General features: G+C 63.3%; 103 protein-coding genes, 1 tRNA gene and 1 pseudogene (2 of these 105 cut by a window edge). 51 read left to right on the forward strand and 54 right to left on the reverse strand.

The genetic code is table 11. From position 1 onward, the window contains the following. Positions 1-1,400, reverse strand: partial view of a bifunctional (p)ppGpp synthetase/guanosine-3',5'-bis(diphosphate) 3'-pyrophosphohydrolase gene (locus J2X44_RS01955; RefSeq protein WP_310087601.1) — the 5' portion only. Its footprint begins 694 nt before the window's first position; 1,400 of the gene's 2,094 nt are visible here — the first part of the coding sequence; its start codon is at positions 1,398-1,400; its stop codon lies beyond the left edge, outside the window. 127 nt (positions 1,401-1,527) lie between these two features. On the opposite strand from J2X44_RS01955, the gene J2X44_RS01960 reads away from it, so the two are divergent. The 4 genes from J2X44_RS01960 (at position 1,528) to J2X44_RS01975 (ending at position 5,031) form a co-directional block, all read left to right on the forward strand. Then, positions 1,528-2,412: a glycosyltransferase gene (locus J2X44_RS01960; protein WP_310087602.1), complete on the forward strand. Its 885-nt coding sequence runs from the start codon at positions 1,528-1,530 to the stop codon at positions 2,410-2,412. Between the two features lie 105 nt (positions 2,413-2,517). Continuing rightward, entirely contained in the window at positions 2,518-3,039 is a 522-nt protein-coding gene (locus J2X44_RS01965; protein WP_310087603.1) for a helix-turn-helix domain-containing protein, read from the forward strand. Positions 3,040-3,103: 64 nt separating this feature from the next. Then, the gene (locus tag J2X44_RS01970) at positions 3,104-4,228 is read left to right on the forward strand and encodes a histidine kinase (RefSeq protein WP_310088308.1); all 1,125 of its coding nucleotides are present in this window, start codon (positions 3,104-3,106) and stop codon (positions 4,226-4,228) included. Continuing rightward, positions 4,225-5,031 (forward strand): LytTR family DNA-binding domain-containing protein, encoded by an 807-nt coding sequence (locus J2X44_RS01975; RefSeq protein WP_310087604.1) that lies wholly within the window; start codon positions 4,225-4,227, stop codon positions 5,029-5,031. Before J2X44_RS01970 ends, J2X44_RS01975 begins: the two co-directional genes overlap by 4 nt. 38 nt (positions 5,032-5,069) lie before the next feature. On the opposite strand, the gene ribA is transcribed toward J2X44_RS01975, so the two are convergent. The 4 genes from ribA to J2X44_RS01995 all read right to left on the reverse strand — a co-directional run bounded on the left by ribA (position 5,070) and on the right by J2X44_RS01995 (position 10,497). Beyond that, on the reverse strand, positions 5,070-6,134 hold the full coding sequence (ribA, locus tag J2X44_RS01980; RefSeq protein ID WP_310087606.1) for a GTP cyclohydrolase II: 1,065 nt from the start codon (positions 6,132-6,134) through the stop codon (positions 5,070-5,072). After that, a complete protein-coding gene (locus J2X44_RS01985; RefSeq protein WP_310087607.1) occupies positions 6,131-6,925 on the reverse strand; it encodes an exodeoxyribonuclease III in 795 nt (264 codons plus the stop codon). Before J2X44_RS01985 ends, ribA begins: the two co-directional genes overlap by 4 nt. A gap of 361 nt (positions 6,926-7,286) precedes the next feature. Beyond that, the gene (locus J2X44_RS01990; protein WP_405053386.1) at positions 7,287-7,937 is read right to left on the reverse strand and encodes a LolA family protein; all 651 of its coding nucleotides are present in this window, start codon (positions 7,935-7,937) and stop codon (positions 7,287-7,289) included. A 247-nt stretch (positions 7,938-8,184) separates the two neighbouring features. Beyond that, positions 8,185-10,497 carry a DNA translocase FtsK 4TM domain-containing protein gene (locus J2X44_RS01995; RefSeq protein ID WP_310087608.1) on the reverse strand — a complete coding sequence of 771 codons (2,313 nt, stop codon included), beginning with the start codon at positions 10,495-10,497 and terminating at the stop codon, positions 8,185-8,187. Between the two features lie 123 nt (positions 10,498-10,620). On the opposite strand from J2X44_RS01995, the gene J2X44_RS02000 reads away from it, so the two are divergent. Together J2X44_RS02000 and J2X44_RS02005 are read left to right on the forward strand one after the other, a co-directional pair. Further along, a complete protein-coding gene (locus J2X44_RS02000) occupies positions 10,621-11,862 on the forward strand; it encodes an FAD-dependent monooxygenase (protein WP_310087609.1) in 1,242 nt (413 codons plus the stop codon). A gap of 294 nt (positions 11,863-12,156) precedes the next feature. Continuing rightward, on the forward strand, positions 12,157-12,858 hold the full coding sequence (locus J2X44_RS02005; RefSeq protein ID WP_310087611.1) for a sigma factor: 702 nt from the start codon (positions 12,157-12,159) through the stop codon (positions 12,856-12,858). 7 nt (positions 12,859-12,865) lie between these two features. Here the strand turns inward: J2X44_RS02005 and J2X44_RS02010 are convergent, their stop codons facing one another. Both J2X44_RS02010 and J2X44_RS02015 read right to left on the reverse strand, forming a co-directional pair. Next, positions 12,866-13,516 (reverse strand): LON peptidase substrate-binding domain-containing protein, encoded by a 651-nt coding sequence (locus J2X44_RS02010; RefSeq protein ID WP_310087613.1) that lies wholly within the window; start codon positions 13,514-13,516, stop codon positions 12,866-12,868. Beyond that, positions 13,516-14,427 carry a tetratricopeptide repeat protein gene (locus tag J2X44_RS02015; protein WP_310087614.1) on the reverse strand — a complete coding sequence of 304 codons (912 nt, stop codon included), beginning with the start codon at positions 14,425-14,427 and terminating at the stop codon, positions 13,516-13,518. The genes J2X44_RS02010 and J2X44_RS02015 overlap by 1 nt, the downstream gene beginning before the upstream one ends. 171 nt (positions 14,428-14,598) lie before the next feature. On the opposite strand from J2X44_RS02015, the gene J2X44_RS02020 reads away from it, so the two are divergent. Then, positions 14,599-14,673 (forward strand) — tRNA-Gly (locus J2X44_RS02020). A 529-nt stretch (positions 14,674-15,202) separates the two neighbouring features. Continuing rightward, positions 15,203-15,382: a hypothetical protein gene (locus tag J2X44_RS02025; RefSeq protein WP_310087616.1), complete on the forward strand. Its 180-nt coding sequence runs from the start codon at positions 15,203-15,205 to the stop codon at positions 15,380-15,382. Positions 15,383-15,392: 10 nt separating this feature from the next. Here J2X44_RS02025 and J2X44_RS02030 read toward each other — a convergent pair whose 3' ends face one another. Beyond that, positions 15,393-16,652: an ATP-binding protein gene (locus J2X44_RS02030; RefSeq protein ID WP_310087617.1), complete on the reverse strand. Its 1,260-nt coding sequence runs from the start codon at positions 16,650-16,652 to the stop codon at positions 15,393-15,395. Positions 16,653-16,711: 59 nt separating this feature from the next. Here J2X44_RS02030 and J2X44_RS02035 point away from each other — a divergent pair. From J2X44_RS02035 to J2X44_RS02050, 4 genes and pseudogenes are all read left to right on the forward strand, one after another. Beyond that, positions 16,712-17,494, forward strand: a pseudogene (locus J2X44_RS02035) (IS1 family transposase); the annotation flags it as partial. 388 nt (positions 17,495-17,882) lie between these two features. Then, positions 17,883-18,320, forward strand: a complete 438-nt coding sequence (locus tag J2X44_RS02040; protein ID WP_310087618.1) for a hypothetical protein — start codon at positions 17,883-17,885, stop codon at positions 18,318-18,320. Then, positions 18,320-18,928: a hypothetical protein gene (locus J2X44_RS02045; RefSeq protein WP_310087620.1), complete on the forward strand. Its 609-nt coding sequence runs from the start codon at positions 18,320-18,322 to the stop codon at positions 18,926-18,928. The genes J2X44_RS02040 and J2X44_RS02045 overlap by 1 nt, the downstream gene beginning before the upstream one ends. 178 nt (positions 18,929-19,106) lie before the next feature. Continuing rightward, entirely contained in the window at positions 19,107-19,859 is a 753-nt protein-coding gene (locus tag J2X44_RS02050; RefSeq protein ID WP_310087621.1) for a recombinase family protein, read from the forward strand. Between the two features lie 229 nt (positions 19,860-20,088). Here the strand turns inward: J2X44_RS02050 and J2X44_RS02055 are convergent, their stop codons facing one another. Both J2X44_RS02055 and J2X44_RS17590 read right to left on the reverse strand, forming a co-directional pair. After that, positions 20,089-22,641, reverse strand: coding sequence for a DUF5906 domain-containing protein (locus tag J2X44_RS02055; RefSeq protein ID WP_310087623.1), 2,553 nt, complete (start codon positions 22,639-22,641; stop codon positions 20,089-20,091). Between the two features lie 81 nt (positions 22,642-22,722). Then, the gene (locus J2X44_RS17590) at positions 22,723-22,926 is read right to left on the reverse strand and encodes a helix-turn-helix transcriptional regulator (RefSeq protein ID WP_405053336.1); all 204 of its coding nucleotides are present in this window, start codon (positions 22,924-22,926) and stop codon (positions 22,723-22,725) included. Positions 22,927-23,191: 265 nt separating this feature from the next. On the opposite strand from J2X44_RS17590, the gene J2X44_RS02060 reads away from it, so the two are divergent. From J2X44_RS02060 to J2X44_RS02070, 3 genes are read left to right on the forward strand one after another with little or no spacing between them, the layout of a single operon-like run. Continuing rightward, positions 23,192-23,965: a GIY-YIG nuclease family protein gene (locus J2X44_RS02060; RefSeq protein ID WP_310087625.1), complete on the forward strand. Its 774-nt coding sequence runs from the start codon at positions 23,192-23,194 to the stop codon at positions 23,963-23,965. 38 nt (positions 23,966-24,003) lie between these two features. Then, positions 24,004-24,420, forward strand: a complete 417-nt coding sequence (locus J2X44_RS02065; protein WP_310087626.1) for a very short patch repair endonuclease — start codon at positions 24,004-24,006, stop codon at positions 24,418-24,420. Positions 24,421-24,422: 2 nt separating this feature from the next. Continuing rightward, complete coding sequence (locus J2X44_RS02070; RefSeq protein ID WP_310087628.1) at positions 24,423-25,601, forward strand: DNA cytosine methyltransferase; 1,179 nt, start codon at positions 24,423-24,425, stop codon at positions 25,599-25,601. Here the strand turns inward: J2X44_RS02070 and J2X44_RS02075 are convergent. The 7 genes from J2X44_RS02075 to J2X44_RS02105 all read right to left on the reverse strand — a co-directional run bounded on the left by J2X44_RS02075 (position 25,578) and on the right by J2X44_RS02105 (position 34,893). Then, positions 25,578-26,399 (reverse strand): hypothetical protein, encoded by an 822-nt coding sequence (locus J2X44_RS02075; protein ID WP_310087629.1) that lies wholly within the window; start codon positions 26,397-26,399, stop codon positions 25,578-25,580. The two genes, J2X44_RS02070 and J2X44_RS02075, sit on opposite strands and share 24 nt — an antisense overlap. Positions 26,400-26,416: 17 nt before the next feature. Beyond that, positions 26,417-27,583: a tyrosine-type recombinase/integrase gene (locus J2X44_RS02080; RefSeq protein WP_310087630.1), complete on the reverse strand. Its 1,167-nt coding sequence runs from the start codon at positions 27,581-27,583 to the stop codon at positions 26,417-26,419. 519 nt (positions 27,584-28,102) lie between these two features. Continuing rightward, entirely contained in the window at positions 28,103-28,699 is a 597-nt protein-coding gene (locus J2X44_RS02085; protein WP_283420344.1) for a cation transporter, read from the reverse strand. 117 nt (positions 28,700-28,816) lie between these two features. Beyond that, on the reverse strand, positions 28,817-31,978 hold the full coding sequence (locus J2X44_RS02090; RefSeq protein WP_310087633.1) for a CusA/CzcA family heavy metal efflux RND transporter: 3,162 nt from the start codon (positions 31,976-31,978) through the stop codon (positions 28,817-28,819). Positions 31,979-31,995: 17 nt separating this feature from the next. Continuing rightward, on the reverse strand, positions 31,996-33,258 hold the full coding sequence (locus J2X44_RS02095; protein ID WP_058455311.1) for an efflux RND transporter periplasmic adaptor subunit: 1,263 nt from the start codon (positions 33,256-33,258) through the stop codon (positions 31,996-31,998). Further along, complete coding sequence (locus J2X44_RS02100; protein ID WP_058455310.1) at positions 33,255-34,490, reverse strand: TolC family protein; 1,236 nt, start codon at positions 34,488-34,490, stop codon at positions 33,255-33,257. Before J2X44_RS02100 ends, J2X44_RS02095 begins: the two co-directional genes overlap by 4 nt. Before the next feature lie 64 nt (positions 34,491-34,554). Then, complete coding sequence (locus tag J2X44_RS02105) at positions 34,555-34,893, reverse strand: hypothetical protein (protein ID WP_310087637.1); 339 nt, start codon at positions 34,891-34,893, stop codon at positions 34,555-34,557. Positions 34,894-35,457: 564 nt separating this feature from the next. Between J2X44_RS02105 and J2X44_RS02110 the strand changes: the two genes are divergently transcribed. The 12 genes from J2X44_RS02110 (at position 35,458) to J2X44_RS02165 (ending at position 50,646) form a co-directional block, all read left to right on the forward strand. Next, a complete protein-coding gene (locus J2X44_RS02110; RefSeq protein ID WP_058455308.1) occupies positions 35,458-35,820 on the forward strand; it encodes a hypothetical protein in 363 nt (120 codons plus the stop codon). 65 nt (positions 35,821-35,885) lie between these two features. Next, positions 35,886-37,193, forward strand: coding sequence for a TolC family protein (locus J2X44_RS02115; RefSeq protein ID WP_156416613.1), 1,308 nt, complete (start codon positions 35,886-35,888; stop codon positions 37,191-37,193). Between the two features lie 109 nt (positions 37,194-37,302). Then, complete coding sequence (locus J2X44_RS02120) at positions 37,303-38,472, forward strand: efflux RND transporter periplasmic adaptor subunit (protein WP_058455306.1); 1,170 nt, start codon at positions 37,303-37,305, stop codon at positions 38,470-38,472. A gap of 3 nt (positions 38,473-38,475) precedes the next feature. Next, complete coding sequence (locus J2X44_RS02125; protein ID WP_058455305.1) at positions 38,476-41,718, forward strand: efflux RND transporter permease subunit; 3,243 nt, start codon at positions 38,476-38,478, stop codon at positions 41,716-41,718. 9 nt (positions 41,719-41,727) lie between these two features. After that, positions 41,728-42,072 (forward strand): DUF190 domain-containing protein, encoded by a 345-nt coding sequence (locus tag J2X44_RS02130; protein WP_058455304.1) that lies wholly within the window; start codon positions 41,728-41,730, stop codon positions 42,070-42,072. Positions 42,073-42,153: 81 nt separating this feature from the next. Beyond that, positions 42,154-42,624: an SRPBCC family protein gene (locus J2X44_RS02135; RefSeq protein ID WP_058455303.1), complete on the forward strand. Its 471-nt coding sequence runs from the start codon at positions 42,154-42,156 to the stop codon at positions 42,622-42,624. A 190-nt stretch (positions 42,625-42,814) separates the two neighbouring features. Next, the gene (locus tag J2X44_RS02140; RefSeq protein ID WP_058455302.1) at positions 42,815-45,355 is read left to right on the forward strand and encodes a heavy metal translocating P-type ATPase; all 2,541 of its coding nucleotides are present in this window, start codon (positions 42,815-42,817) and stop codon (positions 45,353-45,355) included. A gap of 44 nt (positions 45,356-45,399) precedes the next feature. Continuing rightward, the gene (locus J2X44_RS02145; RefSeq protein WP_058455301.1) at positions 45,400-48,579 is read left to right on the forward strand and encodes an efflux RND transporter permease subunit; all 3,180 of its coding nucleotides are present in this window, start codon (positions 45,400-45,402) and stop codon (positions 48,577-48,579) included. 13 nt (positions 48,580-48,592) lie between these two features. Continuing rightward, on the forward strand, positions 48,593-49,078 hold the full coding sequence (locus J2X44_RS02150; RefSeq protein ID WP_058455300.1) for an SRPBCC family protein: 486 nt from the start codon (positions 48,593-48,595) through the stop codon (positions 49,076-49,078). After that, positions 49,075-49,509: a disulfide bond formation protein B gene (locus J2X44_RS02155; RefSeq protein ID WP_058455299.1), complete on the forward strand. Its 435-nt coding sequence runs from the start codon at positions 49,075-49,077 to the stop codon at positions 49,507-49,509. Before J2X44_RS02150 ends, J2X44_RS02155 begins: the two co-directional genes overlap by 4 nt. Next, on the forward strand, positions 49,506-50,150 hold the full coding sequence (locus J2X44_RS02160) for a thioredoxin domain-containing protein (protein ID WP_058455298.1): 645 nt from the start codon (positions 49,506-49,508) through the stop codon (positions 50,148-50,150). The genes J2X44_RS02155 and J2X44_RS02160 overlap by 4 nt, the downstream gene beginning before the upstream one ends. Before the next feature lie 190 nt (positions 50,151-50,340). Continuing rightward, positions 50,341-50,646: a hypothetical protein gene (locus J2X44_RS02165; RefSeq protein WP_058455297.1), complete on the forward strand. Its 306-nt coding sequence runs from the start codon at positions 50,341-50,343 to the stop codon at positions 50,644-50,646. 25 nt (positions 50,647-50,671) lie between these two features. Here J2X44_RS02165 and J2X44_RS02170 read toward each other — a convergent pair whose 3' ends face one another. The 4 genes from J2X44_RS02170 to J2X44_RS02185 all read right to left on the reverse strand — a co-directional run bounded on the left by J2X44_RS02170 (position 50,672) and on the right by J2X44_RS02185 (position 54,800). Then, positions 50,672-51,331 (reverse strand): class I SAM-dependent methyltransferase, encoded by a 660-nt coding sequence (locus J2X44_RS02170; protein ID WP_058455296.1) that lies wholly within the window; start codon positions 51,329-51,331, stop codon positions 50,672-50,674. Between the two features lie 47 nt (positions 51,332-51,378). Then, on the reverse strand, positions 51,379-52,068 hold the full coding sequence (locus J2X44_RS02175) for an AraC family transcriptional regulator (RefSeq protein ID WP_058455295.1): 690 nt from the start codon (positions 52,066-52,068) through the stop codon (positions 51,379-51,381). A gap of 126 nt (positions 52,069-52,194) precedes the next feature. Further along, positions 52,195-54,141, reverse strand: coding sequence for a cytochrome c/FTR1 family iron permease (locus J2X44_RS02180; protein WP_058455294.1), 1,947 nt, complete (start codon positions 54,139-54,141; stop codon positions 52,195-52,197). A 5-nt stretch (positions 54,142-54,146) separates the two neighbouring features. Next, positions 54,147-54,800: a cation transporter gene (locus J2X44_RS02185; protein WP_058455293.1), complete on the reverse strand. Its 654-nt coding sequence runs from the start codon at positions 54,798-54,800 to the stop codon at positions 54,147-54,149. A 105-nt stretch (positions 54,801-54,905) separates the two neighbouring features. On the opposite strand from J2X44_RS02185, the gene J2X44_RS02190 reads away from it, so the two are divergent. Beyond that, a complete protein-coding gene (locus tag J2X44_RS02190) occupies positions 54,906-55,328 on the forward strand; it encodes a helix-turn-helix domain-containing protein (RefSeq protein WP_058455292.1) in 423 nt (140 codons plus the stop codon). A gap of 79 nt (positions 55,329-55,407) precedes the next feature. Continuing rightward, positions 55,408-56,217, forward strand: a complete 810-nt coding sequence (locus J2X44_RS02195) for a sulfite exporter TauE/SafE family protein (protein ID WP_058455291.1) — start codon at positions 55,408-55,410, stop codon at positions 56,215-56,217. A gap of 105 nt (positions 56,218-56,322) precedes the next feature. On the opposite strand, the gene J2X44_RS02200 is transcribed toward J2X44_RS02195, so the two are convergent. The 7 genes from J2X44_RS02200 to J2X44_RS02230 form a co-directional block, all read right to left on the reverse strand. Further along, complete coding sequence (locus J2X44_RS02200; protein ID WP_310087646.1) at positions 56,323-56,691, reverse strand: copper-binding protein; 369 nt, start codon at positions 56,689-56,691, stop codon at positions 56,323-56,325. Continuing rightward, on the reverse strand, positions 56,688-59,822 hold the full coding sequence (locus J2X44_RS02205; protein ID WP_310087647.1) for an efflux RND transporter permease subunit: 3,135 nt from the start codon (positions 59,820-59,822) through the stop codon (positions 56,688-56,690). The genes J2X44_RS02200 and J2X44_RS02205 overlap by 4 nt, the downstream gene beginning before the upstream one ends. After that, entirely contained in the window at positions 59,819-61,048 is a 1,230-nt protein-coding gene (locus tag J2X44_RS02210) for an efflux RND transporter periplasmic adaptor subunit (RefSeq protein ID WP_058455289.1), read from the reverse strand. Before J2X44_RS02210 ends, J2X44_RS02205 begins: the two co-directional genes overlap by 4 nt. Continuing rightward, positions 61,045-62,274: a TolC family protein gene (locus tag J2X44_RS02215; RefSeq protein WP_188235735.1), complete on the reverse strand. Its 1,230-nt coding sequence runs from the start codon at positions 62,272-62,274 to the stop codon at positions 61,045-61,047. Before J2X44_RS02215 ends, J2X44_RS02210 begins: the two co-directional genes overlap by 4 nt. Positions 62,275-62,338: 64 nt before the next feature. Further along, positions 62,339-62,605 carry a hypothetical protein gene (locus J2X44_RS02220; RefSeq protein WP_058455288.1) on the reverse strand — a complete coding sequence of 89 codons (267 nt, stop codon included), beginning with the start codon at positions 62,603-62,605 and terminating at the stop codon, positions 62,339-62,341. Between the two features lie 65 nt (positions 62,606-62,670). Continuing rightward, entirely contained in the window at positions 62,671-63,033 is a 363-nt protein-coding gene (locus J2X44_RS02225) for a hypothetical protein (RefSeq protein WP_058455287.1), read from the reverse strand. A gap of 103 nt (positions 63,034-63,136) precedes the next feature. Further along, a complete protein-coding gene (locus J2X44_RS02230) occupies positions 63,137-63,958 on the reverse strand; it encodes a MauE/DoxX family redox-associated membrane protein (RefSeq protein ID WP_276203603.1) in 822 nt (273 codons plus the stop codon). An 80-nt stretch (positions 63,959-64,038) separates the two neighbouring features. On the opposite strand from J2X44_RS02230, the gene J2X44_RS02235 reads away from it, so the two are divergent. Together J2X44_RS02235 and J2X44_RS02240 are read left to right on the forward strand one after the other, a co-directional pair. After that, entirely contained in the window at positions 64,039-64,437 is a 399-nt protein-coding gene (locus J2X44_RS02235; RefSeq protein ID WP_039578962.1) for a MerR family transcriptional regulator, read from the forward strand. A 646-nt stretch (positions 64,438-65,083) separates the two neighbouring features. Next, positions 65,084-67,198, forward strand: a complete 2,115-nt coding sequence (locus tag J2X44_RS02240) for a TonB-dependent receptor (protein WP_052181951.1) — start codon at positions 65,084-65,086, stop codon at positions 67,196-67,198. Positions 67,199-67,505: 307 nt separating this feature from the next. On the opposite strand, the gene J2X44_RS02245 is transcribed toward J2X44_RS02240, so the two are convergent. From J2X44_RS02245 to copC, 8 genes are all read right to left on the reverse strand, one after another. Continuing rightward, positions 67,506-68,783 (reverse strand): hypothetical protein, encoded by a 1,278-nt coding sequence (locus J2X44_RS02245; RefSeq protein WP_011542709.1) that lies wholly within the window; start codon positions 68,781-68,783, stop codon positions 67,506-67,508. Positions 68,784-68,968: 185 nt separating this feature from the next. Then, entirely contained in the window at positions 68,969-69,562 is a 594-nt protein-coding gene (locus J2X44_RS02250) for a cytochrome c (protein ID WP_223181176.1), read from the reverse strand. A gap of 264 nt (positions 69,563-69,826) precedes the next feature. After that, positions 69,827-70,303, reverse strand: a complete 477-nt coding sequence (locus J2X44_RS02255) for a DUF4440 domain-containing protein (RefSeq protein ID WP_037553291.1) — start codon at positions 70,301-70,303, stop codon at positions 69,827-69,829. A gap of 52 nt (positions 70,304-70,355) precedes the next feature. Further along, entirely contained in the window at positions 70,356-72,677 is a 2,322-nt protein-coding gene (locus J2X44_RS02260; protein WP_310087664.1) for a heavy metal translocating P-type ATPase, read from the reverse strand. Positions 72,678-72,843: 166 nt separating this feature from the next. Then, complete coding sequence (locus tag J2X44_RS02265; protein WP_003046415.1) at positions 72,844-73,521, reverse strand: class I SAM-dependent methyltransferase; 678 nt, start codon at positions 73,519-73,521, stop codon at positions 72,844-72,846. 137 nt (positions 73,522-73,658) lie between these two features. Beyond that, the gene (locus tag J2X44_RS02270) at positions 73,659-74,348 is read right to left on the reverse strand and encodes an AraC family transcriptional regulator (protein ID WP_003046411.1); all 690 of its coding nucleotides are present in this window, start codon (positions 74,346-74,348) and stop codon (positions 73,659-73,661) included. Positions 74,349-74,380: 32 nt separating this feature from the next. Then, on the reverse strand, positions 74,381-75,349 hold the full coding sequence (gene copD / locus J2X44_RS02275) for a copper homeostasis membrane protein CopD (protein ID WP_003046408.1): 969 nt from the start codon (positions 75,347-75,349) through the stop codon (positions 74,381-74,383). A gap of 6 nt (positions 75,350-75,355) precedes the next feature. Continuing rightward, complete coding sequence (gene copC / locus J2X44_RS02280; RefSeq protein ID WP_231732871.1) at positions 75,356-75,688, reverse strand: copper homeostasis periplasmic binding protein CopC; 333 nt, start codon at positions 75,686-75,688, stop codon at positions 75,356-75,358. Between the two features lie 194 nt (positions 75,689-75,882). On the opposite strand from copC, the gene J2X44_RS02285 reads away from it, so the two are divergent. From J2X44_RS02285 to J2X44_RS02325, 9 genes are all read left to right on the forward strand, one after another. Further along, positions 75,883-76,149: a hypothetical protein gene (locus J2X44_RS02285; protein ID WP_003046403.1), complete on the forward strand. Its 267-nt coding sequence runs from the start codon at positions 75,883-75,885 to the stop codon at positions 76,147-76,149. 2 nt (positions 76,150-76,151) lie between these two features. Beyond that, positions 76,152-76,589, forward strand: a complete 438-nt coding sequence (locus J2X44_RS02290; protein ID WP_003046401.1) for a periplasmic heavy metal sensor — start codon at positions 76,152-76,154, stop codon at positions 76,587-76,589. Continuing rightward, positions 76,586-77,170 carry an RNA polymerase sigma factor gene (locus J2X44_RS02295; RefSeq protein WP_003046398.1) on the forward strand — a complete coding sequence of 195 codons (585 nt, stop codon included), beginning with the start codon at positions 76,586-76,588 and terminating at the stop codon, positions 77,168-77,170. The genes J2X44_RS02290 and J2X44_RS02295 overlap by 4 nt, the downstream gene beginning before the upstream one ends. A 113-nt stretch (positions 77,171-77,283) precedes the next feature. Next, positions 77,284-79,125 (forward strand): copper resistance system multicopper oxidase, encoded by a 1,842-nt coding sequence (locus tag J2X44_RS02300; RefSeq protein ID WP_310087671.1) that lies wholly within the window; start codon positions 77,284-77,286, stop codon positions 79,123-79,125. Continuing rightward, a complete protein-coding gene (locus J2X44_RS02305) occupies positions 79,122-80,345 on the forward strand; it encodes a copper resistance protein B (RefSeq protein ID WP_310087672.1) in 1,224 nt (407 codons plus the stop codon). The genes J2X44_RS02300 and J2X44_RS02305 overlap by 4 nt, the downstream gene beginning before the upstream one ends. 92 nt (positions 80,346-80,437) lie before the next feature. Continuing rightward, positions 80,438-80,827 carry a DUF305 domain-containing protein gene (locus J2X44_RS02310; RefSeq protein WP_310088311.1) on the forward strand — a complete coding sequence of 130 codons (390 nt, stop codon included), beginning with the start codon at positions 80,438-80,440 and terminating at the stop codon, positions 80,825-80,827. Between the two features lie 58 nt (positions 80,828-80,885). After that, positions 80,886-81,353 (forward strand): DUF411 domain-containing protein, encoded by a 468-nt coding sequence (locus J2X44_RS02315; RefSeq protein WP_223181175.1) that lies wholly within the window; start codon positions 80,886-80,888, stop codon positions 81,351-81,353. After that, positions 81,350-81,727 (forward strand): hypothetical protein, encoded by a 378-nt coding sequence (locus tag J2X44_RS02320; protein WP_037553298.1) that lies wholly within the window; start codon positions 81,350-81,352, stop codon positions 81,725-81,727. The genes J2X44_RS02315 and J2X44_RS02320 overlap by 4 nt, the downstream gene beginning before the upstream one ends. A gap of 241 nt (positions 81,728-81,968) precedes the next feature. After that, complete coding sequence (locus J2X44_RS02325) at positions 81,969-84,440, forward strand: TonB-dependent receptor (protein WP_310087674.1); 2,472 nt, start codon at positions 81,969-81,971, stop codon at positions 84,438-84,440. Positions 84,441-84,476: 36 nt separating this feature from the next. On the opposite strand, the gene J2X44_RS02330 is transcribed toward J2X44_RS02325, so the two are convergent. Next, positions 84,477-85,382 (reverse strand): LysR substrate-binding domain-containing protein, encoded by a 906-nt coding sequence (locus J2X44_RS02330; RefSeq protein WP_310087675.1) that lies wholly within the window; start codon positions 85,380-85,382, stop codon positions 84,477-84,479. A gap of 55 nt (positions 85,383-85,437) precedes the next feature. Here J2X44_RS02330 and J2X44_RS02335 point away from each other — a divergent pair, with 55 nt between their 5' ends. The 7 genes from J2X44_RS02335 to J2X44_RS02365 all read left to right on the forward strand — a co-directional run bounded on the left by J2X44_RS02335 (position 85,438) and on the right by J2X44_RS02365 (position 95,121). Further along, positions 85,438-86,508, forward strand: coding sequence for an amino acid ABC transporter substrate-binding protein (locus tag J2X44_RS02335; protein WP_003046368.1), 1,071 nt, complete (start codon positions 85,438-85,440; stop codon positions 86,506-86,508). Next, entirely contained in the window at positions 86,505-88,697 is a 2,193-nt protein-coding gene (locus J2X44_RS02340) for an ABC transporter permease subunit (protein ID WP_223181174.1), read from the forward strand. The genes J2X44_RS02335 and J2X44_RS02340 overlap by 4 nt, the downstream gene beginning before the upstream one ends. A 70-nt stretch (positions 88,698-88,767) precedes the next feature. Next, entirely contained in the window at positions 88,768-89,934 is a 1,167-nt protein-coding gene (gene metC, locus J2X44_RS02345; RefSeq protein ID WP_232003384.1) for a cystathionine beta-lyase, read from the forward strand. Further along, complete coding sequence (locus J2X44_RS02350; protein WP_053555646.1) at positions 89,931-90,683, forward strand: amino acid ABC transporter ATP-binding protein; 753 nt, start codon at positions 89,931-89,933, stop codon at positions 90,681-90,683. The genes metC and J2X44_RS02350 overlap by 4 nt, the downstream gene beginning before the upstream one ends. A gap of 285 nt (positions 90,684-90,968) precedes the next feature. Beyond that, positions 90,969-93,674, forward strand: coding sequence for a TonB-dependent receptor domain-containing protein (locus J2X44_RS02355; protein ID WP_037553305.1), 2,706 nt, complete (start codon positions 90,969-90,971; stop codon positions 93,672-93,674). A gap of 11 nt (positions 93,675-93,685) precedes the next feature. After that, on the forward strand, positions 93,686-94,390 hold the full coding sequence (locus tag J2X44_RS02360; RefSeq protein ID WP_011542692.1) for a PepSY domain-containing protein: 705 nt from the start codon (positions 93,686-93,688) through the stop codon (positions 94,388-94,390). Beyond that, positions 94,387-95,121, forward strand: coding sequence for a PepSY domain-containing protein (locus tag J2X44_RS02365; protein ID WP_011542691.1), 735 nt, complete (start codon positions 94,387-94,389; stop codon positions 95,119-95,121). Before J2X44_RS02360 ends, J2X44_RS02365 begins: the two co-directional genes overlap by 4 nt. Before the next feature lie 6 nt (positions 95,122-95,127). Here the strand turns inward: J2X44_RS02365 and hutC are convergent, their stop codons facing one another. From hutC to J2X44_RS02395, 6 genes are all read right to left on the reverse strand, one after another. Beyond that, positions 95,128-95,928 (reverse strand): histidine utilization repressor, encoded by an 801-nt coding sequence (gene hutC / locus J2X44_RS02370; RefSeq protein WP_011542690.1) that lies wholly within the window; start codon positions 95,926-95,928, stop codon positions 95,128-95,130. A gap of 63 nt (positions 95,929-95,991) precedes the next feature. Continuing rightward, positions 95,992-97,317 carry an alginate export family protein gene (locus J2X44_RS02375; RefSeq protein WP_011542689.1) on the reverse strand — a complete coding sequence of 442 codons (1,326 nt, stop codon included), beginning with the start codon at positions 97,315-97,317 and terminating at the stop codon, positions 95,992-95,994. Positions 97,318-97,479: 162 nt separating this feature from the next. Then, on the reverse strand, positions 97,480-98,235 hold the full coding sequence (gene arsH, locus J2X44_RS02380; RefSeq protein ID WP_011542688.1) for an arsenical resistance protein ArsH: 756 nt from the start codon (positions 98,233-98,235) through the stop codon (positions 97,480-97,482). A 5-nt stretch (positions 98,236-98,240) separates the two neighbouring features. Then, positions 98,241-99,305 (reverse strand): ACR3 family arsenite efflux transporter, encoded by a 1,065-nt coding sequence (gene arsB, locus J2X44_RS02385; RefSeq protein ID WP_310087676.1) that lies wholly within the window; start codon positions 99,303-99,305, stop codon positions 98,241-98,243. A 9-nt stretch (positions 99,306-99,314) separates the two neighbouring features. Beyond that, positions 99,315-99,743 carry an arsenate reductase (glutaredoxin) gene (gene arsC / locus J2X44_RS02390; RefSeq protein ID WP_011542686.1) on the reverse strand — a complete coding sequence of 143 codons (429 nt, stop codon included), beginning with the start codon at positions 99,741-99,743 and terminating at the stop codon, positions 99,315-99,317. A gap of 13 nt (positions 99,744-99,756) precedes the next feature. Continuing rightward, positions 99,757-100,086 carry a helix-turn-helix transcriptional regulator gene (locus J2X44_RS02395; protein WP_011542685.1) on the reverse strand — a complete coding sequence of 110 codons (330 nt, stop codon included), beginning with the start codon at positions 100,084-100,086 and terminating at the stop codon, positions 99,757-99,759. 94 nt (positions 100,087-100,180) lie between these two features. Here J2X44_RS02395 and J2X44_RS02400 point away from each other — a divergent pair, with 94 nt between their 5' ends. Next, the gene (locus J2X44_RS02400) at positions 100,181-100,606 is read left to right on the forward strand and encodes a DUF5990 family protein (protein WP_011542684.1); all 426 of its coding nucleotides are present in this window, start codon (positions 100,181-100,183) and stop codon (positions 100,604-100,606) included. A 26-nt stretch (positions 100,607-100,632) separates the two neighbouring features. Here J2X44_RS02400 and J2X44_RS02405 read toward each other — a convergent pair whose 3' ends face one another. Continuing rightward, positions 100,633-101,901 (reverse strand): site-specific integrase, encoded by a 1,269-nt coding sequence (locus J2X44_RS02405; protein WP_120222408.1) that lies wholly within the window; start codon positions 101,899-101,901, stop codon positions 100,633-100,635. 473 nt (positions 101,902-102,374) lie between these two features. On the opposite strand from J2X44_RS02405, the gene J2X44_RS02410 reads away from it, so the two are divergent. Beyond that, positions 102,375-103,109, forward strand: a complete 735-nt coding sequence (locus J2X44_RS02410) for a nuclear transport factor 2 family protein (protein ID WP_310087677.1) — start codon at positions 102,375-102,377, stop codon at positions 103,107-103,109. A 30-nt stretch (positions 103,110-103,139) separates the two neighbouring features. On the opposite strand, the gene J2X44_RS02415 is transcribed toward J2X44_RS02410, so the two are convergent. Both J2X44_RS02415 and J2X44_RS02420 read right to left on the reverse strand, forming a co-directional pair. Beyond that, positions 103,140-103,664, reverse strand: coding sequence for a group 1 truncated hemoglobin (locus tag J2X44_RS02415; RefSeq protein WP_310087678.1), 525 nt, complete (start codon positions 103,662-103,664; stop codon positions 103,140-103,142). Between the two features lie 11 nt (positions 103,665-103,675). Further along, positions 103,676-104,557 carry a DUF3034 family protein gene (locus J2X44_RS02420; protein ID WP_310087679.1) on the reverse strand — a complete coding sequence of 294 codons (882 nt, stop codon included), beginning with the start codon at positions 104,555-104,557 and terminating at the stop codon, positions 103,676-103,678. A 93-nt stretch (positions 104,558-104,650) separates the two neighbouring features. Between J2X44_RS02420 and J2X44_RS02425 the strand changes: the two genes are divergently transcribed. Continuing rightward, positions 104,651-105,268 carry a methylamine utilization protein gene (locus J2X44_RS02425; RefSeq protein ID WP_310087680.1) on the forward strand — a complete coding sequence of 206 codons (618 nt, stop codon included), beginning with the start codon at positions 104,651-104,653 and terminating at the stop codon, positions 105,266-105,268. A gap of 26 nt (positions 105,269-105,294) precedes the next feature. Next, positions 105,295-107,580: an EAL domain-containing protein gene (locus J2X44_RS02430; protein ID WP_310249181.1), complete on the forward strand. Its 2,286-nt coding sequence runs from the start codon at positions 105,295-105,297 to the stop codon at positions 107,578-107,580. Between the two features lie 74 nt (positions 107,581-107,654). Here the strand turns inward: J2X44_RS02430 and J2X44_RS02435 are convergent, their stop codons facing one another. The 8 genes from J2X44_RS02435 to cobT all read right to left on the reverse strand — a co-directional run. After that, a complete protein-coding gene (locus tag J2X44_RS02435; RefSeq protein WP_137752732.1) occupies positions 107,655-107,930 on the reverse strand; it encodes an HU family DNA-binding protein in 276 nt (91 codons plus the stop codon). Positions 107,931-108,044: 114 nt separating this feature from the next. Further along, on the reverse strand, positions 108,045-108,575 hold the full coding sequence (gene cobU, locus J2X44_RS02440) for a bifunctional adenosylcobinamide kinase/adenosylcobinamide-phosphate guanylyltransferase (RefSeq protein WP_310087682.1): 531 nt from the start codon (positions 108,573-108,575) through the stop codon (positions 108,045-108,047). Beyond that, a complete protein-coding gene (locus tag J2X44_RS02445) occupies positions 108,572-110,029 on the reverse strand; it encodes a cobyric acid synthase (RefSeq protein WP_310087683.1) in 1,458 nt (485 codons plus the stop codon). The genes cobU and J2X44_RS02445 overlap by 4 nt, the downstream gene beginning before the upstream one ends. Beyond that, positions 110,017-110,955 carry an adenosylcobinamide-phosphate synthase CbiB gene (gene cbiB, locus J2X44_RS02450; protein ID WP_310087684.1) on the reverse strand — a complete coding sequence of 313 codons (939 nt, stop codon included), beginning with the start codon at positions 110,953-110,955 and terminating at the stop codon, positions 110,017-110,019. The genes J2X44_RS02445 and cbiB overlap by 13 nt, the downstream gene beginning before the upstream one ends. Next, on the reverse strand, positions 110,948-111,916 hold the full coding sequence (locus tag J2X44_RS02455; RefSeq protein WP_310087685.1) for a pyridoxal phosphate-dependent class II aminotransferase: 969 nt from the start codon (positions 111,914-111,916) through the stop codon (positions 110,948-110,950). The genes cbiB and J2X44_RS02455 overlap by 8 nt, the downstream gene beginning before the upstream one ends. Then, on the reverse strand, positions 111,913-112,659 hold the full coding sequence (locus J2X44_RS02460) for an adenosylcobinamide-GDP ribazoletransferase (protein ID WP_310087686.1): 747 nt from the start codon (positions 112,657-112,659) through the stop codon (positions 111,913-111,915). The genes J2X44_RS02455 and J2X44_RS02460 overlap by 4 nt, the downstream gene beginning before the upstream one ends. Then, positions 112,656-113,225: a histidine phosphatase family protein gene (locus J2X44_RS02465; RefSeq protein ID WP_310087687.1), complete on the reverse strand. Its 570-nt coding sequence runs from the start codon at positions 113,223-113,225 to the stop codon at positions 112,656-112,658. Before J2X44_RS02465 ends, J2X44_RS02460 begins: the two co-directional genes overlap by 4 nt. After that, positions 113,222-114,090, reverse strand: partial view of a nicotinate-nucleotide--dimethylbenzimidazole phosphoribosyltransferase gene (gene cobT / locus J2X44_RS02470; protein WP_310087688.1) — the 3' portion only. Its footprint extends 148 nt past the window's final position; the window shows 869 of its 1,017 coding nt (coding positions 149-1,017); the start codon falls outside the window, past its right edge; its stop codon occupies positions 113,222-113,224. Before cobT ends, J2X44_RS02465 begins: the two co-directional genes overlap by 4 nt.

Genomic DNA, 114,090 nt, shown 5'->3' on the forward strand with positions numbered 1-114,090 from the left:
ATCGCGGCGCGCGCCTTGCCGGTGACGGCAAAGCCCAGCCAGGCGGGCTGCGGCGTCTGCTTGTCGGACGACAGGATTTCGACCGTATCGCCATTGTTGAGCTGGGTGCGCAGCGGCACCAACCGCCCATTGACCTTGGCGCCGACGGTGCGGTCGCCCAGCCCGGTGTGAACGGCATAGGCGAAATCGACCGGGGTCGCCCCCTTCGGCAACTGATGCAGGCTGCCCTTTGGGGTGAAGGCGAAGATGCGATCCTGATACATCGCGATCCGCGTGTTTTCGAGAAACTCCTCAGGATCGTGCGTTTGTTCGAGGATTTCGATGAGGTCACGGATCCACCCCGCCTGCCCGTCGGGCGCGGCGCCGCCCTGTTTATACGCCCAGTGCGCAGCAAAGCCGAATTCGGACTGCTGATGCATCCCCAGGCTGCGAATCTGGATTTCGATCCGCATATTCTGTTGGTGCATGATCGTAGTGTGCAGCGACTTGTAACCGTTGCGTTTCGGCGTCGAGATATAGTCCTTGAACCGTCCGGGGACCATTTTCCACTTGCGGTGGAGCAGGCCGAGCGCCGCGTAGCAATCGGCATCGGTCGGGGTGATGATGCGAAACGCGATGATGTCGGTGACCTGTTCGAAACTGACGTGGCGTTCCTGCATCTTGCGCCAGATCGAATAGGGATGCTTCTCGCGCCCCGACACATCGGCCTCGATGCCGTGCTTGGCCAGCAGCTCTTTGAACTCGCGGCTGATCGCCGCGACCTTGTCCTTGCCGCCCGCGGTCAGCTTGGCGAGGCGGCCGGTGATCGTCGCATAGGCTTCGGGCTCCAGCTCGCTGAACGCCAGCAGCTGCATCTCGCGCATATATTCATACATGCCGATCCGCTCGGCAAGCGGGGCATAGATGTCCATCGTCTCCTTGGCGATGCGGCGGCGCTTTTCCGGATTCTGGATGAAATGCAGCGTGCGCATATTGTGCAGCCGGTCGGCGAGCTTGACCAGCAGCACCCGGATGTCGTCGGACATCGCGAGCAGGAATTTGCGCAGATTTTCGGCGGCGCGCTCGTTCTCGGTCTGCGCCTCGATCTTCGACAGCTTGGTCACCCCGTCAACCAGCCGCCCGACGTCGGCGCCGAACAACCGCTCGATCTCTTCCGGGGTGGTCAGCGTATCTTCGAGCGTGTCATGGAGCAGCGCGGTGACGATCGTCTCGCTGTCGAGATGCAGGTCGGTCAAAATCCCCGCAACCTCGACCGGATGACTGAAATAGGGATCGCCCGACGCGCGCTTCTGGCTGCCATGCTTCTGCACCGTGAACACATAGGCGCGATTGAGCAGCGCCTCGTCGACGTCGGGATCATAAGCGCGGACGCGCTCGACAAGTTCATATTGGCGCAGCATCGCGTCCAATGTCGTTCATGTTGCCCCAATTGCAATGCGAAATTTGATTGCGCCGCTCCCCAAGGCGTTAGCAACTTTGGTAAAGGCGATTGGAAGCATCGTTCGCGCGGAGTAGGGCTGGGCATTGATGGGGACCGAAGCTCTCGATTCGACCGCGCCGCCGCGGGTGTCGATGGTGATGCCCGTGCACAACGGTGCACGCTGGCTGGCCGACGCCATTGATTCGGTGCTGGCCCAGGACTTCGCCGATTTCGAACTGATCCTGGTCGATGATGCGTCGCGCGACGCCTCGCCGGCGATCATGGCCCAAGCCGCAGCGCGCGATCCGCGGGTCCGGTTGCTGCGGCTCGACGCCAATGTCGGGCTGCCCGCGGCGCTCAATCATGGCTTCGCCGCGGCGCGCGGCGACCTGCACAGCTGGACGTCGGACGACAATATCCTGCGCCCGGCAATGCTTCGCCGCCTCGTCGCGACGCTGGACACGCATCCCGACGCCGATGTCGCCCACGCCGATTTCATGCTGATCGACGAAGCCGGGAGCGACCTCGGCCGGTCGCGGGTCGGGCCGATCGATCGGCTGCTCTATGGCAACAATATCGGCGCCTGCTTCCTCTACCGCGCCCGGGTGACCGAAGCCCTCGGTGGCTATGATACTCAGTTGTTCGGGGTCGAGGATTATGATTTCTGGCTCCGCGCCGCGCAGCGGTTCACTTTCGTCGCGCTGCACGAGGATCTGTATCTGTATCGCAAGCATGGCGGCAGCCTGACCAGCCAGCGTGCCGAGCAGATTCAGGCGCTGACCGCCAAGGTCGTCGAACGCGCGCTGCCCGCCGCGCTGCCCGCGCGCAGCCGCAGCGAAATCCTGCTGGGTCTGGCTCTTCGCAGCAGTCGCCGCTGGCGGCTGGACCTGGTGCGCCGTGCCTTTCGCGCCGACCCGTGGCATGTCGCGGCGCGATTGCCCGCGCTGGCGCGCTGGTCGCTCGTGGTCGCGCGCAACCGGATGGCGACCTGACGCCTGCATCCGCGCGGAATGTCTGCCCAGCCATCGGTTGCGAAATGCAACGCAGGCTCTATATTTTTTTAGCACGGGGGTCGATTTTACGTTAGGGCTTGGGTCATGACAAAATTACGCGAGCTGCTGAACGACATGGATGGGGGCAATTGCGCCCTGCCGCTGGCGCTGGAAGCGATGGGCGAACGCTGGTCGTTCATGATCCTGCGCGCCGCCTTTAACGGCGTCCATCATTTCGAGGAATTTCAGCAGGAACTGAACATCGCCCGCAATATCCTGTCGAACCGGCTGTCGCGGCTGGTCGATCATGGCATCATGGCGCGCGAAGTCATGACCGAAGACCGCCGCAAGGTGCGGTATCAGCTGACCGAAAAGGGCATCGAGCTGCTGCCCGCGATGATCGCGCTGCGCCAATGGGGCGAAAAATGGGGCGCCGGCGTGCCGTCGACTCCGGTGCTGGTCGATGCCCGCGACGAACAGCCGATCGGGCCGGTGACGCTGACCGCGCACGATGGGCGGGTGATCAATTACAAGGAATTGTTGTGGAAGCACCGCGCCGAACTCCAGCCGCTCGGCCAAGCGCGCGTCCGTGCCGACGCCGGACTGGCGCCGGTGGCTGCCGAATGACGAGCGGCGTCAGGTTCCGGCCCCGCCCGCACGGCCGCTGACCATCGCACCCCACCGCACCCCGATGCCGCTGTTTCGCCTGTCCTCGCCCGGCCCGTTTTTCGACAACAAGGTCCGCGCTTTCTGGAACTTGCAACTGTTGGGCTGGGCCGCGTGGCTCGGCCTGCGCGGCGTGTCGGGACTTGCCTATGGCCAGCCGTTCACTTTTTTGATCCCGCAGACGATTTCGGCGATCACCGGCTTCTCTCTCACGCTGATTCTGGCCGTATGCTATCGCGCGTTGATCAGCCGCCGTCCCTTGTTGATGTGGGGCGTCAGCTTCGGCCTCGCCGGCTTTGCAACGGCGCTCTGGGCATTCATCGACGCCTGGGTCGCGCAAATTCAGAACCCGGCGGGCGAGACCGGCTTCACCAGCCTGCTGCTCGGCGCGATGTATATCAACGCGACCTCCCTCGCCGCATGGTCGGCGCTATATTTCGCGATCAACTATTTCCTTCAGCTCGAAGAACAGAATGACCGCGTTCTGCGGCTCGAAGCGCAGGCGGCGTCGGCGCAGCTGGCGATGCTGCGTTATCAGCTCAACCCGCATTTCCTGTTCAACACGCTGAACAGCATTTCGACGCTGGTGCTGCTCAAACAGTCCGAACCCGCCAACGCCATGCTGTCGCGGCTGTCGGCGTTCCTGCGCTACACGCTGGCCAATGAACCCACCGCGCAGGTCACGCTGGCGCAGGAGATCGAGACGCTGAAGCTGTATCTCGACATCGAAAAAATGCGCTTCGAGGAGCGGCTGCGGCCGCATTTCGCGATCGATCCGCAGGTGGCGCGGGCGCGTTTGCCCTCGCTGCTGCTGCAACCCTTGGTCGAAAACGCCATCAAATATGCGGTCACGCCGCAGGAGGACGGCGCCGACATCACGCTTTCGGCGCAACTGGCCGGTCAAAATGTTCGGATTACCGTGTCCGACACCGGCGCGGGATTGCCAGTCGATGGCACGGCCCCCACCACGGGCCTTGCAACGGAATCGACCGGCGTGGGTTTAGCCAATATCAGGGACCGTCTGGCGCAGGCTTTTGGCGACCAGCACCGGTTCGATGCCCAACGCGGCGCTGATGGCGGATTCACGGTGATTATCGAGTTTCCGTTTCAGCCCGATGGGCAAATGACGATTGGAACCGAACCGACATGACGATCAGAACCATCCTGGTGGATGATGAAAAACTGGCCACCCAAGGCCTGCAACTACGGCTGGAGCCGCATGCGGACGTCGAAATCGTCGATACCGCGCAAAATGGCCGCGAGGCGATCCGCAAGATCAAGACCCACAAACCCGACCTGGTATTTCTGGACATCCAGATGCCGGGATTTGACGGCTTTTCGGTGATTCAGGGATTGATGGAGGTCGAACCGCCGCTGGTGGTGTTCGTCACCGCCTATTCCGACCATGCGATCCGCGCCTTCGAGGCGCAGGCGGTCGATTATCTGGTCAAGCCGGTCGAGCCCGAACGGCTTGCCGACGCACTTGATCGGGTGCGCCAGCGGCTCACCGAAAAACGCGGGGCGGCTGAGGTCGAACGCTTGAAAACGGTGCTGGCCGAAGTCGCGCCCGATGCCGCCGACGATTATGGTAGCGAAAATGCGCCCGACGCGCATGCCGCCGACCGCTACGAAAAGATGATCAACATCAAGGATCGCGGCCAGATTTTCCGCGTCGACGTCGATAGCATCGAACGCATCGATGCTGCGGGCGACTACATGTGTATCTACACCGCCGACAACAGCCTGATCCTGCGCGAGACGATGAAAGATCTGGAAAAGCGGCTCGACCCGCGCAATTTCCAGCGCGTCCACCGCTCGACGATCGTCAACCTGTCACAGGTCAAGCAGGTCAAGCCGCACACCAATGGCGAATGTTTCCTGGTGCTGGGTTCCGGCGCGCAGGTGAAGGTCAGCCGCAGCTATCGCGACGTGGTGGCGCGGTTCGTGCATTAAATAAACGTCGCCCCCGCCTTCGCGGGGGCGACGCGTAATCAGAGCTGGTGCCCGGTCCGGTCGCGCTTCGTTGCAAGATATTGTTCGTTAAACTTGTTCGTCGGCAGCGCCAGCGGCAGTCGCTCAACCACCGCGACGCCCTCCCTTTCCAAACGCGCGACCTTTTCGGGATTGTTGGTCATCAGCCGGATGCGCGGGATATTGAGCAATTCCAACATCCGCCCGGCGATCGCAAAGTCGCGCGCCTCGACCGGAAAGCCCAGCCGCAGATTGGCATCGACGGTGTCATAGCCTTGGTCCTGTAGCGCATAGGCGCGCAGCTTGTTGACCAGCCCGATGCCGCGCCCCTCCTGTCGCAGATAGAGCAACACCCCCCACGGGGCGTCCGCCATCGCGTGAAGCGCCGCATGGAGCTGCGGTCCACAATCGCATTTGAGGCTACCGAGCACGTCGCCGGTCAGGCATTCGCTGTGCAGTCGCACCACCGGCGGGTTGCCGTCGCGTTGGCCGATGACCAGCGCGACATGATCCGACGCCTCTTCGGGTGAGCGAAAAGCGATGATTTCTGCGCTCTCGCTCGCCGCGACCGGCAGGCGCGCGCGCGCGGCAATCGTCAGCCGGGTCGGATCAAGCAAAGTCGCGACATCGTCGGCCGCGCACGATGTTTCGGTTTCACCGGCCGCCTCGCGAACGAAAAACGCGGGCAGCAGCCCGGCGTGGCGCGCCATCGTCATCGCGGCGGCAGCGGCCGTCTCGCCGCCGGTCGCCAAAGTGCGAAACGGCCCTTTGAGCGGATGGGCCAGGTCGAGCGCGGGATCGGCGATGGCCAGCGCTGCCGCAACACTGTCAGCGGCATTGGTCAAGCGAACTGCGCCGGGTGCGGCGGCGGCGCGCTGGTTGGTCAGCTTGAGTGTCACCGCCCGCTCGCCGGAGAGCAGGACGTCAGCGGCACCAAATTCCGCGAGCGTGGTATCGCTGGCGCTTTCGACGGCCAGCAGGTCGAGCGTGCCGTCGCTGGCCGCGACGCGAAACGGCCAACCGCGGCGCAGCGCGTCGATCGCACGCGCCGCCTGACGGGCGCCCCGATGGTTGACCTCGCTCAAAAAGCGAATTCCGTCACCAAAGGGATATGATCCGATGGCCGTTCCCAGTTGCGCGCGGGCTGGACGACGCGGTGTGACACCGCTTTTTCCAACAGGTCGGGGGTCACCCACATATGGTCGAGGCGGCGGCCGCGGTTCGACGCCTCCCAATCCTTGGCGCGGTAACTCCACCAGGTGAACAAAGGCGTGGGCGCCGCGATGAAGTGGCGGCCGAGGTCGACCCAGTTCGATGCCGCCTGCAACCGCGCGAGCGTCTCGACCTCAACCGGCGTATGGCTGACGACGTCGAGCAACGCCTTGTGGTTCCACACATCGCTCTCCAGCGGCGCGACGTTGAAATCGCCGGTGAGGACGGTCGGGACGCCGTTCAGCGCCCCCGACCATTCGGTCATGCGGCCAAAGAAATCGAGCTTCTGGCCGAATTTGGGGTTGAGATTGCGGTCGGGAATGTCGCCGCCCGCGGGGATATAGACATTGTCGAGCCGCACCCCCGACGGCAGGGTCACGCCGACGTGGCGCGCCTCGCCATTCGCTTGCCAGTCATATTTGCGGACGTCGGTCAGCGGCACCTTGCTGACGATCGCGACGCCATGGTGCATCCGCTGGCCATGGGTAACAATATGGGTGTAGCCCAGTGCCCGGAACATATCGGGCGGAAAAGTGCCGCATTCGACCTTGGTTTCCTGCAGGCAGAGGATGTCGGGCGCTTCTTCGTGCAGGAATTTTTCGACGATGCCGATGCGGGCGCGGACGCTGTTGATATTCCACGAAGCGATGCTGGTGCGAGTCATCCGGTGGCTCTATCGGCGCGGCGCGCGCGGTGCAACGGCGATACGGAAGGCGCGAGTCCCGGGAATCATAAACCCCCGTTCCAGGGGCGGTGGAACGGGGGTTCAAGGTCAGCGTTCGTCACGCTCTTGAATGAAGACACCGGGCAATCCGGGTGGGGCAACAGGGGGAAACCCAAATCCGGGGCCGTGTTGGCGTCTTCGAGAGTTGAAATAGCCGGGCTTCCCTGTCGCCAAGCTGAACGAAAATCGGCGGTTCACCGCCAGTTTTGCAGTTCGTCGATGCTGGGCGGCGGTTGGGCGGAAAAAGGCCGGAGATTTCTGACAAAAAATCCCCGGCCCGATATTTTTCGTTCAGCTTGGTTCAGCGACCGCGCTTTGTCGGCCGCGGATCGGTCCAACGGAACGCCGAATCGGCGACCGCGACGTTGAATTTCTGGTTGCTGAGATCGATCCGCGTCCGGTTGTTCTGCGAATCGAGCGCCACCCAGCCGCGCAGGCGAAGGCCGGCGGGCGCGGACCCATCGCGCACGAACACCATGGTGATCGTGCCATATTCGGGGCGTTTCGTATCCTTGACCTCGACGCTCAGCACGTCGTTGCTGCCGGTGGGGATCACTTTGGCATATCTGGCCAGATCGCGGTCGGGGTCGAGCAGCGCGCCGAGCGGCGAATTCTTGACCGGCCAGCGCTGCACCTGGCGCACTTCATAATCGATCATCGTCAGCGAGCTGCCGTCGCCGACGATCAGCAGCGGCACACCCTTTTGATACTGAAAGCGGATCTTGCCGGGGCGCTTGAGGGTGAGTTTACCCGACAGCCGCTGGCCGTTGCGGTCGGTCTGGACAAAGTCGGCGGTCATCGACCCGGTCGATTTCAGGTGCGACTGCACCGATGCAAGGGTGGTCGACGACTGGGCGACGGCGGGAACGCCGATCGCCAGCCCGGCGACGGCCATAGGCGCGAGCGCCCAGGCGGCAAGGTGAGTCAGGGGGCGGGGTTTTTTCCAGTTCATCGGGCTCTCAATTTCATTGTCGCTCATAGGGGGGTGATGGTGGCCGGGCATTGAACATGCGCTGAACCCGGGAGTCAGAAGTCATTCAAAGCCTAAAGGTCGGATTGGGTTCCCACGCCGTTCGTCCTGAGGAGCCGTTGAGCTTGTCGAAATGGCATCTCGAAGGACCGCCCTGTGCTGACCCTTCGAGACGGGTCTTCGACTTCGCTCAGCCCCTCCTCAGGGCGAACGGTTTATGGATGCCACTTTACCGCTGCTGGCCATATTGGTCGGTCAGCACGTCGCGGCGGCCGACATGATTGGGCGGGCTGACCAGCCCCTCCTCTTCCATGCGTTCGATCATCCGCGCCGCGCTGTTGTAGCCGATGCGCAGCTGGCGTTGCAGCCAGCTGGTCGAGGCTTTCTGGCTTTCGACGACGATCTGGCAGGCCTTGGCATACATGCGGTCCTCGGCGCTGTCGCCGCCCGCGGGGGCGCCCTCCATCGCAAAGCCGCCGTCCTCGGGATCTTCGGTGACGCTCTCGACATAGTCGGGGCGTCCTTGCCCGCGCCAGTGGTCGGCGACGGCGCGGACCTCGTCGTCGGACACGAAGGGGCCGTGAATACGCGTGATCTGCTTGCCGCCGGGGACATAGAGCATGTCGCCCTTGCCGAGCAGCTGTTCGGCGCCCGCTTCGCCCAAAATGGTGCGGCTGTCGATTTTCGAGGTGACGTTGAAGCTGATCCGCGTCGGCAGATTCGCCTTGATCACGCCGGTGATGACGTCGACCGACGGGCGCTGCGTGGCAAGGATCAGGTGGATGCCCGCCGCGCGTGCCTTTTGCGCGAGCCGCTGGATCAGGAATTCGACCTCCTTGCCCGCGGTCATCATCAAATCGGCAAGTTCGTCAACAACGACGACGATTTGCGGCAGCGGCGCATAATCGAGCGTCTCTTCTTCATACACCGGCTGGCCGGTGTCGGGGTCGTAACCGGTCTGGACGCGGCGGCCGAGCGATTTGCCCTTCGACAACGCGCCGCGCACCTTGTCGTTGTAGCTCGCCAGATTGCGCACCGACAGCGACGACATCATCCGGTAGCGGTCCTCCATCTGCTCAACCGCCCATTTCAGCGCCCGGATCGCCTTTTTGGGTTCGGTCACGACGGGCGCGAGCAGGTGTGGGATGTCGTCATAGACGCTGAGCTCCAGCATCTTGGGATCGATCATGATCATCTTCACCTGATCGGGACCCAGGCGATAGAGCAAAGACAGGATCATCGCGTTGAGCCCAACCGACTTACCCGACCCCGTCGTCCCCGCGATCAGCAGATGCGGCATCGGGGCGAGGTCGGCGATCATCGGGTCGCCGCTGATATTCTTGCCCAGGATGATCGGCAGCGCACCGGTCTGATCCTGAAACAGGGCGCTGCCGATAATTTCATGCAGCACCACCGACTCGCGATTCGCATTCGGCAGCTCGATGCCGATCACGGTACGGCCCGGAATCGGGGCGATGCGCGCCGACAGCGCCGACATGTTGCGCGCAATATCGTCGGCCAGGTTCGACACCCGGCTGGCCTTGGTGCCGGGCGCGGGTTCGAGTTCGTACATGGTGACGACGGGACCGGGGCGGACGGCGGTGACGACGCCTTTGACCTGAAAATCCTCGAGCACCGATTCGAGCAGGCGGGCGTTGCGCTCCAGCCCCGCCTTGTCGATTTGTCCGGTCGGCCCCGGCGGCGGCGGTGCGAGTAGGTCGATCGAGGGCAGTTGGTAGTTGGTGAACAGCTCGGTCTGCGGTTTGGGCCGGGGTTTCGACGGCGCGGTGCGCTGCGCCGGGTCGGCAATCTCGGGCGGGGCGCGGTCGCTCGGCTCGGCGATCGCGCGCGGACGCACGACGCGCTCCATCAGGTTCGGTGCCCGGACGCCATCGTCAGCGGGGCGCACCGGTTCGGCGACGCGGCTGCGCTCGACGGCGGGCAAACGGAAGCGCGACGCCCACCCCTTTTCCAGCCGCAGCGCGCGCCACGCCAGCCACAGCCCGGCGGTGACGAGTAGCAGGATGGTGGCAATGCGGATCAGCGCAGCGGCGGGTTCGCCTGCGGCGGCGAACAGCGGCGTAATCGCGCCGCCGATCAGCAGCGCAATGATGCCGCCCCAGCCCGCGGGCATCGGCGCGCTGGTTGCCGGCGCCCACAGCTCGGCGCCCAGACCCACCAGCAGGATACCGACAAAACTGTAGGCGAGCTGGCGCGGCCAATAAGGCTGCGGCTCGCCCCGCCACAGCCGCCACGCCAGCAGGCCTAGCAAGGGCAAGAGCAGCGCAATCCCGACGCCGCCAATCGATAGACCCAGATCGGCGAACCACGCGCCGATGCTGCCCATCCAGTTGGCGGCGGTGCCGTCGGCGGCGGTGTTGAGCGCCGCATCGGTGCTGTCATAAGTCGCCAGCGCGAGGGACAGGAACAGCGTGAACAGCCCGAGCGCCGCCGCCGCGCCGATCACCAGCGATCGCTCGATGCTTTGGCGGAAAACGGTGCGCCAATCGGCCTTTACCGGTGCGCCCTTGCGGCTAGCCATGCTGAAAACGGTCCCTATCAATTAACCACGGCGATATGCACATGGCGCGGACTCGCCGTCAAGCGCGCGGCCGTGGGCGTCCACAGCCTTTCCAAGCCTCGCGCCGCGCGCTAGGGCGGTTTCATGAGTGAAACCCTGCGCAGCGATGTCCTGATCTCGGGGGGCGGCCTCGTCGGCCAGGCGCTCGCCCTTGCCCTGTCGCACCACGGTCTGTCGGTCCAGATCGTCGATCCCGCCGATCCGGTGACGACGATCGCGCCGGGTTTCGATGGCCGCGCGTCGGCGATCGCCAGCGCGACGTGGCAGATGTTCGAAGTGCTGGGGATCGCCGACCGACTGGCCGGTCACGGTTGCCCGATCCGCGCGATCAAGGTGGGCGATGGCGCCCCTGATAGCGGGCGCGGCGGCGACCTCGACTTCGTCACCGCCGATGGCGATCCGCCGCTCGGCACGATGGTCGAAAACCGCCAGCTTCGCCTCGCGCTCGCGGCGGCGCTCGCCGATGCGCCGCTCGTGCGGCTGCACATGCCGGCGAGCGTCACCGCGCGCGACGTAGGCGACCATCGCGTCACGCTGACCCTCGCCGACGGCACCATGCTCGCCGCGCCGCTGCTGATCGTCGCCGAGGGCCGCCGTTCGCCCACCCGCGACGCCGCGGGGTTCAGCATCGCCAACTGGTCCTATCGTCATCACGCGCTGATCGGCGCGGTGGCGCACGAACGACCGCACGGCAATGTCGCGCACGAAATCTTCTACCCGTCCGGCCCCTTCGCGCTGCTGCCGCTGATCGACGATGCCAAAGGGCGGCACCGCTCGGCATTCGTGTGGACGGTCTCCGAAAAGGATGGCCCCGGCTTCGCCAAGCTGGGGGAACGGGGCTTTGTCGCCGAACTCGAAAAGCGTGCGGGCGGCGTGCTCGGCGCGATGCAGCTCGTCGCGCCGCGGATGACCTATCCGCTCGGCTTCCATCATAGCGCGTCGATCGTGGCGGAGCGCATCGCGCTGGTCGGCGACGCCGCGCACGGCATCCATCCGATCGCCGGGCAGGGGCTGAACCTCGGCCTGCGCGATGTCGCGGCGCTGACTGAAGTGCTGGTCGAGGGTGCGCGGCTTGGCCTCGACCTTGGCGATGCGGCTTTGCTGGCGCGCTATCAACGCTGGCGTGGGCTCGACAATATGATGGTCAGCTTGGCCACCGACGGGCTGACCCGTCTGTTCGGTATCCCCGGCCGCACCGCCGCCGCGGTGCGTCGCACCGGGCTGGGCGCGGTGCAGCGGCTGCCGATGCTCAAGCGCTTCTTCATGGATGAAGCGCGCGGCGAAGCGGGCGATTTGCCGAGGTTGCTGGCCGGGGCGGAAGTCTAAAGTCTGTCCTGCTCAGACAGAATCATATCACCGTAGCTCTGAGCCTGTCGAAGGGCGCCTATCGCCGATAAGCGTCCTTCGACGGGCTCAGAGCTGCGGTTCCGTTTGACCAGGACAGGCGCTAAGCGGTTTTGTTCATCCGTCATCCCGGCCTGCGCCGGGATGACTTAGTTCAGACGCATGGCTCATCCGCGATACGTATTTCTACCTATCCCCTCATCAGCCCGCTGCTCATCATGATTGCCTATCCCTGTCGCTGCGGCACCCTCGCCGTGGCACGATGGGGACAGGACCATGTCGGCAAAAAGCGACGCGCTCGAAGCAGCGGTGACGGACTATATCCAGGCGCGAACCGCGCTCGATGCAGCGCCGGGGGCGCGAACAGGCGCGCTCGCCGATCGGGCGTTCGCCAGACTTGCGGCCTTGGCGGCACCGCGCATCCGCTATTTCACGCGCAGCTATGGGCTGAGCGATGTCGCCGAGGACGCGGCGCAGGTGTGCGCGATTGCACTCCACCGCGCCGCCGAACGCTATGATCCGGCGCGGGCGCGTTTCACCACCTATGTGAACTGGCAGCTGCGCGCCGAATTGCAGGCGCTGCGCCTCCGCCTGCACGGCGACCAGCGTTCGGCGGGACGGCGTCATGTCACCGCAACGCTGTCGCTCGACGCGCTACCGGCCGATGGCGCCAACGACTGGCTGGTCGACCCCTCCGCCGAGACCGCGACCGAAGAACGTGCCGCCGACCGGCTGGCCGCACTGGCCGCCGATCGCCTGGTTGCCGATTGGGCCATCCGCCGCCGCACCGGATTGCTGCGGATGGCGCGGGGCGAGCGCGACCGGGTCGAAGCGCGCGTCGCCGCCGAGCAGGCGCTGGTGCGCCACCAGTTGACGGTGAGCGAGGCGAGTGAACGGCTTTGCGAAAGCGACCGCCATATCGTGCGCCGCGCGCTCGCCGACATCACGCGCCACGCGGCGCTGCGCAAGCTGAACTAAGCGCCGCCTATTGCAGCGTGGCGCGGCCGTCGTCGTTGTCGTAACGGCCAAAAAATTGCATCAGCTGGACGACCAGCTCGGCGCGTGCGTCGATCGGCGTCGCTTCCAGCAGCGCCTGTTTCGCGGCGGCATCGAAAGGCGCGACCTGCGCGATGCCGTTGACCAGCGTCGCGTCGTCGAGCTGTCCAACCGAATCCCAATCGACGACATAGCCCTGCCGCGCCGCAAAGCGCTTCGCCTCGCGCTCGAGGCTGGCGCGCTCGACGCTCGACAGCACCGCATCATCCTCGATCTCGGTTTCGATCTCGGCTTCGACTTGCCGAAACGGGGTGATGACGTCGAGCTCGCGGCGGACGCGAAAGCGCGCGACGCCTTCGAGCACGAGGTTGAAACGTCCTTCGTCGAGTGCCTCGACATCGACGATCCGCCCGACACAGCCGACGTCATACAGCGCCGGGGGCTCGCGGCTTTCTTCGCCGGGCAGCATACGCGGCTGGATCATCCCGATCTGGCGGTCGCGCACCAGCACTTCCTGCACCATCGCCGAATAGCGCGGCTCGAAAATATGCAGCGGCAGGTGCAGCCCGGGGAACAGCACTGCGCCGGGTAGCGGAAAAATCGCGATCCGCTGAATGGTCAGGGGCGCGGTGTCGCCCATCAGCCGAACAGGATAAGCGACAGCCGGCGGCGCTGCGCCGCGACCCACGGATCTTCCAGCCCGACGGCTTCGAACAGCGACAGCAGTTTGGCGCGCGCAGCATCTTCCTGCCATTCGCGATCGGCGGCAACGATGTGGAGCAGATTGTCGGCGGCGGCGTCGCGCTGGCCCGCGCCGATCTGCGCGCTCGCGAGGTCGAAGCGCGCCTGATGGTCATCGGGATTGGCGGCGACCGCGGCTTCGAACGCGGCCAGTTCGCCTGCGTCGGGCGCATCGGCAGCGAGCGCGAGCGCGCTCTTTGCCTGTGCGATCGCCGGGTCATCGGCGATCTCGGCAGGGATCATGTCGAGCACGCGCTGCGCACTGGTCAGGTCACCTGCCAGCACAAAGGCGCGGATCAACCCGCCATGCGCCGCGGCATTGTCGGGCGCCATCTCGAGGATCTGCCCGAAGATGCTGGCGGCCCGTTCGCCGTCGCCTTCGGCCAGGACGGACTCGCCCATGTCGATCAGCGGCGCGATCTCGACCGCGCGCGCCGTCGCTTCGCTTTCGATCGGCAGCTGCGCGAGCAGCTGGTCGAGCATCGTCTTCAACTGGCTTTCGGTGCGCGCGTTGGTCAGATTGGCGACCGGCTGCCCCTGAAAAATCGCATAGACGGTCGGGATCGACTGGACCTGGAACTGGCCGGCGATGAAACGATTCGCATCGACGTCGATCTTGGCGAGCAGCACGCCCTTGTCGGCATAATCGGCGGCGACCTTTTCCAGGATCGGGGTCAACTGCTTGCACGGCCCGCACCATTCGGCCCAGAAATCCAGGATCACAAGGCTGGTCATCGACGGTTCGACGACGTCGCGGCGGAACGCTTCGACGGCTTCCTTCTCGGTGGGGTTCAGACCCAAAGTGGCCACGCGTCATGCTCCTGTTCAAAATGCCGGACCATCTATGTGGGAATTGCGGCGAATATGCCAACCCTTCGCCCGCGATAAGATGCGAAAAGCATGAAGAGGGGTTGCCGACTCAAAAACCCGATGCTAAGCGCCCGCCTCACCCGCTGGAACCGACCGGTTTCAGCCGCCAGAGCGGGCGTAGCTCAGGGGTAGAGCACAACCTTGCCAAGGTTGGGGTCGAGGGTTCGAATCCCTTCGCCCGCTCCAGTTTTCCATTATATTACAGAACATTGGCCCAAAGTCGCTTGAGGACTGTGATCACGGGGTAATGCTCGGGTAACGCCGCCGTGTTTATAGCGCTTATCGGAAGCAAATGCGCCAAGCTGGCTACGAAGGCCTCGCTATTGCCGCAAGAAAGCCAGCTCGATCATCGTCAACGTCTGTTTGCGCGGCTCGGCACCACCGCCATACCCTAACCTTCCTTCCCCTATCCTTTACCATTACAAGAGGCACCACAATTTGGGGATGTTCCTATGGTGGCTTAGTGTCTCAGTTTGAATATTGAATCCGCCGCTGGTGGCAATCCGGCCGCGATCACCCTATATGCTTAGCGGAGAGCATAGGAGGCGACGATGGGCCAACATAAGCACGAAATGGAAAAAGCGAGCGAGAACTGGCGGCGGACCGGCGCGACTTGTGCGGTTTGCGCTCAACCCGTCCCGGTCGAAGAGAAAGAATCATACTTTGAGACGGGTATGTGCGGATATTGTCGGCATCAGGCCGAAAAGGACGATTGATGCCTAAGGGGCCCCGTGGAGAGAAGCGCCCCGCCGACGCCATCGGCCTTGCCGTCATGGTCGGGAAGATCGCGACCGGCGAGATCGAGAACGATCGCGACGACTTTAAAAGCGACGCCGCTTCGCTTGGGAGCAAGGGAGGCAAGGCGCGGGCCGTATCGTTGCCCAAAGAGCGCTGAACCGAAATCGCTAGCGCTGCTGCAAAGGCAAGATGGTCGAAAGGGAAGCATCCTCAAGAGGGATGAGCTTATCCCTAACTCCCATCATTACAACCAACGGTTGGAGCATGGGGTTAGCAAAGCGATATTGATAACGCTTCGGCTTGCCCGTTTTCAGCAAGGCCGGGCCTCGGCCATCGCTACAGAATTCGCTTAAATGCGTAGCGTAATGCGCGATATCCATTTTTCGGCCGCGGATTTTGGAGTAAGGCTCACGGACGTTGCCAGCATAAAAAAGACCAAGCTCGTTTGTCTCCGCAAGCGCACAGGCGAGAAGAACCTCTTTATAAAGGTGGTCCTTCGCAGGGCTGTCCACGGCGGTATAATATTCCTGCCTTGTGCCGTAATCAGCCTTATCTAGTGCCGCGTCGAGTGCCGCACGTAAGTGACGTTCTTCGATGAGCAGGGACTTTTCCATCAACGCCGATTTGGCTGCAAGTTGCCCTAGCAAGTGAACATAGCCGGGAAGCGCTTGAGAAAGTTTGACGACAGCATCGACTACGCGCTGCTCGATCTGCATTCCCAATTTTGGCAGGCGCTCATTGAGAATGTCCTCCAGCTCTCGTGGCGACATGCGCTGCATTCTGATTTGGGTGCAACACCTTGAGATCGACTCATGGCTCGAAAACAGATCGATTAGCGTATCGCCGACGCCGACTATAAGTATAGTCAACGTAGTTGGATTATTTGAGAAGTGTTTTATCAGATCCGCCATCATAGTGGTCGTCTGACTATTTTTTATTCTATCAAATTCATCAAATATAAACAGATGATATCTTGAAGAGTCCAAGCTCTCAAGAATCTTGTATACAACAAATGGGTTCTTTTCATTCTTCAAAATTGCCGGAACAGGCTTTCCATCCCATTGGTAATCATGAAGAATGTTCGACCATAGCTGAAAAAAGCTGTCGCCAGGTGAACAAGAAACCTTGAGGCTTTTTACGGAGCTAATGACAGATATAACTCTTTGGTCGATTATATTGGCCAGCGATGTTTTTCCTACACCTCGCTCCCCAAAAATGACCGCGTGCCCTCCCTCTTCCCAAACAACATCCAGAACGTCTTGAATCTGCTTAATACGACCAGAAAACAACTTTCCATTGTCAATTGGAGCTTTGGGTTTGAACAACGTCTGGTTGGCCGCGAGCAAAATATCCCAGTCCGCATCGTCGGTCGGGACGATTGTCTCTTTAAGAAGATCGTCAAAATTCAGCTGGAAGCCCTTCGTCAAGTTTTCGCTCCTACCTAGGTCGTTGGGTCTAAGTTATGAGCACTACCTGAGTCAAGCCCAAGCTTCTTATCGAGGCTGGCGAAGCGTGCCTTGCCCTTCATGACTAACACGTTCGCAACGTGAAAGCCCCGCCCATCCAATGCGACGAGATTTGGTCGTTCTGCTATGCGAAGCAAAAGAACGTCGCTGACGCCAAGGCTGCTCCGGCGGGCGCTGGCGACGTTTGGACGTGGACCGCTATCGACAGCGACACAAAGCTGATGGTGTCCTATTTCGTCGGCGACCGTGGCGCGGAAAGCGCGATGATCCTGATGGACGACCTTCGCGACCGTATCGCCAATCGGGTCCAACTAACCACGGACGGCCACAAGGCATCCCCTGAAGCGATTGAAGGCGCTTTCGGCGCTGACGTCGATTATGCGCAACTCGTGAAGCTCTACGGCGGTGAGGGCGACAAGGGTCCGGAAGTCCGCTACAGCCCCGCGGAATGCACCGGGATCAAGAAGCGCCGCGTCGAAGGCAACCCCGATACTGCCCACGTCAGCACGTCGCACGTAGAGCGTATGATTCTCTCAATCCGTATGCAGAACCGCCGATTTACCCGGCTGACCAACGCCTTCTCAAAGACGCTCGACAATCACATTCACGCACTGGCGCTGTATTTCGCGTTCTACAATTTCTGCCGCATCCATAAGACGCTTCGCATATCGCCCGCGATGGCCGCTGGCATCACCGACCGTCTATGGTCGCTTGAGGACGTCGTGGCCAAGATCGACGAATTGGCACCGGCCCCCGCAAAACGCGGCCCCTACAAAAAGCGCGGCGAGGAAAATTCAAACTGAGACACTACCATTTACCGGCGAAAGCCAATGAAAAGTAGTCCTTGCTCGGTGCGCATGCTGCATAGTGCCCGAATTCACATAGAGATTGAATACTCGGTAACCATGATCGCCGACACGGGTCTTGTCACTTGCTAAGTGACCACTGCTCCACCTAATGTCGCCCTGCTTCCTGTGAAAGCCAGGAGGTGGGGCGTGGAAACCTCAAACGCTAAACTCGGTTGCCGATCTTCGGGGGCCGGGTGGCATGCGCGCATGTCCAGCCGGTAACGGTAAAGGCGCATGCGCCTGCACTAGCGTTCAGGTTTCCAACATCCGGCTTCGGCCGTCGCCCCGAGGAGGACATAGGGGCGGCGATGGAAGCAAAGCGTCGCCAACGGGAGGGTAACGCTTGAAAGCTCTAAAATGTATTGCCGTTAGCATCACGGCGGCAAGCGCATTGTTTCTGACAGCCTGCGAAAGCGCGGTGGAGCGTGAACAAACTAGTGAGGATGCTGTTCATTCTACCGATGAGGTGACGGAGACAGCGGCGGATGTTTCTGCCCGAGCTTCAAATTTGACAGGCGAAACTTCAGTTCAGCGCACCGACAGGCTGCGCGAGCAGGCGAAAACCGACCCAGTCGGGGCAGACGCAGCGGCGATTGACAATATGTCGGGTAGTGACGTGGTAGCGACGGCAATCAATAGTGCTGGCTATTTATGCGCTAAAGTCACTCAGATGTACCCCAGCCGTGGTGCGATAATCGTCCACTGTGTTGAGTATCGGAATGGTTCTGGCAGGGTTAAATATCGCGTGGACGCGCAAGCGGCTACCGTGGAGCCGATGTAATGACTGGTCGAATTTCCGCTGGCATCCTTGGACTGGGAATGACCGTGTTGTTGAGCGGCTGTGATGCGCTTCCAGCAAGCACGCAGACGGAAACCGCATTTCGTGCTTGCGAGGAGGTTATAAAGCCAAAGTTGGCTGCGCCCTCTACGTATACGAGGCTGTGGGCTGACCTTACCGCGCGTGGACCCATCACTAAGGACGAATACGTCCTGCGCCTTGAACGCGTTATGGATGAGATCAAGCCAAAAGCTGACTCTGGCGACCTTGGGACACAACTCGCGCTGTATACGATCAAGAAGCAACATCGGTGCGCCAAGACTGGTAATGGGTGTCAGGAATTTGAACGTGCTAAACCAGTGCCTGGCGAAGAGCCGGTGGCCGAGGCGGAAGGAGAAAGCGGCAATCAGCTGACGTATGAAGGCTCCTCCGAATCCAAAGCTCGCGACACTTTGTTTGTGCTACTCGAGTATAGGGCCAACAACGAATTTAATGCCCCAATACGAGCATATCATTTTTGCAGGATGTTGGACGCATCGAGCCCATATCTGGATGGTGAAATTCCATTGGCTGAGGGTGACGCAGCCAAAAAACTATATAAAAAACTCTGATGAGCCTGCCGTGCTCGAATGCGCTAATTCGAAATCGAAATTTTCTGCGCGGTAACCGACGCGCCAGATGACCCGGGGGGAGGGGGTGGGTCGCGGGACCCCCTTTGTTAATTCTGCCATCACTTGCGTAATCCGAAGAATGCAGCATCGATCGACGCTGGCAGCAAGGGGTAGCGCAATGCAAAGTTATGATCGCGGCACCAATTCCGCTAACGTTGATCGTCGGGAAAAACGCGGTCCGCGCCTAGTCGCGTATATGCGTGTTAGTACGGCGAAACAGGGACAGTCGGGTCTAGGGCTTGCCGCCCAGCGAACGACGGTGAAAACGTTTGCCCACCGCAGCAACCAAGCAATCGTCGCCGAATTCGTAGAGGTGGAGAGCGGCGGTAAATCCGATCGACCGCAGTTGGCATTGGCCCTAGCGGCTTGCCGAATACATCGTGCTACCTTGGTAATCGCAAAACTGGACCGCTTGGCGCGCAATGTGGCGTTCATCGCTAATCTGATGGATGGCGGTGTCGATTTTGTCGCTTGTGACATTCCTCAGGCTAATCGACTTACCCTGCACATTATGGCTGCGATGGCAGAGTATGAGCGGCGTGCTATAAGCGATCGGACGAAGGCGGCATTAGCGGCCGCAAAAATGCGCGGGGCTAAGATCGGCAATCCAAACGGCGCGGCGCACTTGCTAGCGGGTTGCAAAGCGGCAGCAGCGGCAAGCGCCGAAGCGCGGCGTAAGAAAGCAGTATTGATGTCGTTGGCGATGAAACCGTTCTTCGACGATCTTCACCGACAAGGCTTCGTTTCAGCTTCCAGTATTGCGACGCGACTGAACAAACGCGGCATTCCGGCCGTGGGCGGTGGACACTGGCACGCATCACAGGTTCGCCGGGTTCAGCAGCGACTTAAAGAATTTTCGGAAATCTCGTAGAAAAATCACGAACCCAATCGGTGGATTGGGTTCGTGTTAAAAGCAAATTTTGTCCCCTTCGCGAAAAAATTCGAAAGTCCGATGTTCAGGCCTAAATCGAACCTATTCACTAACGCACGCTGGTTACCCTGTTACCGATTGGTCAACCGGCTCGCGTCGCGTGCACTCTTCAATCTTTCTGCCAATCAACCAAAAGGTAGGTCTTGCTCCGGTAACAGGGTAACGCGCCTTAATCTTCGATTTCCCGCGGAATTTCTATGCCTGAGGCTCGTTCGAACAGTTTTCGGGCTTCCTCGAGAGGAGGAAAAGGGTACGCCTTGTAGGGCTTATTCGAAGTATCACCTCGTTCTCCGCGCAGCGTTTTCGATGCAAAACCTTTCGGCATGTATCGCGCCAAACCCAACGAAAGCTGCCTGCCGGTGGCTTTAAGACCATTCTTTTCAGCGAATGCATGAAAGTCCTGAGCCAGTACCCGAGCCGGCACCATCACGGTTTCGTGCAAGCTCCATTCATAAATCGGCACGTCCCTACCTTCGTGGCCAGTGATGCAAATGCCGTCCGTCAGACGATCGCTGAGGTACATTTGAACCGGGTCATTCAGCAAGCTCAGCAGCTTTTGCTGTTTAAGTGCGTCCGTTTCGGGGATGGACTCCGGGTTCCAATGTGCAATGTCGCGATTCAGAAGCTCTCCCAACATCGCCTCGTATCCGCCATTCTCCATTTGCTCGATGATCTGACCAAAATACCGGCGGCGCTCAACCGGGTCAGATTGATGAGGATTGGTCACTTCGAAAACCGCGTACCTCCGTTCCGAGCCATCAGCGCGAACAACATGTTCGTTATTCGACGTGATGATGACCCGCAGATAATTGGGTGCACTCCAAACCCCGAAAAACTTCCCCTCCAGCCGAAGAGTCGTTCTCGTGAGCAGGTCCTTCAAAACCCCGTCAGCCGACCGGTTACCGGGTGCAACCGCCTCCTCAAGCCCGAGCAGAGATGTAATTTCAAGCTTGTCATTGAAACGTCCCAGTACATCATCCATCCGTGAGGTGACAAACGCATGCTGTCCAAACAGTCGCCCGAAAATTTCGGTGATGATGCTCTTTCCCGCACCTTTCTTCCCAATCAGGACGAGCGCTGTGCCGACCGGCTTATCGAGATGCTGAACGGCGAATGCCATCCAATCCAATAGGTAGCGATAGCTCGCCTCATCTCCGTTCGCGACGTGGTCAAACAAGTGTTGCTTCAGCCGCGACCAGCCATCAGGGTCATCAGCGGCATTGACGGCGAAACCTTGCCAGAGATTTAGAAACTTTGCGCTGAGTTGCTTACCCGGCGCAAAGATCACGTCATCATATGACCTGCGTCGAGTGGACCCGAACCATGCGGCCCCGCGCGATATCCGCTTAACCTTCTTAGTATCCCCTTCCTCGTCATCCCGCGGAACGGCTAACTGCCGGACGTGCCTGTCAACGAAGTCCCTTTTGGAAAGATATGTTTGCGTATAGCGCCCGAAGCGAGGGTCAAAATGCTCCCAGAGCACAGCGGCCTTTCCACCCCGGATTACGATAGCGTGGCTTTCGTTAAGATGCTCTATTGATGCCAACCAAATTGCGTCAGAATTGAGCGTAACGTTCGGCTTTGCCTGATGCCCTGGATCTTCGTGGCGTGCCTTGATGGTCGCCGCCGCTTGGTCGAACAGCCAAAACAGGGGATCAGCACGGAAATTCGGTTCGTTCGAAAAGTCTGCCCAGAGTTTCGCCGGCTCACCCTCGCGATACTTATCCGTGCTGCTCTTCGACCAATCGTCGAAAATCTCCAATCCAGCTTCGCCATACGCATAAAATACCGCTCTCGCGACACGGATCCACGCATTTCGGTGCATATTGGGATCTAGAACATTCAACGCTGTTGTGGCTTCGGCGATGTCCACGCGGCTGTAGCCGGGCTTATGGCCGAGCAGCCTTCGCGGCTCAGCATTCACCGTCATATCATCTGCAAGGTGAGCGACCTCGCTAGGAGAAATGTTGCGTGCGGTACGGATGAGGGCGTTGAAGGGGAATGCCGTCGCCACGTCAGCGGGTAATTCGTCGGCTAGATCCCATTTCTCGCCAAATTCGTTCGGCACATCGACCATTGAGATTGACGCAGCTCCAGCGCGAAACGCAAATGCGGCGAACTTCCGCATCGCTTTGCGGCCGGGCTCGTCGTTGTCGGGCCAGAGGGTGATATTCCGCCCGGCAAGATCGACCATCTCGGCGCGGTGAACACTGCTCGCGCCGGACATCCAAGTGATAGTCACATGTTCAGGAAACAACTTCGCTGCTGCATCTGCTGCCTTTTCGCCTTCGACTATAAGGACCGGCGCCATCGGACGGGCGGCTAGACGGTCAAGCCCATAGAGGGGGCGCTGACCATCAATTGCCGTCATCCAGAAAATTGACCCCCCGTTTTTGGATTTTCCCAAATAGCGTAGCGGCCTGATTTCCTTCGGCTCTGTAGGGTGGTCAAATCGCAACACCGCTTGAATGATCTCGCCACCAGACGAGCGATATTCATAAATGGTCGGCTCGTATCCAGCCCTAATGAGACGTTCAATTGTTTGCCGCTCTCGACCTAATTGGGCGTACAGAATTTGGTTTCCGCTGAGGCCCGGAGGAAAAGGGACAATCGCGCCGTTGGCGTGAGAGCCGATCTCCCTGCCCTTTTCAACGCGCTCTGCGATAGTGGCGGGCGGAGCTTCGCTTGAATTTGACGAGGTGAATTCAGTTTCTTCGGACATGGTTCTTCTCCGGACGCCCGCTGAAAGCCCGACGGCGCCTGCATGATTATGTTGATGTTTGTGGTGTGAGGGTCTGGTGGGCTACAAGTCGGCCGTCGGGCGCTCGGCGAGCCATTTGACTACGGCGCTTCGTCGCCATCCGACGCGGCCAGGACCCAATCGCAACGGACGCGGGAAGCGCTCTTCTCGGATCATTCGGTAAATCTGACTGACGCTGTACGACACAGCGGCTCGCACTTCGCCGACCTTTAGGATCGGATCGATTTCTTCGCTTTTGTTTGCCATGGAAATTCTCCGTCGCGTTGATGACGGATGACCAAGTATGGGATTCCGGGGCGCAATGCCAAGTGTTCGGCAGCGAGGGTTTTAGCCGTTACCACGGACAACTGTCGCCGCATTTTGGCTAGACAAGTCCTTCAGAGGGTACTGAGACTTGACCAAAGAGCTTGGGCTCTCGCAAATTCCGACCTTTGAATCGGTTAATTCGCTTGAGGGATGAACGAATTACCGACCCATGATAAAGGCTGAGCCGAACAGATTCGGGGGTAGGATGGCGGAGCCGGGATTCATAGCATTTGAGCTGGACCTGATGGGTGCAGTGATGGGCCAAATCATTCCGACGCTGGATGCGCTTAGCAGCGCCCCGCTCACTGTAGAGAATGCCTCAGGACTACCCGAAGCTCAAGGCGTCTATCTGCTCCTTCACGGTGGCGAAATCCGATACGTGGGAAAAACCGATGCTGAGGCCGGGTTGAGAACTAGGATAGCTCGACACGCTCGGAAGTTTGAGCAGCGGCGGAATGTGCAGCCGCACGATGTGTGCTTTAAGGCCGCGCAAATTCTCGTTCTTACGGCTATGGATATCGAGTCTAAGGTTATTGCCCACTATGGTTCTGAGTGGAACGGTTCTGGCTTTGGTTCGAACGATCCGGGGCGTGAGCGTGAGACTACAAACAAACCCGAGCAGGGTTTTGATGCTCAATTCCCGATAGACATCGACATTCCGTTGGAGATTTTGAAGCCGGGAACAATGAGCGTTCATCAGGCACTCATTTTGCTCAAGGCAGCTCTTCCTTACACCTTGCGCTATGAAGTTAGGTTGCCTGCGGGGAGAACGAAAGCGGGCAGCCATGATTATCGTCTGAATCCTCATCCAGACATGGTCGCTGCTCAGCTCGCCGTAAGCGCGCCGAGCATGACAGTCAGGGAAACGATGAGACTGATTGTTAGTGCTTTGCCGCAGGGCTGGCAGGCTACCTACTTTGTGAGCCACGTCATTCTATACAAAGAAGATCGAACGTATCTTCACGGCGTGCCTGTGTAGAAAAAGGGTATCTCCCAAGGACGCGGAGCTCTGAGTTTATGGCCGACACCCTGTCTCCGCACGAGCGCAGCGTTCGGATGGGGCTAATCAAGGAACGGAACACTAAGCCAGAGATGGCGGTCCGAAGGCTTCTTCATGCGAAAGGTTTTCGGTATCGCCTTCACGCGAACGAACTTCCCGGCAAGCCTGACATCGTGTTTCGACGTCGACGGAAAGCGATTTTTGTCCATGGATGTTTTTGGCATCGTCATACCGACCCCGAATGCAATCTTGCTCGCTTTCCGAAAAGTCGTGCCGAATTTTGGAGGGCTAAGTTCGAAGCCAATCAGGCGCGTGATGCCGAGAATTGTCGCATGCTGCGGGAAATGGGATGGAATGTTTTGGTCGTGTGGGAATGCGAGTTGCGCGACGCAGAACAATTAGGCAACAAGCTCGAAAGGTTTGTCAGGGGGTAAGCATGAACGCGATCGAACTTTTTGCCGGTGCCGGGGGCCTTGGGCTTGGAGTCACGCGCGCAGGGTTCAAAACCGTTGATGTTGTCGAATGGGATAGATGGTGCTGCGATACCATCCGGCAAAACCGCGCTCGTGGGTCAGCGGGAATGGGATTATGGCCGGAGCCGCGCGAAGGCGATATTCGCCAATTTTCATTCGCCGAATTTGAAGGCAAGGTTGAGCTGGTCACTGGGGGGCCGCCCTGTCAGCCCTTCTCGCTCGGTGGTCGACATCGGGCACACCAGGATGACCGTGATATGTGGTCGGAGGCGGTGCGAGTAGTACGTGAAACGAAGCCGCAAGCCTTTATATTTGAGAACGTAAAGGGGCTTACACGGGCGACGTTCGAAACATATTTCACGTACATATTCCTCCAGCTCTCTTACCCGGAGATCGCGATTCGGCAGGGCGAAAGCTGGCTTGATCATCGCGCTCGTCTGGAACAGCACCACAGTTCAAACGGAAATTCGGCGCTGTCGTATCAGGTGCTTCCGCCGAAGGTTTTGAACGCAGCAAACTTTGGAGTGCCGCAAAAGCGCGAGCGCGTCTTCTTTGTGGGTTTCCGCGCGGATATGGGCATACATTGGTCTTGGCCGCGAGAGACTCATTCTCGCGAGGCAATGATCTGGGATCAATTGCGCGGTGACTATTGGGATCGTCACAAAGTTGTGCGTAAAGATCGGATCGCTGCACCTTCAATCCTGAGGGGCCTACCCATAGACTCTCCTGAACTTCAGCCGTGGCGCACTACCCGTGACGCGATTGAAGACCTTCCTGACCCAGAACTCTCACCTCGCTCCAAGTCTAGGTTTGAGGACCATCGTCATCAGCCGGGCGCACGCAGCTATCCGGGGCATACTGGAAGCCCGCTCGATGAGCCGGCGAAGACTTTGAAGGCGGGCGTGCATGGCGTTCCTGGAGGCGAAAACATGTTACGCCGCCCGGACGGTTCGGTGCGTTATTTTACCATCCGAGAAAGTGCTCGGCTGCAAACTTTTCCTGATGAACTCGTGTTCCATGGATCGTGGTCAGAGACGATGAGGCAACTCGGCAACGCCGTTCCAGTTGATTTAGCTCATGTCGTGGCGGAATCCGTCGCGAAACACCTCCGCTCAACTTCAGCCCGCTCCGGCCGTGTGTGATCCTTTGGTTTTGTTGTCGCGTGCACGGGTTCGATAGTTCCTGTCGACCGCGTCCCACGCGCTCGCCAAGTCCGAAAGATTGAACCGAAGTCCGGCCACGCGCAGCACATCGACAACGAATCTCTCGCACGAGCCCTTTAACGTCGCGTCATCATTGTCGTCGCGAACCTCCCTAACCTTCAAGGAGGACATCGACCATGAACGGCCTTCGCATTTTACCCAATGGCTGCGGCAGCGCTCGACTGCCTTTTGGAGAACGAGGTTTGGGACGGGGCCTCGCGCTAGCGCTGCCTTCACTGGTAACCCCGTCAAAGCCTGAAGCCGGGCGTCGATGCTTTCCCACAAAAATGGCGGACACGGTTGCACCGCGTCTGCGACGGAGGGCTGTTCAGGTAGCGAAGGCACAGGGGTTAGGGCCAAATCGGTCTCGTCGTAGAATGCCGTTTGGAGAATGTTCAGCTGCGCTGGCAAAAAGAGTTCGTCGGGGTCACCGATGTTCACGTCGAATATTTCTTCCAACAAGGCTGGATGAAAGCGGACCGCCGCATGGAAGTCTTTGTAAGCACCATAGAGTTTTTCGAGGTGGACCAACATTTGCGTCGCCTCCGCCTGCATCCGTTTTGCAAGGCGAAAGCCCTCGCTGCGGCGTGAAGCCATTTGCCGCGGATCGTTGTATCGTTCCTCTTGGTCTCGGCAGGAGAGGCCGAAAATCTGATCGACTAGCAGTTCCAGCCCTGCGCTGGGCAGCAATCCATTCCGCGCGGCAATCTCAGCAGACTCCTTCGCCAGTCCGGGCATGCTAATAGTGGGTTCGCTCAGGAGCGGACAATCGTTAAAAGCCTCTTCTCCCACTTAACCAACGCCTCCCGCTTTTCTTTTGCATAATCGTGCCGGTTGTAGATGCGGTCAACTTTGCCGTCTTCGTGATTTAGCACCTTTCGCGCGACCTCGCGTGGGATGCGCAGTTCCGCCAATTTGCTCCTTACGGTGCGGCGGATGTCATGAATTGTCCACCCGGCCGTCCCGGAAAGTCGATCCAGCTCGCGCTTCACTTTTGCAAAATTACTGCTTGCGGACATGCCGCCCGTGGTCGTGAAAACAAATGCTTCGCGACCGAATTGAGGTAGTGAGGCAAGTACGGCCTGCGCTGTCGTAGTCAGCGGCACGGCGTGCGCGCGATCTTTCTTTACCTTTTCCCGGGGGATCGTCCATGTTCGTCCGCTTATCTCGCACCAACGCATTGTCGCCACCTCGCTTCGGCGTTGGCCGGTAAGCAAAAACATGCGGTACATCTGCCCATAGGGATCTGTAAGTTGGAACGACGCATGCCAAATTGCCGCTATTTCTTGATCTGAAAGAATACGGTCGCGCTCGCGCGTGCGAGCAGGCGGTCTTATCCGTTCGAATTGGTTGGCAACCACCATGTCGCGATCCGCTGCCCAATTGAACAGCATCTTGATATACCTTAGCAGATTTACGGCAGCTTGCGGTGTGCCGTCTTCCATGATGCGATCAATAACCGCCACCACGTCCGCCTTACTGATCTGCCCGGCTTGCTTCGTATGAAGGTGGGATAACCGTGATGGCCGCTTTGCCGAACCTAGCAGCGCGGCCTGAATATTTTTCCATGATCGGGCATTCGGCCTCAAATGCCGTTCTACGTAGCTATCTATCATCTGCCGAAGGGTTAGGCTTTGCTGTCGCGTGGTCGCGGCATGAAGATCAGCGCCTTGATCAACTTCACGCATTTTCGCCAACGCTGCTTCTCGAGCGTCGTGCAAGGCTAGCAGCGGATACTTGCCCAAGGTGGTGCGGACCAGCTTGCCCCTGACCCGAAACATCACCGAGAAAGTTCGAGTGCCTTTGGAGGTCACTCGCAAATGCAGTCCCGGGCAAACTGCATCGACGAACTCGGCGCGTCCGTGCGTAGGCCTCGTACCAAGAGACTGAAGCCATCTGTCGGTAAATCGGTGAATTGCCATCTGTGGCCCCCTCTTTGTGAACGAGGGCAGCTCAATAAGGCGACAAAATCATATCCCGCAACACCGAATTTTCCACGGTATGACAAGCAGAAGGCGGAGATTCTCCTGTATGGGCCGACATGATTTCGAGCAAAAAGTTTAAGGCTTCGCGGGGTAACGTGTGGGGTAACGTGCGACCGCGTACGGGTGATTGTGGATGAGCGGGCATGACAGCGGGGGCAGCCGGAATTTGAGGAGTTCCGGTCGATATGATCTCACCTGCGTACCGCTTGCACCAAATTGCCAAGGTTGGGGTCGAGGGTTCGAATCCCTTCGCCCGCTCCAGTTTTCCTAACAATTTCCGACACTTACGCCGAATGGCGGCGTAATATGCGTCGTTACGCGGGCTCGATTTTTGCCTCGCGTAATAAGGACGTAATATGATGAGAGCGAGCTGTCGGGTGCCTCTAGGGCAGGATCGGCGACGTTGTTCGCAGAGGTTCGAACATTAATCCGCCGATCCGAGACGCCTCACATGCTCTAGCCTCTCTGCTGTTTGGTCTCTTGGCGGGCGTCGCGGAGGATTTCGATCCCGCCCTTGATAGCGATCAGCGCAGTCGCAAATCCAACCAGAAGGTCCGGCCAGTTCGTACCGAGCCACCAGACGAGGACACCCGCGATCAGGATGCCGCCGTTCGAGATGAAGTCGTTGTAGCTGAAGGTTGTCGCGGCTCTGAGGTTGACGTCCGGATCCTGAATGCGTTGCAAGAGCTTCAGGCAAGCATAGTTCACCACCGCAGCGACCGCCGACATGATCATCATCGTCGGACCGATCGGTTCGCTGCCTTCGAAATAGCGGCGTCCCACATCGAACAGGACGCCGGCCGCGAAGACCAGCAGCATGACGCCCGATGCCGTGGCAGCACGGGTTTTCCATTTCAGGCCGTGGCTGAGCGCAACGAGGCTCAAGGCATAGACCGCGGCGTCGGACAGATTGTCGAGCCCATTGGCGATGAGCGCGCTCGAATCGCCGAGCCCGCCGGTCACGAGGAAGGCGATCGCGATAGCCGCGTTCAGGACGAGAACGATCTGGAGCGTTCGCTTTTCGCGTTCGCTCCCGGATGCTTTTTCATTCATTGCAAGTTCCTCAATCCTCACCATCCCTAAGAGGAGGCGGAACCCTTTTGGGTTCCGTCCCAGTCAGCACTTCCGGTTGCCGTCGACAGGGGGGAGTGACGGCCATCCGGGAAGGTCTCAGCCTGCAGGGCTGGACACGCCGCTCGGGCGCGTCAATTCTTCCTCTTCGGCCTTCGCGGTCCGTCGATGGACCAAGAGGTAAAGCGCAGGCAGCACCAGCAGCGTCAGGATCGTCGATGAGATGATCCCGCCGATGACCACGGTCGCCAGCGGCCGTTGCACCTCGGATCCAGCCCCGACATTGAGCGCCATCGGTACGAACCCGAGCGACGCAACCAGCGCGGTCATCATCACCGGCCTGAGGCGGGTCAGCGCGCCCTGGCGGATTGCATCGACGAGCGCCTTTCCGCGTTCGCGAAGATCCTTGATGAAGGATAGCATCACCACGCCGTTGAGCACCGCGACCCCGGAGAGTGCGATGAACCCGACGCCCGCCGAGATGGAGAGCGGAATGTCGCGAAGCGCCAGCGCCGCGACCCCTCCCGTCAGCGCCAGCGGCACGCCCGAGAAGACGATGGCCGCGTCGCGAACCGACCCGAACAGCATGAACAAGAGGCCGAAGATCAGCAGCAGAACGAGCGGCACCACGATCTGGAGGCGCTCGGTCGCCGACTGGAGCTGCTCGAACGTCCCGCCATATTCGATATAATAGCCGTCGGGCAGCACGACATCGGCTTCGACCTTCTGGGTCAGCTCGTCGATGAATGAGCCGAGATCGCGACCACGGACATTCGCCGTGATCACCGCGCGGCGCTTGCCGTTCTCGCGGCTGATCTGGTTCGGCCCAGCCGCGAGCGATATCTCCGCCAGCTCCGAAAGCGGCACGAAGCCGCCGGCCGGAAGCGCAACGGGGAGATTGCCGAGCGACGCGAGGTCGGTGCGAATGGCCTCGGGAAGCCGGACAATGACGTCGAAACGCCGGTCGCCCTTGAAGAGCTCGCCCGCCTGCCGCCCGCCAGTCGCGGTCGAAACCGCATCCTGGACCGTCTCGATGCTCACGCCATAGCGCGCAAGCTTGTCGCGATCGGGCGTGACCGAAAGCATCGGCAGGCCGGTGACCTGTTCGAGCTTCACGTCCCGCGCGCCCGCGATCCCGCCGGCTACCTCCTCGATCGCCTGCCCCGATTCGAGCAGTTGATCGAGATCGTCGCCGAACAGCTTGATCGCAACGTCGGCGCGAACGCCGGCGATCAGCTCATTCATCCGCATCTTCACCGGCTGGGTGAACTCATAATTATTCCCCGGCACTTCGTTCACCGCCTTGTTGAGCTCGGCGACGAGCTGGTCGCGCGGCTTTCTGGGGTCGGGCCACTCCTTCCGGTCCTTGAGCATGATGAAATTGTCGGCGACCGACGGCGGCATCGGATCGGTCGCGACCTCGGGCGTGCCGATCTTCGCGAACACCCGCTCGACTTCGGGGAACTGCCTGATTCTCTTCTCCAGCGCCTCCTGCATCGCGATCGACTGGGTCAGGCTCGTTCCGGGAATGCGCATCGCGTGCATCGCGATATCGCCTTCGTCGAGGTCCGGGATGAACTCGGACCCGAGACTGGTCGCCGCCACGCCGCTCAGCGCGACAAGCACCAAAGCACCAGCCAGTGCAGCCTTCGGCCAATTGAGGACGCGGTCGAGCATCGGGCGATAGCCCTTGCCGAGACCGCGCATCAGCCAGTTCTCCTTTTCCTCGACCTTGCCGGTCACGAACAGCGCCACCGCGGCCGGAACCAGGGTGAGCGACAGCAGAAGTGCGGCGGTAAGCGCGAGGACGACGGTGATCGCCATCGGATGGAAGGTTTTGCCCTCGATGCCTTCGAGCGCGAAGATCGGCAGATAGACCGCGGTGATGATGATGATGCCGAAGATGCTCGGCTTGATTACCTCCGCGCTGGCCGAGGCGACGAGCCCGAAGCGTTCGTCGCGATCGAGCAGGCGCCCGAGCCTGTGCTGGGCCTCGCCGAGCCGGCGGAGGCAGTTCTCGACGATGATGACGGCCCCGTCGACAATGAGGCCGAAGTCGAGCGCCCCGAGGCTCATGAGGTTCGCCGATGTCCGCGTCTGGAGCATGCCCGTCAGCGTCATCAGCATCGCGACCGGAATGACCGCCGCCGTGATCAGCGCCGCCCGGAAATTGCCGAGCAGGAGGAACAGGATCACGATGACGAGGAGCGCGCCTTCGGCCAAGTTCTTCTGCACCGTCGAGATCGTCCGCTCGACGAGCGCGGTGCGATCGTAGAGCGGCTTGGCAACGACGCCCTTCGGAAGGGCACGCGAGGCCTCGACGAGACGTTCGGCCGAGGCCTGCGCGACCACGCGCGGATTCTCGCCGATCAGCATCGAGACCGTGGCAAGGACGACTTCCTTGCCATTTTCCGTCGCGGCGCCTGTGCGGAGCCCCGAACCGATCGCGACATCGGCGACGTCGGCGATCCGGATCGGAACCCCGCCGCGAGTGGTGACGATGATCTGCGACAGGTCGCGCTCATTATTGGCCTGACCCGGCACGCGGATCAGAATCTGTTCGCCGCTGCGCTCGACATAACCGGCGCCGCGGTTGGCATTATTGGCCTCGAGTGCGGTGACGACATCGTTGAGCGAGAGATTGAGCGAGGCGAGCGAGGCCGGGTTGGGGGTCACATGATATTGGCGGGCGTAGCCGCCGATCGTGTTGATCTCGGCGACCCCCGGGATCGTGCGCATCTGCGGCCGGATGACCCAGTCGGACATCGTCCGGAGGTCTTCCGCCGTATAAGGCGAACCGTCGGGTTTTCGCGCGCCCGGTTCCGCCTCGATCGAGAACATGAAGATCTCGCCGAGACCCGTCGAGATCGGGCCCATTTCGGGCTCCATCCCGGGTGGAAGCTGGCCGCGCGCGGCCTGGAGCCGCTCGTTGACCTGCTGGCGCGCGAAATAGATGTCAGTCCCGTCCTCGAAGACAACGGTGACCTGGCTGAGCCCGTAGCGCGAGATCGATCTGGTGTAGTTGAGGTTCGGAATGCCCGCGATCGCGGTCTCGATCGGATAGGTGATGCGCTGCTCGGATTCGAGCGGCGAATAGCCTTCCGCCTTGGTGTTGATCTGGACCTGGACGTTGGTGATGTCGGGAACGGCGTCGATGGGCAATTTGGTCGCGCTCCACGCGCCGATCGCGCAGAGGAGCGCGACGACCGCGAGGACGAGCCATCGTTGCCGGATCGAAAAGCCTATGGTTCTGGCTAGCATGTTATCCTGCCCCCCGATCAATGGTCGTGGCCCGCGCCGGACTTTTCGATGTCGGCGCGAACGAGGAAACTGCCCTTGGTAACATAGGCGGTGCCGGGCTTGATGCCCGACAGGACCTCGGTCCATTCGGGCGACGAACGGCCGAGCTTCAACATCCGGACCTCATAGTCCTGCCCGAAATTGGCATAGACCACCTTGAAGTCGCGGAAGGGCTGGATTGCCTCGGTGCGCACGGCGAGCGGCACGGTGACGGGGTTGACCATCACGCGGCCGCGCAAGGCCATGCCCGGGCGGAGCGTTCCCGAGCGGTTCGGGATGGTCGCGCGGATGAGCGCAGTGCCCGCCTCGACATTGCCGTCGGGCAGGAACTGCCCGAGCGGCGCGGTCGCGATTTCGGCGCCGTCCTGCGTCTCCACCGTTACCCGCATGCCCGGACGGATAATCGCGAGGTCGCGAGGGAAGATGTTGAAGACGACCGTGGTCTGCGCCGGGTCGGTGACCACATAGAGGGCGCGCCCGTCGGTGACGTCGCCGGGGTTGGCGTTGCGCTCGGCGATCACGCCGCCGACGGTCGCATATACCGGATAGACCTGGAGGCTCTCGCTCGACTCGATGCGCGCGAGAAGCTCTCCGCGCCGGACGCTGTCGCCCAACGCCTTGGTCACCGAGACGACGCGGCCGGGGAATTGGCCGCGAATTTCGGAGCGGGCGGTCGGCGACAGTTGGACGGTGCCGTAGAGTTCGCGCATCTCGCCCACCGTCGCCGGTCCGACGACCGCGGTTTCGATGCCGCCGGCCTTGGCGGCGTCGGCCGCGATCCGCGTGCGCCCTTCGGGGTTCGCATATTTCCAGACGTGCCGCTTGCCGCCCACGACCGCGACGACCTCGACATCGAAGCTGTGCGGTTCGGTGACGACACCTTGCCCTGCGAGGAATTTGCCCTGCGGACGGAAGGTGAAGCGATGGACGTCGCCGCCAAGCCGCGTGAGGGTGATGGCGAGCTGGACATCCTTCGGGTCGACCGGTTTGCCGTCCCGCGTTGCGAAAACGCGGAATTGCGGCTCCGTGCCATTCTCGAAGATCGTGACCTCGACCGCGAAATCGCCATTCTTGAGCAATTTGCCACCGTTCGGGCCTTTGGCATCTTCCTCGCCTTCGCCCTCGGCGTGGCTTTCGCCTTCTTCATGCTTGTCTTCGCCCTCGGCTCCGCCGCCGCAGGCAGCGAGAGGCACGGCAAGGAACAGCGCCGCAGCCGCGGCGGGAAATGGAAACTTCTTCATGGAATATTCTCCGCAAGGGGAGCCGCATCGAAGCGGCCGGTCAGGCGATCGATCTCCGCGAGCAAATCGCGGTAACTCGTCATGGCATCGGCCCACTGACCCTGGATTTGGATGATGACGTCGGCTGCGTCCTGTACGTCGGCGAACAGGAAACCGCCGCGGGCATAGCCTTCGCGCACCTGCGCGAGTGTCTTCACCGCCTTGGGATAGACGGTGTTCATGATGCCCTCGGCGCGCACCCGGGCTGCATCGGCATCCGCCCGAAGCGAGGCGAGACGCCGCAAGCGCTCGAGACGGTTGGCCTCGGACTGATATTCGAGCTGCCGCCGCTCCGCTTGTGCCCGCGCGATATTGCCCTGATTGCGGTCGAACCTTCCGAGCGGGATCGAGATGCCGCCGAGGACGGCGACATCATTGGTCTCTCGAAGGAAACGGGTCCCCCCCGATACCGTATAATCCTGATGCGCACGGCTCTGCTCGACGACGACCTGTGCCCGGGCGCGATCGACGGCAGCATCGAAGACTGCGGCGTCGGCTTCGGCCAGCGGCGGGTCACGCGGATCGGGCTTCTCGATCCCTTCCGCGATAACGAGGCTGTCGGGAGCGCCGCCCCAGAAGGACGTGAGCAGAGCGCGTGCCGATTGGCGTTTCGCCTGGACTTCCTTCAGGGCCAGCTCGGCTTCGAGAATGCGGGCATCGGCCCTTGTTTCGACAAACAGCGGGTCCTTGTAGCCGCGCACCCGCCGGATGGCCTCGGCGCGTATCTCCTTTTCGAGTTTGACGCGGTCTTCGGCGATCCAGACCATCTGTTCGGCGATCTGGACGTTGATGTAGGCGCGCTGGACCTGTTGGGCGATATCGAGCCGGACAATCCGCCATTGCGCTTCGGCCAGCACGACGCCGCGCTCGGCAAGCGCCATGCGCGCCTCACGCTTGCCGCCGCGTTCGAGCGGCTGCGAATAGGTGACGGTCAACTCGGACTGCCGGAACAGGCCATAGCCGCCTGTCCCGACGCCATTGTCCATATCGACCGAAACGGTCGGATTGGGACGGACACGGGCTTGCAGCTGATCGCCGCGCGCAGCGTCGACCCCCGCTTCGCCCGCTCTAAGCTCGGGCGATGCGGCGATGGCCCGCTCGACCGCCTGGTCGAGCGTTAGCGGCTGGGCCCAAACGGACCCCGCCAGCAGCGCAGCCCCGGCCAACAGGGCGGCGCGCATATGGATATGCATAAATTCTCACTCCTGAACGAGACGACTGAGCGCAGGCCGGAAAGGGCCGCGCGGCAGGCGTGGTTCAGGCGAGGGGAGGGTTCAGGGGGGGAGCAAGAGCGCGCGAAGCGAGGCGCGTCGCGGGCAGCACAAAGAGGAGGCCGCCGGAAAAACAGGACAGATCGTCATGGCCTGCGAGGGCCTGGTCGGATGCGACCGGGCAATTATGGTGACTGCCGTGGATGTCGGCATCCTGCTGACCGTTGGACGAATCCTTGCCCGAGGCATGACCCGATTCCGCATGGTGAGCGAGATGCGAATCGGTGGCATGGTGCGTCATGCCCGCCGCCGCCGGCGCAGCATTGTGGAGCCCGCTCAGAAGCAGGATAACCACAAGCAGAAGGCGTAAAGGAGCGCCGGACATCGGTGCGCCCCTAACAGCGAATGGATTGTTCCGAAAGTCCAAATCGGGCGCAACCGGTGCTGCGAGCCCATCGCATGCATGATGCACGTGGCAATGGACTTCCGCTTCGCGCTTGCGTTCAGCCCGGGCGCAGAGGACGGGGTTCCGAACCCGATTGGCGTCCATTCTGCCTGCCATCTCCTCGAACCGACTTAGCAATCTATAGTAGATATAGGATCGGCGGCTCATGTCGCAGGCCGGTACGTAGCGCGGTCCGTTCCAATCTCACGCGATGAACCAGAGTCCTGTGGAACCTATTGGTCTGCAATAGTCTCGGGCCCATGCTATGGTTTCATAGGAATATGAAGCATTCTCCCAAAAATATTCTAATTGTGACGATGATATTCGATGAGTGCTTTGATTTGGCTCGGGTTCTAATAAGTATCAAAATATTCAATACATGAATTTTGGCTTGATAATGTGATAACATTACAGATAGCGTTGGGCGGCCAGCAGGGTGTCTCGAAGTAGATTGAAAATCTTCTACTTTTCATCCTGCCGTTTCGATGCTAGGGGCCTGTTCCAATGCGACGGGTGATCCTCTTCCTGCTGACCATTCTCCTTGCATCCGGAACGGTTGCTGGGTCGCTCGCGCATGCGAGTGAGGAACGGGCCGAGACGAGCTTCCTGGTCGCCGCGATCGAAGCCGGCTGTGTCGCCGCGCCGGCAACCGAAAGCGCCGAAACCGACAAGAAGAAGTCGTCTTCTGGCGAACAGCAGCCGCTCCCGGCTGCCCCTCACGGCTGCCATGGGCATCACTCGGGTGTACCGGCGGAGACGCTGACCGCATCGACCGAAGTGCCTTGCAGCCAGTCGCACGCGCTCGTGCCCGCGGCCACGTTGCCGCCCGTCGCCTACATCGGGACATTCCGCCCTCCAATCGCCTGACGCTCTAGGTTTGCGCGCGCCCTCTGCGCGCGCCTCTCCCTGGAAACGTCAGGAGTCTCCTTTTCATGAAATCCATAGTTGTCGCCGCGACTTTCGCGGCGCTCGTTGCAGGCGCAAATGCCGCGCCCGTTGCTGCCCAATTGGCAGGAACGGAGCTCGTGGGTCCGCCTTCTTCATCCGACGAGGCGGTCCGCACCGGCCCGCTTCCCGCCCGATTGTCCCTCGCCCAGGCGATGGAGGAAGCCGACGCGCGGTCGCCGCGCGTGGTTGCCGCCCAGGCTGAAGTGGAGGCCGCGCGCGGCCGCCAGCGCCAAGCGGGCTATCGCTACAACCCGACGCTGAACGTCGACGTCGAGAATTTTGCCGGAACGGGTCCCTATTCGGGGCTCAATGGCCTCGAAACGACCGTGTCGGTCAACCAGCGGCTCGACATAGGCGGGCGCCGCCGCGCCCGCATGACGCTCGCCGACGCGGAGTTTCTGGCCGCGCAATATCGACTGGAAATTGCCCGCGCGGACCTCGCGTTCGACGTGCGCAATCAGTTCGCGACGGCGACCGCGGCCCGCGACAATCTGGCGCTTGCGCGCGAGAACGAAGCCCGAGCCCGCGAACTTGTTCGCGTCGCGCAGGCGATGGTCGACACGGGAAACGAGCCGCCGCTGCGGGCCTTCCGCGCCAATGCGGCCCTTGTGCAGGCGACCGCTGAATTGCGCACAGCCGAGGCCGAAGAGCGGACCGCACGCCGCTCGCTCGCGGCTCTCCTCGGCAGCTCGGTCCCGCCGGCCGAACTGGTTGATGGCGATTTGTGGGTGACACCGGCGACGGTGGACTCGCTCGCAACGCTCGACGTCCGACTTGCCGAAACCGAGAAGCTCATTGCCGAGGCGCGGCTCCAGGGGCAGCGGGCCGACGGCCGGCTCGACCCATCGGTCGGGTTCGGAGTGCGCCAGCTTCGCGAGACCGGCGATCGCGCGCTCGTCGCCAACGTCTCGGTACCGCTACCGGTCTTCGATCGCAATCGCGGCAACATCTCGGCTGCCAAGTCCGATGTCGCCGCCGCGATCGCTCGGCGCGAAAATGCCGTGGTCAACGCCCAGGCGGAAATCGCGAATGCGCAAGCCGAACTCGAGGCGGCCGAAGCGCGTCTCGCGGCGCTCGAAGGCAGCGGCATCGAGCAGGCGCGCGAAGGGGTCCGGCTTGCCGAGCTCAGCTACCGCGCCGGCAAGTCCTCGCTCGTCGAATATATCGACGCACAGCAGGCCTATGCGGCGACGCAGGCCGAACTGATCGCCGCGAGGCAAGCCCGGGCCGCGGCCCGTGCGATCCTTTCGCGCCAGGCGGCCGCCGATGGCGATGCGGACCATCAGCCATGAGCGCGCCGATCCTTCCAGCGGACGGAGGCGCCTTCGCCGCCGTCCTTTCAAGTCAACAGGGGTGCGCTGCCGGTCGGCGCGCGAACCGCATCATCAGCGGAGATAGAATATGATCACCAAGGACAAGCGCCTTCTCGGCACTGTCGCGGGCGCCATCGCCCTCGCCGCCGTCACCGGCTTCGGCGTCGCCCGCTGCACCGCTGATCCGGCCCCCGCGCCGGCTGCCGAAGGCGAAGCCGCAACTGAAAGCGAAGCGCTTCCAAGCAGCCTCGCTATCACACCTGAAGCGATCAAGGCCGCCGAAATCGGCGTCGAGGCAATCGGCGCCGGCGGTCTCGGCTCCGAAATCATCTCGCAGGCCACGGTCACTGCCGCGCCGAGCGGCGAGGCGATCGTCACCGCCCGCGCAGGTGGTGCGGTGACCCGCCTCTTCAAACGGCTCGGCGATCCGGTCCGCGCCGGCGAAACGATCGCGATCGTGCAAAGCCGCGACGCAGCGCAGATTGCGGCGGAACGGATTGCGGCCGATGCGCGCTCGACGCTCGCGCAGAAGAATCTCCACCGCGAGAAGACGCTGTTCGACCAGAAGGTGTCGGCACGCGTCGATTACGAGCAGGCGCAGGCCGAAGCCGCGGCTGCCGCGGCCGAAGCGCAACGTGCCCGCGCCGCAGCGAACGCGGCGCAGGTCACCCGCGATGGAAGTAGTGTGATCGTCGCGAGCCCGATCTCGGGACGGATCACGGCCGAGAGCGCGAGCCTCGGTGCCTTCGTGCAGCCCGAAACCGAATTGTTCCGGGTTGCCGATCCGAGCAAGGTGCAGATCGAGGCTGCGGTCGGTCCGGCCGACGCGCAGCGGCTGTCCCCGGGGGACCGCGCGATCATAGAACTGCCCGACGGACAGACGATCGACGCGCGTGTCCGCGCGGTGACGCCTGGCCTTTCGGGCGAAACCCGCTCGGCAACCGCCGTCCTCGATGTTCCCGGCGCGCTGCAGCCCGGCCTCGCGGTCCGGGTACGCCTGCTTCCCACCCGCGGCGCCGCGACCGGTGGTCCCGCAACGATCGTGATCGCCGACGAGGCGCTCCAGACGCTCGAGGGCCGCGACGTGGTGTTCGTGCGCACGAAGACCGGCTTCCGCGCGCAGCAGGTGACCGTCGGTCAGCGTAGCGCGGGCCGTGTCGAAATCCTCTCCGGGCTGAAGCCCGGCCAGATTGTCGCGACCAAGAACGCATTCCTGCTCAAGGCCGAACTCGGCAAGGGCGCGGGCGAGGAGGAATAGACCGTGATCGCGAAACTGATGGCGCTATCCGTCCGCGCGCGCTGGGCGGTGCTTTTCCTCTTCCTCGTGATCGCGGGCCTCGGCGTCTGGCAGCTCACCAAGCTGCCGATCGACGCCGTTCCCGACATCACCAACAAACAGGTGCAAATCAACACGATCGACCCGCGCCTTTCGCCGGTCGAAATCGAGAAACTCGTAACCTATCCGATCGAAATCTCGCTGGCCGGCATTCCGGGGCTCGAGACGACACGGTCGATCTCGCGCAACGGCTTCAGCCAGGTGACGGCCATCTTCTCCGATGAAACCGACCTCTATTTCGCGCGCCAGCAGGTGGGCGAACGGCTTCTCCAGGCGGGCGAAAATCTGCCCGATGGGGCGCAGCCGCAGATCGGTCCCGTAACGACGGGTCTCGGCGAGGTCGTGATGTACACCGTCGGCTATAAAAATCCTGACGGGAAGGGCGCCAAGAAGGTTGCGGGCCAACCGGGCTGGCAACCCGACGGCAGCTATCTGACCCCCGAGGGCGATATCCTCACCGACGAGATCGCGAAGTCGGGCTATCTTCGCACAGTCCAGGACTGGATCGTCAGCCCCCAGCTGAAGTCGGTCGGCGGCGTTGCCGGCGTCGACTCGATCGGTGGCTATGCCAAGACCTTCGTGGTCGAGCCCGATCCGACACGCCTCACCAGCTATGGCATTTCCTACAGCGAACTCGGCGAAGCGCTCGAACGCGCAAACCTCGCGGTCGGCGCCAACTATTACAACCGCGGCGGCGAGGCCTATCTCGTCCGCGTCGATGCGCGCGTTCGCTCGGTCGACGAGATCCGCAATGCCGTCGTTGCAACGCGCGGCGGGGTTCCTGTCACCGTCGGGCAGCTTGCCAATGTGAAGATTGGCGGCGACCTTCGAACGGGTGCGGGCAGCATGAACGGCAAGGAGGCGGTGATCGGCACCGTGCTCATGCTGATCGGCCAGAACAGCCGCACCGTCGCCGAGGATGTCTCGGCGAAGATCGCGCAGGTGTCGAAAACCTTGCCGCCTGGCGTCGAAGTGAAGGTGGTGCTCGACCGCGCCAAGCTCGTGAACGCGACCGTCGGCACGGTTGAAAAGAACCTGACCGAAGGCGCGCTGCTCGTCGCGGCCGCGCTCTTTTTCCTGCTCGGCAACTGGCGCGCCGCGATCATCGCGGTGCTCGTCATCCCCTTCTCCTTCCTGATGATGGCGATGGGCATGAACGCGTTCCGGGTCCCCGGTAACCTGATGAGCCTCGGCGCTCTCGACTTCGGTCTGATCGTCGACGGGGCGGTGATCATCATCGAAAACTGTCTGGCGAGACTGGCACACAGGCAGGAGCATGAAGGGAGATTGCTTAACCTTCGCGAACGTCTCGAGGAGACGATGCGGGCCAGCCAGGAGATGATCAAACCGACGGTCTTCGGCCAGGCGATCATCCTGCTCGCCTTCGCGCCGCTGCTGATGTTCACAGGCGTCGAGGGCAAGACCTTCTCGCCGATGGCCATCACCATCATGCTCGCGCTCGTCGCCGCCTTCATCCTTGCCATCACGCTGGTCCCGGCGCTCGTCGCGCTGATGATCCGCGGCAAAGTGGCCGAGAAGGAAGTCTGGGCCATCCGCAAGTCCAAGGAACGCTATCTGCCCTTGCTCGACAAGGCGATCGCGAAACCCTGGACCTTCATCGCGGGCGGCTTCGTCTTCTTCCTTCTCGCGATCCCCGCGTTTGGGCTTCTGGGTTCGGAATTCATTCCGCAGCTCGACGAGAAGAATATGGCACTCGCCTCGACGCGCGTGCCTTCGGTGAGCCTCGAACAGTCGCTGGCCATGCAACGTAATGTCGAGACGGCGATCTCGAGCCTGCCCGAAGTCGAACTGATGTTCTCGAAGACGGGTACCGCCGAGGTGGCGACCGATCCGATGCCGCCGAACATCTCGGATGGCTTCGTGATCCTGAAGCCGCAGGACCAGTGGCCGGCGGGCGTCGATAGCAAGGCCGATGTCGTCGAGCGGATCGAGAAGGCCGCTGGCGGCCAGCTCGGCCAGCTTTACGAGGTCAGCCAGCCGATCCAGCTTCGTTTCAACGAACTGATCGCGGGTGTCCGCGGCGACGTCGCCATCAAGCTCTACGGGGACGACCTCGACAAGATGTCGCTCGCCGCGAACGAGATGGTGAAGGTGCTCCAGGGCATTCCGGGTGCGGGCAGCGTCAAGGCCGACCAGGTCGGCGGCGCTCCGACGCTGGACGTGAAGCTCGATCGCAATGCGATCGCGCGTTACGGCCTGTCGGTGCAGGAAGTCGCCGACACCGTGTCGGCGGCGCTTGGCGGGCGTGAATCGGGTCTCCTTTACGAAGGCGATCGCCGGTTCGACATCACCGTGCGCGTTCCCGACGCGACCCGCGTCAATCTCGACGACATTCGCGCGCTTCCCGTGCTCCTTCCCTCGGAAGGCGGGAACCGCGGACAGATACCGCTTGCGCAAGTGGCGCAGATCCGGCTGACCGAAGGGCTCAACCAGATCAGCCGCGAGAATGGCAAGCGGCGCGTCGTCGTACAGGTGAACCTCGAAGGCCGCGATGCGGGCTCCTTCGTGGCCGAGGCGCAAGCGAAGATTGCCAATGTGAAGCTTCCGGCGGGCTATTATCTCGAATGGGGCGGGCAGTTCGAAAGCCTGCAGGCCGCCTCGAAGCGGCTTTCCATCGTGGTGCCGCTCTGCTTCGCGGGTATCTTCATCCTGCTGTACATGGCGCTTGGCACTTTCGGCCGAGCAACTGCCGTGTTCCTTGCGGTCCCGCTGGGGCTCGCAGGCGGGGTGTTCACCCTCGCGCTTACGGGCATCAACTTCTCCGTGTCCGCAGCGGTGGGCTTCATCTGTCTCGCCGGCGTCGCGGTGCTCAACGGTCTCGTCGTCATGACGGCGATCCGCGAGCGGCTCGAGAATGACGTGCCGCTCACCGAGGCGATCCGCGAGGGCATGATCGAGAAGATGCGCGCGGTGATTATGACCGGCTTCGTGCCCGCGATCGGCTTCGTGCCGATGGCGATCGCGACGGGGACAGGCGCCGAGGTGCAGAAGCCGCTCGCGACGACCGTCATCGGCGGCCTCATCGCAGCGACCATCCTGACGCTTCTCGTGCTCCCGGCCATCGCGAAGGTCGTTCTTGGCGCGAATTGGCAGCCCGGTTTCCTGAAACGCAAAACCGAGCCGGCCGAAGCGCCGGTCACGGAATAGGAGAGGACCATGCAAAAAGCATCCAAGCTATTGCGCGTTTATACCGACGAGTCTGCCTTCTTCGGCGACCAGCGCGTCTTCGAGTTCATTTCCGAACTCGCCCGCCAGCAAAAGCTGGCGGGGGTCACCGTCCTCGAAGCGGTCCTCGGTTTCGGCCGCTCGGCACATCTCCACCGCAAGCATGCGCTGGAGAATGACCGGGCGGTCGTGATCGAGATCATCGACGAGGAGCAGCGGCTCCGCGACTTTGCGGCGCAGCTGTCCGAAATACCGGACATAGGGCTCATAACGCTCGAAGCGGTCGACATCCTCGGCGGGAAATCCGCCGTGGAGCCTCCCGATGTCCAGAGCTGACCGGCAAATTGCCGGTTTCCACCGCGGCGCAGGTCCCCGGCCTGCGTCGCGGACCAGCTTGCCGGAGCGAGGGAGCTGCCGATGTTCTCGGTAGGGACCTCGCTCCGCCTGCCGGTCCCGATCGGCCGCGTCTGGCGGTTGCTCATCGACATCGAGCGCTATGCCGACTGGCATCCGACATTGCGCTTATCGGAGCATCCGGGAGATGAGGAGCGCATCGACTATGTCTATTCCCCGCGTGGGCCGCGCGGGCCGGAGCTGGCCGCCGAAGGGCGGATCACCGGTCTCGACTGGCTCAAGGGCTTTTCGTGGCGAACGGGCATGCGCGGCCTGCTCGTGATCGAGGAGAGCTATCGGCTCGAGAAGTTAGGCCAAGGCGTCGAGGTGACGCATCGGCTCGATTGCCGCGGCTTCTTCTCGTGGCTCGGCTATCCATTCCTGCGCCGCGCGTGCGCGGTGTTCCTGCGCCGCTCAAACGCTGCGCTCGAAAAGCATTTCCGCCGCACGACCGTTCAGTCCCGCTACGCGCGGCCGAGCGGACGTCGCGCATGATTGTAAATTCGAAACCTGGCCGTCGGAGGCCCCTCTCATTCGCCCCCCTCACCACGGGCAGGGATCTCCGGCGGTCGGGGAGGTGCGGGAGCCGGGTCGCATCCCGCAGAGGCTCCCGCACCTCATCCTGCCCGGCGTTTAGTGTATGTCCGGATCACAGTGCCGATGGCCAAGAGAAAAGGATGGCATCATGAGTGACCAGTTGCGGCTCGATATTCCGCTTCTCCTCCCCGAAGTCGCCGATACCGCCGACCGCTGTGTCGCGCGCCTGATGGGCGAACTCGAAGGACGCGAAGGCGTCGACAAGGTCCATGTGGTCCGCTCAAGCGATGGTTCGCCGCCGCAGCTCTGCATCCATTACCGTCCGGATATTCTCCCGCTCGAACGCGTGCGGCAGCTCGCGCGCAGCGCCGGTGCCGAGCTCACTGACCAATATCAGCATCTCTTCTGGGACGACCTCGAAGGCGTCGGCCACGCCCGGCGCGCGCGGACGATCGGACTTAAGCTTCGCGAAATGCCGGGCGTGATCGAGGCCGAAGTCGGGGCCGCCGGCACGCTGCGCGCCGAGTTCCAGCGCTCGGAGACCTCCATCGAAACGATCAGAAAGACACTGTCGGATATGGGCGTCACACAGAAATCGACTGCCGTCGCCGCGGCTACCCCGGCACAACCCCCGCACCAACATGGCGATGATGGCCATGACCATGGACCGGATCATGCGCATGGGCCTGATCACAAACATGGCCACACGGGCGAGGACAGCCACGACCATGGCCATGATCATGGCGGCATTTTCGGCGAGCGGACCGAGCTGATCTTCGCGTTGCTGTGCGGTCTCGTGCTCGGCATCGGCTTTGCCATCGAGAAGCTGGCTGCGGCGCCGGAGTGGGTACCGCTCGCATTCTACATTGCCGCTTATGGTTTCGGCGGCTGGTTTACGGTCCGCGAGGCGATCGAGAATCTGAAGCTCAAGCGCTTCGAGATCGACACGCTGATGCTCGTCGCCGCTGCGGGCGCCGCAGCGCTCGGTGCGTGGGCCGAAGGCGCGCTGCTCCTTTTCCTCTTCAGCCTCGGTCATGCGCTCGAACATTATGCTATGGGCCGGGCCAAGCGCGCGATCGAGGCGCTCGCCGAGCTGGCGCCGCAGACCGCGATCGTGAAGGGGGCCGACGGCAGCACCCGCGAAGTGTCGGTCGAGCTTCTGCAGATCGGCGACACCGTGGTGGTCAAGCCCAACGAGCGGCTGCCCGCCGACGGCTTCGTCATCGTCGGACGCTCGGCGGTCAATCAGGCTCCGGTGACGGGCGAGAGCGTTCCGGTCGACAAGGAGCCGGTACCCGATCGCGCCGCTGCCGCCGCGAAGCCCGATGTGCTCGAGGCGAAATATCGCGTCTTCGCAGGCACGATCAACGGTCATGGCGCGATCGAGATCGCTGTGACGCGCCTCGCTGCCGATACCACGCTCGCCAAGGTCGTGAAGATGGTGAGCGAGGCGGAGACGCAGAAATCGCCAACCCAGCGCTTCACCGACAAGTTCGAGCGGATTTTCGTGCCGAGCGTGCTCGCGCTGGTGTTCGTCCTGCTCTTCGCCTGGGTCGTCGTCGACGAGCCTTTCCGCGACAGCTTCTATCGGGCGATGGCGGTCCTCGTCGCGGCAAGCCCGTGCGCGCTCGCCATTGCGACGCCGAGCGCCGTCCTGTCCGGCGTTGCGCGTGCGGCGCGCGGCGGCGTGCTGGTCAAAGGCGGCGGCCCGCTCGAAAATCTCGGCTCGCTGACTGCGCTCGCTTTCGACAAGACGGGCACGCTCACCGAGGGCAAGCCGCGCATCACCGATGTTCTGCCGGCAAGCGGCGTGCCGAAGGAGGAACTGCTGCGCATCGCGGTGGCCGTCGAACGGCTGAGCGACCATCCCCTTGCCGCTGCGATCGCGCGCGATGGCGAGGCCATGCTGACATCGGCGCGCGTACCGATCGCGGACGACCTCAACAGCCTGACGGGGCGCGGCGTCACGGCGAAGGTCGAGGGCGAGACCGTTCTGATCGGCAGGGCCGAAATGTTCGGTGCCGACGGCATCGCACCGATCGGGGGCGAAGTGGCGGCGGCGATCGCAGGCCTCCGCGAACAGGGCCGCACGACGATGGTGGTCCGCATGGGCGACCGCGATCTTGGCGCGATCGGCCTGATGGACACGCCGCGCGAAGCGGCGCGCACCGCGATCGCCAAACTCCGCGAACTCGGCATCGGCCGGATGATCATGATTTCGGGCGACCACCAGAAGGTCGCGGAATCGATTGCCGCAGAAGTCGGGATCGACGAGGCCTGGGGCGACCTTATGCCCGACCAGAAAGTCGATGCCATTCGCGACCTCAAGGCGCAGCAGCCGGTCGCCATGGTCGGCGACGGCGTCAATGACGCACCGGCGATGGCGAGCGCCACCGTCGGGATCGCGATGGGCGCCGCAGGGTCCGATGTCGCCCTCGAAACCGCCGACGTCGCGCTGATGGCCGATGACCTCGCTCATCTGCCGTTCGCGATCGGGCTCAGCCGCCAGACGCGCCGCATCATCCGCCAGAATCTGGTGGTCAGCCTCGGCGTCGTCGTGGTCCTCGTGCCGGCGACGATCTTCGGGCTCGGAATTGGTGCGGCGGTCGCGGCGCACGAAGGCTCGACCCTCGTCGTCGTCGCCAACGCGCTTCGCCTGCTCGCCTATCGCGATCGCAGCATGGGCTGAGGGCGCGCAGTCGCGGCGCGATCGAACCGGAAGGGGGAGAGAGGATGAACTTCAAGAATATCTCGGCCTGGTCCATCCGGAACCCGATCCCGCCGCTCGTCATGTTCTTCGGTCTGACGGTGGCGGGCATCGTCTCCTTCCTCATGATGGGGGTCCAGAGCGATCCCGACATCGATTTTCCGGGCGCCATCGTCATCATCGCCCAGCCGGGCGCCGCGCCGACCGAACTCGAAACGCAGGTCACGCAGCGCGTCGAGGCGGCGGTGCGGACGATCGAGGGGATCGACGAGCTCAATTCGACGGTTACCGAAGGCCAGTCTCAGACCTTCGTCCAGTTCGCGATCGGCACACCGATCGACCGGGCGGTGACCGATATCCGCGACAAGATCACCCAGATCCGCAGCAACCTGCCGAACGGCATCCTCGAACCGCAGGTCATCCGCCTGTCGACCTCGGGCAACACGCTTGCCTATTGGTCGGCCTCGGCCACCGACATGACGCTCGAGGAATTGAGCTGGTATGTCGATAATGTCGTCGCGAAGCGGCTGATCGCGGTCCCCGGTATGGGCGACGCCTACCGACGGGGCGGCGTCAGCCGCGAAATCCGGGTCATCCTCAACCCCGAGCGCATGCGTGCCTATGGTCTCACCGCCGCCGCGGTGAACACCCAGCTCGTCCAGCTCAACGTCAATGCGGCCGGCGGCCGGATGGAGGTCGCAGGCTCCGAGCAGGCGGTCCGCATCCTCGGCAACGCCAGCAGCGCCAACGCCCTCGGCGAGACGCTGATCTCGGTCGGAACGAACCGGACCGTGCGCCTCGCCGATATCGCCGAGGTCAAGGATCTCTACGCCGAGCAGCGCTCGGTCTCGAAGCAGGACGGGCGGCAGGTGCTGACCTTTGGGTTCGAGCGCGCCAAGGGCGCCTCGGATGTCACCGTTTACGACGCGGCGGTCGAGGAGCTGCGCAAGCTCGAGAAGGAGAATCCCAAGGTCAAATTCACCGAGCTGTTCAGCGATATCGAATATACCAAGGGCCAATATCATTCGGCGATCAATGCGATGGTCGAAGGCGCGATCCTCGCGGTCGTCGTCGTCTTCCTTTTCTTGCGCGACTGGCGGGCGACGCTGATCTCGGCGCTTGCCATCCCGCTGTCGGCGGTACCGACCTTCCTGTTCATGGACCTCATGGGCTTCTCGCTCAACATGATGACCTTGCTCGCGCTTAGCCTCGTTGCCGGCGTGTTGGTCGACGATGCGATCGTCGAGATCGAGAATATCGTGCGCCACATGCGGATGGGCAAATCGGCCTATCAGGCCTCGATCGACGCCGCCGACGAGATCGGCCTCGCGGTGCTCGCCACGACGATGACGATCGTCGCGGTGTTTCTGCCGGTCGGGCTGATGCCGGGCGTCGCCGGGCAATATTTCAAGAATTTCGGGCTGACGGTCGTGGCCGCGGTGCTGATGAGCCTCGCGGTCGCGCGCATGATCACGCCCATGCTCGCTGCCTATTTTCTCTCTGCGCAGGGCCCGCAAAAGCATGGCGAGGGCCCGCTGATCGACACCTATATGCGCATCTTGCGCTGGAGCCTCGATACCAGCGGGGCCGCTGCCGCGCGTGCGCGCGGCGGGCGCTGGAAATGGCTCGGCTATTTAAAGGACCATCGCATCTGGGTGGTCGGCATCGGCGTGCTGGCGCTGTTCGCGACCATCTTCAGCTTCTCGCTGCTTCCCATGACCTTCCAGCCGTCGATCGATTCCGATACGAGCCGCGTCGCCATCCAGCTCGCACCGGGTGCGACGCTCGAACAGACCGAGGCGGTGGCCGACGAAGTGACCGATCTCATGAAGCGCGATCCGCTCGTCGAATCCGCCTTGTCGCGGATCGATGTCGGCACGGCGACGGTCTATCTGAAACTGCGCAAGGACCGTGAGCTCACCTCCACCGAGTTCGAAAAGGACCGCGCGCCGCGGCTGGCGCAGGTTCCCGATGCCCGCATCAACTTCCAATCGCAGCATGGCGGTGGCGGCGGGAGCAGCCGTGACATCTCGATCACGCTAGGCAGCGACGACCCGAAGAAGCTCGAAGATATCGGCAACCGGCTGCTTGCCGAAATGGCCCGTGTGAAGGAGATTCGCTCGCCGCGTGTCGAAGGCAATCTCCAAAGGCCCGAGATCGTCATTCGCCCGCGCTTCGCGCTCGCGGCGCAGCTCGGCGTCACCACCCAGGCGCTCAGCCAGTCGATCCGCGTCGCGACGCTTGGCGAGATCGACCAGAACAGCGCCAAATTCTCGCTGTCCGACCGGCAGATACCGGTGCGCGTCGCGCTAGCGGAAACCGCGCGCGAGCGGCTCGATACACTGCGCAACATGCCGGTTCCGACCCGGAACGGGGGAACGGTGCCGCTTTCTGTCGTCGCAGAGATTGGCTTCGGCGCCGGCCCCACCCAGATCAATCGGACCAACCAGGTGCGCCAGCTCACCATAGGGGCCGACCTTGCTCCGGGTCTCGTGACCGGTCAGGCGATGGAGAAAGTCGAGGCGTTGCCGGCGCTGAAGACGTTACCCGCCGGGGTCGCCCGGCTGGTGCTCGGGAGTGCCAAATGGCAGGCCGAGATGCTGCGCAACTTCGCGATCGCGGTCGTTTCGGGGATATTCCTCGTGCTGGCGGTCCTGATCCTGCTCTATCGCAAGATCATCCCACCCTTCGTCAACATGGGCTCGCTTCTGCTCGCCCCCCTCGGCGGGGCGATCGCGTTGCTGCTGACGGGCTATCCGCTCTCGCTTCCCGTGTTCATCGGCGTGCTGATGCTGCTCGGTATCGTCGGCAAGAACAGCATCTTGCTGGTCGATTTCGCGATCGAGGAAATGGCGTCCGGGGTGCCGCGCGACGAGGCGATCGTCGACGCCGGACACAAGCGCGCGCAGCCGATCCTGATGACCACGGTCGCGATGGTCGCGGGCATGATCCCGACCGCGCTATCACTGACCGGCGACGGCGCATGGCGCGCGCCGATGGCGGTCACGGTGATCGGCGGGCTTATCCTTTCGACGATGCTGACGCTGCTGATCGTGCCGGCGTCCTTCAGCCTTGCGGCGGGCTTCGAACGCAGGATGGCACCGCGCCTGCGCCGCTGGTTCACCACGGGCGGCGCGCATGCCGACCCATCGCCTGCGGGCGTCACCGACATCGGCGCGGGGCAAAGCCCGGCGGCCGATCGATAGAGGAGTGAAGCTGATGGAGTTCGAGCGGGAGCATGACCTCCCCTATAGTGCGGAACAAATATGGGCGGTCCTCGGCGATTTCGACAATCACCGGATCTGGAACCCTTATGTCCGGATCGAGCGGCTTGCCGAGGACCCGGTCGCGATCCGCTATTCGATGCGCATGGATCCGCAAAAGCCCAAGTTTCTTGAAGTTTCCGCGGCGGTGCTCTCCGCGCGCCCCGGGGAAGAGCTGATACTCGACGTAAAGCCGAGCTTCATCCTCCAGTTTGAGGAAAGCTATATCCTGACGCCGACGGCAAGCGGGACGAAGTTCGTTCACCGCTATCGCTGCCGCGGGCCTTTTGCCTGGCTCCCGCTTCCCGGCCTCCGCACCAGCTTTCAAAGAATGCTCGCCTCGATCGACGGCATCCTGCTCAGCTACCTGAAGTCCAAATACAGCAAGCCGCAATCGCCGCCGCGACGGCCCAAGTCCAAGTTCAAAGGTGGTCGGCGATGACGAGCTTTCCGCTGCTGGCACCGCACAAATGGCGTCCGCTCGGCGTAGCTTGGGCAATTGCCTTCCTGTCGAGCCTAGCCGTCCTCTTCGTCGGCGAGGTCATGGGCCAAGTGCCGTGTGATCTCTGTTGGTTCCAGCGCGCCTTCATGTTCCCGCTCTCGATCATTCTCGGCATCGCAGCGTTCAAGTCGGACCGCGCCGTTGTTCCTTATGGACTGGCGCTGGCGGCCGGCGGTGCTCTCGTCGCATTCTATCACAGCTTGCTCTATGTCGGCGTCATTCCGGCTCCGATCGTCCCCTGCACCGGCGGCCCGTCATGCTCGGGAGAGAGCATGGCAGTCGGAGGCGTGCCGCTGCCCCTCCTGTCGCTGGCCGCCTTCGCGCTCATCCTGACCCTCTTGCTCAACTTCCAAAGGAGACTGAAATCATGAACCGTCGAATCGGAGTGATGGCCACGCTTGCCCTGTCGGCGCTCGCCTTTACCGGTGGCGCGATGCTCTACAGCGGGAGCGCCGAGGGCGAACCCACCAAGAAGGTCGTGGCGGGACCCGTCGACAGCCTCATTCGCCCGCACTCGCCGATCATTGGGCCGAAAAATGCCCCGGTCACGATCGTCGAATTCTTCGACCCGTCGTGCGAGGCCTGCCGTGCCTTCTATCCGACAGTCAAGGGTATCGTCGCCAAATATCCCAAGGATGTGCGTCTCGTGATGCGCTACCTGCCGCTGCACCCCGGTTCGGCCGAGGCGATCGTGATCCTCGAAGCCGCGCGTGTCCAGGGCAAGCTCGAGCCGGTGACGGCGGCGCTGCTTGAGGCGCAGCCCGACTGGCACGACGGCAAGATGGACGGCGCCTGGGCCGCGGCCGAGAAGGCCGGCCTCAATGTCGCGAAGGCGCGCGCGATGCCAACCGCCGATGCGATGGCGTGGATGGAGCAGGACATTGCCGACGCGCGCGCGGTCGGCGTCAAGGGCACCCCGACCTTCTTCGTCAATGGCGAGATGCTCGTCCAACCCAGCCCCGAACAGGTCGAGGCCCGAGTCCAGGCCGCGGTAGCGGCAAAGGGCAAATAAGACCCGCACCCGTCCCGCTTCGTCCACGCGGGACGGGTGCCTAGCATCCGTCGCGATGCTGCCTCACTCGCCATCGGCCCGTCGCATGGAGATGCCGGGTCACCGTCGAATCGGGGAAGAAAGAGCTAATATTCACAGCGCATTCAACGACGAAGGGGGAGTTTGAACGCCACGCAAAGGAGAGACTGACATGCGAAAACTGATGACGATCGCGGCCGCGATGCTCGCCTTCGCGCTCCCCGGAACGGCGCTTGCCCAGCACCATGGCGATCGCGGCGGATATAGCCGCGGCCATGATGCGCCGCGGGGCCATGATCGCGACTATCGTTCCAACCGGCACGACCGGCCCTATTATGGCAATGACCGGGGCTATCGCGGTTACGACCCCTATTATCGCGGAAACGACCGCCGCTATGAACGCCGGGACCGCTACGAGCGGCGCTACCAGAAGCGCCGGATGCACCACCACCACCGTGGGCGTCACTGGCGCGGTTAGCGGAATCCGCGCGCTGGGCGAGAGGCTACCGCCTCGCCCGGTAGATTGAGATCGAGCCGGTCGGTGTCGGGATGACCTTCACTTCCTCGACAGCCTCGAAACCCGCGGCTGTAAGGATTTCCGGGACGCAGCCCTTCGCGTTGGGTTCGGTATATTCGAACCCGTCGAGCAGCTGGATCTGTCGAAAAAGCATGCGCATCAGCAGCGAGCGCTGCTCGCCATAATCGGCTATGAAGAGAGTCCCGCCGGGCCTCAGGAGCCTGAACATCTGCGCGGCAATCGCCTTCTTCACGTCCATTGGGCACTGGTGGAGAACGAGGCTCGATACGATCTTGTCGCATTGCCGGAGTGCGTCGATGCCGTCCAGCTCGTCCCCCATGGCCTCGAACCATTGGATCTCGGCTTCGGCAACCTTAGCCTTGGCGCGTGCGATTTCCAGTACGGCGGGATCGGGATCGACCCCGAGGACCATGCTCTCCGGCGCCGCCTGCTTAAGGGCGATTGCAAACGTCCCCGTGCCGCACCCGATATCGACGATCCGCTCGCCCGGCTGCGGTTCGGCGAAGCACAGCAAGTCGCTTCGCCATCTTTTCTCTCTGGTCATGAGGGCTATGGCGGCATCATAGCGGTCGAGCGATCCGCTCTTGCCGAGTGCCGGGACGAAGTCTCTGTGTGCGTCTGACATGACGCCCCTCTACTAGGTGCCGTCACGCACCGGCTTGAACGGAGAGGCTATGGTTCGATGAAAAGGTCGCTTGCCCGAATACCGAACATGACCTTGATCGTGCGGGCGAAATGCGCGCTGTCGCTGAACCCCGCCATATGTGCGGCCTCGGTCGCGCTGCGGCGCCTTCCCAAAACGTCGAAGGCGATGATCAAGCGTCGCCAGAGCACAAATCGCTGGAAAGGCATGCCGATCTCGGCGGCAAAGAGATGCCGGAATCGGCCGAGCGAAAGGCGGCTCTCCTCCGCCACATCCGCGAGCCGGACAGAGCCCGTGGGGATCAGGCGGTCAATCGAGGCGGCGGCGCGGGTGATGCGCGGATCGAGCGGGGGGCGGGCGCCTCGCGTGAGCCAGTTTTTCCAGAATGACTGCTGTCCCGGCATCGCGACATGAATCGGATCGGAGCAAATCAGCCGGTTTTTCAGTTCTACCGGCGGACCGAAGCCCACTGTCGGCTCGACGAACCATAGTTCGGCTGCGGGCGCGGGAAGCAGCCGGTGTGCGGCATCGGGTTCGATGAGCAAGCAGCGCCCCGAAAGGCGCGCACCAACGGCGTCGACCACCGTGAGCGGCTCGGAACAAAACACTGCTTGCGCTGCAAAATGGCGGTGCGCGGCGGCATCGCCAACCGAACCCGACCAGAGAGCATGATAGTCGCCGAGGCTAAGTCGGCCGTTCCAGTTGGACGTGTCGGGCATCGGGTTTCGATAGCAGGCCTAACTCGTGTGCGTAACGGGCGCCGGGTAATCTCTCTGGCTCGGAGGCTCTTTTCGGGGGCCCCAGCACAGCCTGGGAGGAGCGCGCCGACCCCGTGATAATTACCCTCATCGACCGGGCGCTGTCTCGATCCGGCGATGCTGCCGACTGTTGTAACGATAGCCGATCCAGAGGACTGCAAGCGCGAGAAGCTGGAGCAACAACGGTTCGAGCGAAGGAAATATTCCCATCGCCGGGAAGCGAGGAAAATGGGCGAGCGGTGTGATGCCGAGGAGGCCGGCTTCCTGTAGCGCGCCCGCGCCCTTGCCGGCCAGGACAACTGCCAGAATCGCGATCAGTACAGAGCTGTAAGCGAAAAATTTTCCGATCGGCAGGACCCGGCTGTAACGAAGCATAACCCATGCGATTGCTGCGAGGATCACCAGCGCAGTTCCGGCTCCGGCGGCGATCGCGCCGCTACTGCCTTGCGTCGCCAGCGCGGTGAAAAACAGGATGGTCTCAAAGACCTCCCGGTAGACCACGAGGAATGCGAGCCCAAACAGAAACCAGGCCGAGCGGCGCGAAAGCGCCTTGCCCATTGCGTCACGAATATAGCGCTGCCAGCTATTGGCATGCGACTTGCCATGCATCCAGATGCCGACCCAGACCAGAACCACGGCGGCGAAGAGCGAGCCAAATCCCTCGGTCAGCTCCCTGTTCGCGCCGCTGACAGAGATTGCATAGGTTGCGACGGCCCAGGTCGCGCCGCCGGCGACCAACGCTGCGATCCAGCCGCCATGGACATAGGACAGAACTTCGGGCCGCTCGGCCTTCCGCAAGAAAGCGATCATCGCCACCACGATGAGCAGAGCTTCGAGCCCCTCGCGCAGCAATATGGTCAGCGCCCCGACAAAGGTTGATGCATCGCTCGCTGCATCGGGGGATAGCGCGGCCTCGGCATCGGCGAACAGGGCTTCGACCGTGGAGGCCTTGCCCGCAACCACGTCGACCGGCAAACCGCGCGCGATGGACACGCGATAGTCGGCCATCGCGGATTCTATCCGCGCCATCAGCGCAGAATCGCGCGTCGTCAGAATCGGCTCGACAGGTTCAAAACCGTCGAGATAGGCAGAGAGCGCGAGGCGCTCTGCTTCGTCTCGTTCTCCCTTGCGGTACGCGGCGACGCTTTGCACCAATTTGTCGCGTGCAACCGCAAGCTTTGCGGGCGACGCCGCGCTCAATGCCTTGGGGTTGGATCGCAAATAGGCCGTCAATGCGTCGGCCTGCTTCGTTCCGAGCGTGCGGCCAAGTGCTTCGGGGCTGAGACTTGTGAAGGCCTGCAGGTCTGGAACCAGCTTGCGAGCGGACGGAGTCTGGTCCCAGATTTGTTGGCCGGTCGAAACATCGCGAAAGGCAAAGCCGCCGGCATAGGCAGCGACCGCCCACCGGTCGTCTGAGGGCAGCTGGGCAAAACTCGGCATGGACGTACCCTCGAGCCCTTGGCCTATGACCTGATAGAGTGCGAACAGGCTGCGTTTGCGAGCGCGACCGATATCGGTGAAATCAATGGGTGCGGGATCGAGGCCCTTCGCCTGAGGTCCCTTGCCATCGCCGCGCGAGCCGTGACAGCTGGCGCAATTTTCCAGAAACACCTGGGCCCCACGCAGCGGATCGGGGGCTTTGCGCGGGGCGAGGGGCACCGGATAGGCTGCGAGCAGGTCCGCTGCGAGTCCGCGCGCGTTGCCGGCCACTTTCCCGGGGTCGGACTTCGATGCGATCGCCGCTTCGAGTTTCCCCGCTTCGGCGACAAGGCCAGCCCGTGCGGGTGACGCCGGGAGGGTCGCGATGCCTTTGCGCACGGTGGCCGAAAACTCGGTCATCTCGGCATATTCAACCGTGCTCGCCACTTCGCCGTTCGCGACGGCGCCGCCATAATCGACGGCGAGATAATCCAGCAGGCGCCAGATGGTCTGGACTTCGTCGGCAGCGCTGCGCGCCTCTGCCGTCTGCACGGTGAAGCCGCCGATGGTGGCCAGCAGGATCAGCAGGAAGCGAAAGCGGCGAGCGGTCTGCATCGGTCCTATTGTCCGGCCACAGTCGATAACTCTCGCAACTCGACACGAGCGCTGCGCAGAATCTCATAAGCCGAATGCAGGAAGAGCGCGGCGATGATGGCTGCAACCGCGAGGTCAGGCCAGGCCTGGCCGGTCCATGCGACGAGGCCAGCCGCGATGATCACCGCCACATTGGCGACCGCATCATTGCGGCTGAACAGCCATACCGCGCGGACATTGGCGTCGCCTTCGCGAAACCGCGAGAGGACTGCGGCCGAGGTGAGATTGACGAGCAGCGCAACGATGCCGATGCCGCCCATCAGTTCGGCTTCGGGCGGAACAGCGGTCAGCGCGCGCCATAGCGCGACCCCGATCACGCCGAGCCCGAGTGTCAGAAGAAACAGCCCTTGCGCAAAGGCGATGCGGGTCCGTGCCAGTGCTGTCCAGCCGATCGCCACCAGCCCCGCGAGCGTGATCGTGCCGTCGCCGATGAAGTCGAGCGAGTCGGCCTTCAGCGCCTGGCTGTTCGCGATAAAGCCGCCAACGATTTCGATCGCGCCGAACCCCAGATTGAGAAGCACGACAATCCACAAGGCGCGACGATAGGCTGGATCCTTTTCCGCGCGAACCGGGTCGCCCGTGCAGCCGCAGCCATCGCCACTTTCAGAACCTGCTGTCATCGCGTCTTCATCCCCGTGCCGCTGTCATGGCGTTCCATTTCACGCCTTCAACTCTGGACTGGGTCGCCCTATACAACCTCCAGTCACTGGAGGATCAAGAGATTTATGGCCAAGAGGCTCGCGATCGGCGACCTTGCCCGGCAGACCGGCACCAAGGTCAACACGATCCGCTTTTACGAGGATATCGGGCTCTTGCCCGAGGCGCTGCGCACCGCCTCAGGCCGGCGCAGCTATGAAGCGTCCGACGTTCGCCGCCTCGCCTTCATTCGCCACGGTCGGCAGCTGGGTTTTTCGATCCCCGAAATCCGTTCGCTGCTTGCGCTTTCGGACCAGCCCGACCGCGATTGCGGCGAGGCGGCGGCGATTGCTCGCGCGCATCTTGCCGATATCGGCATTCGCATCGCGCGGCTTGAAACCTTGCGGTCGGCCCTCACCGAGGTTGCGACCTCCTGCGAGGGCGGCCGGGCTGCGGAATGCCGGGTGATAGAGGCGATCGCGGGCACCGAACTGGCCGGGACAGGAATATGACCACGGGGGTTTCGCATGACGGTGGCGATGGCGTCCCAGCTTGGCGGTTCGCTGCGCCCCCTTCCGAGGCTTGCCGATCATGAAAGCCGACGCGCACGTTACTCGCGGTCCGGTCCGTGCATTTGCCGCCGGTGGCGTGATCGGCGTGCTCGGCGGGCTCATCGGCCTCGGTGGCGCGGAGTTCCGGCTACCGCTGCTTGTCGGGTTGTTCCGCTTTCCGCCGCTAGAGGCGATTATCCTGAACAAGGCGATGAGCCTAATCGTTGTGGCGACAGCGCTTATCTTTCGCAGCGGCACGATATCCTTCTCCGAGATCGGCGCTCACTGGCCGATCATCGTCAATCTTCTGACCGGCAGCATCGTGGGTGCCTGGTTCGGTGCTGGCTGGGCAACCCGGATCAGCGCGGGGGCGCTGCACCGGATTATCGGCATACTCCTTGTGCTGATTGCGCTGATTCTGGCTTTCGGTCACGACCTGACCGGGGGACACCCCATTTTTGGGGACGCCATGTTGCGCATTGCGGCCGGCGTCATCGCGGGCTTCGCGATCGGTATCGTCGCCTCCTTGCTCGGCGTCGCCGGGGGCGAGCTGTTGATCCCGACGCTGATCCTGTTGTTCGGGCTCGACGTGAAGCTTGCAGGCAGCCTGTCGCTTGCGATCAGCTTGCCGACGATGATTACGGGATTCGCACGCTACAGCCGCGACCGAAGTTTCTCGGTTATCGGCAGCCATCGCAATTTTGTGCTGATTATGGCGCTTGGTTCGATCGCCGGCGGCATGATCGGCGGGCTGCTGCTTGGCATTGTGCCGGAAAGGGTGCTGCTGCCGATGCTGGCGGCGATATTGATCCTGTCCGCGATGAAGATGCTGATGGCGAAGCCGCACTAGGGTCCAGGCGGCGGCCCCCACACTCGGACAGCGCCAGCCGTCATCGCCCCGGATGGAATGCGGGCGCCGGGATCGACCGACGCCCGCCACGACGGCGCTGCTGCTTTACGGCGGCTTGTCGAGCTTGGTGATCGTTCCGGCCTTGCCGTCCCAGTCGAGCTCGAACGCGACCTTGTCGCCGACCTTGATATCTTTCAGCAGCTCAGGTTTTGCCGCGAAGCCCATGGTCATCGGCGGCCAATCGAGCTCGGCGATCGCGCCATGATCGAGCGTGACCTGTCCTTTCACGTTATCGATCGCGGTCACAGTTGCCGTACCCTTGCCATGCTTGGTTTCGGCAGGCGCCACCATGGCGCCGCTGTCGTCGGCCATGGCAGCCTTTTCTTCGGTCTTCGGCGCTTCGGCTTGCTCGCCGCAGCCGGAAAGTGCCGCGCTCAGCGCAAGGCCGAGTGCGAGGGTCGTCAGTTTCTTCATGTCTTTTCTCCTTCGGGTTGAATGGGTTTTGCCGCGCGCCTGCGCATCAGCAGATAGGCGGCGGGAATGATCAGCATCGACAGCAGCGGCGCGGTGAGCATGCCGCCGATCATTGGCGCGGCGATCCGGCTCATGACTTCCGAGCCGGTGCCGGTCCCGACGAGGATCGGGAACAGGCCCGCGAGGATCACCGCGACCGTCATCGCCTTCGGCCGGACGCGGAGCAGCGCGCCCTCGCGAACCGCGGCCAGTACGTCACCATCGCTGCGATCGGCGAGCGCATGCTTGAGGTAGATGAGCATGACGACCCCGAACTCGGCGGCAACGCCCGCGAGCGCGATGAACCCGACCGCGCTCGCGACCGACTGGTTGTAGCCGAGCAGATAGAGGAGCCAGAGCCCGCCGGTGAGCGCGAAGGGCAGGGTCGCCATGATGAGCAGGGCCTCGTCCCAGCGGCGGAAGGTGAGGTAGAGCAGGACGAAGATGATCGCGAGCGTGACCGGCACGACGACCTTCATCCGCTCGGTCGCCCGGACGAGGAACTCGAACTGTCCGGTGAAAGAGACGCTGACGCCGGGGGGCAGCTCGACTTCGCGCGCGATGGCCTGCTGGATGTCCTGCACGAGGCCCTGCAGGTCGCGGCCGCGGCTGTCGACATAGATGAAGGTGACGGGCCGGGCATTCTCGCTGCGCAGCATCGGCGGGCCGTCGCTGACCTTGACGCTTGCCACGGTCCCCAGCGTGATCTGCTGGCGCGATGGCGTCAGGATCGGGAGGCTCGCGAGGTCACCGATGCTGTCGCGCAGCTCGCGCGGATAGCGGACGCTGATCGGGTAGCGCGCGAGCCCTTCGACCGTCTGACCAATCGTCTCGCCGCCGATCGCGCCCGAGACGATCGCCTGCACGTCGGCGACGTTGAGGCCGTAGCGCGCCGCCGCGGCGCGATCGATGTCGACATCGATATAGCGCCCGCCGGCCAGTCGCTCGGCCAGCGCCGACGCCACGCCGGGTACAGTCTTGACCACCGCTTCGATGCGCTTGGCGGTGCGGTCGATCCCGGCAAGGTCGGAGCCTGCGACCTTGATGCCGATCGGGCTCTTGATCCCGGTCGCGAGCATGTCGATGCGGTTGCGGATCGGCGGAATCCAGAAATTGGCGAGCCCGGGGACGCGGACGCGCGCATCCAGTTCCTCGATCAATTTCTCCTCGGTCATTCCGGGGCGCCACTGGTCCTTCGGCTTGAAACGGATCGTCGTCTCGAACATCTCGAGCGGCGCGGGATCGGTCGCGCTGTCGGCGCGGCCCGCCTTGCCGAACACGGTCTCGACTTCGGGCATAGTCTTGATCAGCCGGTCGGTCTGCTGGAGCAGGCTCGATGCCTTGGCCGCCGAAATGCCGGGCAGCGCCGAGGGCATGTAGAGGAGGTCGCCTTCGTGCATCTGCGGCATGAACTCGCCGCCGATCTGGGTCATCGGCCACAGGCTGGTGGCGAAGACAAGACCAGCGATCACCAGTGCCTTTTTCGGCCGTTCGAGCACCCAGTCGAGCGCCGGGCGATAGACGCGGGTGAGCCAGCGGTTGACCGGATTACTCTGTTCGGCGGGGATCTTTCCGCGGATCAACCAACCCATCAGCACCGGGATCAGAGTGATCGAAAGGATTGCGGCGGCCGCCATCGCATAGGTTTTGGTGAAGGCAAGCGGCGCGAAGAGCCGCCCTTCCTGGCCTTCGAGCGTGAAGATGGGGATGAAGGAGAAGGTGATGATGAGGAGGCTGAGGAAGAGCGCGGGGCCGACTTCGGCGGCGGCGTCGGTGATCACGCGCCAGCGCTCGGCGCCCTTCAATTCCTCGCCCGGATGGTCGCGCTCCCAATGTTCGAGATGCTTGTGGGCATTTTCGATCATCACCACCGCCGCGTCGACCATCGCGCCGACCGCGATCGCGATGCCCCCCAGGGACAGGATATTGGCGTTGAGCCCCTGCAGCCGCATCACGATGAAGGCGATGAGGATACCGAGCGGCAGGGTCAGGATCGCGACCAGCGCCGAGCGCGCGTGCCAGAGGAAGAGCGCGCAGACGAGCCCGACGATGATGAACTCTTCGACGAGCTTCGACGTCAGATTGTCGACCGCGCGGTCGATCAGCCCCGAGCGGTCATAGGTGGTGACGATCTCGACCCCGGGGGGCAGGCTGCGCTTGAGCTCGGCGAGCTTGGTGCGCACCCCCTCGATGACCTCGCGGGCATTCTTGCCTTCGCGCATCACGATCACGCCGCCCGCGACCTCTCCCTCGCCATTGAGTTCGGCGATGCCGCGCCGTGTGTCGGGACCCATCTGGACCGTCGCGACATCGCCGACCGTCACCGGAATCCCGCCACCCGCGGTGCGGATCGGGACGCTGCGGAAGTCGTCGAGCGACTTCAGATAGCCGCTCGCGCGGACGATATATTCGGCCTCCGCAAGTTCGATGCTCCCGCCGCCGCTTTCCTGATTGGCGCGCTTGAGGGCGTCAGACACTTCGGCTGCGGTCACGCCGAAGGCGGCAAGCTTCTGCGGATCGACGATGATCTGATACTGGCGCACCATGCCGCCGATGCTCGCGACCTCGGCGACGCCTGGAACCGACTTGAGCTCGAAGCGGAGGAACCAGTCCTGGAGACTGCGGAGCTCGGCCAGATCGTGGCGGCCGCTCTTGTCGACGAGCGCATATTCATAGATCCAGCCGACCCCGGTCGCGTCGGGCCCGAGGCTCGCTTGCGCGCCCTCGGGGAGACGGCTCTGCACCTGGCTCAGATATTCGAGCACGCGGCTGCGCGCCCAATAGGGATCGGTGCCGTCGTCGAAGAGCACATAGACGAAGCTGTCGCCGACGAAGCTGTAGCCGCGCACGACGCGCGCGCCGGGCACCGAGAGCATTGTCGTCGTGATCGGATAGGTGACCTGATCCTCGACGATCCGCGGCGCCTGACCCGCATAGGTGGTGCGGATGATGACCTGGACGTCGGAGAGATCGGGCAGGGCATCGACCGGCGTCGTGCGCACCGCGGCGATCCCGAGCAGGGTCAGGATCAGCGCCGCCGCGACGACGAGCCCGCGCGCCGCGACCGAAGCGCGAATGATCTTCGCGATCATTGCGCGGGCTCCAGCGGACGGACGGTGAGGCCGGTCAGGCTCGCCTCGGAATCGAGCAGGAACTGGCCCGACGCGACGACCTTTTCGCCGGGAGCGAGCCCCTGCAATATCTCGGTCTTGCCACCACCTTCGCGTCCAGTGATCACTTCGGCGGGATGGTAGCGCCCGTCGCCCTTCTCGAGCATCACGATGCTGCGCGTGCCGGTGCGGATCACCGCTTCGCTCGGCACCAGCAGCGCCGGTTTGGCATCGCCCCCGAGCGCCACCACCGCGAACATGCCGGGGCGGAGACGCCCGCCGCGATTGGCGAGTTCGACGCGCACCGTCAGCGTCCGGCTGTCGGCCGATGCAGTGGGCAGGATCGCAATGATCCTGCCGGTGAATGCTTCGCCGGGAAAGGCGGTGAGCGTCGCGGTCGCGCGCTGGCCGACCTGTACGAGTCCCGCCTGCGCTTCGGGGAGCGCGGCGTTGAGCCACACCGTGCCGAGCCCCGAGATTTCGGCGAGCGTCTGCCCCGCGGCAAGCGTCACGCCCGCACGCGCGCCCAGCGTCTGGACTACGCCGCCGATCGGCGCGCGGACGGTCATCCGGCCGCCGGTGCGTCCGGTCCGGTCGACTTCGACAATCACGCCTTCGGGCATGCCCATCAACCGCAGCCGCTGCCGCGCCGCCGCAGTGAGGTCGGGACGTCCGAGTTTCTTGACGCTCAGATATTCGGTCTGCGCGCCGCCCCATTCGGGCAATTGCAGGTCGGCGATCGGCGTGCCGGCGCCGATGACGTCGCCGGGCGCGAGGCGATAGACGCGCTCGACGAATCCGCCCGAGCGCGCCTGGACGATCGTGACGTCGCGCTGGTTGAAATCGATGCTGCCGTTGACGTCGAAGGTCGCCGCGAGGCTGCCCATTTCGGCCACGACCACCCTTATGCCGAGGCTCTGCCGCGCGGCAGGATCGACCGACACGCCCGGTGCCGCGCCGCTGCCCTCGTCGGCATATTTGGGCTCGAGCTGCATGTCCATGAAGGGCGACTTGCCGGGCTTGTCGAATTTCTGGTTCGGGAACATCGGATCATAATAATAGAGGATCTTGCGCCCGCCGCTGCCTGCCGCTTCGCTTGGCGCATCGCTCTGACCGCTCTGTCCCAGCCAGTAACCGCTGCCGCCCGCGATCAGCACCGCGGCCAATATTCCGGCGCGCCAACGCGCCGCTGATGTTGCATCGGTCATCGACCTGCCTCCCCATAAATAGTGTTGATCCGGATCGCGTCGCGCGCGACCTCGGCTTCGCGAGCGAGCGCATCGACTTCGGCCTCGGCGAGCGCGAGTGTCGACAGGAGTGCGGTCCCGAGATCGAGCTTTCCGGCGGCGTAGCTGGCGAGATCGAGCTCGGCGCGCTTCTTCGCGAGCGGCACGAGCCGCGTGCGCGCATTGGCGAGTTGTTCATGATGCATGCGGTGATCGGCGAGATCGGCGTCGAGCCCCGCCGCGATGTCGCGCTTGGCGGCCTCACGGTCGAGCCGGGCGCGCGTCGCCTCGCTGGCGCGCGCGGCGATCTTGGGATCCTGCCGCCTTTTCGAGAAGAAGGGCAGATCTACGGTGACGCCAACCGTGACGAGGTCGCCAAAATTGGGCTCGCGCCGCCCATAGGCCGCGTTGACGCTCCAGTCGGGGCGCTTGTCTGCGCGGGCGAGACCGGTCTCGGCATCGGCGGCGAGGGCGCGGGCATCGAGCGCGCGCAGCCTTGGCAGGGCGTCGATTCCGGAGCGCAATCCTTGCTCGTCGATCATTTGCGGCGGCAAGTCTCCCAGCGTGTCGGCGGCTGCGTCGCCGGTAAAGCGCGCGAGCTGCGCGCGGGCGCGGGCAATCTCGGCGGCGAGTGCGCTGCGGCGATCATTGATCGCGGCGCGAAGCTGATCGGGTTCAAGCGCCTGTGCCGGGCGCGCAGCGCCGCTGGCCAGCCGCGCGGTCACCGTCGCTTGAAGGTCTTCAAGACCAGAATCGAGCAGGTCGAGTTCCTTGAGACGCTTCTTGGCGTAGTAAAGGTCGACCCAGGCAAGCGCGGTCGCGAGCCTGATATCCTGCGCGGTGACCGCCTCGTCGGCGCGGGCGATTCCGATGTCGGCCTGCGCACGCGTTGCGCGCGCGCGGCGCTTGGCGGGGTTCGGGAACTCCTGGCTGACGCCGACGACCTGCATCGTGAAGTCGTCGCGATTGAACCGGCCCGCGTCGGGCCCGGTCACCGGGAAATCCTGCAGGACGATATTGAGTTTCGGGTCGGGCAGCCGGTCGGCGGCGATCGCCGCCGATTGGGCAGCATCGATGCCGGCTTCGCGACCCTGCAATTCGGGCGCCTCTGATGCCGCGCGGTCGAGCGCCGTATCGAGCGTCATCGGCTCGGCATGTAGCGCCGCGGGCGTCGGGATAAGCAAAACTGCCGCAAGATATATGCGCATATGTCCCCCTCTTTCGAGTCAGGCGGAAATGTCCCCCGGCACGTCGGCCGGGGGACGGAAGCCGTCAGCCCTTGGAGGGCGACATGCGATGTCCGGGCATGTCGTGCATGCAGCCCGCTGCGTCGGTCTTCATCATGGTGCAGTCGCAGGCCGCCATATTCATTGATGCGTCTTTGACCCACACGCGAACGCGCGGGTTGATATTGGACTTGTTCGGTCCCGGCACCTGGCGGGTCTGCCATTCATAATGACCGCCGCTCGCGTCCTGCGCGGACACGGGAGCGGCAAGGGTTGCGGCCGCGAGCGCGGCAACGACAAAAATCGTCTTCATGGTGAAATTCCTCGGTTGAAAAGCTGGGAGACACGCGCCGGGGAGACCGGCGCGCATCGCGCGTTTCAGCCGCGGAATAGAGGCGGTTCGGGCTCGGGACCGACGATTCGGCCCGTCAAGCGAACGGCAGGCCGCGCGTCTACCGGCGCCGGCCGATAGGCGGCCGCCTCCAGCGAGGCGGCGGGCGCCGCGACCGCCAGCGGCAGCGCGCAGCCCATCTTGGCGATGCAATCGAGGGTCAGGCCCTTGCAGGGTGCGCTATCTTGGGACTTGTCGATTCCCATCATCTCGGCGCATTCGTCGCTCATCGCCGCGGTAGTCGTGGTTGCGGCTGCCGGGATCGCCGGCGCGGAGGCGAACGCGGCTTCCTGTGCCAGGAGGCCGAGGACGGCTCCGACAAGAAGCAGGAAGGTGAGCCAGCGTTTCACGGTAAAAGCATGATCCTTGTCAAACTTGGCGTCAATTCGAAACTGGAGGAAGATCCCGCCGACCTGTTCGCCGGCGGTCCCCTCACGGTTACACCGGGCCCGGTTAATTATGGCCCATCGTCATGGCAGCGGGCGCGAGCAGCATCCACAGCGCCATGGCGATCATCATCAGATTCTCGGTCAGCGATATGAAGCCCAGCGGCACATTGCTGTCGCCGCCGACGCAGGCGCATTTAAGTTCGCGCTTGTCGATATAGACCGCCTTGAAGACAGAGACGGCGCCGATGCTCCCTATGAAGAGCGCGACCGGGATCGAAATCCAGCTCAGCGCGCCGGAAATCATCAGGATGCCCGCGAGCGCCTCGGCGAACGGATAGATGGTGGCGTAGGGCACCCACCGCTTGGCGAGCAGGTCATAGTTCAGGAACATGCTCGAGAAGCTCTCGATGTCGCGGAGCTTGAGGAAGGCAAGCAACGCCATGCTGAACCCGATAAACCATTCGGCGGCACGGATTGTGAAGGGCGTGCCCGACACCGCTTGGCTGGCGGCCAGCGCCATCAGCGCGGTGATAGAGAAGAGCGCGATGACGGGCTTATAGGTAAGCGCCTTAGGATCGCGGACTTTCAGACCGAGATGGCGCCTCAGATCGTCAAGACCGCCGATCCGCTCGCCTTCGATGAAGGTCTGCGGCGTCGTCGCGACGCCATGTTTCGCCTTGAATGCGTCGGTTTCCTCGCGGGTCGTCAGCCAGACATCCTCGACGTCATAGCCGCGGCTGCGCAACAGATGCAGCGCCTTCAGGCCATAGGGGCAGATATGCTGCTCCATCACCATGCGATAGATGGTCGCCCGCGGCTTGCCCGAAACCGCCGCACCAGTGTGCGCTGGCGCGCTTTCGTTCGCGCGCTGAACCTGCATATTCATCGATTCGCCTTTCTTGATTCCCGATCGCTTCCCGCTATATAGGCTCCGTACCATAGTACGGAGTCAAGGCCTTGCGTGACATGACCATCGGCCAGCTTGCCCGGCAGGGCGGCGTCAATGTCGAGACGATCCGCTATTACCAACGCCGCGGCCTGTTGCCCGTTCCGCCTCAGTCGGCCAGCGCCCCGTCGGAAGGCCGAGTCCGGCGTTACGACGAGGCGGTTCTGCGCCGTCTGCGCTTCATCAAATCGGCACAGGCAGCGGGATTTACGCTCACCGAGATCGCCGAACTGCTCGAACTCGACGCGTCGAGCGATCGCGCGCGAGCGCGCGAACTGGCCGACGCGCGCATCGCGGCGATCGAAAAGACGATCGCCGAACTCGATGTGGCGCGGCGCGCGCTCATGGGCCTGTCGCGCCAATGCGCTGCCGCCGACACGCTCCACTGCCCGATCATAGCGGCGTTCGAGCAGATCTAGCCCGACTGGTCTTGGGGGCGGATGGTGCTGACGGCCCGTCTCACCTCCCTCAAACTGGTGTCAATCGGTCGCAAATGGTTCCAGCATCCCGGCTACAAGCGATGGGATGGTAACTCCGGCTGCGACATCGAGCTGAAGGCTAGCGCGGATCGCAGCCGCAGTGTCTCGCCGCTGCCGCGTCCGGAGTTGCGACGGCCGTCCGAAGTGCCTGGGTCAGGCGCCATCGAATCTCCGCGGCTAGGACCGGCATCAGAGCGAACAAATAGGCTTCCACGGGGAAGACCTGACCATAGGGTCAAGCGAGCGATTGCGTCACGTGCACGGCGCCGACCAAGGCTCCGACGAGGGGCAGAAGCGAAAAGCGCCGCTTCTGGATGAAGGTAGGAGCCTTTGGGCGTTCCGGATCAACTTCATCCTGGCGATCTGAACAAATCGGGGAGCCCAATTCCGATGGTTTTACGTCGCCCGAACCATTTTTGAGGGATGAGTCGTTCTGGTGCGTAATCAATGTCAGTAGGGGATGTTGGGTGCTTGAACCCGGAAGCCGTAAGCAGCGGTTTCCGGGCATGCATGTTTTTGTCCTCGACTTCCCCGAAACTCATTTGGGCTGCGCGAAAGGGCAGTTCTTCGAAACAGGGGAAGCATAATGAACAAATTATACTGTTATTCGTCGACGAAGCGCGCAATGCAGCGAAGCTCGATGGCGGCGATTGCGGTGGCGGTCGCGTTTCCCGCGCAGGCTCAGGAAGCCCAGTCGGACGGCCTCGCCGAGATCATCGTAACGGCGGAGAAGCGCGAGGAAAATCTGCAGTCCGTTCCCGTCTCGGTGACAGCGATGACCGGCGAGGCGCTTACGGCAACGGGCATATCAAACGTCGAAGACCTCCAATTTTTTGTGCCGGGCGTGTCGATCACCAACGATTCCATGGCGATCATCAATATTCGTGGAATTGGCACCTCGGCGTTCGGCGTTGCGACCGACCCCAGCACGACAGTCCATTATGACGGCGTCTACATCTCGCGCCCGACCACAAGCTATCAGGATTTGTTCGACGTCGAACGCATCGAGGTGCTGCGCGGACCGCAAGGCGTTCTCTTCGGTCGCAACTCCGCCGGCGGCACACTCAACATCATTTCCAAAATGCCTACGGAGGATTTGACTGGCGCGCTGGGACTCACCGTCGGAAATTACGAGAAGCGCTCGCTGAGCGGCACGATTTCTGGACCGCTTGGAGCGGGCGTCCGAGGCCGCCTCACCTTGCTTGCCAACCAGCGCGACGGCATCTACCGCGACGTCGTCTCGGGACGGCGATACCAAAACGAAGATAATCTCGCTGGACGACTGACGCTTGCGATTGACGCGAGCGACCGTCTTGAGATCGTGTTGCGGGCGGATGCCAGCCGTGATCGCGAGACCGGCGCGCGGTCTGTTCGGCCCTTTTATCCGCAAGGCTTCGTCGATGCGGGGGCGACGATCCCGGCCAATGACAAAGAGGCCGCACTCGACCGCCTGCCGCGTTACGATGTCGATGCCTGGGGCGTGTCCTCGACCATGAACTGGGACGGCGGCCCGGTCACGCTCCGCTCGATTACGGCGCTGCGCAAGAGCAAGGTCGTCCAGGCGCTCGACGTTGACTCGACTGACCTCTTCCTCCGCGATATCGAATTTTACGAACGTTCCCGCAGTTTCACGCAAGAGTTCCAACTTCTCAACAACGATGCGGACAAGCTGCGCTGGATCGTCGGAGCATTCTATCTGAATGAAAAGGGCAACGACGAAATACGGATCATCGAACCGGGTCGTCGGCTCGCGATCCCGGAAAACAATACGACGAATGCATTCGCGCTCTTCGGACAAGCAAGCTACGAACTCATCGACCGCCTGCGATTGACCGGAGGGCTTCGATACTCATACGAAAAAAAGGATTTCGGATATCGTGTCCTGCTGAACGGAAATCAGGTCGATGCCGGTCAGCCCAAATCATCCTGGACCGCCTGGACTCCGAAAATTGGGATCGATTACGACCTTGCCGATGACGTCATGGCTTATGCGTCGGCAACCCGCGGGTTCAAATCGGGTGGATTCCAGCTGGGAGACGGGCGGCCTTTCCTCCCGGAGTATGTCTGGAGCTACGAAGTCGGCCTGAAGTCGACGCTCCTCGATCGCCGGCTTCGAGCTAATTTTTCCGCCTTCTATTATGATTACACCAATCTTCAGGTGGTCGAGTATAATAATGGCGTTGCCAGTACCACCAACGCCGGCAAGGCGACGATCAAGGGCGTTGAAGCGGAACTGATGGCACGGCCGTTCGATCGCCTGACGCTTACATCCACGATCGCTTATCTCGATGCGCGCTACGATGTCTATTTTGACGACGTCGGCGCAAGCCTCAAGGGCAAGCGGCTGCCGAACGCGCCGAAGTGGAACATCACTTTCGGCGGAGAATATAAGGCCTCCCTGGGCGGCGGAATGCTGACATTACGGACCGATATCTCCTGGCGCGACAGCGTCTTTTTCAAGCCCAGCAACAATCCGCTTTTTTCCGGAAACGCCACGACCCTTATAAATGGGCGTGTCACATGGCAGCCGGCGAGCGAAGCGTGGGAAATTGCGCTTTATGGCCGAAATCTCACCAACGAGCGCTATGTGAGCTATAGTACGATCGGGACGGACGCGACGGGTGTCTCGAACCCTACTCTTCCGCTCTACATCTACGGCGAGCCGCGCCAGTACGGATTGCAGCTGCGCTACTTTTTCTGAGGTTCCTCGTCCTGCGAGGTCCCCCGGCGACTCCCCTACGGTCGTCGGTCCCCCTGGGCGCTTGCGCCCGGGGGGAATACTTCCTCTGAACGCAGGACATGATATGTCCCTGTTCTCACCGGCGCCGTTACTTGAACGGCCCTGCTGATGGCACGATGAGCCGGACAGTAAGATGGCACGAACAGATACGGGCTAGTCCCATCCTGAACGTCGGTAGCGCGCGCGATTTCGATGCCCGGCTTTCCCTGTGACGCCGCGAGGATGCAAAGACCAACTGCTTTCGGAGGCCTACGCGTCGTCGGCTGCCTCACGGCAATGGATGGGAGATCGCCTTGATCGCCTTCAGGCCCGTACCGAAGCGGGCAATGGCGACCCTGTTCTGTTCGAGCTCGGCGTAGGGCAGGTAGGAAATGTCGAGATCACCGATCCGGCTGAAAGCCGGGCGTCGGAGCTGAGCGCGGACATCGGCTTCTCGCGCATCGGGTGCAACCAGGAAAAGTGGCGTCGACAAATGAAGATTCTCGCTGCTCAGCGCGAGATCAAGCATGCGGACAATTCCGGAATAAATGGATGTCGAATGCTCGACTTCGAATGCCGCCGCGACCGTAGCCGTCGATTGCTCGAGCCATAAGATGTCGATCAGTCTTATGGCATCGCTTCCTTGAGCGGTTGCGATGGCATGCGGCAAGCTATCGAGGCATCGAGACCCGAGCGGTACACCCTCATGAAGGCGCCCCCGGTCATTTGCCGCTACCCAGACGTCATATCCAAGTGCAAGGCCGAGGTCCCGAAGCCAGGATTGGACTTCGCTATGCGTCCGGTCGCTCTCTTTCTGATTTGCAAGCCCCTTATCGAACTTGTCGGACTGTGAGCGCGTTTCATTCAGCAAGGCCATCCAATCGCGAGCATTTTCGCTCGAACCGCTGAGCGGTGGGGCTGGAAACCGTCCCGATCCGATATCGAACAGCAGCCCTCCTATCGCGCCCAAATCGTTGGAGAGAAGATCCCGGTAGCAATCGTTGAGATCCAGAATGCCCGCGCGCATCGCGAGAAAATGCTCCCAGCTGCCAAGCTTCACATTCGCACCCGTCAGCGCGTTGTAGCCCTTTACGATTGCCGTATTGAACGGAGGCACAAGGGTGGGATGCAGAAAATAGAGAATGTTGGCTACCGCAGGACCCAACCCCTTGATCTTCTGTCTGTCGATTGCGAGGATCCCGGCGACGACCTCCTCGGCGGTATCGCAACAGGAGCAATGGTGAAGAAGTCTGCCAAAAGCTCGTTGATTGTCGGCGTTCTCGTAGATGTCCGGGATTCGGAGTTTGGGCTTCCACAAGAAAGCATGATCCGCACCTTTGAAAATCTGTCGTTGCTCGGCGATTGAATGAACAATGATCTCCAATGACGAGCCCCGATATGCCGCTCCGAAGGTGCCGGCCTCAATTTCGGCGACGACCTGCGAGATGCCTCTTCTGATCGACCGAAAATTCTTCAGTCGTTCCTCCCACAGGAACCAGCTTTGATAGGTCGAGCCGGAATCGCCGCGCCAGCGCTCGATCAGTTCGCGAACAAGATCGCGCTTCATGTTTATAGCCCCCGCTTGATCCATTCCGAATTGCTGTTTTCCACCTGCGGCTTGCCGGCCAAGACAGTTCGCTCGATCCGGCCCTTAGCGAAAGGCGAAACCTTCCGTCCCACCGGCAAGGTGGGCGGGAATGGAAGGTCGAAACGAGCCCGTTCACGCCCGGCGCTGCATAATTGTCGACGACCTCAGTGCCCTGCGTGTTCGCCCGCTCCGCTTGGTTTCTGACTCGCGCCTTCCGCCTCTGTCATGCCCTTCATCATCGCGTCATGGTCCATTGGCGCATTCTGCGTAATAGCCTGATATTGTGCCGGCGACAGGCCAGGGAGTTTTCGGACAAACGCGACCATATCCCAGATGAGACGATCATCATGCGTTTTCCCCCAGGCCGGCATGGCGGTCATCTTGATGCCATGCTTGATGATCCAGAATTGCTCCGCAGCCGAACGTTCCGAACCTTTGAACAAGACGGGCGCTTGCGGATACAGCCCTTGACTCATTTCGGTCTTTTCCATCCCGGGCGCGAGATGGCAGCCGCTGCACATCTCGGTATAGAGACCTGCGCCCGACGCGATCCGCGCCGGAGCCGCCAAATCTGCCGGCACCGCGATCGATCCGGATCGCGCTGCGATGGACTTCTCCCTGAATGTTTCGATGACGCTGTAAGTCAGCCGGTTATGGGGGGCATCGGCCGCTATATTATATAGGCCGAGATAGACGGTGATCGCACCCGCGCCCGCTATCAGGGCAACCGCCAGCAGCGTGAACGTCACGCTCGGCATATGCTTTCGGAAATCGAAAGTTCGAAATCGCTCCATTATCTATCTCCCGCATAACAGGCCTTGAGCTTTGCAGCCGAACGCAATGCGGCGGCTGTGCAACAGATGATACGCACCCCAACAGCTTTGCCCTTGTCACAGACGAGGCAGGCGTTTCCGTACTTGCCGCGACGAGCCATTTCAGGGTGCCCACACCCGCTCGGGCTCATGCGTCCTGCTAGGTGTGGGTTCGGAGAGATCGTGAGGACTAGCCCCTTTTTTGCCCGCTCAGCTGCCACCCGCCGGTCGCACCTTCGGCTTGCGTGAGGAGCTGTGGAGATTGAAGATCTGCCACTTTCCGTTGTCCTGTTTGAGGACACTCGTAGCGACGCCATCCCGTTCGATGGTCTCGCCGCTCGCGAGCACAATCGAGAAGCTGTAGGTCTCGGTTGCGATCGCGATATTTCCTTCGCCGCGAACCGAAATCTTGTAATTGCGGAAGGTGAAGGATTTGAATTCCTTGAGTTCGGGACCCAGGTGATGGTCGCGATAGTGGGCGAAATTCCCTTCAACGCCGCCGGATTCGAATATCTGGGCGTCTGGCGAAAAGAGGGCCTCGACGCCGGTCAGGTCCAGTTTCTCCATCGCCGATTTATACTGCGCGAGCGCTGCCGCCGCGCCCTGAAAATCCGCAGGCTCGGTCGCCTGAGCCGGGACGGCCACCAGCATGGCCAATGCGATTGCTGTAATCGTCAGTCGTCTCATATCATTTCCCCTTGTTGTGCCGACACTTCACGAGTGCCTCCCGTGGTTTCGATCAGATTCTGGCAAAGCGCAGCCGCAAAGAATTGGCAATGACGCTGACGGACGAGAGTGCCATTGCAGCGGCGGCAATGACCGGCGAGAGCAATAGTCCGAAAATCGGATAGAGCACGCCCGCAGCGACGGGAATCCCGGCGACATTATAGGCGAAAGCGAAGAAGAGATTCTGACGGATGTTCGCCATCGTCGCATGGCTGAGATGCCGCGCCCGCACGATGCCCAGAAGGTCGCCGCGCAGTAGCGTCACACCCGCGCTTTCGATGGCGACATCGGTTCCCGAGCCCATCGCGATGCCGACGTCGGCGGCGGCGAGCGCGGGGGCGTCGTTGACCCCGTCGCCGGCCATGGCGACGATCCGGCCCTCTTCGCGCAGCCGCTGCACGACCGCGCTCTTCTGGTCGGGGAGGACATCGGCCTCGACGTCGTCGATGCCGAGGCGCCGCGCGATCGCCTCGGCGGTGACGCGATTGTCGCCGGTTAGCATGATGACCTTGATTCCGGCTTCGCGCAGCGCCGCGAGTGCGTCGCCCGTCGTCTCCTTGACCGGATCGGCGATGGCGATGACGCCGGCCGCCTTGCCGCTGACCGCGATGTAGATCGCCGTTGCACCGTCTGTACGAAGCCGGTCAGCCGCCTCGGCGAGTGCGCCCAGATCGACGTCATATTCTTCGAGAAAGTTCGCATTGCCGAGGACGATCGCCTTGTCGTCGACGACCCCGACGATGCCCTTGCCGACCGGCTGGTCGACTCCCGATGGCTCGACGAGCGCGAGGGCGCGGTCTTCCGCCGCTTTGACGATTGCGGCGGCCAATGGATGTTCGCTGCTGCGCTCAAGGCTCGCGGCAATCCGGAGGAGGTCGTTTTCCTCGAACCCTTCGGCGACTTCGATGGCGACGACCGAGGGTCTGCCTTCTGTCAGCGTCCCGGTCTTATCGACGACGAGCGTGTCGACCTTCTCCATCCGCTCAAGCGCCTCGGCATTTTTGATCAGCACGCCAACTTCGGCGCCGCGCCCCACGCCGACCATGATGGACATTGGCGTCGCGAGGCCGAGCGCGCAGGGACAGGCGATGATGAGCACCGAGACGGCGGCGATAAGGCCATAGGCCATGGCGGGCACGGGGCCCAGAAGCGACCAGACAACGAAAGCGGCAATGGCGACGACGATGACGCCGGGCACGAACCAGCCCGAAACGGCATCGGCGAGACGCTGGATCGGCGCGCGGCTGCGCTGCGCATCGGCGACCATCTGTACGATTCGCGCGAGCATCGTGTCGCGCCCGACCTTCTCGCTGCGCATGAGCAGGCCGCCCGTTTGATTGATCGTTCCGCCGACCAGCGCCGCCCCGGCCGCCTTGGTCACCGGCATCGATTCGCCCGTGACCATCGATTCGTCGACCGTGCCGCGGCCTTCTACGACGATGCCATCGACGGGGACTTTTTCGCCCGGACGGATGCGCAGCATGTCGCCGACCGCGACTTCCTCGAGCGCTACCTCCTCGTCGCTTCCATCGCTGCGGACGCGCCGGGCGAGCTTCGGTGTCAGGTCAAGGAGCGCGCGGATCGCGCCGCTCGTCGTCTCGCGGGCCCTGAGTTCGAGCACCTGCCCGAGTAGCACCAGCACCGTGATGACCGCGGCGGCCTCGAAATAGACCGCGACCGAGCCATCGGCGGCGCGGAAGGCTGCCGGGAAGATTTGCGGGAGAATCGCCGCGATCATGCTGTAGCCCCAGGCAACGCCCGTCCCCATCGCAATGAGGGTGAACATGTTGAGGCTCTTGTTGCGGATCGAGAGCCAGGCGCGCTCGAAGAAGGGCCAGCCCGCCCATAGAACGACGGGGGTCGCGAGCAGCATCTGGACCCAGTTGTTCGTCTGGCGGCCGACATATTGGTGGAGGCCTGTCAGATGGCCGCCCATTTCGAGCGCAACCACCGGGAGTGCGAGAAGGAGCCCGATCCAGAAGCGCCGCCGCATATCGCGATATTCTTCGCTGGGGCCGCCCGATGCTGTCGGCATGACGGGCTCGAGTGCCATGCCGCAGATCGGGCAGCTTCCGGGGCCGGCGCGCTGGATCTCGGGATGCATCGGGCAGGTCCAGATGGCGCCTTCGGGTGCATCGGCTGCGGCCGGCTCGCGTTTTGCGGCATAAAGATCGGGATCGGCCTCGAATTTGGCGAGGCAGCCTGCGCTGCAGAAATAGTGATGCTTGCCGCTATGCGTCGCGATATGAGGTGTGGTGGCCGGATCGACCATCATGCCGCAGACCGGATCAGTCGTGCTCCCGCTGCCTTTTTCTGCGCCCTGATGATCGTGCATCGCCGCCGCTCCCGTATGTGTCGGATGCCCGCCTCGCGGCGGGGCGGTCCAAACGCCACCGGTCGAGTTCGCCGTTGGCGTCGTTCCTGGCGGTTCCAGAATGGAGCCGCTTCTATCGATACGCAAGAAGAGCGGTTATCCCTTGGATTTTCTTTGCCCCGTGCCGTCAGGTCCCGGGCTTTCGGGCCTCGATGATCCCGATCGCACCGGTTGGCGTGCGGAACGTCTCAAGCTCGCGAACATCGCAAAAGCCTGCCTCTCTCATCAGCACCGGGAGCAATCCATCGGCGTTGGGCTGGGTGTCCTGGACGCCGTCGAGCTGCTGGATCGTGAGGCGGAACAACAACCGCATGAGGCGGCTGCGCTGTTCCCCATAGTCGGCAACATAGAGTTTGCCGCCCGGCGCGAGCACCTGCCGGGCCTCGCGTAGCAGACGTGCCTTTTCCTCAAGCCCGACCTGATGAAGGACGAGGCAGATCGCAATCTTGGCAGGCGGGGGCCAGTCATCGATCGCCGAAGCCGCGAAAAAGCCAACTCGAAACTCCGGCGGTGGAACAATCTGCGCGGTCTTCGTTCGGGCAATTCGCGTCGCTGCCTCGTCGGGGTCGAAACCAAGATAGCGGACGTCCCGGCTATGGCGAGCGATCGCCAGCGCAAGATTTCCCGTACCCGAGCCGATATCGAGAATGACGTCACCCTCGCCGAGCGCCATATGGCGAACGAGACGGTCGCGCCACACGCGCTCGCGCGTTGTCACCGCGACGCCGAAATCATAAAAGGGCGTCAGGAAGTGATATCCTGCCGCTGGCGTGTAGGATCTTGCTACGGGTTTCGGGTCGGGCATGGCCGTCTCCTTTCGACGCTTTGGCTTGCCGCCGGATTGCGGCCGCAATCGCCGGTCTCGACGAGACGCTTAAGGGCAAACAGGCGCGGCAGTCTTGAATGTTTCGCCGGGGCGACGCGGTGCGAGGCGCATCCGGCTCAGGGCACGATTTCGAACGCGAAGGCACTAAGGCCGGCCGAAGGCGTCACGCCTAGCCATTGAGCGCAGCGGCGCGTGAAGTGCGACTGATCGGCGAAGCCTCCCGCCGCCGCGGCGTCGGCAAGACCTCCGCCGCCGACCAGCGTCCGCACGGCGCGTTGAAGCTGGAGCCATTGCAGCAATTTGGCCGGAGGCACGCCGAAGTCGCGGCTGACGATTTCGCGGAGGCGCGAGGGCGAAAGGCAGGCGACGTCGGCCAAGGCGCGCGCGGTCGACAAATCGTCAGGGGCCGCGAGCACTTCGGACAGGCGGGCATCCACCGGACGCGCCTGCGAGCGGTCGAGATAGTCGGACGCCCAGCGCTTCGCGTCCGCGCCGCTTGCGATGTCACCTAGTCCGGCTGTCTCTATCGGCGTCAACAGGACAGGCGCCGATCCGGCGGACAGCCGGGTGCCGGCACGAAAAAGCGGGTCGAGATAAAATGACCGCACGAGGGCGCCCGGCGGCCCGAGGCGGTGCCGGACATGCGACGCTATCGCAATGGCGTGTCCGGCGGGAACTATCAGGTCGGCATCACCGGAAATTTCGAGGTCGCGTTCGATGGCGAGGCTGATCTGGTGCGCCACATGGTTATGGGGACGGCTGCTCCCGATGCGCGCGTCAATGAGCGCCCAGCCGGTCCCGAGCATGATCGAACCCGACCAAGAGGCGGTGCTTGGGGTCAAACCGGATCGGCGGTGACGAAGGGTTCGAGCGTACCGAACCAGGCAACCAGCGCGAGTATGGCGAGCGCGGCCGACGCTTCGATGATGAGGCTTCTGCGCATGGCTGCAATCGCGAGGTCGGGGTCGGCGTCGACATTGTCGGTATCGGTCCCCGGGACGGCGGCCGCGAGCGCCGGGGTCAGCCGCCAGCGGTTCGCCGCCGCGAGCGCCAGCATCAGTCCGAACAGCGCAAGCTTGGCGAGAAGCAATTGTCCATAGGGCGAGCCGAGGGAACGGCCGAGATTCTCGGCGCCGACGATCATCTGGCTGTTGACGAGGCCGGTGGCGGCGATGACGAGGACGCAGATCGTACCGACGCGCGAGAATTGATCGAGGCTCCGCGCCGCAATTTGGAGTCCGCCCGGCCATTCGCGGACACGACGTGGTGAGATCAGGATCAGGAAGGCGCCGATCGCGCCGATCCAGACCGCCGCTGCAATCAGGTGCAAGATGTCGCTGATCCGGTGCACGGTGCCTGCGGCGCCTTCGGTCGCGCCGGCGTGGCCGGACCAGACCAGACTCGCGACGGCCACCGAGCCCGCGGCCGCGAGTACGGCGGCCGAAGTTGTCGGCCAGCGGACCATCCAGATCGCGACTCCCAGCGCGAGCAGCAGCGCTGCGCTCCGGTAGACCCAGGCTGTGCCGACCTCGGTCTCGCGAACAAGGTCCCAAAAAGGCTGGAGTTCCAGGGAGAGGAGCCCCACACCCTGCATCGAAGCCGCGAGCACGCCCATCCCCAAGATGGAGAGAAGCAGTCCGGCGGCGCAGAGCCATCGCTCTGCGCGCCAGATCGAGGCCATCATCGACTGCGGCGCAAGGCGTTCGCTCCGTGTCAGCGCAAAAAGCGGGAACGCAGCAAGGCCGGCGATGAGCATCAGGTCCGCATAAAGTGCGAACCTGATGCCGATCAGAACGGGGTCCCCCACCGTCTTTTACTTTACGGTGAAGCTGAATTCGCTGCCCATGCGGTGGGTATCAGCGCCCGCCGCCGACCATGTGACCTTGTAGGTTCCGGCTGTCAGCGGCCGCTTGAGCATCAGCATCGCCGACTTGCCCTCTTTGCCCATCATCGACGAGTAAGGCACCTTCATCGGGGCATGATTGGCCATGCCGGGCATGCCGGTCATGACCAGCTCGGTCTTGAGGGTCGAGGCGACGATCTTTTCGTTGAACTGAAGATTGACCGACGTGACCTTCGAAACGGTCGAATTGGCGGCGGGCGTCGAGCTGACGAGCTTGGTGTGCGCGCTTGCCGTGGCCGGCATGAGAAGCAGAGCGAAAGCCGCCGCTGCAGAGGGGAGAAGAGACTTGAACATGAACACCTCCAAATGCGTGTCTGTCCTGCTAATACGCAGGATATCGGCATGGCCCTCAAATATTCCGGAATAATATTCTGGTGTGAGGGGTGAGGCGCTTCGGCGCGTATGTACAATGATGGAAAGGTTTGAAGAGACGATCGATGGATAAGGAGCTTCGCATTTTGAACAGGATCGATCTGCCCGCAGCGCTCGATGCGCTCGATGATCGCATCATGGGCGCATTGGCGATCCGCCGGCGCGAAGCGGTAGCGATGCGCCGCCTGATGGCGCTCGCGGCCTTTGTCTCGCTCGGCGGCGGTGTCTTTGCGGGGAGTGCGATTTCCCAGCCGGCGGTCGCGGCAAGCCCCCTGACCCCATTCGGCCCGCCTAGCGCATTGGTGCCTTCCACCTTGCTGGATGTACAGTAGCGATGCCGTCGCGCCGTCTTCTTCTCTTGGGGCTCATTGCCTTCGCCGCGGCGATTGCCGGCGTGTTCATCGGCCGTCTGGTAGCCGATGCGCCCAAAGCCAGCGAAACCGAACTTCATGCGCTTCTCCACGGCCAACTCGACCTGACCCCGGAGCAGGAAAAGAAACTCGAGCGGATCGAAGCCGACTTCGCCGGTCGCCGCCAGGCGCTCGAACTCGAGATGCGCGCCGCCAATGTCCGGCTCGCGCAGGCGATCGAAGCCGAGCATGGCTATGGACCGCGCGTCACCGAGGCGATCGACGAGACGCATGAGGTGATGGGGACATTGCAGAAGGAAACGCTCCAGCATCTCTTCGCGATGCGCGGGGTTCTCAACCCCGATCAAGCGGAAATGTTCGACAAAAGCGTGGTCAAGGCGCTGACCGCCGATGCGCGGTGAGCGCCGACCTATCGCAATGTAGCGACCAGGATCTGGCGGCCTTTGCGCGCGCGCACCGCGAAGACGCCTATCGCGAGTTGCTGCGCCGTTACAAAACGGGCGTCTACCGGCTCATCGTAAAGCAGATCGGCGATGCCGACGAGGCGATGGATTTGACGCAGGAGACGTTCGTCTCCGGCTTTTCGGCGCTCGATCGCTATGATGGCGAACGCCCCTTCCGCACATGGATCGCCCGTATCGCGCTCAACAAATGTCGCGACTGGGCACGACGGCGAAAGGTGCGCGCCTTTTTCTCCCGCGCGCTCCCGCTCGAAAATGCGCATCACGTAGCAAGCGATGGTCCTGGGCCCGATTCCGCGGCGACCGACAGGCGAGAGCTCGCCAGGGTTCGCGGGGCGATCGATCAGCTGCCGCAGAATTTGCGCGAAGTGTTGCTCCTCCGCGGTGTCGACGAGGTCAGCCAGGCCGAAACAGCGGTCATTTTGCGGGTCAGCGAGAAAACAGTCGAAACGCGCCTCTATCGAGCGCGGACCAGGCTCCGGGAATTGCTCGCGGGAACATCTGCGAGCGCCGAGGGTTGAGGGTTCGACCGCTCGTTCAGGCGGCATCTCCTCATCGTCCGGCATTTTTATTGAGGGGCAGGCGTGCCGCCTGCGTATAGCTTTAGGAACAGTCAGTAACGGTCGGAAAGAATATGCAGATGGAAAGGCGTCGGTTCGTCAGTGGAGCTTTGGGTGGAGGGGCTGCTGCGGCGATGGCCGCATGGTTCCCGGCCTGGGCCCAGCCGGTGTCGTCCGGCATCACCGCGCCGCTTCCGACCGTATCCGGCAATGACATAACGCTGCGCATCGCGCGCCAGACGATGCGCATCGACGGCAAGGTCAGTCGCGCGATCGGGATCAACGGCACCGTGCCCGCGCCGCTCGTCCGGCTGAAGGAGGGACAAAACGCGCGCCTCACCGTCGTCAACGATCTCGACGAGGACAGCTCGATTCACTGGCACGGCCTGATCCTGCCGTTCCAGATGGACGGCGTGCCCGGCGTCAGCTTCCCCGGGATCAAGCCGCGCTCGAAGTTTGTCTATGAATTCCCGGTCGTTCAATCGGGGACCTATTGGTATCACAGCCATTCGGGGCTTCAGGAACAGCTCGGCCATTATGGCCCGATCGTCATCGATCCCGCGGGCGCCGACCCGATCGGCTACGACCGCGAGCATGTCGTCGTCCTGTCCGACCACAGTCAATTGTCGCCCGAGGCGATCTTCCGCAAGCTCAAGGTCAATCCCGGCCATTTCAACATGCAGCGCCAGACGCTGGCGGGCCTGCTTGCCGGCAAGGATCAACCGCTCAAGGAGCGGATCGATTGGGGCAAGATGCGGATGGACCCGACCGACGTCGCCGACGTCAATGGTTCGACCTACACCTTCCTCGTCAACGGCCATGGTCCGCGCGACAACTGGACCGCGCTCTTCAGCCCCGGCGAGCGGGTACGCCTGCGCATCGTCAATGCGTCGGCGATGACGATCTTCAACGTCCGTATCCCGGGCCTCAGGATGACCGTCGTCCAGGCTGATGGGCTCAATGTCGTGCCGACCGAAATCGACGAGTTCCAGATCGCGGTCGCCGAAACCTATGACGTCATCGTGACCCCGGTCGAGGACCGTGCTTATACGCTCGTTGCCGAGGCCAATGACCGCTCGGGCATGGGACGCGCGACGCTCGCACCGCGCGCCGGCATGGTCGCCGAGGTGCCGCCGCTCCGCGAACGGCCGCTCGCGACCATGAAGGACATGGGCATGGGCGACATGTCGGGCGGCGCGATGGCGGGTATGGACCATTCGGGCGGCGATATGGGCGCCATGCCCATGCCGGCGAGCGACCCTTCTTGTCCTCCCGAACATGCCAAGATGGGCCATTGTACGCCAGCGGGGGAAAGCGGCGCGATGGCGGGCATGGATCATGGATCTGGCGGAGGCATGCAGCACAGCATGCGCGACTTCAGTGTCGCGCCGCAGGTCAAGCGCGATCCCAGCGTTCAGACGATCTCGCCGATGCCGATGGATCGCATGGGCGAGCCGGGGCAGGGACTGGAGAATGTCGGGCACAAGGTGCTGACCTACCATGACCTTGTCGCGCTCGAGCGCAACCCCGATACCCGCGCCGCCTCGCGCTCGCTCGACATCCATCTGACCGGCAATATGGAACGCTTCATGTGGTCGTTCGACGGCATCAAGATGTCCGACTATCACGAGCCCATCCCCTTCATCGAGGGAGAGCGCGTGCGGATCAACCTCATCAACGATTCGATGATGAGCCACCCGATCCATTTGCACGGCCATTTTTTCGAGCTGGTCACGGGGAAGGGCGATCGTTCGCCGCGCAAGCATACGGTGCTGGTCCAGCCGGGCGGCACCGCGAGCTTCGATTTCACCGCTGACGCGCTCGGTGACTGGGCGTTCCACTGCCATCTTCTCTATCATATGCACGCCGGGATGATGCGCGTCGTCAGCGTCCGTCCGAAAGGAGACGGCGAATGACCCGGGTCGCGCTTCTCCTCGCGGGTATCGCCCCGCTTGCCTTTGCTGTGCCCGCCGCGGCGCAGTCGATGGATCATTCGATGCATGGTGCGGCGCCTGCGCCAACATCTGCTCCTTCGCCAACGCCAACGCCGACGCCAGCGCCGGTTGCGCAGCCCGCGCCCGAAGCGCCGGCCGAAGGGTCGATGGAGCAGATGGACCATGGGAGCATGCAGGGCATGGACATGGAGCCCAAAACTTCGACCTGCCCGCCCAAACATGCGGCGATGGGTCATTGTACGCCCGAGGCGGAGGCTTCGGGCAAGGGCGCTTCTGACATGGACGCGATGGATCATGGCACGGCGGCGCCGTCCGATCCCGATTGTCCGCCCGAACATGCCAAAATGGGCCATTGCACCCCGAAGGGCGGATCTGCGGACCCCATGGCCGGAATGGAAGGCATGGCGACGATGAGCGGCGCCAGCGGCACCGACTTGCCGCCGGGCGATGCTACCGCGCCTGCGCCTCCCGGCGACTGGTATGCCGATCGCATTTATCCCCAAGCCGAAATGGAGCATTCGCGCCACGACATGATGAAAGAGAATGGTGCGCAGACCATCGCTTTCATCAGCTTCAACCTTGCCGAATATCAGGCGCGCAAGGGCCGCGACGGGTTCCGCTGGGACGGTGAGGCTTGGTACGGCGGCGACATTAACCGGCTGACGATCAAGAGCGAAGGCGAGGGCGTGTTCGGCGAAGGCATCGAGAGCGCCGAGGTACAGGCGCTCTACAGCCGGGCGATCGGACCCTATTTCAACGCGCAGGCGGGTATCAGGCAGGATCTTGGGCCCGGCCCCGACCGCACCTATGCGACGATCGGCTTCGAGGGGCTCGCGCCCTATTGGTTCGAAGTCGAGGGCGCCTTGTTTTTATCCAACAAGGGTGATCTGCTCGCGCGACTGGAAGGCTATTACGACCAGCGTATTACCCAGAAGCTGATTTTGCAGCCGAGGGCCGAGTTCAATTTTGCGCTTCAGGATGTCCCCGAGACCGGCGTTGGTTCGGGGCTTTCGGATTTCGAGCTCGGGCTTCGCCTGCGTTACGAGGTCGTGAAGGAATTCGCGCCTTATGTCGGCGTCGAATGGGCGCGCAAGGTCGGCGATACCGCGCGTTTTGCCCGCGCCGCGGGCGAGGATGCGAGCGGCGTCAGCTTCGTGATGGGGGTGCGGGCCTGGTTCTAGAAGTTTCGCGGGGTGGCGACACGTCGAGGAGAAATGCCGTGAAACCAGCCTATCGCAGCCTCGCGCTGCAGACGATCGTCAGCGGCGTCATCATGTATCTGGTGATGTTCGTCATGATCGACCGCCTCTCGAGCTTCTACAATAATCTCAACATGCTCTACATGACGCTGATGATGGTCTCGCCGATGGTCGTGCTGATGATCGTCGCAATGCCGGGCATGTTCCCGTCGAAACGTCTCAATACGTTCCTGCTGCTGGGATCGGCAGTTGCCTTCTTCGGGAGCTTCGGGCTCATCCGGACACAGACGACGATCGGCGACACGGCCTTCTTGCGTTCGATGATCCCGCATCACTCGGGCGCGATCCTCATGTGTGAACAGGCTTCTCTCAAAGATGCCGAGATACGCGAACTCTGCCGCGGCATCATCGCGGGGCAGGCGACCGAAATCGAACAGATGAAATCCATTCTCGCGAGGAAATGACATGAAAAATCTGATGACGCGCCGTCATCTTTTCGGCCTGATTGCGGTCGGATCGGGGATGGCGCTTGCGGCATGCAATTCTGCCTCGGGCCCGGCGGCGACCAGCGATAAGAATGGCGCGGCGCCCGCGCCGGGCGCCGAGACGTCCAGCCCCAAGCGAATGCTCGTTTATCGCGATCCCGAATGCGGCTGCTGCGAAGCTTGGGCGGATATCGCACGCAAGGCCGGTTATGATGTGACTGTCGAGAACCGCGCTGACATGGCCGCCGTAAAGACGCGATATGGTGTGCCTGGCCAGCTGGCGTCGTGCCACACGGCCGTGATCGGCGGCTATGCGATCGAGGGTCATGTGCCGATGCGGCATGTTGCGAGACTCCTCCACGACAAGCCACGCGACATTCGCGGAATCGCCGTGCCCGGCATGCCGCGCGGTTCTCCGGGAATGGAAATGCCGGACGGAAGCGCGGACGCATTCGAAGTGATGGCATTCGGCAGCGACGGCAAGGTTTCTGAATTCCGCGCATGACCTGCCGACACGAAGAGGAGACAGATATGACGAGATTCATTCCCCTAGCGAGCGCCGCCGCGCTGATATTTGCTCTGGCAGGATGCGGCACTGAGCCCGCGCAGCAGAGCGACGTCACACCGGAACAGAGTGAGGTCACTGCCGGTGAGCCGCCCGCAATGGTCGAGACCATGCCCGTAGCGGACGAGCCGCCCGCCGCGTCTGCCCCGGCGGCGCCGACCGAAGAAGCGATGCCTCCGGAGAAATCCCGCCCCAAGCAAGAACCCGCCGCGAAGGCCGCTGTGCCGCCGCGGGCAAAGGCCGCGCCGGAAGCGCCGAAACCTGTCGAACCCGAACCCGATCCTCATGCCGGGCACGATATGGACAAAAAATAAGGAGCATGTGCCGACGCGGCATGTCGCCCGGGCGGTCGAGGACAAGCTGCGCGAAGTGTCCGGCATCGCCGCGCCCGGCATGCCGCGCGGTCGGGCGCTGCTCGATGCCGCAGCGAGAGATATAACCATATGGAATAACCATCTCGTTTATAGCGATGAGTGGTGATTATTTCTGGTCATGCCAAGGCCGCGAAGATAGCTCGGTGGCGAAGCCGAGAGCTTTCGCAAATGGGAGGGGACCATGAGAAAATTGCTTCGCACGAGTGGCTCGATTATCGCCGTCCTGGCAGGCATGTCGGCCGCCGCCGCCTTCGCGCAGGATAACGCCAAAGAGGCGCCGGGGCCAGGCGCGTCGCAGGGCGAAATCGTCGTGACGGGTACGCGGCGGAACGATCTCAAGGCGGCCGATTCCGCTCAGCCGATCGACATCATCACCGGTGCCGAACTGCTCGAAAAGGGCACGGCCGACATGAATGATCTCCTGCGCACCGAGGTCCCGTCGCTCAATGTCCAGCGCCTCGTCAGCAACGACGGCGCCGTTTTTACCCGGCCTTTCTCGCTGCGCGGCCTGCCGCCGGACCAGACGCTGGTGCTCGTGAATGGCAAGCGGCGCCATCGCGGCGCGACGGTCCAGTTCACCAATGTTCCCTATATCCGGGGATCGCAGGGACCCGATCTTTCGGCGATCCCGTCGATCGCGATCGGCCAGCTCGAGGTTCTGCGTGACGGCGCGTCGGCGCTCTATGGATCGGATGCGATCGCCGGCGTCCTCAATTTCGGTCTGCGCCGCGACCGCGAAGGCGGATTGCTGATCGCCCGCTATGGCCAATTCTATAAGGGCGACGGCGAGGATTTCCTCGTCCAGGGCAATGTCGGGCTTCCCTTCACCGACGCCGGTTTCGTCAACATCAGCGGCGAATATGTGAACGCCAGCACGACGTCGCGCGGCATTCAGCGTCCCGACGCGCAGGCGCTCATCGATGCCGGCGTTCAGGATGTCCCGGTCCCGGCGCAGCGCTGGGGAAATCCCGAATCCGAGGCGGCGCGCATCTTCGTCAATGCCGGCATCGAACTGTCGGACGAGATGGAATTCTACACCTTCGGCAACTATAGCTGGAGCCGCGGCACGACGGCCTTCTTTTACCGCAACCCCGATGCCAGCTTCATTTCCACCTCGATTCCGCTCACCAATACGCCCGGAGGACAGCGGTTCAGCTTCCGCCAGCTCTTTCCCGGCGGTTTCACCCCGGATTTCGGTGCCACGGTGACCGATGCGGCGCTGGCGGCCGGCCTCAAGGGCGAATTCTCCTCGGGCCTGACCTATGACCTCAGCGCTTCCTATGGTCAGAACCATGCTTCCTACCGGATCGAAAATACGGTCAATCCGTCGCTTGGCCTCGCGTCGCCGACCTCCTTCAAGCCGGGGCAGCTCGAGCAGCGCGAACTCGCTTTCAATCTCGATCTCACTTACCCCATCGCGATCGGCACCTCCGATCCGCTGACGCTTGCAGGCGGTCTCGAGTATCGGCGCGAGACATATGAGATCACGGCCGGCGACATCGCATCATGGCAGGTTGGTCCTTTCGCGTCGGTCATCGATCCCGATACCGGAAACCGCGTCGGACTGCCGGTCGGCTCGAACGGCTTCCCGGGCTTCAGTCCCATCCAGGCGGGCGAGTTCGCGCGCAGCAACTGGGCCGCCTATACGTCGCTCGAAGGCAATCTCACCGACGCGCTCCAGTTCGGCCTTGCCGGCCGCTACGAGAATTACTCGGACTTCGGCTCGAAATTCACCTGGAAGATCAACGGGCGATATGATTTCTCGGACGTCTTCGCGGTGCGCGGATCGGTCAACACCGGCTTTCGGGCGCCGACGCCGGGCCAGTCGAACGCCTCGCAGGTCCAGACCAACATCGACTCGATAACCGGGGCGCCGCTGACCGCAGGCATTATCGCGCCCAACAATCCGGTGGCGCAATTCTTCGGCGCGACGCCGCTTCGGCCCGAGAATTCGTTCAACGTCGCCGGCGGCATCGTGGTGAAGCCCTCCAATCGCATCACCTTCACGCTCGACTATTTCAACATCAAGGTCGAAGACCGGATCGCCGTATCGGGCAATTTCAATCTCACCCCGGCGCAGCGCGCGCAGCTCGCGGCGCTTGGCATTCCCGGTGGGGATTCCTTCCAGCAGGTGAGCTTCTTCACCAACTCCTTCGACAGCCGCACCCAGGGCGTCGATGCGGTGCTCACCGTGGGCTTCGACCTCGGCGGCGGCAAGGCCACGCTCGGTCTCAACGGCAACTATACCAAAACCGATGTCATCAAGGCTTCGCCGGTGATCACTGCGGACCGCGAGCGGCTGCTCGAACTCGAGGGCTTCGTTCCGAAGTGGAAGGGCAATGCGTCCTTCACTTATGCGGGCGAGCGCTTCGGCTTCGTCGCGCGCGCGAACTATTATGGCAAATGGACCGACTATGGCGCCGCACCGGCTGCCGACCAGACGGGCGGCGCCGAACTGCTGGTCGATCTCGAGCTGTCCTACAAGGTCAGCGACATGCTCAAGCTTGCGGTCGGCGGCGAGAATATCTTCGACAATTACCCCGACGTCGAGGCGCGGCAATCCCAGATCAACAACGGGATCCGATATCTCCGCTTCGCGCCGACGGGGTTCAACGGGGGCTTCTGGTACGTTCGCGCGACCGCTTCCTTCTGATCGGTGGCCGTGAAGGCCGTGCCCCGACTTGTGTCTTCAGCTGGCGTCGGAGCCGAACATCTCGTCGCGGTGGGATTCGAGCACCGCGATAAAGGCCGCAGCGACTTGGGACATCGGCCTCAACTTCGGCGTGAAGAGCATATATTCGAAATGGACCTCCGGCGCGAAATCACGGACCGTAAGGCCCCGCTCGGCATAGTCCGCTGCGGTCACGGGGTTGAGAATCGAACATCCGACCCCCTGCATGACAAGCGCGCAGATGGTCATCGCATATTGGGTTTCGATGACCATCTCACGGTGGACGCCCGCGTCCTCGAAAATGCGGTCGATGCGGTGACGCACGCCGTCCTCGAGCGCAAGCGAAATGAAGGGCTCGCCCTCGAGATCGGCCGGCCGGATGACGTCCTTGACGGCCAGGCGGTGGCCGGCAGGAAGAACGCAGGCGCCGGGGCAGCGCAGGAAGCGCTCCATCCTTATGCCGGGCAATTCGCGCGCCGGCGTCGCGAGCCCGATGTCGAACTGCTGGTTCGCCATCCATTGCCGCACCGTCGAGGAGCTGCGGGTCTGGAGCTGAACGGTGACGCCGGGATGGGTCTCGCGAAAGGCCGCGATCACGCGCGGCAGGAAACTGACCGCGAGCGCCGGGAGAGCGGCGATCCGGAGCGTGCCGGTCGACATGTTGCGGATATCTTCCGCTACCCGCTTCAGGGCCGCAATGCCCGAGAAGCTCCGCTCGACTTCGTAGAAAAAGGCGTCGGCTTCGGGCGTCACGGTGAGCGCGCTGCCGCGCGAGCGCAGGAAGAGCTGAAAACCCAGCTGATGCTCGAGCTCGGCAAGCATCTTGCTCACCGCGGGTTGCGACAGGTTGAGCGACTGCGCGGCCTGGGTGACCGATCCCGAGAGCATCACGGCCCTGAAGGCTTCAAGGTGACGCAGGTTCATCGGACATCGCTCCCTATAGCTATTTCTTATGGCGCTAGCATTGAAAGCCTCGTTTATGAATAGGTCGCACGCATCGCGCCGCTGGTTACCGGCGCTGCTCGCCGCAGGCGCCCTGTTACTCGGCGGCTGCGGCCGCGAGCCCGCCGGCACCGGTGGGCATGAAATCGCCGCGGCGAAGGGATCGACGCTTGCGCGGATTCGCGCGCGCGGAACGCTCAATTGCGCAATTCATACGGGGCAGCTCGGCATGTCCTATCTCGACAAGCGCGGGCGCTGGCAGGGGTTCTTCGTCGACTACTGCCGGGCGCTCGCCGCTGCGGTCCTCGGCGATGCCCGCAAGGTCCGGTTCATGCCGGTCGCCTCGAACAAGCGCTTCACGATCGTGCAGACGGGCGAGGCCGACGTCCTCTCGCGAACGACGACATGGACGCTGACGCGCGACACCGACCTCGGGGTGAATTTCGTCGGCACCATGTATTATGACGGGCAGAGCTTCCTGGTGCCCCGGCGATCGGGTGTGCGGCTTCCGACGGATCTCGATGGCGCATCGATCTGCATCACCAAGGGGACGACCTCCGAACTCAACACCGCCGAATATTTCGAGCGCAAGGGGCTGCGTTTCCAGTCCGTCGTGTTCGAGAATCCCGAGGAAGCCAAGCTCGCCTTCTTTGCCGGGCGGTGCGACGCAATGACCACCGATGCCTTCACGCTGACGGTGATCCGCCTGGCCGACACCGCGCATCCCGACGATTATGTGGTGCTGCCCGAGCGGCTCACCAAAGAACCGGTCGGCCCAGTCGTGCGCAGCGACGACGAGCAATGGTACGAGATCAACAAATGGGTGCTGAACGCGCTCTTCGCTGCCGAGGAAATGGGGGTCACCCGCGCGAATGCCGCGCGCATGCGGATGGCCTCGCGCGACCCTGAAGTGCGCAAGATGCTCGGCGGCTTGCCCGGATTCGGCAAGTCGCTCGGCCTTGACGATGACTGGGCGTACCGGGCAATCGAGGCGACCGGCAATTATGGCGAAATCTTCGACCGGCACATTACGCCGCTCGGCGTCGAACGCGGACAGAATAAGCTCTATCGGGACGGCGGGCTGATCTACCCGTTGCCGATGCGATGACTCATAAACACAGGCGGCTTGCCATCGCTGCGTTACCCTGGCTGCTGATCGCGGGCGGGCTTGTGGTCGCCTACGGCCTGTTTGCGACATTGGCGGACAATCTCGCGGACCGAAACATCCGGACGGGGTTCGGTTTCCTGTTCGACCGGGCGGGTTTCGCGATTGGCGAAACGCTGATTGCTTACGCGCCGGGCGATTCCTATGCCGCGGCGCTGGCGGTGGGTCTTCTCAACACGCTCCTGATATCGGCGCTCGGCATCATCTTCTCGACCTTGCTCGGCCTCGCGGTCTGCATGGCGCGCCTGTCGTCCAACTGGCTGCTTGCGAGGCTCTCCGGCCTTTATATCGAGCTGGTTCGCAATATTCCGCTGCTGCTCCAGATGTTCGTCTGGTACGCCGCGCTGCTGTTCGGTCTGCCCGGACCCGGCCCGGGCGCCGTCGGACCGTTCGACCTCGATAATCGGGGATTGCACCTCCCCGCGCTCTCCTTGGCCGATCCGGGACGGCCGGTCTTTCTCATCGCGATCGTCGCCTGTGCGATCCTGCTGGGTGCCGTGCGGCGAGGAGCCGTTCGCACGCGCACTGCGCTGGCCTTCGCCGGCATCTCCCTGGTGCCGCTCTTGCTGTGGGGCGGGATCGATCTGCCGCGGGCGGGGCGCTTCGGAACCGTCGGCGGATTGTCGCTCTCCACGGAGTTTCTGACGCTGGTCGCCAGCCTTTCGGTCTATGCCTCGGCCTATCTGGCCGAGATATTCCGCGGCGCGATCCTCGCCGTTCCCGCAGGGCAGAGCGAGGCCGCCAAAGCGCTCGGCCTGTCGCCCGCGCAAACAATGGGACGGATCGTGATGCCGCAAGCGCTGCGCATCGCCATACCGCCGATGACGAGCTGGCATCTCAACACGATCAAGAACAGCTCCCTGGGGGTCGCGATCGGATATCCCGAATTTGTCTCGGTGGTCGATACCGTCATCAGTCAGACAGGGCAGGCGATCGAGGGCGTCGGCCTGATCGTCGCGACCTTCCTGCTGCTTTCGCTATCCTTGTCGTTCGTCACCGGCCTCTATGCCCGCCAGTTGGGCTGGAGCGTCGCCGGGCAGCCCGGCCGGAGCATCCAGTCGGCGCCCCTCGAACCCTTTCCGCTGCGCTCGGCGACCGCCTGGCCGTCGTGGATACGGCGCAATCTGTTCAGAGGAGGACGCCAGTCGATACTCACCATCGCGATCCTCGCCATGACCGCGGCTTTCGCCGGCAAGGGGCTCTCGTGGCTGCTGTTCGACGCGACCTTCGCCGGGGGCGCGGCCGATTGCCGTTTGGCCAGCGGTGCTTGCTGGCCATTCCTCCGCGAAAATGCGCGGCTGATATTGTTTGGCACCTATCCCGAAGCCGAGCAGTGGCGGTCCGCAGCAGCGGCGGCCGCGCTGCTTTCATGCCTTGCCTTCTCCTTCGTCCCGCGATTCTGGCGCAGCCGCCTCGGGCTTGTCTGGCTCGGCGCAATCGCCGTGGCGGTACTTCTGCTACGAGGAGGATTCGCGGGCCTTTCCTATGTCCCGATGGAGAAGTGGAGCGGCCTGCCGGTCACATTGCTGCTCGCGAGCCTTGCGGTGGTCGGCGCTTTTCCATTGGCTATACTCCTCGCGTTCGGCCGCAGGTCGGCGCGGCGCGGCATTCGCTGGCCGAGCGTCGCCTTCATCGAGCTGGTTCGCGGAACGCCGCTGATCGGAGTGCTCTTCCTCGCTGCGGTCCTGTTCCCGCTGTTCGTGCCCTCCTATCTCTCGATCGACAGCCTGCCGCGCGTCCAGCTCGCGCTCATATTCTTCACTGCCGCCTATATGGCCGAGGTCATCCGGGGCGGCCTGCTGGCGGTTCCCGTCGGGCAAGCCGAGGCCGCGCATGCTCTTGGCCTCACCAAATGGCAGGCGCGGCGCCATATCCTGTTGCCGCAGGCGCTGAAAGTCAGCGTGCCGGGGCTGGTCAACACTTCGATCAGCGAGGTCAAGAACACGACGCTCGTCCTCATCGTCGGCGTCTTCGATTTGTTGCAGACGACCCGCCTCTCCTACGTCGAGGCGCAATGGCGACCCTATTTCGCCGAAGCCTATCTTTTTACCGGGACAATCTTTTTCCTCCTCTGTTTCTCCCTGTCCCGGCTCAGCATGAAGATCGAACGGAAACTAAACTATGCAGGATAATCACGACAGAAAATGGCCCGGGGAGCCGGCAAGCCCGAAAGGGCGCGCCTGGCAGGATCCGACGCGTGCCGTGCACGGCGGTCCCCGTCCGTGCGATCAGCGGGGCCTCATCAATCCGCCCGTCGACCGGGCCTCCACCATTATCTACGACAGCGTCGAGGCCTATATGGACCGGCACCAGGGTCTCTACGATGAGGTCATCTATGGCCTGTACGGAACGCGAACGACCTTTGCGCTCGCCGAGGCTGTCAGCGAACTTGAAGGCGGCTGCGCGACCGTCATCACCTCGTCCGGAACCAGCGCAATCGCGCTAGCCCTCACGGCTTTCGTGGCCGGGGGCGACCATCTGCTCGTCGCGGACTGCGTCTATGGGCCGACCCGCAAGTTTCTGACCGACGTTCTCGCGCGTTTCGGGGTCGAGGTGGAATATTTCCGGCCCGATATCGGAGCGGAGATTGCCGGGCTGTGCCGCAGCAACACCCGGCTCATCTATATGGAGACCCCGGGCTCGCAGACATTCGATATGATCGACGTCCCCGCGATCACGGCGGTTGCGCGCAGCCGGGGCATATTGACCGCTCTCGACAACACCTGGGCCACGCCGCTCTTCTTCAAGCCCTTGGCCCATGGCGTCGACATCTCGCTTGCTTCGGCAACCAAATATCTCTCGGGGCACTCCGACTGTCTGCTCGGCACGATGACGGCGGCCAGCGATGCCGTCTACCGCCAGCTCAAGGACGCGGCGGCGCGCTGGGGCAACTGCGCGAGTCCCGACAATTGCTATCTGGTCCACCGGGGCATCAGGACGCTCGATGCGCGCCTTGAACGCCACCAGCGCACCGCAGCGACGCTGATCGAATGGTTCGCCCAGCAACCCGAAGTGGTTGCGGTCCGCTATCCGGCTCATCCCGCCGACCCCGGCCATGCAATCTGGAAGCGGGATTTCACCGGAGCGTCCGGATTGTTCGGTGTTCAGCTCGATGGTCTTACCCCTCCGGAAACCAGCGCCTTTTTCAACGAATTCTCGCTGTTCCAGCTCGGTTCGAGTTGGGGCGGCTTCGAAAGCCTCGCGGTTCCGGCGTGGCCCGCTCCGATCCGCGATTTTCCCAATGGCGAGGCAGATGGGGCGCTGATCCGTATTCACGCCGGCCTCGAAGCGCCGCAGGATCTGATCGCCGACCTCGCCGCAGCCTTCGCGCGGGTACGGGCGCTACGCGGCCGGGGGCAGGCGTCATGACCGACGCCTCGGGCCACGCGGCCGTCAGCTTGCGGCAGGTCGACAAATATTATGGCGCCTATCATGCCCTCCGCTCGATCGACCTCGAAATCGCCCCGCGCGAGCGGATCGTGATTTGCGGGCCTTCGGGCTCCGGCAAGTCGACGCTCATTCGCTGCATGAACAGGCTCGAGGTGCCCGACTCCGGCGCCGTCCTGATCGAGGGGGCCAAGATTACCGACGCGTCGCGGGAGGCCGTTGCGGCGCTCCGCGCCGTCGGCATGGTCTTTCAACAGTTCAATCTGTTCCCGCACAAGACGGTGCTGGAGAATTGCACCCTCGCGCCCGTCCTCCTCGGCGGCTTGTCTCTTCCGGAGGCGGAGGCGCGCGCCATATCCTATTTGGACAAGGTGAGGATTGGCGACCAGGCGGGCAAATATCCGGGGCAGCTCTCGGGAGGGCAGCAACAGCGGGCCGCAATAGCTCGCGCTCTGGCGATGGAACCCAGGATTCTTCTCTTCGACGAGCCGACATCGGCGCTCGATCCCGAGATGATCAAAGAGGTACTCGATGTGATGACGGCCCTTGCCGGCGAAGGACGGACGATGGTGTGCGTGACGCATGAAATGGGATTCGCGCGCGAGGCGGCCGATCGCATTCTTTTCATGGATCAGGGCCAGATCATCGAAGACGCAAGGCCGGCCGATTTTTTCGCCGCGCCGAAAAGCGAGCGCGCACGGACCTTTCTCGAACAGATACTTACGCATTGAGCGGCTCAAGTCGGTCGTCCCCAAGCTGTGCCGACCCACTTAATCATGTCATTTCATGAGCAAGCCGAGGGAGGGGCCAGCCGGCTCCTTGCGCGAAAAGGCTCGGGCCAGCAAAAAAATTTCAAAATTGATGAGGGGTAGAGCTTTGGGGTGCGTATCTAATAGGTGTCGTGCGCCCGGAATTTCCTTCATAACTAATTGATATGATTCAATAAATTCCTATTGACCTGTATATACATTTGATGCTCTCTGAGGGGAATCAGCCAACCATCAGGGGGTTTCGCTATGATGACCAGGACAATTTTGCTCGCCAGCGCCGCAGCGGTCGCGACCTTTGCAACGCCAGCGCTCGCGCAGAGCGATGCTGCGACGCAGTCACCCGCCGCGGAGGATGCTCCGAACGGATCGGACATCGTCGTGACCGGCTCGCGCATTCGTCGCCAGGATCTCGCGGGCGTCGGCCCCGCGACCGTCGTGTCGGCCGAGCAGATCGAGAACACCGGCGTCGTCAATATCGAGACGGTGCTGCAGCGCCTTCCCGCCAACGCCGGCTTCGCAGGCAACCAGACCTCCGCCTATTGGGCGAACAATGGATATGGCACGGCGCAGGTGAACCTGCGCGGTCTCGGCATCAAGCGCACGCTTGTTCTGCTCAACGGCCGCCGCCTCGTCGCGGGCGGCACCGGCGCGAACTCCTCGCCCGATCTTAACATGATCCCGGTCGCGGCGCTCGCGCGCACCGATGTGCTCAAGGACGGCGCCTCGGCGATCTATGGCGCCGACGCGATGGCGGGCGTGGTCAACCTCGTGACCCGCACTGACTATGAAGGCCTCGGCCTCAGCGTGCGCCAAGGCATCACCGAAAAGGGCGATGGCTCGGACTTCACCGCCGACCTCCTGTGGGGCGTCCGCAACGATCGCGGCGGTTTCATGGCGGCGGTCACCTATCAGAAGACGAGCGCGGTCAATATGGCAACGCGCGCGCCTTGCTCGCTTGCCGAAACCACGCCCGGCATGCTGAGCTGCGTGAACAGCGCCTCGACGATCGGCGGCCGCGCGGTGCTGCCGAACGGCCAGCAGATCAACTTCAATCAGGTGCTGGGCGGTAACGGCAACTTCTTCGAGCCGTACAGCGCTGCCAAGCACAACTTCAACTCGAACCCGTTCCTCAACGCGGTGAGCCCGGTCGAGCGCGTGAGCACGGCGTTTTTCGCCGACTATGACATCACTGACAATATCGAGGCGTTCGGCGAATTCCTTTACACCTTCCGCAAGTCGAATCAGATCGCGACGCCCGGAACGCTGCGCAACCTCTCGATCGCGGCGAGCAATCCCACCAATCCGACGGGGCAGAATATCGTCCTCATCCAGCGCCGCCTCGCCGAGCCCGGCCCGCGCCAATTCTTCCAGGAAACCGATACCTGGCAGGGTACGTTTGGCCTCCGCGGCAAGCTCTCGAACGATTGGGGATGGGAAATCGCGGGCGCCTTCGGCCGCAACACCGCGGTCGATGGTTCGACCAACATCGCCAATCTCGAGCGAGTGGCGAATTCCCTCGATACGACCAAGTGCAGTCTTGCTGCCGGTGCCACGATCCCCTGCGCCGACTATCTCGGGTTCGGCGACCTGACCCCGGAGGTTCTCGACTATATCCTGTTCACGTCGCGCGACCGCGGCGGCAACGAGCTTGCGACGGTCACCGCCGATATCAACGGCGATCTCTTCAAGCTGCCCGCAGGCCCCGTCTCCTTCGCGGCGGGTGTCGTCTATCGCAAGGAAAAGGGTTGGCGCGATCCCGATCCGCTGACGGTGCTCGGTATTGCCAACACCAACCAGCAGGATCCGATCTCCGGAACGAGCACGGCGAAGGAAGCCTATCTCGAACTGTCGGTGCCCGTTCTGGCCGACACACCCTTCTTCCAGTCGCTTACCCTCGACGGCGCGGTTCGCTACTCGAACTACGACCTGTTCGGCAGCGACTGGAACTACAAGGGGAGCGTCGACTGGGTCATCAATGACAGCTTCCGCCTGCGCGGCACCTACGGCACCGGCTTTCGCATTCCGAACGTCCCCGAATTGTTCGGCGGCGTCTCCGAGGGCAATCTGACGACCACCGACCCCTGCTCGCGCTATTCGACCAGCGGCAATGCGACACTGATCGCCAATTGTCAGGCGTCGGGCGTGCCGGCCAATTATGTTCAGCTCGGTACAACGATCCTGACAACGGTCGGCGGCAACGAGAATCTGAAACCCGAAAGCTCGACGACCTGGACCGTCGGGACGGTGATTTCACCGAAGGGACTGGTTCCGGGACTCTCGCTCACTGCCGACTGGTTCGACATCAAGATCAAGGATGCGATCCGTGCTATTCCGGGCTCGACAAAGCTCAGCATTTGTTATGCGAGCCAGAATCTTTCGCATCCCTTCTGCGAAGATTTTACCCGCAGCCCGTTGACCGGCGAGGTTACCTTCCTCTCCGCGCAACCGATCAACACGGGCCGCGAAGAAATGAACGGCCTCGATCTGGGTCTCGTTTACAACAATGACATCGGCAGCGTGAACGTCTCGCTCGACGTCAACGTGACCTATCTCAACAAATATGTGGTCCTGCCTTTCCCCGGCGGCGCGCCGATCGACTTCGACGGCTTTATCGGCGGCGGCAATGGCGGCTATCCGAAATGGCGCGGCTATGGCGTGCTGACCGCTGAAAAGGACGGGGTCAGCGCGACCTGGTCGACCCAGTGGATCGGCAAGGCGACCGACTTCAATGCGGCCCCCGGCGACATCGGCTACAGCACGCCGAATGTCTTCTACCACAATCTCCAGGTCGCTTTCGAAATCGACGAGAAGACCCGGTTCCAGGTCGGTGTCGACAATCTTTTCGATCGCAAGGCGCCCTATATCCAGAGCTTCACCGATGCGAACACCGACACGATGACCTATGACCTGCTCGGACGGCGTTTCTACGTCGGCTTCCGCACCGCGTTCTGAGGGTAATCGATATGGCGATCCGTTGGCCGCTGCTCGTCCGGCGAACGCATAAATGGCTGGCCTTGGTGGTCGGCGTCCAGGCGCTGCTCTGGACGCTGACCGGCTTCTACATGGTGGTCGTGCATATCGACACCATCCATGGCGACCATCTCGTGCGCGCGCCGATGGTTCAGCCCTTCGACCTCGCGGGCCTCGCGCCGCCGTCGCGGATCGTTGCGGCCGCGCCCGGTGCGTCCGAGGTTCGCTTGCAGCGGTTCTTCGATCGCCCCGTCTGGCGCGCTGAAACTCCCGAAGGGGCGCGGCTGTTCGATGCCCGCTCGGGTGCGCCGCTGCCTGCGCTTACCGAGTCCCAGGTCCGCGAGCAGGCGCGGCGCATCTACACCGGCGACGGCAAGATCGTGTCGGTGCGGCTGTTGACCGAAGCGCCACAGGAAATGCAGTCGCGCAAGCCGCCCTATTGGCAGGTCGAGTTCGAGGGCTGGAACCGCCCGACGCTCTATCTGTCGCCGACGACCGGTGAGCTTATCTCGCGCCGCCACGCATTGTGGCGCGTGTTCGACTTCGCGTGGATGCTCCACATCATGGACTATGATGAGCGGACCGACGTCAACAACCCGTTGCTCCGCGTCGCGACCTGGAGCGTCTTCGCGATGGCGATCAGCGGGGCGTGGTTGCTGATCTGGTCCTTCAAACGCCGCAAGAGGAAGCAGGCATGAAACGCATCCGACTGACGCCGCTCTTCTTCCGGCGCATCCACAAATGGGTCGGGCTGATCCTGGGTCTCCAGTTCCTGCTCTGGGCGCTCAGCGGATCGGTGATGGCGCTGCTCGACAAGGATAAGGTCGGCGGGCACGGCGGCGGGATGTCGCATGCGCATCCACTGCCACCGGGGGAATATTTCGACGTGGCGGCCCTGCCGCGCGGCGAACCTGTCACGGGCGTGATCCTTCGCGATCTCGGAACCCGGCCGGTCTATGAAGTGCGCTCCGCAAAAGGCGTCCGTCTCGTCGACGCGACAAGCGGCGAGCACATCCGGGTCGACGAGGCCATGGCGCGCGAAGTCGCCTCCATGATGAACGAGGCGCCGATCCGAGAGGTGAGCGTAATCGCCAAGCCGAACCTCGAATCGCGCGATCATGAGGGGGCGATGTGGCGCGTCGATTTCGCGGACGACGAGAACAGCAGCGCCTATGTCTCGCTCGACACCGCGCGCTTCCTCGTCATGCGCGGCGACACCTGGCGGACGTGGGACTTCTTCTGGATGCTCCACAACATGGATTACATCAACCGGAAGAGCTTCAACCACCCGCTCATCATTTTCGTCGCCTTTGGCGCGCTCTGGCTCTCGGGCACCGGCTTCTATCTGCTGTTCAAGAGCTTCAGCCGCGCCGATTTCCGCTGGCTGCGCCGGCGCCGCAAACCGGTGGTCGTCACGCGCACCAGCTGAGCGGCGTCAATCGTCGATCGAGAAGGCCGCCGACAGCTCGAATCGCGATCCGGGATGCGTCAGCCAGGCATGGCTGACGAGGCGCGAATGGCTCCACGTCCGCCGCGTCATCCGCAACACGGGTTCGCCGTCCGAGAGCCCCAGCATGCTGTGGGTGTGCGCGTCGGGCATCTCGGCGCGAACCCGATGTTCGACGCGCTCGAGCGGCGCCGTCCGCGTCAGATATTCGTTCGGCGTCATCTGGGTGAAGTCGATCTTCCCATAATCGGGAGCCGCCGACGCGAGCACGAAACGCTCCTCGAGCTGGATCGGGAACTCGGCTTCGTGATGAACGATGATCGAGTGGAAAAGCCTCGTGCCGACCGGAACCTCCAGTAGCGCCGCAAGGTCCGCATTGGCGCGTATCTCGTCATTCTGCACGACGCGGGCCCGATAGATGTGACCGCGCTCGCGGATCTCTTCGGCGATATTGCGAATTTCGATCATCTGGCCGATCGGCTTGGGCTCGGCGATGAACGATCCGCTACCCGCGCGGCGTACAAGAACGCCTGCCGCCTGTAGTTCGCGAAGCGCCCGATTGGCGGTCATCCGTGACACGTCGAATTGTTGGACTAGCTCTGCTTCCGATGGAACCCGGTCGCCCGGCTTAAGAAGTCCGTCGCGAACGGCATCGCAAATGCTCTGCTTGATGGCGGCATAGCGAGGCGGAGACTTGTCATTTTCGTCATCGGAGTTGCCGGGCCGGGCGGCCGCAGATCCATTCGAGAGTTTTGATCCGCGTCCGGGGGTGCGAGTGGTAACATCCATAACCCGTCTATACAGGTTGCTGCTCGCAGAAGCCAAGCATGCTGTTTGCGACCTGCGCCGGTTTCAGAAGCTGATGGTGGCATTGAAGGAATTATACAGCGTGTTGCCCCCGGCCGGTGCATTGGGCGCGTTTCGGAGAAACCGGCCCTTGCCGAGAAACAGGCCGCTCCATTCGAGGCGGAGGCGCTTCGGTACGAGCCAGTAGCGCAGGCGCGCTTCGACCTGGTGTCCCGCGAAGCGGCCGGAGGCGCCGGATGGATCGCGAACGCCGGTCGTCGAAAAACTGTCGAACCGCGAGGCCAGCCAGAGCGGCCGGTAGGCCGCAAAGGCATCGAGGCGCCTTGACGGTATTGTTTCGATACGGATCGCCGGGGACAGAAGATTGGCCCGTCCGACCGCATTATAGAGGCCCGCTGGCGCGAGTTCCGCGCGGCGCATGCCGAACAAGGTATCGAAGCGGCCGAAATCGCCTCCCCGGCCGTCGCCGCTCGCATAGTCGAATTCGAGCGATAGGCGCGGCGACCAAGGGTGGCGGAAGCTGTAACCCGCCTCGAGATGCGTGAACCACGCCGACACATCGGACTTGGCTGCCGAGGGAGCGAGGCTGCTGCTGATCGTACCGAACTGGTAGAAAGTCTCGCTCTCATAATCGAACCGGCCCGGCGCGGGATCGCGATAGGCGCGCAGTCCGATCGTTTCGAGCGAACGGTCGCGCGTCGGCCGCTGCGGCGCGTCGCGCTCGCCGAGATGGAAGTAGGAAATCTCGACCGAGCCGCGCGACCCGCCGAGCTTCTTCGTCGCGAGGCCGCCCCAGAGTTGCAGGTCAAAGCTCTCCTTGTCGAACTTGACCCGGTTGGCGTCGAGCGACGCGCGGTCGTCGGGCAGCCGCACCTGCGGAAGCGTATAGATAAAGGTCGCCGCGACACCTCCGCGCAGCGCCAGGTCGGCGCGGAGACCCGTATAGCCGCTGGTCGTATTGCGATAATCGTCCGCGGCCACCAGCCGCCGCGATCCCAGGTTCAGCGTGAAGCGGCCGGCCTGGAGATCGAGCTTCGTGCCTGCACCGAAGGCATCGCGCGCCTCATAGCCGACATAGGCCTGGACCAGTTCGAACGCGTTGACTTCGCCCGTCGTCACCGGGGTTCCCGCCTCGCTCCCATAGACGCGGCTGTCGTAGAGTTCGGCGCCCAAGCGAAATCCGTCGCTGCGATATTCGCCGCCGACGATCGTGCGGACATTGAGCAGGTCGTCCTTCTCGTCGAATCCCGTCCGCGCCTGTCCTTGGATCATTTCATAGCGCAGGCGCATGCTGCCCGTGATGGTCAGGCCATCTTCGGCGAGAGCGGGTGCGGGCAGGGCGAGTAAAGTCGCGGCAAGATACAGCCTCAAGCAAACCTCCTGATCCCCGAAATCGAGGACGAACAGGCAACGCTTGAGCGCCGGGACGCTTTACCGGGAGGTTGCGCGGCCCCGGTAATCCGCCTCTAGATCGGAGGCGCCCCTGGTGCAAGATCGCTTCGGTGCCGACCTGGGCTGGACGTGGTCCCGGGCTCAGGCTCCCGGCAGCCCCGCCAATCGCGCCGGCGTCACGACGGGTTCGGCGCGGTCCTTGCGTTCCGAATAGCGGTCGACAAGCTGCGTGGCATGGCCGCGCGTCAGCACGGTGAAGCACACAAGTTCCTCCGCAACGTCGACGATCCGGTCGTAATAGCTCGACGGGAGCATCCGGCCCGCCTCGTCGAACTCGGCATAAGCCTTGGCGACGCTCGACTGGTTGGGGATGGTGATCATCCGCATCCAGCGGCCGAGGATGCGGAGCGTATTGACGCTGTTGAACGATTGCGACCCCGCCGACACCTGCATCACCGCGAGGGTGCGGCCCTGTGTCGGGCGTAGCCCTTTGTATGCGAGCGGCAGGTGATCGACCTGCGCCTTCATGATGCCGGTGATCTGGCCATGCCGTTCGGGGCTGCACCAGACCTGGCCCTCGGACCAGAGCGAATGCTGGCGCAGTTCCTCGACGGCCGGGTGGTCGTCGTCGGCGATCAAATCGGGCAGCGGCAGGTCCGACGGATCGAAGATGCGCGTCTCGCAGCCGAAGAGCTGGAGCAGGCGCGCGGTCTCTTCGACGACGAGCCGCGAATAGGAGCGTTCGCGCAAGCTGCCGTAGAGCAGCAGGATGCGCGGCGCTGGGTCGAGCGGGCCGAGGCCGAGCGCGGGCTGCGAGCGGATATATTCCGCGCTGAGCGCCGGAAGATGGGTGGGATCGGCGAGCGCGCGCAGGCGCGAAAAGGTGGGGGAAGCCATGACAATCAGTCTTTCGCGGGGGTGGATGCCGGGAACCAGCGGCGTCCGAACCAGAAGGCGACGCTCACCAGCAGGATGAGCACGGGAACTTCGACGAGCGGGCCGATGACGGCGGCGAAGGCGACCGGCGAGGCGAGCCCGAAGGCGGCAATCGCAACCGCGATCGCAAGCTCGAAATTATTTCCGGCGGCGGTGAAGGCGACCGCGGTCGTGCGCGGATAATCGGCCTCGATCAGCTTGCCCATCCAGAAGCTGATGACGAACTGCACGACGAAATAGATGGTCAGCGGGACGGCGATGCGCACGACGTCGCCGGGAATGGTGACGATCTCACCGCCCTTGAGGCTGAACATTGCGACGATCGTGAAGAGCAGCGCGACAAGCGTGATCGGCGCGATGCGCGGGAGGAAGCGCGTCTCATACCATTCGTTGCCCTTGGCGTCTGCGAGCCACTTGCGAGTGAGATAGCCCGCCGCAAAGGGAACGCCGAGATAAATCAGGACGGCTTCGGCGACGGTCCAGAAGCTTACGTCGATAATGCTGCCTTCGAGACCGAACAGCGGCGGCAATATCGTCAGGAAGAACCAGGCATAGATGCTGAAGAACAGGATCTGGAAGATCGAGTTGAACGCCACCAGTGCCGCGACATATTGATTGTCGCCCTTCGCGAGCTGGTTCCAGACGATCACCATCGCGATGCAGCGCGCGAGGCCGATCAGGATCAGCCCGGTCATATATTCGGGCTTGTCTGACAGGAAGATCACCGCGAGCGCGAACATCAGCACGGGACCGATGATCCAGTTCTGGATGAGCGAGATGGCGAGCACCCTTTTGTCCTCGAACACGCGCGGCAATTCCTCGTAGCGGACGCGCGCGAGCGGCGGATACATCATCAGGATAAGGCCGATCGCGATCGGGATGTTGGTCGAGCCCCACGAGAGGGCATCGATCGCGGCGGGCAGGCCGGTGAACACCGAACCGAGCAACACGCCGAGCGCCATCGCGAGGAAGATCCAGAGGGTGAGATAGCGATCGAGGAACGACAGCCGTTCCCGCTTGGGTTCTGTCATCGGCTTGGCTCAGGCGCCGACGCGGTTGCCAGCGGCGTCGATTACCTGTTCGCCGTCTTCCTTGGCGAAGGCGCCGCGTTGCCCCGCAGGGATGAGGTCGAGTACCGTTTCGGAGGGACGGCAGAGCTTCACGCCGAGCGGCGAGACCACCAACGGGCGGTTGATCAGGGCGGGATGCGCCATCATCGCGTCGATCAGCGCTTCGTCGCCAAGGGCCATGTCTCCGAGCCCCAGCTCCGCATAGGGCGTGCCTTTCTCTCGCAGGAGTTCGCGAGCCGTGATGCCGGCGCGGACGATCAACTGTTCGAGCAGCGCACGCGACGGCGGCGTCTTCAGATACTCGACGACATGCGGTTCGATCCCGGCATTGCGAATCATCGCGAGGGTGTTGCGGGAGGTCCCGCAGGCGGGGTTATGGTAGATGACGATGTCGGTCATAGCGCGCGTTCCTTCAGCAGCAGGCGAGTTCTGCGAGCAGCGGCTCGCACAGCTCCGCCCGGCCTTGGCAGCAGTCCTTCGCCAGGAAGAGCATCAGGCCGCGAAGCGCGTCGATATCCGCGCGCTGGATAATTTGACGCCCGCGCTTCTCGGATATCACGAGGCCGGCTTTGGCGAGCACCGCGAGATGGGTGGAGAAGGTACTCTGGGTGAGTCCCGACGCTTCGACAAGTTGACCCGTCGACAGGCCGTCGGGCTCATGTTTGACGAGCAGGCGAAAGGCATCGAGGCGTGTCGGGTGTCCCAGCGCGGCGAGAATGGACAAGGCGGAATCGGTTTGCATGCATCGGAATTATCCGATGGAATCGCATCCGTCAATTCTAATCGGGAATATCCGATTAGTTGGTCCGCTTGCGCGATCGGGCTATAGCCTCGTCATGGGTCGCGAACAGCAGAGCGAGATCGCCTTTCGGATCGTCATCGAACAGCCGGTGCCTGGCGTGCTTCACAGCTTGCAAGGCAAGGACGACGGGCCGCTCGATCCCAAAGCGTCCCGCATGGGTGAAGCCTTGGCCTTCGATTTCTCCGTGCGCGTCGGCCCGGGTCCCAAATTCTTCGGCGACCAGGTGCGGCGCGAGGGGCCGGAGCGCCGGTTCGTCTATATTCGTGTCGGGCAAATGGCGGGTGACGCGGCTTCGCCTTGGTCGCGGCGGATGAAGATCGACATACATGATATCGATCAGGAGCTGCTCGACGCGGCCGCGAAGGATATGCGGCCCATCGAGATTGCGATCATTGGCACGGGTAAGGATGGCACGCCCGCGTGCGCGACGGTGCGTCCGACGATGCGGCGCATCGCCTAGCAGAGCTCGTATCCTGTTCCGTCCCGTCAAGCGGCGTGTCGCATGGTCCCGAGCTTGGCCGCGCCGCTCGCCAGCAGCCGCTCGATTTCGTCCGAGGTCCGCCGGACAGCGAGTTTCAGCGCTTCATCGATGTGGACATAATCCTGGGTCACATTCTGCGAAGCATGTCCGAGCATTGCGCGGATCGTGAGTTCCGAGAATCCCAAATCTCCCGCGACGCTTCCGAAGGTGTGGCGAAGCGTATGGGGCGTCACACCCTCTATACCTGCCAAAACGCACACGCGCCGGAGGCACTCGCTAACCGCCGTGAAGGGACCGTCGCCGATGGTCGAGGGAAACAGGTGCGGATTGCCCGCAATCTCTGCCTGGTCTTGCAGAACCCGCACCGCGGCCGGACCGATCGCTCGAATCTGTGCGCCGCCCTTCGTGTCGGGAAAAGCAACATAGCCGGCATCGGGATGAAGCCAGCTGCGGCGCATCGCTTGCCCTTCTTCCCGGCGATAGCCCGTCAGCAGCAAGGTGCGCAGGACGCCGAGAGCGACCGGATTCTCGCCGCTCGCCTCGGCATGAGCGATGGCCTTCCCCATCATCTCGATTTCAGCGACGCTGAGGCGCCGCGTCTTCTTTTTGCTCGCGAGCTTCTTGGCCCCGAGGGTCGGGTGTACTTCGAGCAGACCCTTGTGCTTCGCGTGACCGATGATCGCCTGAAGCGTGCCGAGGCAGCGGCCCGCCACGCCGGGCCCGCCCGTTGCCATGCCGCCTCGCCCTCCCGTTCGGGGTTTGGCCGTCTTCCCGTTCTTTACGTCGGATTGCATCTGCTCGACGTCGGCGATCCGGAGATGCTTCACGATGCGATTGCCAAGCAGGGGTACGATGTGGGTTCGAACCCGGCTCTCGTCCATATCGAGCGACGACGTTTTGATGGGAAGATTCTTGCGGCCTAGGATATTCCCGGCGCGAGCTTCCTCCAAATACCAGTCGCACATCTCCGCTACGGTCATTCCCTTGCGGACCTGCCTGACCTTGTCGGCGGGATCCTCGCCGACGATGACCTCGGCCAACTTGAGCTTTGCAAGATCGCGGGCCGTATCGACCGTCAGCACGCCGAACCGGCCGAGGTTCATCCGGCGTTTGATACCCTCGGCATTGCGATATTGAACGACGAAAGTCTTGAGCCCCGAAGGGAGCACCCTCAGGCCGAAGCCCTTCACTTCGCTATCCCAATAGATGAGCTGCTTGCTGTCTGGCACGGCAAGCGCGTCGATCGCCCGTTTGGTCAGCTTGCCCGTCGGCATCATGTCTCTCCTGCTGGAGACAAAACCAAAACCGAGCGGCTTTGTCTCCAAATTGTCTCCTGCAACCGTCAAACTGGAGACAAAATTAGGATACGAGAGGGCAGAAAGAAAATCAAGAAATATAGGAAATATAGGGTTTTAGGATAGCATAGGAAGCTCTAGGAAAGCCCGAAGGTCAAGTTGCCAAGGTTGGGGTCGAGGGTTCGAATCCCTTCGCCCGCTCCAGTTTTTCCAAAACCGAATGCCGACTGGCCTTGCGCTGCGGGATCGATGGCATGGCTTTGACTGGCGACAGCCCGTTACACGGCTTGCACCGTCACCCCCGGGTTCGGCATCGCCAACACGCTCCCGACCGCGAGCATCATCCACACGATAAATCACCCACGCCCGGTTCGATCGTCGCGCGCGTCGCGCGGCGCGGCTAGCGACGCGCGGCGGATGGCGGGGTGCGCCGGGGTGAATGGAGGATGCGAATGGAACCGACCGCTAATCTGGTCGCGGCGCTTTGGGATCGCGAAATGATCCGCGATTGCCTGTATCGCTATTGCCGCGGGATCGACCGCACCGACGAGGCGGCGTTGCGGTCGGCCTATTGGCCCGACGGCACCGAAGATCATGGTGCCTATCGCGACAATGTGACGCTGAAGGACTGCCTTGAGCATCCTATTCTGGAGATTACCGAAACGGGCATCCGGACCGCCGAGGGCGAGGTCGAGGTCGACATCATTATCGCCGCGATCGGCTATGACGCGCTGACCGGCGCAATGCTGTCGATCGATATCCAGGGCCGCGACGGTCGGAGCCTGAAGGACAAATGGGCCGAGGGCGGGCGCTCGCATCTGGGCCTGATGATGGAAGGTTTCCCCAACCTGTTCATTGTCGCCGGCCCCAACGGGCCGTCGGCGCTGGCCAATTTCATCCTGCTCAACGAACAGAATGTCGATTGGGCCTGCGACTGTATCGCCCATTTGCGCGCCAACGGGCTGCGCACGATCGAGGCCGATGGCGATGCCGAGGAGGGTTGGATGCGCAAGGTCACCGAACTGGGCTCGCGGTCGCTCTATCCGACCGCCAACACCTGGTACACCGGCGCCAATGTGCCAGGCAAGCCGCACAACTTTCCGGTCTATATCGGCGGGCTGGGCCGGTATCGCGAAATCTGCGGCGACGCGGCGGCCGAGGGCTATCGCGGCTTTCGCCTGGAGTGAAGCCGGACGCTGTCGGCGTCGCTCGCGCAGCTAGCGGGTGATCACGTCGCCCGACATCGGCGCCAGCTTGCCGAGGAAGCGGTTCTGCGCCGCGAAGCCGATCTTTTCCTCGCGCATCGCGGCCTGCAGATTTTCGACCAGCGCATTCATGTCGCGCATCCGCACGCCCATGTCCTTGTGAGAGCTGGCCATGTCGCGGCCGCTGTAATCGCAGCCGGCGTTGAGGATGTAGCAGAACTGTTCGAACAGGGTGCGTTTCAGCCGCACCATGTCATGCGCCTTGAAAATCTCGGCGATGCGCGGGTCGGCCTCGGACAGCTCGACGGTGCGGTGGGCGATGCGCCGGATGCCGTCCTGGCCCCCAAAGGCAGTCGCCATCGCGTCGCCCGAAAACGGGGTCGCACCGGCGTTGCGGTTGTCTTGCACATAGGGATCGACGGGCAGTTCGCCGGTCGCCGGATCGCGCACCTTTTCCTCGACGCCGAACTCCTTGTCCCAATCGACGGGCGGTTCGGCGGCAGGCTGCATCATCAGGGCGGCGGCGAGCAGGAACATCAGACGATTCCTTAAAAGGCGATTTGCGCGGAGAGGAACCCGCCGCGTTGTTTGTCGAAGGTGGCGATAGAACCCAGATCGACATAGGCGGCGGTGACGGTGAGATGGTCGGTCAGCGCATAGGCCGCGAACAGATCCCACCAGTCATCCTCGCGCGCGATCGCCAGATTGTCGGGCTTGCTGCGAAATTCGGCGCCGATGACGGCGCGGCGCGACAATTGATACGCGACCGATCCTTCGAACTGGAGCCGGTGACTGTCGTCAGCGGGCGTGCCAAAGCCGAGCAGGCCGGCCTGGTTCGCCTTGGTGAGACGCGCCGTGGCGTTGACCAGCACGCTGTGGGTCAGGAACAGCTTGGTCGCGCTCAGCGTGATGTCGGTGCCGCTGCCGTGCGCGGCGCCGACGGCGCGGGCGACGGGGGCGTCAAGGTTGCGCTTGTGCTCGACGCCGACGCTGATCTGCGGGAGCAGCGCGTCACCATAAACGGTATCGCCGACGAGGCGGACTTTGGCGCCAAAAATATCCTGGTTCAGCACATAGCCGCGGCCGAGCCCGAGGGCCGTGCCGACGTCGCGGGTGTCGAAATTTTGCCGCGCATAGCTCAGCTCGACGCGGTTCGCGATGCCGATGGCCATGCCGTGGCTCTGCCAGCCATAGTCGGGCAGTTCGATCAGCGTGACATGCCCCGACAGGCCGACGCCGCGGTCGGTCGCGCGCCCGGCGATCGTCGACCAGGTGGCGAGCCCGCCGCCGCTGGTTCCCTCGATCGTCGCGACGCCGTTGGTGAGCAACAGTTTGGCGCCGTCGATCAGGGGCGCCTCTTCGGCGGCGGCCGGGGTCGTGGCGCAGGCGAGCGAAAGCGCGGCCAGCAGGCGGAGAAGGGGTTGGTCCATACCGGTGCAATCTCACCAAGAGGCGAAGATTTCGTTAACCATGCACTTGAAAAACTTGAGGGAATATTAAACTCTGTGCCGTAGCCGGACAGGATGAAGGGACCAGTTTTCATTCTGACAGCGAGCGCGCTGGCGGCCCCACTTGCCATGGCTTGGGCGGCGGCACCCGCGATGGTGCAGGTCCAGATCGTCGATGAGCGCGGTGTCCCGGTTCGCGATGCGGTGGTCGAACTGATCCCCAATGGTGGCTGGCGCGGCGGCGCGATCCGGTTTGGGTGGAAACCCGCCATGGCACAAAAGAGCGTCGCCTTTGTCCCCGGCACGCTGATCGTGGCGCGCGGCAGCGCGGTTGCTTTTCCGAACCTCGATAGCGTTCGGCACAGCGTTTACAGCTTTTCGAAAGCGGCGCGGTTCGAGATCGATCTGTATGGCCGCGACCAGACCCGTTCGCACAGCTTCCCGGTCGGCGGCACGGTGGCGCTGGGTTGCAACATCCACGATCAGATGCGCGGCTATATCCGCGTCGTCGACACACCCTTTGCCGCCAAGACCGACCAGAATGGCCTGGTTCGCCTGTCGGGCATGGCGGCGGGCGGCTATCAAATGACCATATGGCACGCCCGGGCGCGCACGCCGGGCGGCGAGTTGAAACGCGCGCTCGCGGTCGGCGCCGGAACGAATAGCCAAAAAATCGCGGTGAAGCTGCGATGATGGTGCTGTCCGCTTGGCCCAAACGCTTGCGGTTTCGCTCGCTGAAGCTGCGGATCGCGGTCGCCTATGCGGCGCTATCTGCGGCGATCCTGGCCGCGATCCTGCTCCTCGCGGGCAATGGTATCGGCCGTTTTGGCGAAGCCAGCGCCTCGCGCGACCTGGCCGCCAACGCGCGGGTGTTCGACGAGATCATCGACCTGCGCGCGCAGCAGATGCGCGGATCGGCCGATGTGCTGTCGCGCGACTTCGGCTTTCGCGAAGCCGTTGCGACCGGTGATCAGGCGACGATCGACAGCGCGCTGGTCAGTCTGCGCGAACGCTCGCGCAGCGCCGCGGCGTTCGTTGTCGGCTTTGATGGCGCGATGATCGGTTCGGCGACGGCGGGGCTGCCCGCGTCGGGTGATTTGTGGGACGCGCTCGACGGCGGTCAGGATCATGGCATCATCCAGATCGGCGACAAGTTGGCGCTGGCCGCCGCATCGCCGATCGAGGTTCCCGATACGATCGGCTGGCTTGTCCTTGCCCAACCGCTCGACGCCGCTGAAATGCGCGGCCTTGCCAAGCTCGCGGCGGTCGACATCCACGCGCGGGTGCTTCGCGCGTCGCGGCTTCCCGCCGCGCTCGCCGCTGCGCCGTCGGGACAAGTCGTCGAAAGCGGCGACCGCGAGCGGGTTCTGCATCATGTGACCGCGCTGCCCAGCTTGCAGGCGGGAATCCGCCCGCGGCTGGTGCTCGACCACTCGCTCAGCCAGGCGCTGGGCGAATATTCGGGGCTGCAATGGCTGCTCGTGGCGCTCGCCGTGGCGGGGGTGACGCTGATCATCGTCCTCAGCTGGCGTATCGCGCGCACCATCACCCGCCCCCTGAGCGCGCTCGATAACGCGACGCGCCTGATCGGCGAAGGCAAGGACGCCGCGGTCGAAGTGACCTCGGACGACGAGATCGGCCGCCTTGGCGCGAGTTTTAACACGATGGTCGCCGCGATCGCGGAACGCGAACGCCAGATCACCCATGTGGCGCTCCACGATGGCCTGACCAACCTGCCGAACCGCAAATTGTTCGTCGAACAGCTCGATCATGCGCTGGCGCGGCGGCGGGACGACGCGCGGCTGATGGTCGTCTATGTCGATCTCGACGATTTCAAGGTCGTCAACGATACGTTGGGGCATCCGGCGGGGGACGCGCTGCTCCGCAATGTCGCGGCGCATTTGCAGGGCGTGCTGGGCGATGCCATCGTCGCGCGGCTCGGCGGCGACGAATTCGCGATCCTGTTCAGCGACCTGCCCGGCAACGAAAATCTCGCCGCGCTCGCCGACAAATTGCAGGGCTGTTTCGACCGTTCGATCCTGATCGACGGGCAACAGGCCGATGCGTCGGCCAGCATGGGGATCGCGGTCGCGCCCGATGACGGCGTCGATGGCATCACACTGATGAAAAACGCCGACCTGGCGCTGTATCGGGCCAAGCGTGACGGCAAGGCGACGCATCATTTCTTTGAACAATCGCTCGATGAACAGGCGCGTCATCGCCGCCAGATGGAACTCGACCTGCGGCTGGCGATCCGCGACGGCGGGTTCGAACTATATTTCCAGCCGCTTTACAGCATGCACGAAGAACGGCTGATGGCGTTCGAGGCACTGATCCGCTGGCCCCACCCCGACAAGGGCATGATCAGCCCGATGGAATTCATCCCGCTAGCCGAGGAAACCGGGCTGATCGTCCAGATCGGCGAATGGGTGATCCGCGAAGCGTGCCGGCAGGCGGCAACGTGGGACGGCGATTTGTCGGTCGCGGTCAATATTTCACCCAAACAATTTCTCGCCCCGGGGCTCGCCAATATCGTGCTGTCGGCGCTGGCGTCGTCGGGGCTGCCCGCCAACCGGCTCGAACTGGAAATTACCGAGAGCATCTTTATCGCCAATGTCGAAAAGACGCTCGAAACCTTGCATAGCCTGCGCGCGCTGGGCGTCCGCATCGCGCTCGACGACTTCGGCACCGGCTATTCTTCGCTCAGCTATCTGCGCTCTTTCCCGTTCGACAAGCTCAAGATCGATCAGAGCTTTGTCCGCGACCTGACACAAGGCGGCAACGCCAATGCGGTGATCCGCGCGATCACGACGCTGGCCGACGCGCTGGGCATGGAAACGCTGGCGGAGGGGGTCGAGGACGAGGCGCAGGCGGAAATCCTGCGGCAGGAGGGCTGCCACCAGATCCAAGGCTATCTGCTCAGCCGCCCGATCGACGCCAATGCGGTGCATGTCTTTATTGCGGAGATGGGACCGGAAACCGATCGTGAGCGGCTCAGCGCCTGACGGCCATCGTTCGCCCGGGCCGTGAAAGGGCGAGGGTCCCGCCGATCGTGTCGGCGAGACCCTGCACCGGATAATCAGCCGTTCAGGCGATCCTTGACGGCCTTGGCCGGACCAAAGGTCAGCTTCTTGGCGGCCTTGATCTGGATCGTCGCGCCGGTCGACGGGTTGCGGCCTTCGCGCGCCGGAGTAGCCTTGACCTTGAACTTGCCAAAGCCGTTGACCGATACTTCGTCACCCTTGGCGGCGGCATCGCCGATCGCGGCGAAGACGGCGTCGACGGCCTTGCGCCCGTCGGCCTTGCTGAGGTCCAGCGACGCGGCGACGGCGTCCGACAGTTCGGCGTGATTCATAAATTCTCTCCTGGTTTCGGCCGAGCGATTCCCGGCCAATGCGCTGCCATAGCCGCAGGATACGCCGTTCGCCAAGAGCCCGTTTTTCGGGGGGTCGCGCCGCGAAAACTCGCCTTATCGCGCGATCGACGGCGTTTTGAGGGTCAGCGGGAGTCCGGCGGTGAGCAGCACGACCTCGTCGGCGACGGCAGCGACCGCCTGATTGAGCTTTCCCGCCGCGTCGCGGAAGCGCCGTGCCAGCGCATTATCGGGCACGATGCCCAACCCGACTTCGTTGGACACCAGGATGATATGGCCGGTGAACTGATTGATTATATGACATAATTCAGCTTCGGCTTTGCCAAGGTCGGCGTCGGCGAGCATCAGGTTCGACAGCCACAAAGTGAGGCAATCGACCAGCACCACCGCGCCCGGGGCGTTCAGCGCGCCAAGCACCGCAGGCAGGTCGCGCGGCGCTTCGACGGTGGACCAGCGCGCGTCGCGGTCGGCCCGATGCCGTGCGATACGGCTCCGCATTTCATCGTCGAACGCGTCGGCGGTTGCGACAAAATGATGGCGGCCCGCCAGCATTTCGGCGCGCGCCTGCGCCTGGCGGCTCTTGCCCGAGCGCGCGCCGCCGAGCACGAACAGGCGGGTGGCGGTCATGCGCGCACCCCGGCTAGGGCCAGCAAGCCGTCCAGATCGACGTGCTGCGCGAGTTCGGCGGCGATGGCTTCGAGCGCCGCATCGACATCGGCGGCATAATCGGCCCCGCTGCCCGCCACGTCGATACGGGCGAGCAGCGCGCGGCGCAGATCTGCCGAGGCGAACAGGCCGTGGAGATAGGAGCCGATCACCCGGCCACCGTGGCTGACCGCGCCGTCGCGAGTGCCGTCGGCGAGCGTGGCAAAGGCGTGCGCTGTGCCGGGGCCGCGCGTTTCGCCCATATGCATTTCATAGCCCTCCATGGCCGCGCCCAGCGCCGATCCGGTAACGCGGCGCAGCGTCTTGGCGGGCGACAGGACGGTTTCGACATCGAGCAGCTCCAGCCCCGCGACCGCCGCCGCCGCACCCTCGGTCCCCAGCGGATCGGCGATGCGCCGCCCCAGCATCTGATACCCGCCGCACAGCCCGATAATCATCCCGCCGCGCCGGTGATGCGCCCTGATGTCGATGTCCCAGCCCTCGGCGCGCAGCGCGCCCAGATCGGCGATCGTCGCTTTTGATCCGGGCAGGACGATGACCGCCGCCTCGGCGGGGATCGGCCGCCCCGGTGGGACCATCACCACCTCGACGCCGGGTTCCAGCTTGAACGGGTCGAGATCGTCGAAATTGGATATGCGCGGCAGGATCGGACAGGCGATCATCCGCCGCCCCTCGCGCGGGTCGGCGGGGCGCTCAAGGATGACCGCATCCTCGCTCGGCAATCGCGCCGCGGCGCTGAGCCACGGAACGACCCCGAAGCCCGGCCAGCCGCTGCGCCGCTCGATCTCGCGATAGCCGTCGTTGAACAGCGCCGGATCGCCGCGAAACTTGTTGATCAGGAAGCCGCGGATCATCGCCGCATCGTCGGGGTCGATCACTGCGAGGGTGCCGACGATCGCCGCGATCACCCCGCCGCGGTCGATGTCGCCGACCAGCACGACAGGGACGTTCGCCGCGCGGGCAAAGCCCAAATTGGCGATGTCGCCGGCGCGCAGGTTGATCTCGGCGGGCGACCCCGCGCCCTCGACGACGACGATGTCGCATTGCGCGCGCAGCCGGTCATAGCTTTGCAGCACTTCGGTCAGCAGCGCGCCGCGCGCTTCGCGAAAATTGCCGCTGCCCAGCGTCCCGCGCACCCGGCCATGAACGATCAGCTGCGACGTGCGGTCGGCCTGCGGCTTCAGCAGCACCGGGTTCATGTCGCTGTGCGACGGCGTGCGGCACGCGATTGCTTGCAGCGCCTGCGCGCGCCCGATCTCGCCGCCGTCGATCGTCACCGCGGCATTGTTTGACATATTCTGCGGCTTGAACGGGCGAACGATCAGCCCGCGATTGGTAAAGGCGCGGCACAGCCCCGCGACCAGCACCGATTTGCCGACGTCGGAGCCGGTCCCCTGAAGCATCAACGCAGCCATAGGGTCACTCCTGCGATCAACCACAGGATCAGGCAAGCGCGCAGATAGATCGTCAACGCCCGGTCGATATCACCGGCATCGGCGTCGACACGACCATCGCCGATCCACGTCTTGTCATGCATCACCTCGTCATAGGCGACCGGACCCGCCAGTCGCAGCCTCAGCGCCCCCGCCATCGCCGCCTCGGGCCAACCAGCGTTGGGCGAGGCATGGCTGCGCGCGTCGCGGCGCATCACGCGCCACCCGCCGCGCCCCGCGAGGCAAATCAAGGCGCCCGCCAGCCGCGCCGGAATCCAGTTTGCGGCATCGTCGGTCCGCGCCGCGGCCCAGCCGAAGGCACGCCAGCGATCCTCGCGGTGGCCGATCAGGCTGTCGGCGGTGTTGATCGCCTTATACGCCCACACGCCGGGCAGGCCGAGGAGGAGCAGCCAGAACAGGGGCGCGGCGACGCCGTCGCAGAAACTTTCGGCCAGGCTTTCGATGGCGGCGCGGGCGACGCCGGGTTCGTCCAGCGCGGCGGTATCGCGGCCAACGATCCGACCGACCGCGATGCGCGCGCCGGGCGGGTCGCTGGCGTCGATCCGCTCGCCGACGGCGCGGACATGGTCGAACAGGCTGCGCTGCGCCAGTGCAGGCCAGGCAAGGATGGCGACGCCGATCCAGCCCCAACCGTCTAGCGCCCTCAGCAGCCAAGTATGCATCGCCCAGGCCGGACCGATGGCGACGGTCAACAGAAGCAGCAGGGTGAAGATGCCGAGCGCCCGCCGTGTCGCAAAGCTGCGGGCGGGTTTGTTCCACCGCGCCTCGCAGTGGTCGATAATCCGCGCGAACAGCCCGACTGGATGCCCGATGCGGCGATAGAGGGCCGCGGGCCAGCCCAAGGCAGCGTCGAGCACCAGCGCGGCGAGGGCGACGGGTTCAGCCATCGGCCAGCGCCGCATCGAGCCGTGCCAGCGCATCGGCATCGGCGGGCAGGCCGATCCGCAGCCAGCGCGGCTGGTTGGCAAAGGGACGGGTCAGGATCGCGCGCCGCGCCAGCCGTTCGAACAGCACGTGCGCGTCGTCGGCTTCGATCAGGCGGAACAGCGGGCAGGCGCCGATAGGCCGATAGCCGTGGCGCCCCAGCGTCGCGTCGAGCGTGGCGGCGTCGTGCGGCAGTCGCTCGCGCGTGGCGGCGATCCAGTCTTGGTCAGTATAGGCATCGAAGCCGATTGCGATGGCGGCCGCCGACAGCGGCCATGCGCCCAGCCTTTCGCGCAGCGCCGCAATGATGGCTAGCGGCGCGATGACGAAGCCTAGCCGGACCCCCGCCAGCCCGAAAAATTTGCCGAAAGACCGGAAGACGATCAGCCGCTGCATGTCGCTGACCAGCGACGCCATGCTTGCCACCGGATCGGCATCGGCGAACGCCTCGTCGACCAGCAGCCAGCCGTCGCCGCGTCCGCGCAACAGCACTTGCATTGCGGCATGGCGGATCACCCGGCCATCGGGATTGTTGGGGTTGGCGATGATCAGCGTATCGCCGTCGCCGACGGCATCGAACAAGGTCGCCGTGCTACCCGCGATCATCGCGCCATGGGTGCGATAAGCGGGGACCACATGCTGCGCCGCGCCGCCGACCAGCGTGCCGACCAGTCGCAACCCGATCTCGCTGCCCGGCACCGCGCAGATATGGCGCGGATCGACACCGAAACAGGACGCGGCGGCGGCTTCGAGTGCCGCTAACGCTTCGGAGTCGGGCAGCCGCCGCCAGTCGAACGCCATGTTGGCGGCGCTCGGCCAGGGATGCGGGTTGATCCCGGTCGACAGGTCGATCCAGTCGCTGCTGCCGAAATGGCGCTGCGCCGCGACCAGCCCGCCGCCGTGCCACATCCATGGGACGCTCATCCGCTATGCACCAGCAACAGCGCCGCGGCGAGCAACAGGCTTTCGCCGATCTCGATCCCCGCGCCATGGCCATCGCCCGAAATGCCGCCGATGCGGCGCACCAGCCACCAGCCCCAAAAGGCGAAAATCAAGGGAGCGGCCAATAGCGAAGGCGACAGCCACCCCGCTGCGAGTAGCAGCACGCCCCAGATTGCGAGATCGAGCGGACGCACTGCGCCGCGGAATCGCGACCCCAGTCCGGCGTGCAAATCGGGCATTGTGCGCGACCAAAGCAGCGGGCCGATGCGGCCCGCAAAGGGGATCAACGCGATGGCGACGAACGCTTGGTCGTCGATCAGCGCGTGGAGCAGGACCAGCTTGGCGATCAGTTGCAGCGCGATGGTTACCACCGCGAAGCTGCCGACATGCGGGTCGGCCAGCACCGCCAGCAAGCGTTCGCGATCCTCGACGGCGGACAGCCGTCCGCGGGCCTTATGCGCCGCGCCGCCGGCGTCGGCGATGTCGCCCAGCCCGTCGAGATGTAGCGCGCCGGTGACCGCGACCCACATCAGCAACGCGAACAACGCGCCCGTCCACGGATCGATTTGCCCGCCGACCCAGCCTGCGACCGCGACGAGCGTGCCGATGATCAGCCCGACCGCAGGAAACCAGCGCATCGATGCCGCGAATTCGGCGCTCGACACTGTGATCCGCGGGGTCGGCAGGCGGGTGAGGAACTGGATCGCGATCAGTAGCCCCTTCATGCCGTCAGTCCGACGATTTGGGCGCTGATCGGTTCGCCCGGCCAGATGGTCAGTGACAGCCGCGCCGCATAGGGCAGGTCGAACGCCCACAGTTGGCGTTGCTCGAACCCGCATAGCCTGTGCAGCGCGGCGCGCATCGTGCCGCCATGGGTCACCACCAGCGTCGGTACGGGCGGCAGGTCCGCGATCGCCGCTGCTACCCGTGCGACCAGCGCCGACCAACGCTCGCCGCCCGGCGGGGGATGGGCCTCGGGGTCGTCCCAGAACCGCCCCAGCGCACCCGGATCGACATCGCTGCTCGCCAACCCGTCCCAATCGCCGAAATCCAGCTCGCGCCAGCGCCGGTCGATGACGAGCGGCAGGCCCAGCGCTGCGCCAATCGCCTCTCCCGCTGCGCGGCTGCGGCGCAAATCGGACGCGACAATCCGTTCGATGCCCAGCCCCGCCGCCTGCGCCTCACACGCGGCGATCCCCGCCGGCGTCGGGATGCCATCGGTGCGGCCCATCAGCAGCCCCGGCGTTTCGGGTGCGCCGTGGCGCAGCAGGTGGAGCGCAAAGCCGCTCACAGCGACGCCGACACCTGCGCCTCGGCAAAGGTCGCCATCTGGTCGTGCGCGGCGAGCGCGCTGCGGATGATGTTGGTCGCCACGGCGGCACCGCTGCCCTCACCCAGCCGCATGCCCAGCGACAGCAGCGGGTCGAGCCCGAGCAGATCGAGCAGATGCCGGTGGCCCGGCTCGGCCGAACAATGACCCGCAATGCAATGGTCGGCGATCGCGGGGTTGTCCGCGGCGAGCGGGGCGAGCGCCGATGTGCAGATAAAGCCGTCGAGCAGCACCGGCACGCCGATTTGGCGCGCGCGCAAGACCGTCCCCGCAATCGCCGCAATTTCGCGTCCGCCAACGCGGCGCAGCGTTTCGAACGCCGACATCGGCGCATCGGCGTGAAAGGTGATGGCGCGCGCGACCACATCGGCCTTGCGCGCGATGCCATGGCCGTCGATCCCGGTGCCGGGACCGACCCACGCCGCCGCGTCGCCGCTGAAACTGCGCGCGCACAGCGCCGCCGCCGCGGTCGAATTGCCGATCCCCATCTCGCCGAGCACGATCAGGTCGAGATCGGCGTCGATGACCGCCGCGCCGCGGTTCAGCGCATCGAGGCATTCGGCTTCGCTCATAGCCGCCGCCACGGTGAAATCGGCGGTCGGCCGGTCGAGATCGAGCGCGATGACCGTCAGTTCGAGCCCCGCCGCAGCGGCAAGTGCATTGATCGCGGCGCCGCCACTGGCGAAATTGGCGACCATCTGCTCGGTCACGCTCGCCGGAAAGGCGCTGACGCCATGCACGGTGACGCCGTGATTGCCCGCAAAGATTGCGGCGCGGGCGCGATCGATCCGCGGCCGGGCGCGGCGCTGCCACCCTGCCATAAACA

It is taken from the genome of Sphingopyxis sp. BE259 (assembly GCF_031457495.1).
GTDB lineage: Bacteria > Pseudomonadota > Alphaproteobacteria > Sphingomonadales > Sphingomonadaceae > Sphingopyxis.

Coding starts and splice junctions, on each gene's coding strand:
- J2X44_RS01960 (WP_310087602.1), top strand. CDS start 1,528: ATGGGGACCGAAGCTCTCGATTCGACCGCGCCGCCGCGGGTGTCGATG.
- J2X44_RS01965 (WP_310087603.1), top strand. CDS start 2,518: ATGACAAAATTACGCGAGCTGCTGAACGACATGGATGGGGGCAATTGC.
- J2X44_RS01970 (WP_310088308.1), top strand. CDS start 3,104: ATGCCGCTGTTTCGCCTGTCCTCGCCCGGCCCGTTTTTCGACAACAAG.
- J2X44_RS01975 (WP_310087604.1), top strand. CDS start 4,225: ATGACGATCAGAACCATCCTGGTGGATGATGAAAAACTGGCCACCCAA.
- J2X44_RS01985 (WP_310087607.1), bottom strand. CDS start 6,925: ATGACTCGCACCAGCATCGCTTCGTGGAATATCAACAGCGTCCGCGCC.
- J2X44_RS01990 (WP_405053386.1), bottom strand. CDS start 7,937: ATGAACTGGAAAAAACCCCGCCCCCTGACTCACCTTGCCGCCTGGGCG.
- J2X44_RS01995 (WP_310087608.1), bottom strand. CDS start 10,497: ATGGCTAGCCGCAAGGGCGCACCGGTAAAGGCCGATTGGCGCACCGTT.
- J2X44_RS02000 (WP_310087609.1), top strand. CDS start 10,621: ATGAGTGAAACCCTGCGCAGCGATGTCCTGATCTCGGGGGGCGGCCTC.
- J2X44_RS02005 (WP_310087611.1), top strand. CDS start 12,157: ATGTCGGCAAAAAGCGACGCGCTCGAAGCAGCGGTGACGGACTATATC.
- J2X44_RS02010 (WP_310087613.1), bottom strand. CDS start 13,516: ATGGGCGACACCGCGCCCCTGACCATTCAGCGGATCGCGATTTTTCCG.
- J2X44_RS02025 (WP_310087616.1), top strand. CDS start 15,203: ATGCCTAAGGGGCCCCGTGGAGAGAAGCGCCCCGCCGACGCCATCGGC.
- J2X44_RS02045 (WP_310087620.1), top strand. CDS start 18,320: ATGACTGGTCGAATTTCCGCTGGCATCCTTGGACTGGGAATGACCGTG.
- J2X44_RS02050 (WP_310087621.1), top strand. CDS start 19,107: ATGCAAAGTTATGATCGCGGCACCAATTCCGCTAACGTTGATCGTCGG.
- J2X44_RS02055 (WP_310087623.1), bottom strand. CDS start 22,641: ATGTCCGAAGAAACTGAATTCACCTCGTCAAATTCAAGCGAAGCTCCG.
- J2X44_RS17590 (WP_405053336.1), bottom strand. CDS start 22,926: ATGGCAAACAAAAGCGAAGAAATCGATCCGATCCTAAAGGTCGGCGAA.
- J2X44_RS02060 (WP_310087625.1), top strand. CDS start 23,192: ATGGCGGAGCCGGGATTCATAGCATTTGAGCTGGACCTGATGGGTGCA.
- J2X44_RS02065 (WP_310087626.1), top strand. CDS start 24,004: ATGGCCGACACCCTGTCTCCGCACGAGCGCAGCGTTCGGATGGGGCTA.
- J2X44_RS02070 (WP_310087628.1), top strand. CDS start 24,423: ATGAACGCGATCGAACTTTTTGCCGGTGCCGGGGGCCTTGGGCTTGGA.
- J2X44_RS02075 (WP_310087629.1), bottom strand. CDS start 26,399: ATGCCCGGACTGGCGAAGGAGTCTGCTGAGATTGCCGCGCGGAATGGA.
- J2X44_RS02080 (WP_310087630.1), bottom strand. CDS start 27,583: ATGGCAATTCACCGATTTACCGACAGATGGCTTCAGTCTCTTGGTACG.
- J2X44_RS02085 (WP_283420344.1), bottom strand. CDS start 28,699: ATGAATGAAAAAGCATCCGGGAGCGAACGCGAAAAGCGAACGCTCCAG.
- J2X44_RS02090 (WP_310087633.1), bottom strand. CDS start 31,978: ATGCTAGCCAGAACCATAGGCTTTTCGATCCGGCAACGATGGCTCGTC.
- J2X44_RS02095 (WP_058455311.1), bottom strand. CDS start 33,258: ATGAAGAAGTTTCCATTTCCCGCCGCGGCTGCGGCGCTGTTCCTTGCC.
- J2X44_RS02100 (WP_058455310.1), bottom strand. CDS start 34,490: ATGCATATCCATATGCGCGCCGCCCTGTTGGCCGGGGCTGCGCTGCTG.
- J2X44_RS02105 (WP_310087637.1), bottom strand. CDS start 34,893: ATGTCCGGCGCTCCTTTACGCCTTCTGCTTGTGGTTATCCTGCTTCTG.
- J2X44_RS02110 (WP_058455308.1), top strand. CDS start 35,458: ATGCGACGGGTGATCCTCTTCCTGCTGACCATTCTCCTTGCATCCGGA.
- J2X44_RS02115 (WP_156416613.1), top strand. CDS start 35,886: ATGAAATCCATAGTTGTCGCCGCGACTTTCGCGGCGCTCGTTGCAGGC.
- J2X44_RS02120 (WP_058455306.1), top strand. CDS start 37,303: ATGATCACCAAGGACAAGCGCCTTCTCGGCACTGTCGCGGGCGCCATC.
- J2X44_RS02130 (WP_058455304.1), top strand. CDS start 41,728: ATGCAAAAAGCATCCAAGCTATTGCGCGTTTATACCGACGAGTCTGCC.
- J2X44_RS02135 (WP_058455303.1), top strand. CDS start 42,154: ATGTTCTCGGTAGGGACCTCGCTCCGCCTGCCGGTCCCGATCGGCCGC.
- J2X44_RS02140 (WP_058455302.1), top strand. CDS start 42,815: ATGAGTGACCAGTTGCGGCTCGATATTCCGCTTCTCCTCCCCGAAGTC.
- J2X44_RS02145 (WP_058455301.1), top strand. CDS start 45,400: ATGAACTTCAAGAATATCTCGGCCTGGTCCATCCGGAACCCGATCCCG.
- J2X44_RS02150 (WP_058455300.1), top strand. CDS start 48,593: ATGGAGTTCGAGCGGGAGCATGACCTCCCCTATAGTGCGGAACAAATA.
- J2X44_RS02155 (WP_058455299.1), top strand. CDS start 49,075: ATGACGAGCTTTCCGCTGCTGGCACCGCACAAATGGCGTCCGCTCGGC.
- J2X44_RS02160 (WP_058455298.1), top strand. CDS start 49,506: ATGAACCGTCGAATCGGAGTGATGGCCACGCTTGCCCTGTCGGCGCTC.
- J2X44_RS02165 (WP_058455297.1), top strand. CDS start 50,341: ATGCGAAAACTGATGACGATCGCGGCCGCGATGCTCGCCTTCGCGCTC.
- J2X44_RS02170 (WP_058455296.1), bottom strand. CDS start 51,331: ATGTCAGACGCACACAGAGACTTCGTCCCGGCACTCGGCAAGAGCGGA.
- J2X44_RS02175 (WP_058455295.1), bottom strand. CDS start 52,068: ATGCCCGACACGTCCAACTGGAACGGCCGACTTAGCCTCGGCGACTAT.
- J2X44_RS02180 (WP_058455294.1), bottom strand. CDS start 54,141: ATGCAGACCGCTCGCCGCTTTCGCTTCCTGCTGATCCTGCTGGCCACC.
- J2X44_RS02185 (WP_058455293.1), bottom strand. CDS start 54,800: ATGACAGCAGGTTCTGAAAGTGGCGATGGCTGCGGCTGCACGGGCGAC.
- J2X44_RS02190 (WP_058455292.1), top strand. CDS start 54,906: ATGGCCAAGAGGCTCGCGATCGGCGACCTTGCCCGGCAGACCGGCACC.
- J2X44_RS02195 (WP_058455291.1), top strand. CDS start 55,408: ATGAAAGCCGACGCGCACGTTACTCGCGGTCCGGTCCGTGCATTTGCC.
- J2X44_RS02200 (WP_310087646.1), bottom strand. CDS start 56,691: ATGAAGAAACTGACGACCCTCGCACTCGGCCTTGCGCTGAGCGCGGCA.
- J2X44_RS02205 (WP_310087647.1), bottom strand. CDS start 59,822: ATGATCGCGAAGATCATTCGCGCTTCGGTCGCGGCGCGCGGGCTCGTC.
- J2X44_RS02210 (WP_058455289.1), bottom strand. CDS start 61,048: ATGACCGATGCAACATCAGCGGCGCGTTGGCGCGCCGGAATATTGGCC.
- J2X44_RS02215 (WP_188235735.1), bottom strand. CDS start 62,274: ATGCGCATATATCTTGCGGCAGTTTTGCTTATCCCGACGCCCGCGGCG.
- J2X44_RS02220 (WP_058455288.1), bottom strand. CDS start 62,605: ATGAAGACGATTTTTGTCGTTGCCGCGCTCGCGGCCGCAACCCTTGCC.
- J2X44_RS02230 (WP_276203603.1), bottom strand. CDS start 63,958: ATGAATATGCAGGTTCAGCGCGCGAACGAAAGCGCGCCAGCGCACACT.
- J2X44_RS02235 (WP_039578962.1), top strand. CDS start 64,039: ATGACCATCGGCCAGCTTGCCCGGCAGGGCGGCGTCAATGTCGAGACG.
- J2X44_RS02240 (WP_052181951.1), top strand. CDS start 65,084: ATGAACAAATTATACTGTTATTCGTCGACGAAGCGCGCAATGCAGCGA.
- J2X44_RS02245 (WP_011542709.1), bottom strand. CDS start 68,783: ATGAAGCGCGATCTTGTTCGCGAACTGATCGAGCGCTGGCGCGGCGAT.
- J2X44_RS02250 (WP_223181176.1), bottom strand. CDS start 69,562: ATGCCGAGCGTGACGTTCACGCTGCTGGCGGTTGCCCTGATAGCGGGC.
- J2X44_RS02255 (WP_037553291.1), bottom strand. CDS start 70,303: ATGAGACGACTGACGATTACAGCAATCGCATTGGCCATGCTGGTGGCC.
- J2X44_RS02260 (WP_310087664.1), bottom strand. CDS start 72,677: ATGCACGATCATCAGGGCGCAGAAAAAGGCAGCGGGAGCACGACTGAT.
- J2X44_RS02265 (WP_003046415.1), bottom strand. CDS start 73,521: ATGCCCGACCCGAAACCCGTAGCAAGATCCTACACGCCAGCGGCAGGA.
- J2X44_RS02270 (WP_003046411.1), bottom strand. CDS start 74,348: ATGCTCGGGACCGGCTGGGCGCTCATTGACGCGCGCATCGGGAGCAGC.
- copC (WP_231732871.1), bottom strand. CDS start 75,688: ATGCCGGCCACGGCAAGCGCGCACACCAAGCTCGTCAGCTCGACGCCC.
- J2X44_RS02285 (WP_003046403.1), top strand. CDS start 75,883: ATGGATAAGGAGCTTCGCATTTTGAACAGGATCGATCTGCCCGCAGCG.
- J2X44_RS02290 (WP_003046401.1), top strand. CDS start 76,152: ATGCCGTCGCGCCGTCTTCTTCTCTTGGGGCTCATTGCCTTCGCCGCG.
- J2X44_RS02300 (WP_310087671.1), top strand. CDS start 77,284: ATGCAGATGGAAAGGCGTCGGTTCGTCAGTGGAGCTTTGGGTGGAGGG.
- J2X44_RS02305 (WP_310087672.1), top strand. CDS start 79,122: ATGACCCGGGTCGCGCTTCTCCTCGCGGGTATCGCCCCGCTTGCCTTT.
- J2X44_RS02310 (WP_310088311.1), top strand. CDS start 80,438: ATGTATCTGGTGATGTTCGTCATGATCGACCGCCTCTCGAGCTTCTAC.
- J2X44_RS02315 (WP_223181175.1), top strand. CDS start 80,886: ATGGCGCTTGCGGCATGCAATTCTGCCTCGGGCCCGGCGGCGACCAGC.
- J2X44_RS02320 (WP_037553298.1), top strand. CDS start 81,350: ATGACCTGCCGACACGAAGAGGAGACAGATATGACGAGATTCATTCCC.
- J2X44_RS02325 (WP_310087674.1), top strand. CDS start 81,969: ATGAGAAAATTGCTTCGCACGAGTGGCTCGATTATCGCCGTCCTGGCA.
- J2X44_RS02330 (WP_310087675.1), bottom strand. CDS start 85,382: ATGAACCTGCGTCACCTTGAAGCCTTCAGGGCCGTGATGCTCTCGGGA.
- J2X44_RS02335 (WP_003046368.1), top strand. CDS start 85,438: ATGAATAGGTCGCACGCATCGCGCCGCTGGTTACCGGCGCTGCTCGCC.
- J2X44_RS02340 (WP_223181174.1), top strand. CDS start 86,505: ATGACTCATAAACACAGGCGGCTTGCCATCGCTGCGTTACCCTGGCTG.
- J2X44_RS02350 (WP_053555646.1), top strand. CDS start 89,931: ATGACCGACGCCTCGGGCCACGCGGCCGTCAGCTTGCGGCAGGTCGAC.
- J2X44_RS02355 (WP_037553305.1), top strand. CDS start 90,969: ATGATGACCAGGACAATTTTGCTCGCCAGCGCCGCAGCGGTCGCGACC.
- J2X44_RS02360 (WP_011542692.1), top strand. CDS start 93,686: ATGGCGATCCGTTGGCCGCTGCTCGTCCGGCGAACGCATAAATGGCTG.
- J2X44_RS02365 (WP_011542691.1), top strand. CDS start 94,387: ATGAAACGCATCCGACTGACGCCGCTCTTCTTCCGGCGCATCCACAAA.
- hutC (WP_011542690.1), bottom strand. CDS start 95,928: ATGGATGTTACCACTCGCACCCCCGGACGCGGATCAAAACTCTCGAAT.
- arsH (WP_011542688.1), bottom strand. CDS start 98,235: ATGGCTTCCCCCACCTTTTCGCGCCTGCGCGCGCTCGCCGATCCCACC.
- arsB (WP_310087676.1), bottom strand. CDS start 99,305: ATGACAGAACCCAAGCGGGAACGGCTGTCGTTCCTCGATCGCTATCTC.
- arsC (WP_011542686.1), bottom strand. CDS start 99,743: ATGACCGACATCGTCATCTACCATAACCCCGCCTGCGGGACCTCCCGC.
- J2X44_RS02395 (WP_011542685.1), bottom strand. CDS start 100,086: ATGCAAACCGATTCCGCCTTGTCCATTCTCGCCGCGCTGGGACACCCG.
- J2X44_RS02400 (WP_011542684.1), top strand. CDS start 100,181: ATGGGTCGCGAACAGCAGAGCGAGATCGCCTTTCGGATCGTCATCGAA.
- J2X44_RS02405 (WP_120222408.1), bottom strand. CDS start 101,901: ATGCCGACGGGCAAGCTGACCAAACGGGCGATCGACGCGCTTGCCGTG.
- J2X44_RS02410 (WP_310087677.1), top strand. CDS start 102,375: ATGGAACCGACCGCTAATCTGGTCGCGGCGCTTTGGGATCGCGAAATG.
- J2X44_RS02415 (WP_310087678.1), bottom strand. CDS start 103,664: ATGTTCCTGCTCGCCGCCGCCCTGATGATGCAGCCTGCCGCCGAACCG.
- J2X44_RS02420 (WP_310087679.1), bottom strand. CDS start 104,557: ATGGACCAACCCCTTCTCCGCCTGCTGGCCGCGCTTTCGCTCGCCTGC.
- J2X44_RS02425 (WP_310087680.1), top strand. CDS start 104,651: ATGAAGGGACCAGTTTTCATTCTGACAGCGAGCGCGCTGGCGGCCCCA.
- J2X44_RS02435 (WP_137752732.1), bottom strand. CDS start 107,930: ATGAATCACGCCGAACTGTCGGACGCCGTCGCCGCGTCGCTGGACCTC.
- cobU (WP_310087682.1), bottom strand. CDS start 108,575: ATGACCGCCACCCGCCTGTTCGTGCTCGGCGGCGCGCGCTCGGGCAAG.
- J2X44_RS02445 (WP_310087683.1), bottom strand. CDS start 110,029: ATGGCTGCGTTGATGCTTCAGGGGACCGGCTCCGACGTCGGCAAATCG.
- cbiB (WP_310087684.1), bottom strand. CDS start 110,955: ATGGCTGAACCCGTCGCCCTCGCCGCGCTGGTGCTCGACGCTGCCTTG.
- J2X44_RS02455 (WP_310087685.1), bottom strand. CDS start 111,916: ATGAGCGTCCCATGGATGTGGCACGGCGGCGGGCTGGTCGCGGCGCAG.
- J2X44_RS02460 (WP_310087686.1), bottom strand. CDS start 112,659: ATGAAGGGGCTACTGATCGCGATCCAGTTCCTCACCCGCCTGCCGACC.